We start from the raw sequence: 114,837 nt of genomic DNA, 5'->3' as shown, positions 1-114,837 counted from the left end.
CCGCATCACCGCGCCGCGGCTGGGTCACGCCTTCTCCACGCACGGGCTGACCGGCAACCTGGGTTGGGCGCTGACGCCCGTGTTCATCACCACCATCACGCTGCTCGCCAACTGGCGCGTCGCGGCTTACAGCGCCGCCGGCCTCGTGGCGCTGGTGCTGCTGTTGACGGTGCTGGGCCGCAACCTGCTGGGCGGCCCGTCCCCCGTGGACGCGGGCGGCGACGCCAAGGACGCGGGAATTGCGCCCAAGCCCGCCGCCAAGCCGCAAGAGGGCGTGCTGGCGACGCTGTCGGCGCTGCTGGCCAAGCCCGCGCTCTGGGGCGCATTCCTCTTCTTTGCCTGCACGTCCATTGCGCTGTCCTCGGTGCAGAACTACACGATCCCGCTGCTGGGCCAGCTGTACGACCTGTCCAAGGTCACGGCCAGTTCTGCGCTGTCCGGCTACATGGTCGCCTCGGCGGTCGGCATGGCGGCGGGCGGCTTTCTGGTGTCGGCCAATCCGCGTACCGAGCGCACCGTCATGGTCGCGCTCATCCTGGCTGGGCTGACGCTGGTCGTGCTGGCGCTGGGCCTCGTGCCCGCCGTGCTGGCCGCGCCGGTCGTGGGGCTGGCGGGCTTCTGCTCGGGCGTGGCCGCGCCGTCGCGCGACATGCTGATCCGCCGCGTGACGCCCAAGGGCTCGACCGGGTCGGTGTACGGCCTGGTGTATTCGGGCATGGACGTCGGCTCGGCGCTGGGGCCGCTGGCCTTCGGTCTGCTGCTGGACGCCGGCTTGCGGCAGGGTCCGTGGGTGGGCGCGGGCGTGGCGTTCGCCGTGGCCGCATTCCTGGCGCAGTGGATCGCGGTGCAGGCGCGCCGCGCAGAACCGCCCGCCACGGTGGCCGCCGCGCGGCCCTGACCGCTGGACACCCTTGATCCGCCTTGACGGCGCCGACGCCACGTTGCGCGCCGTCAAGCTTCGGTTTCGGTCTCTGGCGCCGGCCGGCGCCGGTTGACGCCTCGCAAGGTCACGGCATGGCTTCCTCGCTGTAATAACCACATGGTTGGTCTGGTTATTCACAGGAGAAGCAAATGAGAAAGAAAACAACGTTGCTGGCTGCGGGGCTGGTACTCGGACTGTGGGCAGGGCAGGTCTGGAGCGCATCGCAAGAGCCCATCCAGCCCGTCGAACCGGCGGTCATCAAAGAGCCGGCCAAGGTCGAGCTGGGCAAGAAGCTCTTCTTCGATCCCCGCCTGTCGCGCTCCGGCGCAATCTCCTGTAATTCGTGCCACAACCTGGCCATGGGCGGTTCGGACAACCTGAAGGCCTCCATCGGACACAAGTGGCAGCAGGGCGGCATCAACTCGCCCACCGTGCTCAATTCCAGCCTGAACATTGCCCAATTCTGGGACGGCCGCGCCAAGGACCTGCGCGAGCAAGCCGGCGGCCCGATCGAAAATCCGATGGAAATGGCCTCCACGCACGAGCTGGCGGTACAGGTGCTCAATTCCATCCCCGGTTACCGCGCCGAATTCAAACAAGTCTTTGGCAAAGACAAGATCACCATCGACGAGGTCACCAGCGCGCTGGCCGCGTTTGAAGAAACGTTGGTCACGCCGAATTCGCGCTTCGACCAATGGCTCAAGGGCGACAAGAACGCGCTGACGGTGCGCGAGCTGGCGGGCTATGAGCTCTTCAAGAACAGCGGCTGCGTGGCCTGCCACAACGGCGTGGCGGTGGGCGGCAACTCGTTCCAGAAGATGGGTCTGGTCACGCCCTACGTCACCGAGAACAAGGCCGAAGGCCGCGCCGCGGTCACGGGCAAGGACGCGGACCGCTTCAACTTCAAGGTGCCGACGCTGCGCAATGTGGCGCTGACCTATCCGTACTTCCACGACGGCGAAGCGGCCACGCTGACGCAGGCTGTCGACGTGATGGGCCGCCTGCAACTGGGCCGCACATTCACCGCCGAGGAAAACGGCCAGATCGTCGCGTTCCTGAAGACGCTGACGGGCGACCAGCCGGTCATTCAGTACCCGTTCCTGCCGCCGTCCGAAGACGATACGCCGCGGCCCGAACCGTTCGTGAAGTGATGCGACAACGGTGAAACAAAACGGCCTTCCCGGGTCAGTTCCCGGGAAGGCCGTTTGCGGTAAGCGCCGGCTATCGATAACCGATATCGGCGCGTATCTGCTTGCTGGAATGCTTACTGCCGAACCGTGCGCACGTCCGCGGGCGGCGCCGCTTCAAAGTTGCTGCGCCACGGATTGATGTCCAGCCCGCCGCGCCGGGTATACCGCGCATACACCGTCAACTGCTCCGGCCCGCAGGCCTGCATGATGTCGCTGAAGATGCGCTCGACGCAGTGCTCGTGGAATTCCGCGTGCTGGCGGAACGACACCACATAACGCAGCAGGGATTCGCGATCGATCGGCTTGCCCCGGTAGCGGATCTGCACCGTCGCCCAATCGGGCTGGCCGGTCACCGGGCAGTTCGACTTCAACAGGCGCGACGCCAGCGTCTCTTCGACCACATCGCCCGCCCGGGTACGCAGCAGTTCGGGCGCGGGCTCGTAGGTGTCGATCTCGATATCGAGCTTGTCTATATAGATGCCGTCCAGCTCGCCCATCTGCAGCTCGGAAAACCGCTGCGGCAGGAAGAAGTCCAGGCCGACCGGCGCGCCCGCGGCTGCGCTCAGGTCGCGTTCCAGCCGGCCGCGCAGGGCTGCCGAATTGACCAGGCGGGTCTGGTTGAACGAATTCAGGTACAGCTTGAACGACTTGGATTCGATGATGTTGGGGCTGTCGGCCGGCACCGAAAACGTCGCCATCGCCACCCGCGGCTTGCCCTTGGCATCCAGCCACGACAGCTCATAGGCGTTCCACAGGTCCACGCCCGTGAACGGCAGGCTTCCGGCGGTCAGATTGAGCGCTGCGCGGTTGTGCGAACGCGCAATGGGAAACAGCAGCGAGGGATCGTATTGCGAGGCGTAGGCCACGCTCTGCCCGAGCGGGCCGTGAGACAGGGTCATAGCAGAGACAAATAGAACGGGGAATGGCGGCATTGTAGGCGCTTAAAAAGCGGCCGATTTTCCGCAATGTGAAACGTAATTCTCGGCATGTGAAAGTCCGTGTTGCGCAGCAGCGGGACGGCATTTCACAAACGACAATGGCGTTTCATTATACAAAATCCCGTCTGTAACCCATTGATTTAACTGACTAAGATTTTTCCTCTTGTATAAGACCCGGCGTCACATTGCTCCGCAGCACAGGCATAGACTTTCTCCCATCGATTCACGCAAAGCCAGACGCGAATCTTTTGAAGTCTCTTATCACTGACCAGGAGCATCACAATGAGCAATCGCGAAACCGAAATCCGCAATCTCCAGAAAGATTGGGCCGAAAACAGCCGCTGGCAGGGCATCAAGCGCGACTACAGCGCCGAAGACGTCATCCGCCTGCGTGGCTCGATCAGCGTCGAACATACGCTTGCCCACCGCGGCGCCACGCGCCTCTGGGAACTCCTGCACAGCGAGCCGTTCGTCAATTCGCTGGGCGCCCTGACCGGCAACCAGGCCATGCAGCAGGTCAAGGCCGGCCTGAAGGCCATCTACCTGTCGGGCTGGCAGGTCGCCGGTGACGCCAACCTGGCCGGCGAAATGTATCCCGACCAGTCGCTCTATCCCGCCAACTCCGTGCCGCAAGTGGTCCGCCGCATCAACAATTCGTTGACGCGCTGCGACCAGATTCAGTGGATGGAAGGCAAGAACCCGGGCGACGAGGGCTACATCGACTTCTTCGCGCCCATCGTGGCGGACGCCGAGGCCGGCTTTGGCGGCGTGCTCAACGCGTATGAACTGATGAAAGCGATGATCGAGGCCGGCGCGTCGGGCGTCCACTTCGAGGACCAACTGGCTTCCGTGAAGAAGTGCGGCCACATGGGCGGCAAGGTGCTGGTGCCGACCCGCGAAGCCGTGGCCAAGCTGGTGTCGGCCCGCCTGGCCGCCGACACGATGGGCACGCCCACGCTGCTGCTGGCGCGCACCGATGCCGACGCCGCCGACCTGGTGACCAGCGACGTCGACGAAAACGACCGTCCCTTCATCACGGGCGATCGCACGGTGGAAGGCTTCTTCCGCACCCGCGCCGGCATCGATCAGGCCATTTCGCGCGGCCTGGCCTACGCGCCGTACGCCGACCTGATCTGGTGCGAAACGTCCACGCCCAACCTGGAATACGCCCGCAAGTTCGCGGACGCCATCCATCGCCAATTCCCGGGCAAGCTGCTGGCCTACAACTGCTCGCCGTCCTTCAACTGGAAGAAGAACCTGGACGACGGCACCATCGCCAAGTTCCAGCGTGAGCTGGGCGCCATGGGCTACAAGTTCCAGTTCATCACGCTGGCCGGTTTCCACGCGCTGAACTACGGCATGTTCGAGCTGGCCCACGGCTACGCCCGCCGCCAGATGAGCGCCTTCGTGGAACTGCAGCAGAAGGAATTCGCCGCTGCCGAAATGGGCTTTACCGCCGTGAAGCACCAGCGCGAAGTGGGTACGGGCTACTTCGACGCCGTGACGCAGACGATCGAGGGCGGCAAGTCGTCCACGACCGCGCTGACCGGCTCGACCGAGGAAGCGCAGTTCGAACACGGCAAGACGCAGAAGGCCGCATAACGCGGCGGTGTTGGCCGGCGGCCCCCGCACCCCGCAAGGGATGCCGGGCGCCGCATGCAGGTGTGTAGTTGCAGGTGCTGTTGTAGGGTGGATTCAAGGGTGCCTGCGGGCACCCTCTTTTTTTGCCCGCACCACCCCTCCGCGCCGCATTACAGATCGAACTCACAGATCGAACTCACAAATCGAACTTACAAATCGAACTCACAGATCGAACACGGCCGAATACACCAGCCGCTCCTCCACCACGCGCCGCTGGCGCACGGCGCCCGCGCGCTGCTCGGGCACGGTGCTGTCGGTGTAATAGCGCTCGTACTCGCGCACCGCGACGCGTGCCGGTTTGCCGCCAAGCTCGGGCAGGGGGACGCCCGCGCTCCAGATGACAGGGTCCAGCAGCTCGCCCAGCACGGGGCCTTCGAACACCGGGGGAAAACGCACCCCCGGACCGGCAACGATCTCGCCGAGCCGGGCCGGCGCCTCGTGCAACGACACGTCGCGCGGGGTCAACCGGCGCGCCACGTCGGTGACCGCCGGACTGATCGTCTGCGCGATGCCCCCGCTGGCTGGACTGAGCAGGCTGGAGGCCAGCACGCTGGCATCGGTCCACGCAAGGTCGGTATCGAGCGCCGGATCGCGGGTCTGCAGCACCAGCTCGACCCGGTTGCGGCCGGTCTCGCCCGTTTGCCCGGGGCCGGGGATGAACGAGATGTCCAGATACTCGGACTCCATCGGGAATTGCATCGGCCCGTGCGCCGGAACCACCCCGCGCAGCGTGAACGCCAGCCGGCCGTGCTGGCGGGTGAAGACGGCACGGCGGCGCGGCAGCACCTGCGAGAACTCGGCCAGCACGACGCGAGAGAGCTTGGCGCTGTCGATCGCGTTGGGTTGATACCGCGCCAGCGCCAGCCGCGCAAACGGCATATAGCTGCGGCCCGGGTCCAGCTCGATGTCGCAGTACCAGCGCGCACGCTCGTCGTCCCATCGCACGCGGTGACCGACCACGCGCACGCGCTGGCCGGGCATTTCCTGCAACGGCACGTCCTCGTCGATGACGCGCGCCGGAAAGTCGGCGGCGCGGGTGCGGTGCTTGGGCAGCGGCGCGTCCCACAGCGGATCCATGCCCCACTGCGTGACCAGCGGCGTCAAGGCCTCGGGCACGTCGGTGAAGTTCTTGTTTTCACCGTAGATCACCACGCCCAACAGTTCGCCGTCGCCCGACGAGAACCACGGGCGCTCCAGCCACACGCGCAGCCCGTTGCCCAGGCGCGTGATGTCCAGCGTGCCGTCGCCCGCGGTCTGCTGCCAGCGGAAGGTGGGCAGCACGTACATGAGGCGCGGGGCATCGGGCGGTGCGCTGGCCGGCACGATGGTGTTGGGCGCTTCGCCGGCCTGCGCCAGCACGGGTGCGCCGGGGTCGTCCGGGGCGCCTTCCTGCACCAGCGGCCCCTGCGCGATGGGCCCCAACACGGTCACCTTGTCCGTCTGGTCGTACAGCGCGGGCGGCAGGTACTCGCGGAACCGCGTGGTGGCGCGCAGCCGGTACCGGATCAGCCGGAAGCGCGTATCGCCGAATTCGTGGCGGTTGCCCGGCGCGCGCTGGCGTGTGCCGTTGAACGACTGTTCCGCGATGATGTGGCTCAGGCTGAAGAGGTTGGGATAGTTCTCGGCCAGCGGCATTTCGGCCAGCACGCCGTGACCGTCGAGCCGTCTTGGACGCGGCCGCGCCGGATCGTCTTCCCATTCGTGCCAGTCGGCCTCGATCTCGATCTTGCCGGTCGTTGGCCCGTGCAGCCGCACGCGCGCTTCCAGATCGACATGCGCCGCGCCGGGCTCGCGCTGCGGTTGGCCGGGCAGCAGCAGGAGCGGGTCGCAGACGGGCTGCTGGGTGGCATGCACCAGCACGAGCGGGCGGTACGGCGTCAGCATCCAGCAATTGCCCAGGATGGCGGCGGTCTGCAGGGTCTTGCGGCCGGCGTCGGTGCCGGTCCATTCCGGCAGGCCGAACGTATTGAGCAGGCCGTGGTGAACGAAGCTGGAATAACGCAGCCGCGCAATCATGCCCTTGGGCAGGAAGAACGTCAGGATACGGTTGTCCTTGTCCCACTTGGGCATGCCGTCGTCCGGATAGCTTTCGGCGCACGGCGGATCGGTCAGCGTGGCGGGGCGTTCGGCCAGCGCAATGCGCAGGCCCTGCGTGTCGGGCCATTGGCCCGCGTAGGTGACCAGCAGCACCAGTTCGCCGGCGTAAGGCGTGGCCAACACGGCGACGCCTTCGCCCAGCAAGGCCGGGCCCGTGACGCCCGGCAGGCTGTAGCCGGGTTGCGCGCGCAGGCAGATGCCCCAGGCGGCCGCGTCGGGCAGATACGGCGTGCGCACCTGCGCCTCGCCGTGGATCACGTATTGGCCGGCGGCCAGACGCTGACCCGTGGGTTCTTCAGCGCTGGGCTGCTGCGGCGGCACCTGATCCGTCCGGGCGACCTCGGCAAGCGCTTGCGGGGTAATCAGCTCCACCTGCGAACCGGGCAGTTTGTCGAACAGCGTGCCAATGTCGCGCGCCGAAATCTCGTATGCCTTCTTGATGCCATCCGCGGTGCCGAACATGCTGTCGAACAGCCCATGCGTTTCGCATTGCAGCTGGGCGGCTTTCGGTGGCACCACATGCCGTTCGTTGACCGGACTGTAGGTGAAATCGGTGGTGGTCACCGACGCCAGGAAATCCGGGCTGGCCAGATAGACCTGCGGATCCTGGCCGCGGTTGCTGCGGATCACCAGGCGTTCCAGCGATTCGCCCTCGCTGGTCCGCGTGCGATGCACCAGCGCGGGCGGGTCCACGGGTTCGAAGCGCCAATAGGTCACCGGCTGCGTGACGTTGTCGTCTTTTTCCAGCGACGGATCGTCCGGCGCCAGGCTGTTGCCCGCCAGGTCGACCAGACGCGCCCGCAGCCGGTAAGGCATGCCGTAGCGCAGCCGCGGCAGGCTGCCCTTGACCGCGCTGAAGGTCACCGCCAGCCCGTTGCCCTTGTCCGTGACCGTGTCCTGCACGTCCTCGGGCCGTTCGCCCTGCACGCCGCTTGCCGGGTCCGTCTGGTCGCGCAGCGTGCGCCCGGGGCGCGGGGCGACAAGGCTCCAGCCCGTCCAGCGGAACAGCGATTCGTGCAGGTAGTGATCGTCGGGCTGCCCGCCGCCCGTGGCGGACGCGCCTTTGACGTAGCCTTCGTCGTCCGGCAGATCCAGGTCCGGGCCGCCGTCGGTGCAGCGGTACACGCCGTGGCGATGGCAGAGCGATTGCCACTTCTGCGGGTCATTGGCCGGGTAGGGCTGGACGTCGATACGGTAGCCGCGCAGCAGGTCTTCCGTGTAGAGCAGCATGCTGCCCGGCGCACCCTCCAGCGCCGCATTCTTGAGCGCCGCCGACGCGGCATTCTGCGCGACTTCGCGCGCACGGTCTCGGCGCGAAATGCCCAGGCCGCCGGAACGCAGCGCCGCCACCGGCTGCTTGTCTCCGGTGCTGTAGGTCACCTCGCCGTCGGCGCCGTGCTTCAGGCTGCGGCCGATCAGGTTCTGCGCCGTCAGGACGAAGTCGACCGTCTTGAGCGCGGCGCCGTCCGGGTCCAGCTGGTAGACGTCGAACAGCGGATTGCGCGGCTCAGTAAGATTCCACCGGTCGTCGGCGCTGCGCAGCCGCAGCATGCCGCGCTCATGATCGGGGCTGCGTGGGCGCGTCGTGAAGCGCTCGGCATCGCCGCGCCAGGCTGTCGCGGGAAAGGAGCCGCCTTCGGCCTGCCCGCCGTCCCAGCGGGGCACAAGAAAGATTCGGCCCTGCGCTTGCTGCCCAGCGGCGATCCGCTTGTCCAGCGGCGAATCGGCAGGCAGCACGCAGTCGATCACCAGCCCCAGCCGCCGCATCAGCGCCGGGTAATCGCCATACGAGGCGACGATGGCGTGGAAATCCATCTCGGGCTGCTTGGGCGGAGGCGGTACGTTCTTGCCGTCGGGCCGCCGGATCGCACGCTGGGCGGCAGTGGGCGGATCGCGGCGATAGAAGCGGTTGGCCATGAAGAGCGTGTACTCGCCCTGCGAGCGCCAGCTCGCCATCAGGCTCTGGTCCACGCCTTGATGCGCCGGGTCCTGCCACCGGCCCGGCATGGCGCGCAGCGCAAACGTGGGGCCGGCCTGCGGCTTGCCATCGGCCTCGCCGCCGGGAGCAGTGGTCTTGCCGGGATACACGCTGTGCTCGCCATAGACCTGTCCGCGCAGCGCGCGGTCGATGCCGCCTTCGCGATCGCCGAAGAACCGGTCCAAGCCTGGCACCAGCTGTTCGACGCGCTCACGGCCGTCGCCGCGCACGTGTTCGGTCCGGGTGCCGCAGGCTTCCAGCAGGCCGCGCAACCCGGGATGCGCGTTGCGCCATGGCAGCAGCGTCGGGTGCGTGGTGGTGGCGTTGAGCGCCAGGTTTCCATAATGCTCGCGCGTCAGGCTCAGTACGCTGGCGACGGAAAACGAAAACAGGTTCACGCGGCTCATGTCGCGGAACACGAAGCCGGCCACGGGCGTTGCGGGCGGCAGAAGCCGCGTCCAGAGCTGCGAATCGGCCTGCGGCAGCGTTTCCAGCGGGATCTCCTCGCCATCGGCGTTCAGCGTGAAGCGCGCGCGGGCAAGCGTGGCGGGCCAGTCGACCCAGTCCGCGTAGGCATCCAGCCGCTGCTCGTCGGCGGCCTGCGGCGTGAGCCGGGGCGACGCCACGATGGACACGCGCAGACGGCCGGCGAATTCACCGTCCGGCACGCGACCGTTGGGAATGACGGTCCACAGGATGGTTTGCTTGGGCATGGGCAGTCCTCAGGCAAAGGCTTCGGCGTATTCGCGCCAGGCATAGCGGCTGTCGTCGTCAATGAGCGCCAGTTCCTCGTCCAGCGGCAGGTCGGGACGCGGGCCCATCAGGTCGCGGAATCCCGGGTCGCCGTTGGCGCCCGCGAACTTGCGCTCGCAACTGATCTCCACGGTCTTGGAAAACATGAAGATCTCGATCTCGATCGTCAGCGTGGCGCGTCCGGCGCACTTGCCGCTTTCGAACTCGTAGCGCATCTCCAGGTACAGCTCGATCGACACGCTGATCAGGCCCAGCACGCTGACGTACCCGCCCATGCGGAAGTACCCGGTCAGCGAGCACGCGGTCTGCTCCATGCGGAAATAGATGCCCGCCATGACGTGCACGCCGCCCGAGGCCACGCCCAGGTTCACGGACACGCTGGCGCCGAACTCGAACGCCGCCTCCATGATCTGCACGCCCTTCGGATCCAGCGTGATGCCGAAAAAGCCCCCGCCGCCGAACATGCAGACGGACAGGTTGAAGGGCTGCTCGCGTGTGCAGAAGTTGAAGCGCACCGACAGCGGCTGGCCGATGAAGGGGACCGTGAAGCCCGCGCCCAGGCTCAAGTTGGACAGGTTGAACACGCCGATGGCGATGGCCGGCAGCGCCACGTTGTAGCCCGCGTCGATGCCTTGCGGCGTGATGTCCAGATGCGGCGGATCGGAGAAGCCGTCCAGCGGAATCAGGTCGCGCAGCGTTTCCACGAACGACAGCGGCCCGACGAACTTGATGCCCGTCAGCAGCACGTCCACGTTCATCTTGGACGCGGTGTCCACGCGAAACTCGATCTTCTCGAAATTCAGCTCCAGAAAGCTGGCCGGCGCGATCAGCACCAGGTCAAAGCTCTTGAGCGAACACGTCACCGACAGTTTGGGCGCGCTCTGGCCGTTCTTGCGCACCTTGGCTTCCACGGCCACGCGAAAGCCCTGCGGGTCATTGGCGCGAAAGAGCGGCGGTTCGCCCGCGACCAGCGACCAGCTCTTGATCGCGGGGTTCCAGTCAAAGCGCAGAGTCAATTCGTCGCCGGTCAGCATCTCCAGCAGCTCGGCGCTGGCCAGCACCGCGTCCATGGCGGTTTTCACGGCGCGCAGCGCGGTGGTCAGCAATTGGCGCGGCGCGCCGTCCAGCAGTACGGATGCGGCAATCGTGTCGGCCAGCGGCTGCACCGCCGCGGAGACGGCCTGCAGCCGGGGCTTGAGCACCGTGGGGTCCGAGAAGATCGCGCCCAGTTGATCGGGCTGCCCGACCAGGGCATCCAGCGCGTCGTACAGCGTCTTGCCTTGCGTCAGCAGCACGGGCACGACGCCCAGGCCGTTGACCAGGATCTCGGCTGTCCGTGCCGCTTCCAGCAGCGACTGGCGCAGACCCGACGGCAGCGAGACGCCGCCGACCTTGGCGTCCGCCGCGCCCCGCAAGTTGGTGATGGCGCCTTGCGCCGTGGTCAACGCCGCTGGCAGGCCGGGCAGGGTGGGCGCCGTGTCGAACGACATGCCGGCCAGCTGCGCCACCTGCGCGCTGATCGCCGTGGCCGCCACCGCCAGCGCGTCCACCTGGTCGCGCGCGTTCTGCACCAGGGGTTGCGCGTACGCCTCGGCCTGCGCCTGCAGGTCGTCCAACGTGTCGTCCAGCGCGGTGAGGGCGCCTTGCGCGATGCGGCCCGGTTCCTGCACCATGCCCGCCACCAGCCCGTACAGCCGGCCCGCGTCGTTCACCAGGCTTTCGAGCTGCGAGCAGGCCTCGGCCACGAAGCGCGGCACCTTGTCCGCCTGCCCGGCCACGTCCTCCACGACCTGGATCACGTCGCCCAGAGGAATGCAGCCAAACAACAGCGGCAACGGCAGCCCGCCGCCCGACGCGGGGAACACGTCGGCGCCGATCATGCGCCCGGCGATGAAGTCGTCGGCCTTGCCGCTGATCGGGCCCGCCAGCCGCGACAGCGCCGTGGGCCGCAGATTCGGCTGCACGAAGCCGCCCGAGCGGTCGCCCTGCGCCGAGAAGTCCAGGGACGCGCCGCCCTGGTAGCCGGGCTCCGCATCGATGTCGCCGAACACCTGTCCGGCATTGCCGTCAAAGCCGTGCGCCAGGTAGTACGGATTCCATGTCAGCGTGCTGTTCTTTGCGCTGCCGGTCAGCTTGGCAAGCGCGGCGATGCGGATGGCGGCGCGCCGGATGTACGGATAGAAGACGGGGCCGGTCAGGTCGTCGCTGTAGGCCCGCAATTGGACGTTGCCCTTGTCGACGACCGCGTCGAATTCCAGCGAGTCGGCCTGCGCCGCGGTGTCGCCCGCCTTCTGGCTGGGCGCCAGCGTTACCTGCTGCTGGTTCATGGGCGCGCTGCGCTGCGACAGCGGGGCGTTTCGCCACGCGGTCCGAGCGGTTTCGGCAAAGTCCTCCGCCTTGTCGAACATGGGCGTCAGCCATTGCCCGGCTTGCTTGCGCGGGCAGGCCTCGCCGCCGTCCATGAAGATCATGGGCAGGTCGAACTGCATGACGCGGCCGTCGATGTCCGTGGCCGCGCAGGCGAAGCGGAACGGTGCCCCGCCCACGTAGGGCCAGAACAGCAGTTGGCCCAGGACGCCGCCGGGCGATGCCAGCGGCGAATCCAGGTTGGGCGTGGACGAGGTCAGGATGCGCACGCTGGTCAACGGCATCTGACGGTGCAGGAACACGGTGTTGCCCGCCGGATCGCGCGTCACGTAGTCGGGATGCGCAAAGACCTTTTCGCGCTCGCGCACGACGATGAAAAGGCGTTGGCGCAGGTACGCCGGATTGCCGCTGCGGTCGCGATGGAACTTGCGTTCGCTGACCTTGATGAGCGAGACGCGATGGCCGAACGGAAACAGCAGGCCTTTGTAGACCACGCGCACATAGTGGTCCCGGCCCATCGCGCCGCGATGCGTCCATTCTTCCAGCGACAGCCCGGGCGCATCCCAGTTGCCGCGCGAGTCCAGCCACGCGCCCAGCGCGGACAGCATCAGCAGGTTCGTGCCGATGGCCTGCGGCGCGTAATTGGCCACCGAGAAATTGGAAGACAGATGCGCGATCTGGAACCGGTCGAAGTCGTCCATCGGCATGCGGAAGGGGCTGATGCCGGGGGCGGACAGATACGTGCTGGCCGGCACGGGAAAGGCCGATTGCATGGGCTTCGTGGTGCCTTCGCCGCCCAATGCCCAGACCGCGCGCACGGTGCGCTGGGCGTCGGCCTGCGGCGGTTCGACGTCGGGATCGGACGACGCCGGCGCCAGCAGCCGCGAGTGCCACAGCTCCGTATGCAGCGTGGCTGTTGACGTGGCGGGGGATTTCGCGTGGCGCCAGCGCTCCTGTGCATTTGGGCTGAGGATCAGCCGCCACGGCAGTTCGATCGCCGTCTGCTGCGCCGTTGGCGGCGCGGGGCGCGGCCCGCGCGGCACGGGGATGGCGATGTCGCCGGCGCGCAGCGGCGGTACGTCGGTCCGGACGGCCGGCAGGCGGTAGGCCCGCAGTCCCGGACTGCCGCTTGCCTGCCGCAGCAGCAGATTGGCGCCGGGAGCGTCGGGCTGCATGGCGATGCGCGCGTTGCGCAAGGCAAAGCTCGACAGCGCCGCGCGCTGCGCCGGGGGCAGCTTGGCCACGCGCTTGTCAAAGCCGATCTCCAACAGGTCGTGCCAGCGAAGCGGGGGGCGCGGCGCCTTGGCCGTGGGCGGCCGTGCGTTGGCGGGTACGGCCAACGGCAGCGACTCGACGGCCTGCAGCACGCCCTCCAGCGTGTACGGCACGTCAAAGCCGTCCGGCACGGTAAAGGCCAGCCGGGACTCGTTGGCGATGCGGGCGCGCACCGGCGGGCCGGTCGGCGGCTCGGCGCCGCCGCCGGACGGCTCGGGCTTGGCGGGCGTGCCGGGACGCGGCGGGTCGGGGTTCTTCGTGCCGGCGGCCGCAGTCTCGAAGAACGTTTCCTCGGCGATGGACTGCGGCGGAAAGTGCAGGATCAACGTCGCGGCGCCGCTGGCGGTTTTTTGCAGCCGCGGCGGCTGTCCCGGCGTGATGGTCAGGTTGCGCAGTTCGATGCGCAAGGCCAGCAGATCGTCGGCGCGCAATACCGGATGGCCGGGCCGCGAGCCGTCAAAGAAGTTGCGGTTGTGATCGGGCGGAAAGAGGGGAAGGATGGGCGGGATGCGGACAACGCCGCCATCGATCACCACCCTTGGTCCGCCTGCGGCGGGTCCGCCCGTTGCAGGTTTGCCTGCCGCAGGGTCGCCTGCCGCAGGGCCGCGGCGTTTCACGGTGTCGCTCTTCGCGGCAGGACGAGGCTTTTTCGTGGCCATGCCAGTTCTCCAAACAAGGAACCCGGGAAACAAATCCCTGCCCATGCCCGTGTATGGGCGATGGTCCAGCTACCTGCGAATCGAACTGCGCACAGCGAACTGCTTGAATGTCGGACTGCTTGATTTGCCCGATCTGAATCGATCGGTGCAAGTGGCGAAAATCTATCCGCCCGCCGCGTCTGCCGTCAATGTCGTGACGGGAGGCCGCGCGTGCCCCGGCTGCGCCCGCACGCGGTTCCACGAGCGACCGCAGCAACGGCCGGAAAAGCCGGATGGATGTGAACGAAGGTTGTAGGAAGGATGAGACCAGAGGAACGCTTGAAGTGAATTCTCAACCTTTTGTCCTAAGAGATGCGGTGTAGGTCTGCGGCGCGCAGGTCGGCCGCCATCCCGATTGACGACGTGAATCCGGGTCCTTTTTTTTTGTTTGCATCCGTAACGAACCCGGCCCCGCTTTGCCTTGCGTGTGTGTTGACCTACGCGGCGGCGCGTTCTTCTTTCAGCGAAGCCATGTCGATCACGAAGCGGTATTTGACGTCGTTCTTCACCAGCCGCTCGTAGGCCTCGTTGACGGCCTGGATCGGCACCATCTCGACATCGCTGACGATGTTGTGTTCGGCGCAGAAGTCCATCATCTCCTGGGTCTCTTCCATACCGCCGATCGCCGAGCCCGCCAGCGACTTGCGGCCCATGATGAGGTTGGCGCCGGGGATCGGATCCAACGGCGTCAATGCACCCACCAGCGCCATGGTGCCGTCCAGTGCCAGCAGCGCCATGTAGGGATTGACGTCGTGGCTGACGGGAACGGTGTTCAACAGAAAGTCGAACGTGCCGGAGTGCGCCGCCATGGCGTCGGCATCGCGCGACACCAGCACATCATCCGCGCCCAGACGCTTGGCGTCGCGCGCCTTGTCGGCAGACGTCGTGATCATCACCACGTGAGCGCCCATCGCGTGTGCAAACTTGACGCCCATGTGGCCCAGGCCGCCCAGACCGATGACGCCCACCTTCTTGCCCGGCCCGACCTTCCAGTGGCGCAGCGGAGAGTAGGTGGTGATGCCGGCGCACAGCAGCGGCGCGACGGCCTTCAGGTCGAGCTTGTCGGACACCTTCACGACAAAATGCTCGCGCACCACGATGCGATCGGAATACCCGCCAAACGTCAGCTGGTCGCTGCCGCGTTCCTTGTCGTTGTAGGTCAGCGTGGCGTTTTCCTCGCAGTACTGTTCAAGGTTCAGTTGGCATGCCTTGCAATGGCGGCACGAGTCCACCATGCAACCCACGCCGGCGTAATCGCCCACCTTGAACTTCGACACGTTCTTGCCCACTTGCGCGACGCGGCCGATGATCTCGTGGCCGGGCACCATGGGGTACATGGAATTGCCCCAGTCGCCGCGCGCCTGGTGCAGGTCGGAGTGGCAGATGCCGCTATACAGGATGTCGATCAGCACATCGTCATCGCCGGGTTCACGGCGCGTGAAGCTGAAGGGGACGAGCGGGGTGTCGGCGCTGTGGGCGGCGTAGCCTTGGGCTTGGATCATGACGGCCTCTTGGGATGTTTATTGAGCAGGCGTTCACAATAATCCCGGGCTGCTCTGCGGTTCAAGCTAGAATTTCGGCATGATTTATTGAACAAATTTGCACAATCATGGCGCTCGACAACCTGTCCCACCTTGCCGCGTTCTCCGCGGTGGCCCGCCTGGGCAGTTTCCGCAAGGCGGGCGAAGAGCTCAGTCTGTCCACGTCGGCGGTCAGTTACGCCATCCGCAATCTGGAAGAGGGGTTGGGCGTGAATCTGTTCAACCGGACCACACGCAGCGTCGCCCTGACCGAAGCCGGCCACCGCCTGGCCGAGCGCCTGCAGCCGGTACTGCACGGTCTGGACGATGCGCTGGACGAAATGAACCACTTTCGCGGCTCCGCCGCCGGCACGCTGCGCATCAACACGTCGCGCGCGGCGTCGTACCTGCTGCTGATGCCGATGGCGGCGCAATTTCTGGCGGCCTACCCGGACATCCGCCTGGAGATCGGCGAAGACGACAGCTTTGTCGACATCGTGAAGTCCGGCTTCGACGCAGGTGTGCGTCTGCTCGAAGCGGTGCCCGAGGACATGGTGGCCATGCCCATCAGCTCGGCGCTGCGCTCCGTGGTGGTGGCCTCGCCGGATTACCTGCGAGAGCGCGAGCCGCCACGGCATCCGGCTGACCTGATGAGGCACGAATGCGTCCGCTATCGTTTCCCCAGTGGCCGGTACTTCAAGTGGGAATTCAAGCGGGACGGCGAGGTGCTGGAGTTCGACGTGCCGGGGCGTCTGGCCCTGAGCGACATGCATGCTGAGGTGCGGGCGGCCGCCGACGGCATCGGCATCGGCTACGTGCCGGAAAACTACGTTGCCGGACTGTTGGCATCCGGCAAGCTGGTGCGGCTGCTGGAGGACTGGTGCCCGACGATCCCCGGATTCATGTTGTATTACCCCCGCCAGCGCCGTGTGTCATCGGCGCTGCGGGCGTTCATCGACATGGCGCGGCAGTGACGCGCCGCACAAGAAGCCGCCGGCCCGGCTAGTCCGCTTCTGCCTCGGCGCCGTACAGCGACGCCAGACATTCGGTCAGCGGCGCAATGCCCTTGGCTAGTTCGTCGACCGCGGCAGCGTCCACACGCGGCAGCGGCGGTATCTCGGCCAGCACCCGCACGCCGCCAAAGCGTTCGATGGCTTCCTTGTTGCCCGCGGAGGGCGGTCCGCTCATGACCACGCCAAGCACCGGAATGCCGCGGCGCTGCAGCGCCGCGAGGCTGAGCAAGGTGTGGTTGATGGTGCCCAGTCCGCTGCGCGCCGCCAACACCACCGGCATGCCCAAGCGCGCGATCAGGTCGATCATCATGTGCGTATCGTCGATCGGCACGTACAGGCCGCCCGCGCCTTCCACGATCAGCGGCGCGCGTGTCGGGGGCGGCACGATGCTGGTGGCGTCGACCACGGTTTCTTCCAGCGTGGCTGCCGCCCATGGCGATAGCGGCGCCTGGAGGACGTAGGCAGGCAAATGCAGGCGGTGGGGCGGCAACTGCGCCAGCTGGGCCACGGTGTCGGTATCGCCCGGATCCTCGGCGACACCCGTCTGCACGGGTTTCCAGTAGTCGGCGTTCCAGGCGCGGGCGAGGATGGCCGACACCAACGTCTTGCCGATACCGGTATCGGTGCCGGTTACAAAAACCCCGACGGGGCGCCGCGTCGATGTCTTCTGCATACCGCAAGCCAGGTGAATTTTCACCACGGCCCATGTTGGTCGAGCGCGGCCGGACAGCGCCGGAACCTGCGGACGTGCCGCGGGCGTAGGGGAGGCGGCTGCGGCAGCGCAATGGACAACCGCAGCGGCCAGAGCACCGTTTTATCAGTTGCCCCGTCCGCGCGCCACCCGTCACATAGATCAGTGCCGGTGGATGGGCGGGCGGCATGGTGGCGAGGCGACGAGGCGAGGCGAGGCGGGGAGGCGAGGCGGGGAGGCGGCAGGGCGGCGGGGCAGTGGCAAATCGTCTTTGGCGTCTTGATTCAGATCAAGGCGGTCGAGGGCAGGCCTGACTACCATCGGCAACATGCGTGCCAAATCGATTTTCGCCGTCCCGGCCAGCCTGCCCGATGCCGACCGCCAGCAACGCCGCCATGCGCTGGTGCGTCTGTCGCTGGCCTGGCTGGCAATGATGCAGGTCATGATGTTCGCCTGGCCCGGCTATCTGCGCCATGAATCCATGCCCGCCGACGCGCTGGAAACCCTGGACTGGGCCATCGTCCTCATGAACTGGGCCAGCTTCGCGCTGACCGTGCCCGTCGTCCTGTATTCGGCATGGCCCATCTGGCGCCACGCGGGCGCCAATCTGCGGCAGGGCCGCGCCGGCATGGATGTGCCTGTGGCGCTTGGCATCATTGCCGCCTTCATCCCCAGCGTCCACGCCACGTATACGGGGCGGGGCGAAGTCTATTTCGACTCGGTCACGATGTTCGTCGCGTTCCTGCTGACCGCGCGCTATCTGGAACTGTGCGCCCGCCAATCCTTCGGCGGCGCGGGTTCCGCCGGCCGCCGCCATGCCCGCGTCGAAGACCAGCGCCTGTTGCTCGGCACGCGCGCCGACCGCGTGGCGTCGCGTTTCGTCATGGTGCAGGTCGCGCTGGCCTTGGCCGCCGCGGCGGGCTGGGCCTACATCGATCCCGCCCACAGCATCCCCGTCATGGTGGCGCTGCTGGTCATGAGCTGTCCCTGTGCCATGTCCATGGCCGTCCCCACCGCCATGGCTTCCGCGCACAGCGCGCTGGCGGCGCATCCCGACATGCCCGAGGCCGCGCTTGACGCGCTGCTTGCCGAGGCCCGGCGCAAGGCGCGGCAGAACCTTTACGGCTCGCTCGTCTGGCATTTGCTGATGACGCCGCTGGCCCTGGTGGGCTGGGTCACGCCCTGGCTTGCCGCCATCACCATGCTGGTGTCGTCGCTGGCCGTGGCCTACAACTCCTGGCGCCTGTGCCGCCGCGACTGGTCGGGCCGTCTGGCCGCTGGCGCCGCACTGGGAGCCGCGCCATGACCATCCTCTACCTGCTACTGCCGCTGTCGCTGCTTTTCGTGCTGGCGATTGGCGTATCGCTGTGGTGGGCCGTCTTCAACGGTCAGTACGACGACACCGACAGCGCCGGCACGGCCATCCTGCGCGACGACGACAGCGGCGCCGCCGGCCGCCGCTGATCGCCGGGGCGCAAATTACCGCCGCCGATGCGCCTCTGCGGACCCCGCCGCAGCGCATCGGCCAGGTCTTTTCACGGCCCGATACCCCTAATAGCGTTGCGGTTATGCAGCGATGTCCAAGGCGTCGCAACCCGGTTGATCCAAATCAACGCCTCCTCGAGTGACTAGTCCCATCATCGAAGCCTGGAAGTTCTTGTTACTTTAGGGGATGGGTGATGAACGATTGCCCCGCAATCGCAAGCAAGTCCGATACCTTCAACTACAAGGTCGTGCGGCAGTTCGCCATCATGACCGTGGTCTGGGGCATTGTCGGCATGGCTGTCGGTGTTTTTCTGGCCGCTCAGCTAATTTGGCCTCAACTGAATTTCGACACCGCATGGCTCAGCTACGGCCGCCTGCGCCCGCTGCACACCAACGCCGTGATCTTCGCCTTCGGCGGCAGCGCACTTTTCGCGACGTCCTACTACGTCGTCCAGCGCACCTGTCAGGCGCGCCTCTTCTGCGACAAGCTCGCCGCCTTTACGTTCTGGGGCTGGCAGGTCGTCATCGTCGCAGCCGCCATCACCTTGCCCATGGGTTTTACCAGCAGCAAGGAATACGCCGAACTCGAATGGCCCATCGACATCCTGATCACGCTGGTCTGGGTCGCCTACGCCATCGTGTTCTTCGGCACCATCATCAAGCGCCGGTCCAAGCACATCTACGTGGCCAACTGGTTCTTCGGCTCGTACATCCTCACCATCGCCATCCTGCACATTTTCAACAACATTGAAATGCCGGTGTCGATGTGGAAGTCCTACTCCGCCTACGCGGGCGTGCAGGACGCCATGGTGCAGTGGTGGTACGGCCACAACGCGGTGGGCTTCTTCCTGACCACCAGCTTCCTGGGCATGATGTATTACTTCGTGCCCAAGCAGGCCGGCCGTCCCATCTACTCTTACCGCCTGTCCATCGTCCACTTCTGGGCGCTGGCCTTCACGTACATGTGGGCGGGCCCGCATCATCTGCTGTATACCTCGCTGCCCGACTGGACCCAGTCGCTGGGCATGACCTTCTCGCTGATCCTGCTGGCGCCTTCCTGGGGCGGCATGATCAACGGCATCATGACCCTGCAGGGCGCCTGGTACAAGCTGCGCACCGACCCGATCCTGAAGTTCATGGTCACCGCGCTGTCGTTCTACGGCATGTCCACCTTCGAAGGCTCGATGATGTCGATCCGCACCGTGAACGCGCTGTCGCACTACACGGACTGGACCATCGGCCACGTGCACTCCGGCGCGCTGGGCTGGGTCGCCATGATTTCGTTCGGCTCGCTCTACTACCTGATCCCGCGCCTCTATGGCCGCGAAAAGATGTACAGCGTCAAGGCCATCGAACTGCACTTCTGGATCGCGACCATCGGCGTGGTGCTGTACATCGCCGCCATGTGGATCGCCGGCGTGCAGCAGGGCCTGATGTGGCGCGACACGGCGCCGGACGGCACCCTGGTCTACAGCTTCGTCGAAGAACTGAAGACGCGCGTTCCGTACTACCTGATCCGTTTGCTGGGTGGAACCCTGTTCTTGTGCGGTGTGTTCGTCATGGCCTGGAACGTATGGAAGACGGTGAGCGGCGCGACCGCGGTCAATCCCGCCATTCCGCAAGACGATCCCCATGCCGCCCGTCCGTCGGTCCCCGCGACCGCCGTGCCGGCCACTGTTTGACGAGGACATCATGGCCAACAAGAATCACGGCTTCTTTTCTCATCAGACCCTCGAGAAGAACATCGGCTGGATGATCATCGCCAGCATCCTGGTGGTCTCCTTCGCAGGCCTGGTGCAAATCATCCCGCTGTTCTTCCAGCACAGCACCACCCAGCCCGTGGCGGGCGTCGAACCCTACAGCCCGCTGCGGCTGATGGGCCGCGACGTCTACATCCGTGAAGGCTGCGTGGGCTGCCACTCGCAGCAGGTGCGCGTGCTCGCCGCTGAAGTCCAGCGCTACGGGTCGTACTCGCTGGCGTCCGAGTCGGTGTTCGATCACCCGTTCCTGTGGGGTTCCAAGCGCACGGGTCCGGACCTGGCGCGCGTCGGCGAGCGCTACTCCGACGACTGGCACCGCATCCACTTGCGCGATCCGCGCAAGGTAGTGCCGGAATCCAACATGCCGGCGTATCCGTGGCTGGAAAAGACGGTCATCACCGGCCAGAACGTCGACCAGCGCATGCGCGCCCTGCGTGCCCTGGGCGTGCCCTACACCGACGAGGAAATCGCCGCCGCACCCAAGGCCATCGAAGGCAAGACGGAAGAAGACGCGCTGGTGGCCTACCTGCAAGGACTGGGTGTCGGCGTGCGCAAGGCGCAGCTTGCCAAGCAGGCCGAAGAAGCCAAGGCGGAAGCGGCCAAGAAGGCTCAGCAACCCGCTGCCCAATCCGCCGTGCAACCCGCCGCGCAAGCGGCCACGGGAGGCTGATCATGGTCGGCTACCTGAGCGCAATCGTCACCGCCATCTCGATGGCAACCTTTTTCGGCATCGTCTGGTGGGCCTGCTCGCGCGGCCGCCAGGGCGCCAACCGCGAATCGGCCATGCTGCCGTTCGCACTGCCCGATGAATTCGGGCAGGCACAACAAGATGGAGCGAATCGGTCATGAGCGATTTCGTCAATGGCTTCTGGGGGTATTTCATCTCGATCGTCGCCGTGGGCGGGGTGGTGTGGTGCGTGTGGCTGCTGTACACGCAACGCCGCTGGCTCACCGCCAAGCCGGCCAGCGGCCAGGTCGAGGACACCGGGCACGTCTGGGACGGCGACCTGACCGAACTCAACAACCCGGTCCCTACCTGGTGGACGTGGATGTACCTGCTGGCCTGCGCCTTTGCACTGGGATACCTCTTCCTGATGCCGGGCCTGGGCGAATACAAGGGCAAGCTGGGCTACAGCAGCGCCGACGAAGTGGCGCAGCAGCAGGCCAAGATGGCTGAAGCCGTGCGTCCCATCTATGCGCGCTTCGAGACCATGACGGTGCCGCAGATTGCGCAGGATCCGGGCGCCCGTGAAATCGGCCAGCGTCTCTTCCTGAACACCTGCGCGCAGTGCCACGGCTCCGACGCCAAGGGTGCGCCCAGCTTTCCCAACCTGACGGACGGCGACTGGCTGCACGGCGGTTCGCCCGAAGCCATCATGCAGACCATCAAAGAAGGCCGCCACGGCATCATGCCGCCCTGGAAGGCTTCGATCGATCCCAAGATGGCCGGCGACATCGCGCAGTACGTGCGTTCGCTGTCTGGCCTGACCGCCGATCCGGTCCGCGTGTTCCGCGGCAAGCGCGAGTTCGCCAACTTCTGCGTCGCCTGTCACGGTGTCGATGGCAAGGGCAACCAGCTTGTCGGTGCGCCGAACCTGACGGACGACGTGTGGCTCTACGGCAGTTCGGAAGCCAGCATCGTCAAGACCATTCTTGATGGCCGCGACAACCGCATGCCGGCGCACGAACACATCCTGAGTCCCGAGCAGATCAAGATCCTGACTGCGTGGGTCTGGGGACTGTCCAACAAGCCCGACGCGTCTACGCAGACCGCTGCCGCGCCGGCCGAGGCCAGCACTGCCAAGCAGTGAACCGGCAGCACGTAAATGGGAGGCCGCGCGGCCTCCCATATCACTAAGCACTTACAAGCACGGAGCAGCAAATGGAAGATGGGTCAACCGCAAGCGTCAGCAGTTCGCCTGGCGGTGACCCGCCGCCCTGGCGGCCGCATACGCGGCCGCCGCGTCCTGGCCAGGAGACCCTGGAGCAGACGTTGGCGGGGGTGCGCAGCAAGATCTATCCGCGATCCGTCAGTGGCATCTTTGCCCGCTGGCGTATCGCGTTCGTCTTTATCACGCAGATCATCTTCTACGGCTTGCCCTGGCTCGAATGGAACGGCCGCCAGGCGGTGCTGTTCGACCTGGGCGCGCGCAAGTTCTACATCTTCGGCCTGGTGCTGTGGCCGCAGGACGTCGTGTACCTTGCCGTGCTGCTGGTCATTTCGGCATTGGCGCTGTTTCTCTTCACCGCGGTGGCCGGACGCCTGTTCTGCGGCTACGCCTGTCCCCAGACCGTCTACACCGAAATCTTCATGTGGATCGAGCGCAAGGTCGAAGGCGACCGCATCGCGCGCATCCGGCTGGACGAATCCCCCTGGAGCTGGCGCAAGTTCCGCCTGAAGTTCACCAAGCACTTCCTGTGGATCGCCCTGGCCTGGTGGACCGGTTCTACGTTCATCGGCTACTTCGCGCCCATCCGCGAACTCGGCCACGAACTCTTCGCGCTGCAGCTCGGACCCTGGCAGTGGTTCTGGATGCTGTTCTACGGTTTTGCCACGTGGGGCAACGCCGGTTTCATGCGCGAATCGGTGTGCAAGTACATGTGCCCGTACGCCCGCTTCCAAAGCGTGATGGTCGACCCGGACACCTTCGTCGTCACCTACGACAAGCGCCGCGGCGATCCGCGTGGCGGCCGCTCGCGCAAGGTCGACCACAAGGCGAAGGGGCTGGGCGACTGCGTCGATTGCAGTCTCTGCGTGCAGGTCTGCCCGACCGGCATCGACATCCGTGACGGTCTGCAGTACATGTGCATCGGGTGCGGCGCCTGCATCGACGCCTGTGACCAGGTGATGGACAAGATGCAGTACGAGCCAGGCCTCATCCGCTACACGTCCGAGCGCGCCATGCTGGATGGTCTGTCCACAAAAAGCGCGCGCTCGCATCTGCTGCGGCCTCGCGTCCTGATCTACGGCACGTTGATCCTGTTGCTGGCGATCGCCTTCGTCGTCTCGCTGGTGGTCCGCAATCCGCTGCGCGTCGACGTAATCCGCGACCGCGGCGTGCTGGGCCGCGAGGTGGCAGGGGGCATGATCGAAAACGTGTATCGCCTGCAGATCATCAATACGTCGGACGCGCCCATGCGGCTGCGCCTGACGGCCGAAGGCATGCCCGACCTGGCGGTGCTGGCCGGCCAACAGGGATCGGACGTGGTCGAGGTCGAACCCGCCGCCAACAAACTGGTGCCGATGGTCATCCGCGCCCCGGCGGGCGCGGCGCCCGGCGCCCATCCCATCACGCTGCGCGCCAAGGGGCAGGATGGCGAGAACCGGCAGGTTGAAACCGATGAAGCTGCCAGTTTTTACGTGCCCGAGTAGGGCAGACACCGCCCTGGTCACCAAAAGGAATCTTCATGAACGCTGCACAAATCACCGTTGACGCCGCCGACGCGGCGCATCCCGCCAAGCCCTGGTACCGCGAGCCCTGGCCGTGGATCCTGATGGCGGGTCCGTTCGCCGCCATGGTCGGCTGCTTCATCACGATCTACTTCGCAATGACCCAATTCGCCAGCCAGCCCATCCAGGAGGGTGTGGTCAAACGCGGTCTGGTCATCGAACAGACCGCGTCCGGCGCGACCGCGAGCCCGGCGCCGACGCCCGCCGGCTCTGCAGCCGCCAAACCTTGATCGGGGGAGTTCACGCATGGGATTGCGATCTTTGATGTGGATCCTGTGGCCGTCGTTCATGGCGGCGGCTGCGGGTAGCGCACTGATCTTCGCCCTGATCGATCCGCTGGACGTGGCCATTTTTGGCTACGTCCCAACCGGCAGAATGGGCTTCTACACGGTGTCGTTCTTTGTCTTGTGGGTGATGGCCGGCCTGTCCAGCGCGCTGACGGCGTACCTGATGCCCAAGGTTGAAGAGGACGACGACTTCTAGTTCCAGTGTTCCAAAAACTAGTTCCAGTGTTCCCAAAAAGAAAACACACCGTTCCGCCAGGTTGAACAAGCGCGGGCCGCGCGACGGGTAAAATCCTTCGGCTATGGTCAAGTTGGGGGCTCGCGTGCAGCCAGTCATTTCAATACAAGGCTTATCCAAGCAATATGCGTCGGGATTCCAGGCGCTCAAGAATGTCAGCCTGGACATCCAGCGCGGCGAAATCTTCGCGTTGCTCGGGCCGAACGGCGCGGGCAAGACGACGCTGATCAGCATCATCTGCGGCATCGTCAATCCCACCCACGGCACGGTGCTGGCTGACGGCCACGACATCGTGTCCGATTTCCGCGCCGCCCGGTCCAAGATCGGTTTGGTGCCACAGGAAATCTCCACGGACGCCTTCGAAAGCGTCTGGAACACGGTCACCTTCAGCCGCGGGCTGTTCGGCAAGCCGGCGGACCCCGCCTATATCGAAAAGGTCTTGCGCGAATTGTCGCTGTGGGACAAGAAGGACAGCCGCATCATGGCGCTGTCCGGCGGCATGAAGCGGCGCGTCATGATCGCCAAGGCGCTGTCGCACGAACCGGCCATCCTGTTCCTGGACGAACCCACCGCGGGTGTCGACGTCGAATTGCGGCGCGGCATGTGGGAAATGGTGCGACGGCTGCGCGAAAGCGGCGTCACCATCATCCTCACCACGCACTACATCGAAGAAGCCCAGGAAATGGCGGACCGCATCGGCGTGATCCGCAAGGGCGAAATCATCCTGGTCGAGGAAAAGGATGCGCTGATGGCCAAGCTGGGCAAACGACAGCTTGCGCTGACACTGAAGGCGCCGCTGCCCGGCATCCCGACAGCGTTGGACGCCTACCAGCTCGAGCTTTCGCCCGACGGCTACAAGCTTGTCTATACCTACGACAACGAGCGCGGCGGCGATATTTCGCGTCTGCTGCAGGACCTGAGCCGCCTGCAGATCGAATTTGCAGACCTGAACACCTCGGAAAGCTCGCTCGAGGACATCTTTGTCAGCCTGGTGCACGGTCAATCATGAACTTCTACGCCATCCGCGCCATCTACCTTTTTGAAATGGCCCGCGCCTGGCGCACGCTGATGCAAAGCGTGCTGTCGCCGGTGATTTCAACGTCTCTTTACTTCGTCGTGTTCGGATCCGCCATCGGTTCGCACATGGTCGAAATTGACGGGGTGAGCTACGGCGCGTTCATCGTGCCCGGCATGATCATGCTGTCGCTGCTGACGCAGAGCGTGGCCAACGCCTCGTTCGGCATCTACATGCCGCGCTTTTCAGGCACGATCTACGAAATCCATTCGGCGCCCATTTCGTATGTGGAAATCCTGATGGGCTACGTCGGCGCGGCCGCCAGCAAGTCCATCATCCTGGGTCTCATCATGCTGGCCACCGCGCGCCTGTTCGTGACGTTCGACGTGGCGCATCCGTTCTGGATGCTGTCGTTCCTGGTGCTGACCGCCGTGACGTTCAGCCTGTTCGGTTTCATCATCGGGATCTGGGCTGACGGGTTTGAAAAGCTGCAGATCATTCCGTTGATGATCATCACGCCGCTGACCTTTCTGGGCGGCACGTTCTATTCGATCAACATGCTGCCGCCGTTCTGGCAGACCGTCACGCTGTTCAATCCGGTGGTCTACCTGGTCAGCGGTTTCCGCTGGGCGTTCTTTGGCGTGGCGGACGTCAGCATCGGCGTCAGCGTGGGCATGACGCTGGCCTTCCTGGTTGCATGCCTGATTGGCGTGCGGTGGATTTTCAAGACGGGCTACCGCCTGAAGACCTGACACAACTGCAGCGTCAGGCCGCGCACAATGCGAAAGGCGCCGCATGTCCCGTTCAGGGCATGCGGCGCCTTGTCTTTACGAGGCGGCCGTCGTGGGCGGCGTGACTGCGTGCCCGTCAGCGCCCGGGCTTACCGCGCAGGCTGCATCTTCATCAGGCGATCACGAAGCTGGGGATCCTGCTGCACGGCCTGGCCGATGCCGTTGAATTCCTCGACCGACAGTCCGTCCGCGCGGACCAGCTTGACCATTTTTTCGTCCGCTTCCTTGACGACCTTCTGCTTGGCGTCGTCGGTCTTGGCGGCTTCGACCTTCGGACGGTATTCGTCAACGACGCCAGAGATCTTCTGCGACGCCGAAGCGAACTTCTGCAATTGCTGATCCGTCGGCTTCTGCACGGCGGGCGCCATGCCCGGCTGAGCTTGCGTCTGCGCCGGAGCCTGGGCGGCCTGTTGAGCCAGGGCAGGGGCACCGGACAGCGCCGTCGTCAGGATGGCGGCGGATAGGAATGCATATTTGGAACGCTGCATCAAAACTCCTTGTTCCGGTTGAAAGTCCGACCATGATGACCAGCCGGACCGCCGTGGGACAAGTTTCGCGATGTGTTTTCCTGTGTCGGCAGACCACGAGATCTCCGACGCGCGGTGCGGGGGCAGCCCCGGGGGACGCAGGTCCCTCACGTTCGAAACGTTTTGCGCGGTTTCGTAGTCGCTGCTGGCCGCGATGTGTCCTTAGGTTCGTCCTTCGGAAGCGGATCGGACGCCTTTGCGGGCTTACGCCGCGTACCAGAACACCGCGAAGAAATGGCAGACGGTGCCGGCCAGCACGAACAGATGCCAGATGAAATGGCTGTAGCGCCAGCGGTTGTCGAACACAAAGAAGACCACGCCGCCGGTGTAGGCGAGGCCGCCAGCCACCAGCCACCACAGGCCGCCGGTCGGCACCAGTTCAAGCAAGGGTTTGACCGCGATAACGACGATCCAGCCCATCGCCAGATACAGGCCCGTGGATAGCGCGGGCCGGTTGAGCCGCTTGCTGGCCTTCAGGCCCACGCCCAGCAGCGCCAGGCCCCACACCAGTCCGAAGAGGGTCCACCCCCAAGGGCCACGCAGCGCGCCCAGCGCGAACGGGGTGTAGGTGCCCGCGATGAGCAGGTAGATGGCCGAGTGGTCCAGCACATTGAAGATCTGCTTGGCGCGGCAGCGGGGCAGGGCGTGATAGATGGCGGACGCGAGGTAAAGCAGGCACATTGACGCGGCAAACACGGCGGCGCCGGCGATGAAGGCGGCATCGCCCTGGCGCACGGCGGCGGCAATCAGGAGCGGCGTGCCGGCCAGCGCGCCCACGGCGCCCAGGCCGTGGCTGATGCTGTTGGCGATTTCTTCGCCCAGGGTCTGGGGTCGGTCGTTGGAAAACATGGGGAGCCTGTGAATGACAAGTTTTCCACCTTAGGCTTTTTGGCATGCCCGCTCAAGGCGCGCGTCGGGTAGTCTTGACCGATCGCAACGTCGTTACGCTGTGATACATTCGTCCCGCGAACAAACCGCCCAAAGAGGCGTCGCATGTTCTTCACTCCGGGCTTGCACGTCGGCCGCGCCAGGCGCTGCCGTGATCGACACTCTTAGGGGAAGCACTCAATGAATCCGGCACCAGGTCTTTCGGTTGGGGCGTCCTCTCCGCCCGTCCACGCATGCGCACCAGACGACAGGCATCCGCCTTGCGGAGCGGCATAGCCGCGGCGACCGCCGTCCGGCGCTGCCAACCCCGGCACCCCGGGCGGCGCGGCAAACAGGAACTTCCGAACAGGCCCTAACAATGGCGCGCAGTTTCAGCAGTCTGTTTTTCAAAGCGGCAAAAAAGATCACCCGCCTCCAGCGCACGGCAATGCGCATGGCGACCCCCAAACCAGCCCGCAAGCGCGCCACGCCGGCGCGCAAGACGGCCGCCAGCTCCACGGCGGGGCGTGCGGTCAAGACGGCGCGGCCGGGCGGGACGGCGGGCGCGGGCAGGGCAGCGGCGCCCGAGGCGGCGTCGCTTGGCGCCGGCCGCTGGGAGGCCTCCCGCCAGTTCACGGACAAGACCGGCCGCCGGCTGGCCTTTGCCCGCTACACCCCCGCTTCTGTAAGTGCCACAGCCGCCGGCATGCCGCTGGTCGTAATGCTGCACGGATGCCGGCAGACGGCCGAGGCTTTCGCGCGTGGATCGCGCATGAACCAGTGGGCGGACGCCGGGGATTTCATGGTGCTGTATCCGCAGCAATCCCTGGCGCGTCAGGTGCAGCGCTGCTGGCGCTGGTTTCAGCCGGATGACGATCATGGCGGGGCCGAGGCTGATCTGATCGCGGCCCTGATCCGGTCGGAAGTCGTGCGCCACGGTCTGGACCCCGAACGCGTCTACGTGGCCGGCCTGTCGGCGGGGGCGGGGATGGCGGCACTGGTCGCGTTGCGGCATCCGAGCCTGATCGCCGCGGTGGCCATGCACTCGGGGCCGGTCGTGGGCGACGCGCATAACGCCGGCAATGGCCTGAGCACGATGCGGCGCGGCAGTATCAAGGCGTTGGCGCCGCTGGTGCAAGCCGTGGCGGACCCCGCCGTTTTTGACCTGGGCATGCCGGCGCTGATCCTGCACGGCCAGCTTGATCCGGCCGTGGCGCCGCGCAATGCCAGGCAGTTGTTCGAACAGTTCCGCACCTTGAATGCCGCCGATCCGCACGCGCTGCCGATCGAGCGCGTGCTGGGGTTGGGCACCGAAAAAGCGTACCGCAGGGTGGATGTGCTGCGCGGCCGCAAGACGGTGCTGCGGCTGTGCGAGATCACGCGGCTTGAACACGCCTGGAGTGGCGGGGATCCCGCGATCCGGTATCACGCCCGCAGCGGTCCCGATGCCTCCGCGCTGGTGTGGCGTTTCTTTCAGAGTCAGCGGCGTGCGGGCGCGATTGCCGTTGCGCAATGACAGACACGCACGTTTCGGCAGGCTGCTGGCAGGCGGCAGACAAATGGCAACGGGTAGCTGCTTCGGCGCGCCGGATTATCTGGGCATGAAGAACGATGATGTCGCCGGCACCGCCGACCGGGCGGCGCCGGGCCGGCGTAACATCGCTGCAATCCCGACGCGTCCGGCGCCCGGCGCCTGTCTACGCACTTTTGCTGCCCAACTTTTATGGAACCCGTCTTTATGCCCCTGTCCATGTACCAAGCATCCGTGCCTGTCTTCATCCGCGGCCTGAACGTGCTGGCCGCGCTGCTGGAAAAGGCTGCCGCGCACGCGCAAACCACCGGCATCGACCCTGCGGAACTCGTCAATGCGCGCCTCGCGCCCGACATGTATCCGCTGTCGGGCCAAGTGCAACGTGCCAGCGATGCGTCCAAGTTCGCGGCACAGCGCCTGTCGCAAGGCGACGCCCCGAAATTCGCCGACACCGAGACCACGCTTGCGCAATTGCAGCAGCGCGTCGCGGACACGATCGCATATCTGGAAAGCGTCAAGCCCGAGCAGGTCGACGGCGCCGAAGGCCGCCGCATTACGCTGAGCTTTGGCAACTTCAAGCCTGAATTCCAGGGCGACGAGTATCTGCTGACGTTCGCGCTGCCCAACTTCTACTTCCACGTGACCACCGCCTACGGCATCCTGCGCCAGGCCGGCGTGCCGATCGGCAAGCTGGATTTCCTGGGACCGTACCCGCAACTGGCCCCCTGATGAATCAAGGCGGACGCGGCGTCCCCCGCGTCGCGCCACAGCCTCATTTTTTTGACGGGTCCCCGCAGCCATCCATCGGCCCCATCTTCGCCATGTTCTGCTGGATCTCCTCGGGCGTGAGGTCCTGCATGTGCGTGGCGATGGACCAGCGGTGGCCGAATGGGTCCACCACCTGCCCGTAGCGGTCGCCCCAGAACATGTCGGCAGCGGGCATCGTGACTTGCGCGCCCGCCGCGACCGCCTGCTGGATCGCGGCGTCTGCGTCGGTCACGTACAAGTGCAACACCGCGGGCGTGCCCTTGAGCGCCTTCGGTCCCAGACTGCCCCATTCCGGAAAATCATCCATCAGCATCAGGACCGAATTGCCGATCCGGATGGCGGCGTGCATGATCTTGCCGTTGGGTCCGGGCAGCCGCATCAGCTCCTCGGCATTGAAGGCTTTCTTGTAGAAGGCGAGCGCGTCGGAGGCGCCCTCGCAAATGATATGCGGCGTCAGCGTGTGCATGCCGTCGGGAATGGGCTTGGCTGCTTTGGTGGCCATGATGTGTCTCCAGGTTTATTGAACGGCTGCGGGTTGAATGGTTGCGCTCGGGGCGTGGCCTCGCGCGCTAGTTGCCGACCAGCGTGGCAAAGCCGCCCCAGCACATGCGCTTGACGTCGAACACGCCCTCGCAGCACATGTCCGCCAGGCGCGGGTCGGACATCACCTTGGCGTTGATGCTGTTGCGCGCTTCCTTGCTGGGATACAGGATCCACGCAAAGACCACGACTTCGCCTTCGCGCGCCCCGGCCGCCGCGCTGAACGACGCGAAGCCTTCTCCGTCGATGTCGTCAGCCACGCCTTCGCGGTAGTCCAGCGCGCCGTGCTCGCGCCAGATGCCCTCGGCGTGCGTAGCCATTTTCTTGTACGTCTCCAGATTGGCCTTGGGTACGCATAGCAGGAAACCGTCTATGTACTTGTCCATCGATCACTCCTCACGTCCGTGTTGTTCTGGTTTGGGCCGGCACGTCCGCAATCCGTTCCGGCCGCCGTCCGGATTCCTGGATCGGCAGGAACCACTTTATCGGGATCCGGGCGGCTTTCAGATAGGCAATTGCGACAATCTTGCGGGTGGATTGCGTCAGCCTGCAGGCGTATGCTTGGCAACATGAAAAACGTCGCGTTCCTGCTGCCCAAGGGGACCAATATTGCGTCCCTGGAAACCGCGCGCCACGGCTTCATGGTGGCCAACGAATACCTGCGCGCGCACGGCCGCGAGCCGCGGTTCCATGTGCGCACGCTTGCGCTGACGCGCGAGGTCAGCCTGGACGACGGACGCATCAAGGTGCAGGCCGACATGGTGCTGGCCGACGCCACCGACATCCATATCTGCATTGCGCCGCCGCTTCTGGGTTCGGTATCGGACGCGGTCCTGTCCAACCGCGAACTCATCGAATGGCTGTCGCGCCATCACCGCGAAGGCGGCGAGGTCGCCAGCCTGTGCATGGGCGCCGCGCTGCTCGCCGCGGGCGGCGTGCTCGATGGGCAGCAGGCGGTGGTGCACTGGGTCGCGCAAAACCTGTACGCCAGCCTTTTCCCCACGGTGCGTTGGACCAGCGATCGCGTCGTCATGGCAGAAAACGGCGTTTATACGAGCGGCGGCGCGTTTTCGGCCGCGCATCTCGTGCTGCACCTGATCGAAAAGTACACCGACCGGGACACCGCGATCTGGTGCGCCAAGTATTTCCAGCTGGACTGGAGCCGCCAGAGCCAGTTGCCTTTTTCGGTCTTCATGGGGCAGAAGTCGCACGCGGACGAAATCGTGCGGGCGGTGCAGGAATATATTGAAGGCCGCTACCAGGAAAAGATCACCGTCGAGGAACTGGCCGGCCGCCACGCGCTGGGCCGCCGCACGCTGGAGCGGCGTTTCCGCCAGGCCACCGGCAACAGCATCGTCGAATACGTGCAACGTGTGCGCGTCGAAGCCGCCAAGCAGCGGCTGGAAAGCTCGCGCAAGAGCGTCTCCGAAGTCATGTACGAAGTCGGCTACAACGACACCAAGGCCTTCCGCGACATCTTCAACAAATACTGCGGCATGTCGCCCGTGGGATATCGCGAGCGGTATCAATAGCACGGCGATTGCGCTGCAAAGACCGCTTGAACGCTGCCGCACGCGGGCCGACGTCAAGCTTGTTGCAGCAGTGTTGCTGCGCCACGCCTTATCTTCGTTGTCTTTGTGGAATCGCAAACAACGCCATGCGCAAATGTTTGCGAAATGTGTCGGGAAACATAGACTGGGGTTTTCCCTGAGGCCCACCTATGAAGCTCCGCACCCATTTCGGCAATCTCTCCATCGGCACCAAACTGGGCCTGGGCTTCGGCGTCGTGCTGGCCCTGCTGCTGGCCCTGGCCGGCGTGTCGCAGTTCGAACTGACACGCATCGGCAGCATCAACCGCGCCATCACGCAGGAAACCTGGGTGAAGGCCAACGCGATCTCGGTGGTCGACGTCACGACGCGCGCCAACGCCCGCGTCAATCTGGAACTGATCGTCAACGCCGACCCGGCCGCGATGGACAAGCTGTTCCAGCAGATCGAGGCCAACCGTAAACGCATCGACGACGCCTTGGCCACCCTGCGGCCGTTGATGGCGACGGCCGATGCCAGCGCCCGGCTGCGCACGCTGGAAGAGGCTCGGGGCCGTTACGTGAAGTCCTTCCAGTCGGTGGGCGCGCTGCTCAAAAGCGCTGATCGCGACGGCGCCCGCCAGCGCATGCTGCAAGAGACGTTGCCCATTCTGGACAGCCTGCAGGATCACATCATCGCGTTGTCCCGGGAACAGTCGGCCGACATGGACGAGGCCGGCATTGCAAGCCAGGCCGTCATCCAGGAAGCCGAGCGGCTGAACGTGGGCCTGGCCGGCCTGGCGCTCGCCTTGGGCGCGTTGCTAGCGTGGCGGGTCAGCCGGTCGATCACCGGTCCGCTGGCGCGTGCGGTCAAGGCCGCGGAAACCGTGGCGGGCGGTGACCTGGGCCAGCGGATCGAAGCGGGCTCCCGCGATGAGACCGGGCGCCTGCTTCACGCCTTTCAGGACATGCAGGAGCGGCTGGCGGGCGCCGTCCGTGCGATCCGGCACGGATCGGAAACGATTTCCAGCGCCTCGGGCCAGATTGCGGCGGGCAACGCCGATCTCTCAAGCCGCACCGAAGAACAGGCGGCATCGCTTGAGGAAACCGCGGCGTCGATGGAAGAGCTGGCTTCGACCGTGAAGCAGAACGCGGACAACGCGCGCCAGGCCAACCAGCTTGCAGCCAGCGCATCGGAAATCGCGCTGCGCGGTGGGGCGGCGGTGTCTACGGTGGTCGGCACCATGCAGGAGATCTCGGCCAGCTCGCACAAGATTTCCGACATTGTGTCGGTGATCGACGGCATCGCGTTCCAGACCAACATCCTTGCGCTCAACGCGGCGGTCGAAGCCGCCCGTGCGGGCGAGGAGGGCAAGGGCTTTGCCGTGGTAGCGGGTGAAGTCCGCTCGCTGGCGCAGCGCAGCGCGCAGGCCGCGCGCGAGATCAAGGCCTTGATCGAAGATTCCGCCGGCAAGGTGGGCGCGGGCGCGCGTCAGGCCGAGGGCGCGGGCGCCACCATGCAAGAGATCGTCACCGCCGTGCAGCAGGTGACGGACATCATGGGCGAGATCGCCGCCGCGTCGCACGAACAGGCCAGCGGTATCGATCAGGTGAACCTTGCCGTGGCGCAGATGGACGAGGTGACGCAGCAGAACGCGGCGCTGGTCGAGGAAGCCGCTGCCGCCGCCGGCTCGATGCAGGACCAGGCACGCGAGCTGGTGCGGGCGGTAGGCGTGTTCCGGTTGTCCGAAGACGCCACGCGGCGCGGACCGGAGCAAGATCCCACTCGCGCCCCGGGCACGTTGATGCTTGCCTAGCGCCGCTATTTTCCGCAGGCGGCCTGCAACGCCTTCATCTGCGGGCTGCCTGGCGCAAAGCGCACGAACTGTACCTGGCTTTCGTCCAGTGTCTCGTCCTTGATGGTGGTGACCAGGGTGTCGTTCAGGAAGTAGCTGGTGGCCGGCAAGAAGCCGACCTGCGACCGGCGGCAATCGAACAGCACCTCGGTCACCGAACGGTCATAGCGCACGGGCTGTTTGTCCGCGCCCGGAATGGTCTGCGCAGCGGTGTAGCGCAGTTCCATCCTGCCCCGGGCGTTGCCCGACGCTTGCTGTGTGTTGGGCAGGCCCCCGATCCGGATCGAGACGTTGGGGTGATCGGGACGCGGCGGCACGTCGAACCATTGCTGCGCGTGAGCGCCGGAGCCGGCGAGGAGCGCGGCCAAGGTTAAGGCGGAAACTGCAAACGGTAGGCGCATGGATTGTCCGTGATCGAAAGCGGTTTTCTTCTGCCACCGCCCTGTGGCGCTTGAATCGTGCGTCGCCTCGGAGCAGGGCGTTCAAATGTAGCAAAATGCGGTCTGGCGCCGCGTGCGAAGTTCAGTTGCTACCACCCGCGCTACCGTCCGCGCTGACGGCGCGGCAAGATTTATCGCTAATACGTTGTCCAGATACGCATCAACATGAATTCCTTTGAATCCCTCCGGGCGCAGTTCGCCCGGTTTGGCGAACTGCGCCCGCAGCCGCGCGACGCGTGGCAGGGCGACATTGCGCTGTCACAGGTGCTCGCCGACTTTTACGAACAGGTGGGCCCGTGGGGCGCCACCTATCACCAGAACGTGGGACCGGTCGGCATCACGCTTTCCGAAACCAACATCAGCTTTCCGCCGCTCTACAAGCTGTGGGATCGGCAGGCCGGCTATCGCTGGGATGCGTCGAATGGCGAACGCGTTGCCGAATGGCAGGACAACTGGCTGGTGATCGCCGACCAGAACGCGGACCCCTTCATCCTGGACACGCAAACCGGCAAGATTCTTTACGCCATGCACGGCACGGGCGCATGGGACGCCGCCGTGGTGGCGCCCGATCTGCCGACGTTCGCGGCCGCGGTGGCCGCGGTCGGCGTCGTGTGCCTGGAGGCCGACGAAGACCTGCGCAACGATGACTGGGAAATCAGGCCCGAGCATCGGGCGCGTGCGTTGCAGTCGCTGACCATTGTTCTGGGCGACCCCGTCGAGGCCGAGTGCTTTCGGGATGTGCTTGAGTTCTGACGAAGGAAAAAGACAGATGGCGACGTTTGCCGAACTGGCCGAGGATTGCGGCGTGGCATTGCCCGGGATGCTGGCCCGGCTGATCGACGCCGGGCGCACCGGCTATGGCGAGGACAGCGCAGTGTGGCGCGCTGACTGGAAGGGCAACACGCTGGCCGCGCGGCCCGTGCTGTCCTGCATGGATGACCTGGAGTGGATCGATGCGCATCAGGCGCGGGAAACCGCCGAGGAATGGCTCAATCCCGGCTATCAGCACGGCAGGCGCTTTCTGCCGTTTGCAGAGTCCGGCGCGGGCGATGCCTATTGCCTGACGCCAACGGCGGGCGGCGGCGTGGGCGTTGCGCTCGTCTGGCATGACAGCGGCGATGCGCGCGTGGCGTGGGCATCGTTCGAGGCGTTTGTGTTCGACGCGCTGGTGCGTAGCGCGGCGGACGTGGGGCATCTTGTCGAGGATGGCCTCACGGCGGCCGAGGCGGTGGCTTGTGTCGTGGCGAACATCAACGCATTGAAGGAATACCTGCCGCCGGTGATGCAGGCCGAACTGGACCGGTTGATGGCGGATGCCCCGCCAGCGCCGGCGGACGGGGCGACGGTTTGGATCGATGAAGCGTCCGCTAGCGCGGCGTTGGCGCTGTTGCCGGTGGCAGAAGATGCGCCTTTTGAGGTGGTGCCGCGCTGGGAGTGCGGAGAAGCGTAGTCAGGGAATCCCCGTCAGCAGATGCGGCGCAGACCCGGAGGCCGCACGCCGGAAGCGCGACGGCGACACACCCATGTGATCGCGAAAGAACCGCGAGAAATTTCCAGGCGTCGAAAACCCAAGGTCCATCGCGACCGAGGTCAGCGGCTGTTCCTGCTGGACCAGCCTGCGCACGGCCTCCTCCACGCGCACCGCGCTCCAGAACACCTGCGGCGTGGTGTTGAGCTGGTCGCGGAAGAGCGCAAAGAAGTGGCCTCGCGACAGCCCCACCTTGCTGGCGATATCTTCCACGGCAACCGGTTCGTGGACGTTTTCGCGCATGTACAGGATGGCAGTGCGAAGCCGCCGGTCCAGCGTCTGCGGGCGGGCGGCCGCGCCGGGCGGGCGGCTGGTCTGGGAGGACGATTCGATCGCTGCCTGCAGCAGGGCCTCGACCTCGGCGTCGATGTCGGCGCGCGGATGGTCCTGCGGCGCGACGATCTTGTCCAGCAGGCTCCAACAGCCCTGGCGCACGGCCGGGTCGATGGGCACGCCGGGCGCGGTGAAATGAAACGGGCGGCCGGTGGCGGCGCGGCGCTCGTCCAGCCAGGGCTTGGCGATGTACAGAACAAGGAAGACGGCCGGTCCCGAGCGGTCGAGCAGGCGGGCGTCATGGGATTCATAGGTGTTGGTGCCGAGCGCAAGATGTTCGCTGTAGGGCACCAGTTTCGAGCCGACGTGCGCCTCGGCTCTTGCGCCGCCCAGCCACAGGGCAAGCTGCACTTCCGCATGTGCATGCGCAATCAAATCCCCGCGCAGCTCCAGCACGACCGCGCGGCCGAACGCGCCTTCGTGCAAGGCGTAAGTCTCTTGCATGATCTGTCTCCCAGTTTCTGATCGGGCGATGCGCGCGCACTCGCCTCGCCGTGGCCACCTGTCCGCCGGGGCCTTCTGCGGGAATTTTATGGGCGTGGTTTCGGGCTTTGCCGGGCTCTAGGTGTATACACCTATCACGCCATCTGACTCTGCGATAAGTTGCCGCACCGAACGATAAGCGCGGCCGTGCCGGCGCTTCTAAAGTCGTGCTGACGGCGAGGCATGAACCGCTCGCCCATTTTCAGAAGCATGAAGGAGACTGCGGTGCGGATTGCAAGTTATTTGATGAATGGAGAGCCCGGCGTCGGCCTGGTGTCGGACGACGGCCTGTCGGTCGCGCCGCTGGCGCTTGATGAGGCGGGCAGGCAGCTCGGCGCGCAGGCCGTGATCGACCTGTTGACGGCGGGCCGCCCGCTGCCCGACACGTTGGCGCCGCTGCGCCTGTCCGACGTCGACCTGCGGGCGCCGCTGCCCCGGCCGCGGCGCAACGTGTGGTGCGTGGGGCGCAACTACCATGCGCATGCAAAGGAGTTGTCTGCGTCCGTCTTCAAGGACAACGACGCCAATCCGGAATCGTGGCCCATTGTCTTTACCAAGGTGCCGGAATGCGTGGTGGGACCGCACGCGCAGGTTCTGCTGCCGGTCGGCGTGTCCGCGCAGATCGACTACGAGGCCGAGCTGGGCGTAGTCATCGGCAAGACGGGCAAGAACATCGCGCGCGGTGCGGCGATGGAACACGTCTTCGGCTACACCGTCATCAACGATGTCACCGCCCGCGACGTGCAGATGCGGCATCAGCAATGGGACATGGGCAAGTCGTTCGATACCTTCTGTCCGATGGGGCCGTGGATCGTCACCGCGGATGCGTTCGATGGGACGAGAACGCGCGTGCGCTGCTGGGTCAACGGCGAACTTCGGCAGGACGGTCCCACGGAAAACATGATCTTCGACATCCCGGCTTTGATCGAAACGATCTCGCGCGGCATCACGCTGTACCCGGGCGACGTGATTGCCACCGGGACGCCGGCGGGTGTCGGCATGGGCCTGACGCCGCCCCGGTATCTGGCAACCGGCGACGTGGTGCGCGTGGAGGTGGAAGGGCTGGGCAGCATCGAGAACGAATTCGTGGAGAAGGCGTCATGACGACAACGACGATCAATGGCCTGACGGTGGAAGTCGACGGCGACGGGCCCGCATTGCTGTGCATCCACGGGCTGGGCGGTTCATCCAACACCTGGACGCCGCTGATGGGCGCGTTGACGGGGTATCGCGTCATCCGTCCGGATCTGCCGGGGAGCGCCAGGTCGCCTTTGCCGGATGGCGAACTGTCCATCGCGGGCTATGTGGATGCGCTGGTCGCGGTGCTGAAAGCGCTGGACTGCGGCGCGGTGCACGTTGCGGCGCATTCGTTGGGGACCATCGTCGCGCAGCATCTGGCGTTGAAGGAACCGGCCCGGGTCCGGTCGCTGGTGCTGTTCGGGCCGCTGGCCGAACCGCCGGAGGCGGGGAGGCCGGGCATCCGGGCACGCGCGGCGCTGGCCCGGCAGGGCGCGCCTGCCATGCAGGAGATCGCCGATGCCATCGTCAAAGGCGCCACCAGCCGCCGCACCAAGGCGGATCTGCCGGCGGTGCTGGCCCTGGTCCGCGAAAGCGTGATGCGGCAGCCGCCGGACGGGTATGCGCAAAGCTGCGAAGCGCTGGCCGACGCGAAGTCTGCCGATCTTGAACGCCTGGACGTGCCGGTGCTGCTGGTGACGGGGGACGAGGACGGCGTGGCGCCACCAGCGAACGTGCAGGTGATGGCAGGGCGTATCCCGGGCAGCCGCTGCAACATCGTGCCGGACTGCGGGCACTGGACCACGTTTGAGCAGCCGGGTGCCTGCATCGAAGCGTTCCAGGCGTTTCATTCGGGCCTGGTCCGGTGAGGCGCGGCTGACTGCCAGGCTCGCCGTACCTGGTCCGCAGCACCGGCTTCGCAGCATCGATCCGCAGCACCGATTTCGCATCAACACTTTTCATAAAAAAATTCCGGCCCTGCGCGGGCCAGGAGGAGACTACGCATGTCCAAAATCGCAATTACCAATGCCGTCATCTTTGACGGAAGCGGCGACGACGTCTTTGACGGAGAGATACTCATCGACGGCGGCCGCATCGTCGAGGTGGCGCGCCTGCCCGAACGCGTCAATCGGGACGGCGCCCGCGTCATCGATGGCAAAGGCCGGTTCCTGATGCCGGGCATGACTGAGGCGCACACGCATTTCTCGTGGAATGACCAGCCCACGCTGGCGGCAATTCAGTTCATGCCGCCCGAAGAGCACATCCTGTGGTGTGTCCGCGTGGCCAAGCGCTATCTGGAAATGGGGTGGACGTCCGCCATCGGCGCGGCCGCCGCCAAGCCGCGGCTGGATGTGGTGCTGCGCAATGCGATCGAGGCCGGCGAGTGCCCCGGTCCGCGCTACCTGGCCGGCAGCCAGGAGATCACGACCATCGGTGCGCTAGGCGACAACACGTTGCCGCACATGCACTTCGAAGAGCTGAGCTTTGGCAGCGTCTGCAGCGGTCCCGAGGAGATTCGCCGCTCGGTCCGCACGTTCATCAAGTACGGCGTCGATCACCTGAAGATCAATCTGTCGGGCGAGTACATCGCTGGCCTGCCGGCCGAGATGTCGCCTTTCGCGGAAGACGAGATCGCCATGCTGGCGTCGGAGGCCAAGCGGTACGGCAAGCGGATCGCGGCCCACGCGCGGTCCAGCGAATCGGTCAAGCAATGCGTGCGCCACGGCATCGAAATGGTCTATCACGCCAGCTTCGCGGACGACGAAGCGCTGGACATGCTGGAGGCCAACAAGGACAAGCATTTCGTCGCGCCGGGCATCGGCTGGCTGGTCCGTACCGCTTATCATGCGTCCGACTACGGCATCACGCCCGCCATAGCCGAAAGCATGGGCTACAAGCGCGAGCTGGAAATCGCCGCGGAGAGCCTGCGCAAGATGCACAAGCGCGGCATACGCATCCTGCCGGGCGGCGACTACGGATTCGCCTGGATGCCGCACGGCACGAATGCCAACGACCTCCAATACTTCGTTGACTACATCGGCATGACGCCGGTCGAGGCGCTGGTCGCGGCCACGCGGCTGGGTGGGCAGATCATGCAGCGGCCTGAAGAATTGGGGATGCTGCGGCCCGGGTACCTGGCGGACGTCGTCATGGTGGACGGCAATCCGCTGCACGACCTGTCCCTGCTGGTCGACCCGGCGCGGATCGTGCTGGTGCTGAAGGATGGGAAGGTCTGCAAGGACACGTGTGGCACGGAGCAGGAAGGCACGGCGCTTTTGAACCCGGCCCAGCCGCTGCGTGCGGAGCCGGCCTTGGCCTGAGGCAGAGCGCGGGGCGAAGGGAAGAAGGGGTCCCATTGCCTGGCGCTACGGCCATCGCAGGAAGGGAAATTGCGCCAGACGGGACGCGCGTCGCGGTACGATTCGACATCGCCGCGCCGCCCGTCCTGCCGGCTCGTTTGTCCCCCTCCCTGAGAACGCTGCATGAACACCCGTAGACACCTCTGCGCCGGCCTGCTTTGCGCCGGCCTTCTTACTGCCGTGTCCGGTCCCGCCCTTGGCCGCTCTGAATTGCCTTACATCGACAGCGTCGTGAACGAAGCGGCCCGCGCGGTCATGCGGCGGCACGACATCGCGGGCATGGTGATCGCCGTCACGCATCAGGGCCGCCAGCGCTTCTACACCTACGGCGTCGAGTCGCTGGAAACGCGGCGCGCGGTCAATCGGGACACGCTCTTCGAGCTGGGGTCGATCAGCAAGACCTTCACCGCGACGCTTGCCACCTATGCGCAGGCCAAGGGCCTTTTGACACTGACCGACAGTCCGGCGCGGTTCGTGCCCGAGCTTGCCGGCACCGCGTTCGCCAAGCTGACGCTGGTGAACCTGGCCACGCACACCACGGGCGGCTTCCCGTTGCAGGTGCCCGACGACGTGCGCGACAACGCGCAACTGATGCAATACCTGAAGGCATGGAAGCCCGAGCATGCGCCGGGCACGTATCGGACGTATGCCAACCCCAGCATCGGCATGCTGGGCGTCGTGGCCGCCGCCAGCATGAAGCAGCCGCTTTCGCAGGCGATGGAAAAGGACCTGTTTCCGAAGCTGGGCCTGTCCAGCACGTATATCAATGTGCCCGCCGCCAAGATGTCGCGCTATGCGCAGGGCTACAACAAGCAGGGCGCGCCGGTGCGCGTAAATCCCGGCGTGCTCGCGGCCGAGGCCTACGGCGTCAAGTCCAGCGCGCGCGACATGCTGCGCTACGTTGAAGCCAGCATGGACATGGACGTACTGGACAAGGACATCCGCCGCGCGCTCGCCGACACCCACGTCGGCTATTACCAGGTGGGCGGCATGACGCAGGACATGGCGTGGGAACAGTTTCCGTATCCGGTGGCGCTGGACACGCTGCTGACGGCCAACGCCGGCACGCTGAACAGCCAGAGCCATCCGGCCCAGGCGCTGCAACCGCCGTTGACGCCGCTGGCCGAGAGCTGGATCAACAAGACAGGCTCGACCAACGGCTTTGGCGCCTATGTGGCGTTCGTGCCCGCGCGCAAGTTGGGCATCGTCATTCTGGCCAATCGCAACTATCCGAACGAAGCGCGCGTGCGCTTGGCGGCGGAAATCCTGGGCGAACTGGACGAGCAGCCGTCCTCGGCCCGCGCCGCGCGTTGATTGCGGGTTTGCGCCGCACGCCGGCAGCAGGCCCGCGGCGCATAGGCATGGTTCAGGAACGTGTGCACTGACGCGTTGCGAAGGGTGTTGCGCGCGGGCCATGGAATGGCGCGCCGATTTCGATACGAATTACGACGTTTGCGGGTACGGGATGCGCGTCGGTACGCAGGGAGAACCGCTTTTTGCGGTTATGCCCGGCCGCTCGAAGCTGTTTCAACATATCTCCGGCTCATTCCGTCCCCAATAAATTGGTGACTTTCTTGCCCGATAATGCAGGTCGTCGCCCCATGCCGGACCTCTCATGCCTCGCGTCACCCGCCGTTTCGTCTTCCCCGTGTTTGTCTCCGTGACGGCCGTCCTGGCCGGATGTTCTTCCCCCAAGCCCGTCTATGAACGCGAGGACTTCGCGCAAACGGATACCTATTCGCGCAGCGTTCCGGCGGCCAGCAACGCCGCGTGCGATGCGGGCCGGCGCGCCTTGCTCAGCCAGGGCTATCTCATCGACAAGTACGAGCCGTCTCGCGTCACCGGCCACAAGAACTTCGAGGGCGAGGACGGGCAGCATACGCAGATCAGCTTCAACGTCGAGTGTGCATCGGACGGCAGTGCGAGCGACCGCACAACCGTATTTGCGAACGCCGTGCAGGACCGCTATTCGATCAAACGCACCGGCAACTCGGCCAGCGTGGGCGTCAGCGTGTTGGGCCAGGTCTCCATGCCATTTGGCGGCAGCGACGATTCGCTGGTCAAGACCGCCAGCCAGACGGTGACGCGGCCCAAGTTCTATGACGGGTTCTTCCAGTTGCTGCAGCGGTTCCTGCCGGATGCGCAGGCGGCTGCCGCGCCGCATGAGCCGCCCGTGCGGACGAAGGGCGCCGCGCCCAAGCCCGCCCCGGCGCCCGCACCTGCTGACCCGGTGGTGGCGCCGGATGCGCCGGCGGATACGCTGAACCCGACGGAGGCTGGCGGTGCGGCGCCTGCGAAGACGCCGGGTGCCGGTTCGCCTGCCGCAGGGGCGCCTGCCGCAGGATCGCCTGCCGCAGGTTCGCCTGTCCAAGGGGCGCCGGCTGCCGGATCGGCCACGGAAAAAGCGCCCGCAGCAGCGACGCCCGATACGCGTTCGCCTGCCGCCCCAGCCACGCCGCCCGCGCCGCAGTCCGGCAACTAACGCCCCACACCCTGCCGCATCGACCGCCGCCCAGTTTGCCGTATCGCAAACTGCCTGCGCGCACGCGCCGCAAGGGTCTTCCAGCGAGCGGCGATAATGCCGCGCATGACATATCAACTCCTCAAAATGGCCCACGTCGCGGCCGCGGTCGCGTGGCTTTGCGGCTCGCTCTTCGTTGCCCTGTTTCTTCTGACCTCGCAGCCGCAGGAAGGCGAAGACGCGCCGAAGGAACGCAAGATGCTCCATGCGCTGCGCCGCTGGACGCTCTACGTCACCACGCCCGCCATGGTCATCACCTGGCTCATCGGCCTGCATCTGGCCATGACGTTCGGGTGGTTCGCGATGAACTGGATCTGGATCAAGGTGGCCTTTGCGCTGAGCCTGTCGGGGTTGCTCGGCATGCAAAGCGCATCGCTGCGGCGCATGGCCGGCGGCAGCGGCAAGCGGCCACCCCTGATCGATCTGCAGGCGCCTTATGTCGTGCTGGCGGCGACGGCCATCGTGACGCTGGCCGTGGTCAAGCCGTTCTGATGGACCCGGCCTGATCGACCCGGCCTGACTGCACGTTCGGCACCGCGCCGGCGCGCCATATGCCAACGCGCCATATCCAAAAAAACCCGTAATAACGACTCAACCAACTATTCGTTCGCGCGCATAAGCCCCGTCCCTAGAATCGTCTCTCTCATAACTGCGTTGACTTAGAGGCGATTCCATCATGACTATCCGTATTCTTGCCGCCGGGGCTTCCGTGGATGCAGGCGTTTCCCAAGGCGCGCAGCAATCGCGCATCGCATGGACGCCGCTGTTCAAGCGCCTCTTGGGCGCCGTGCTGGCCTCGGCCGCCATGTTCCACGGCCCGGCGTTCTCGGCAGACCCCAAGCCGCTCAAGGTGGGTGTGCGCGGCGGCGTGGACGAGCAGATCTGGGAAGTGGTGACGCAGGTGGCCAAGAAAAACGGACTGGCCGTCGAGCCGGTCGTCATCACCGGCACCGCCAGCCCGAACGAAGCGCTGAACAACGGCGACCTGCAAGCCAACGCTTTCCAGCACATTCCCTTCCTGAACGACCAGATCAAACAGCGCGGCTACAAGCTGGTGCCGGTCGCCAACACGCTGATCTCTCCCATCGCGTTCTATTCGAAGAAATACAAGTCGCTCAAGGACTTGCCGGATGGCGCGAAGGTCGGCATTCCCAACGACCCCAGCAACCAGACGCGCGCGCTGGTCATCCTGCGCGACCAGGGCCTGATCACGCTGAAAGACGGTTTCGACCCGGCCACCGGCACCGCCACGCTGGCCGACGTGACGTCCAATCCCAAGAAGCTCAACTTCGTGGAAAGCGCATCGGTCGTGCTGGCGCGTTCGCTGCCCGACGTGGACACCGCGGCCATCGTCAACAGCTTTGCGTACCAGGCCGGGCTGATCGCCACGCGCGACGGCATCGCGGTCGAGAAGAAAGAAAACAATCCATACGTGAACATCATCGTCGTGCGCGAGAAGGACAAGGACGCGCCGTGGGTGCCCGCGCTGGTCAAGGCGTATCACTCGGAAGAGGTTCGCCAGTTCATCCTGACCAAGTTCGAAGGTTCGGTGATTCCGGTCTTCTAAGCCAAGATGCAACGCGAACTTTCCCTGGCCGCGGACGCGGCCGGCGCAGCGCCATCGCCGGCGCGCGACGCGCACATCGTGTTCGAAAGCCTGCAAAAGCAATACCAGGGCTCGGCAGGCCCAGTCGCGGCGCTGTCGGACGTGTCGTTTTCGATTGCGCGCGGCGAGGTCTTCGGCATCATCGGCCGCAGCGGCGCGGGCAAGTCGACGCTGCTGCGCTCGATCAACATGCTGGAACGTCCCAGCGCCGGCCGTGTGCGGGTGGACGGCGTGGACGTGGGCAGCCTGGACGAGGATGCGCTCGTCGGCTTGCGCCGGCGGATCGGCATGATCTTCCAGCACTTCAATCTGTTGTCCGCCAAGACGGTGGCCGAGAACGTCGCGCTGCCGCTACGCGTGGCCGGCGTGAAGCCCGCCGCGGCGCGGGCGCGGGTCGAAGCGCTGCTTGAGATGGTGGGCCTGCGGGACAAGGCCGACGTGTATCCGTCAAAGCTGTCCGGCGGCCAGAAGCAGCGCGTGGGCATTGCGCGGGCGCTGGTCCACGAGCCCGAGATCCTGCTGTGCGACGAGGCGACCTCCGCGCTCGATCCCGAAACCACGCAGTCGATCCTGGGCCTGCTGCTGGACATCAACCGCAAGTTGGGCCTGACTGTCGTGCTGATCACGCACGACATGGCCGTGATCCGCGAGGTCTGCCACAACGTGTTGGTGCTGGACGGCGGCCGCAACGTCGAACTGGGCGAAGTGTGGCGCGTGTTCGGCAACCCCCAGGCCGACGCCACGCGCGCCCTGCTGCGGCCGTTGCAGCACGATCTGCCAGCGGACCTGGCGGCCAAGCTGGTGCCCGACCTGCAAGGACGCCCCGGCGTCGCGGTGCTGCGCCTGCGCTTCACCGGACAGGACCGGCCGGAGGGCGTGTCGCTTCAGGCGCTGGCGGCAATGGGACCGGGCGCCACGCTGCTGCACGGCGGACTGGACCGGCTGCGCGGCCATGCGCAGGGCAGTCTGCTGGTGTCCGTGCCCGCGCACGCGCTACAGGAAGAGGCCGCGCGCGCCGCGCTGGTGGCCGATCAGATCAAGGTGCTGGGCTATGTCACTACCGATGCTTGACAAGTACCTGCAGGCGTTCCTGCAGACCCTGACGATGGTGAGCATTTCCGCCGCCATCGCCATCGCGACCGGCCTGGCGCTGGCCGTGGTGCTGACCATCACGGCGCCCGGCAATCTCTACCCGCGTCCGCGGTTCAACAAGGCGCTGTCGATCACGGTCAACACGTTCCGCGCCATCCCGTTCATCATCCTGCTGGTGGCGATGCTGCCGTTCACGCGCTTTCTGGTCGGCACGACGCTGGGCACATGGGCTGCGATCGTGCCGCTGTCGGCCAACTTGATTCCATTCTTTGCGCGCATTGCGCAGGTCAGCCTGAACGACGTGGACCCCGGTCTGGTCGAGGCGGCGCGCGCCATGGGCTGCCGGCGTTGGCACATCGTGCGGCACGTGCTGCTGCCCGAGGCGCTGCCGGGCATCATCGGCGGCATGACGGTCAGCGTCATCGCCATGATCAACGCGTCGGCGATGGCGGGCGCGGTGGGGGCGGGCGGCCTGGGCGACCTGGCGATCCGCTACGGCTACGAGCGCTACGAGACCCGGGTGATGTTCGAGGTGATCGTCATCCTGATTGCGCTGGTGTCGATTGTGCAGTTCACCGGCGAGTGGCTGTCACGCCGCGCCGACCACAAGCGGTGAACGATGCGAGCCGCGCGCGTGACATCATCCGGTTCAGCGCAACGGCGCTTGCGGCATGGCGGCCAGGGACTGCGTCGCCAGCTTCTCCTGCTCGCCGGCCAGCCGGTTGACGGCGTCCTGATGCTGATGAAAGCGCGCCAGGTCGGCGTCGCGGCCGAACATCAGCTCGTCGCGGTCCGCGTACCAGAACTGCCGGTTGTCATCGAGCAGCGTGATCATCATCCCGAACTCGTGCAGGATCTGCGTTTCCAGGTCCCAGACGCGCGCCAGCTTTTCGGTGCTGGCCGCCCGCGAGTCCTGCAGCGCCTTCAGGATCTTGTCCTTTTCCGGCTCTGCGATGGTCAGCGAACGCACCAGCGCCGGCATGCCGTCCAGCACTTCCATGCTTTGTTCGCGGTACCCCGGTACAAGCTTTTCTGCCTGTTCCAGGATCAGGCGGCTTTCGATCAGGCCCGAGTCGCGCGCCAGCCGCCGGGCGTCGAACAGCTTGGGCAAGCCGATTTCCTTGAGTTCCTGCAGGTAGGCGCGATGCTGCGCCAGCCGTTTGCCCGCGATGGTCTTCATGGCCCGTTCCATTTCGCCGTACGGGCCCGTGGCTTTGGGCGAGGGGTCGATGGCGGGCACGTCTTCGGGCGCGCCACTGCCGCCGCCGGCCTGCAGGCGCAGCGCGTCGATGGCTTTGCGGATTTCGGTGTTGGCAATGTCGCGCTGGCGGTTGTCGTGGTTGCGTTCGGCAAGCGGCCCGGCCACGGCGGCCAGCAGAAATACCCCCGTGCCCAGCATGATGCGCAAGCGGTTGCGCGGCGTGCGAAAGCGCTTCCAGATCGAAAAGACCCCCAGGACGACAAACGGCAGGAGGCCCAGCAGGATGGCCCCGCCGAAGGCCAGCTTGGCCACGTCCAGCATGGTGGCGGGCCGGCTGCTGTAGACCGCCCACGCCAGCACCCCGGAATAGACCAGACAGGTGGCGGCCTTGAGCAGCGAGCCGGGTTGGGGCGGTGTCGCGGGGGGAACCGCCGGGCCGGCGGCCGTGGCGGGCGCTTGCGGGTCGTTCATGTCGCGCACGAAAACGGGGATACGGCGTTTGACTGTAAAGACTCGCTTCGGCCCCGTCAATGCCGCGGGCTGGCGGCAATTTCCGATTTCCAGGCAGGCGCGATGCGCCCCTGCACCCACCCATGACAGGAGTGAACACCATGACCGACCCCGCGCAGCAGGGTTTTGCGACCCGCGCCATCCACCTGGGCTACGACCCGCTGGACGAACAGGGCGCGCTGTCGCCGCCGCTGTATCTGACGTCCACCTACACGCAGGACAGCATCGAGGCCTTCGACCGGATCCGGCTCGGCGAGGCCCAAGGCTATGTCTACGGCCGGACGCGGAATCCGACGCAGGCGCTGCTGGAAGAGCGGCTGGCATCGCTGGAAGGCGCCGAGGCCGGCGTGGTCACGGCGTCGGGCATGGCGGCCATTTCGGCCACCCTGTTCTCGCTGCTGCAAAGCGGGGACGAGATCGTGGTCGACCAGATCGTCTATGGCACGGCCTTCACGCTGTTCACGCAGGGGCTGTCCCGATTCGGCGTGCGCGCCGTCTTCGCGGATTTCACCCAGCCGCAGTCCGTGGCCGCGGCCATCGGCCCCAAGACCCGGGCGGTGTACTTCGAGACCCCCGCCAACCCGAATCTGCGCCTGGTGGACATTGCGGCCATCTCGGCCATCGCGCGTGGCAAGGGGCTGCTGACCATCGTCGACAACACCTTTGCCACGCCGGTGCTGCAACGGCCGCTTGAGCACGGTGCTGACATCGTGCTGCATTCGGCCACCAAGTACCTGGGCGGGCACGGCGACCTGCTGGCGGGCGCGGTGGTGGGCCGCAAGCAGCACATCGACGCCATCCGGCTGCAAGGTCTGCGCTATTTCACGGGCGCGACGCTGTCGCCGTTCACGGCGTTCCTGGTGCTGCGAGGTATCAAGACGCTGGAGCTGCGTGTGCAGCGCCATAGCGAGTCCGCGCTGAAGGTGGCCAAGCTGCTGCGCGAGCATCCGGCGGTGGCCGACGTGTTCTATCCGGGCCTGCCCGGCACTGCCGGCGCCGACATTGCGCAGCGCCAGCAGGCGGCGGGCGGCGGGCTGGTGGCTTTTGAGCTGAAGGGTGGCCTTGCGGCGGGAAAGACGCTGCTGAACAGCCTGAAGCTGGCGCGCATCGCGGTCAGCCTGGGCGATCCCGAGACGCTGATCCAGCATCCGGCGTCGATGACGCATGCTAGCTACTCGGCCGAGGACCGCGAACGCTATGGGCTGTCGGAAGGCCTGCTGCGGCTGTCGGTCGGGCTGGAAACGCCGGCGGACATTCTGGCGGATCTCAAGCAGGGGCTGGATCGCGTGTAGCCGGGCCGGGCATCGGTTCTGCTGTCGAGGATAGCAATCAACGAGACGCAAAGGGCGGCAATCACGACGTCGAGGGGGCGGCGATCATGCCGGCGATGACGGCTGTTCCTCGGAAACGTCGCGCCGCCATGCCACCCATTCGCCTTCCCCTTCGTAATGGCGCAGGCCGCGCGCGGCGGTCGCCAGCCCCGCCCGCAGCACGTCCATGTCGAGTCCCGGCATGTTGCGAAGCAGGGCGGGCGGCAGGTCGTTGATATCCAGCACGCGCTCGTCGAACTCCATCCGCATCAGCCCGCCGTCTTCGTTGGCCACGCGAACGAACCACAGGCTTTCCATGTAGTCGCCAAACCAGGGATCCGGATAGATCGCCTGGGTGAACGCGAAGCCGAACTCGTGCACGTCGCGCCAGGGCCAGAACTGCTGCAGTCCCATGGCGCGTGCCAGCTCGCCCGACCGCGTGAGGCCGGCGTCATCAAAGCGCACGATTTCCTGCAAGGGATCTTCGGCCGGTGGCGGACCGGCAAACCATCGCTTGATGCGTGACCACATGGCGTCGCGAATGAGGGGATGAGGGACGTGCAGTGTAATGGGGCCGGGTTCGTGAAAAAATGTTACAACCGTTGATCCCCTTCAATCTCGCGTGCCGTGGCGCACGTTAGGGTTTGACGTTTGCGCAGCAAGGACAGGACCAATGACCGACAAGACATCGCCAGCCCCCGATCAAGACGCCCCGCCGGCGCCCGCCAAGCGGTCCAGCAGCGGCCAAGGCGCCGCCAAGCGTACGGCAAGCACGCGCCGCGCGCCCGTCACGCCCGCCGCCAAGGGTGTAGCGAAGCCGGCCAGCGTTGCAGGGGCCGCCATCGACCCCGCCGTTGAACCGGCCCTTGAATTGCGCAAGCGCGTGGCCGCGCGGCAGGACGCGGCGCGGCAGGAGACCGCGGCGGTGCTGGCCGATATCGCCAGCCGCTACACCATCGGCAATCCGGGCGAGGCGCACGCGGCGCTGCGCACCGTCATCGACGCGCTGTCGCCCGACGACGCGCAGGCGGTGCATCGTGCGCTGCTGGAAGCCAACCGTCAGACCCCGGGCGCGCGCCGCAATCCCGACGACGAGCTGGCCGGAGATTGGCGCGAGGGCGTCTATCCGTATCGTCACCGCATGCTGCGGCGCAATTACGAAAAGCAGAAGTACAAGCTGCAGGTCGAACTGCTGAAACTGCAGGCGTGGGTCAAGGCCACCGGCCAGCGTGTCGTGATCCTGTTCGAGGGGCGCGACGCCGCGGGCAAGGGCGGCACGATCAAGCGCATGATGGAACACCTGAATCCGCGCGGCGCGCGCGTGGTCGCACTGGAAAAGCCGTCCGATACCGAAAAGGGCCAGTGGTACTTCCAGCGTTACGTGCAACACCTGCCGACCGCCGGCGAGATCGTCATGTTCGATCGCTCCTGGTACAACCGCGCCGGCGTCGAACGCGTGATGGGCTTTTGCTCGCAGGACGAATACCTGGCGTTCCTGCGCCAGACGCCCGATTTCGAGCGCCATCTGGTCAGTAGCGGCATCACGCTGATCAAGCTGTGGTTTTCGGTCAGCCAGGAAGAACAGCGCAGCCGCTTCCAGCAACGCAAGGTGCATCCGCTCAAGCAATGGAAGCTGAGCCCGGTGGACCTGGCATCGCTGGACAAGTGGGACGACTACACGCGCGCCAAGGAAGCCATGTTTGCCCACACCGACACCGCCGACGCGCCGTGGATCGTGGTCAAGTCCGACTGCAAGAAGCGCGCCCGTCTGAACGCCATGCGTTATGTGCTGAGCCGCCTGCCTTACGAGGGCAAGAGCGACGACCCGCAGATGGCGATCGACTCGCTGATCGTGGGCCGGGCGCTGTAAGGCTTCAGCCGCCCAGCGCAGTCAGGTTCAATACGTGGCTGCGTCCGATCCACACGGCGCAGTCGCGGTGGTCGCGCAGCGAATGGCCGGTGTTCGGGTGCATGAAGACATCCAGCGCGCCGTGGTTCAGCGTGAGCCACGTTGCGATCTCGGCCAGTTGCTGCGGGTCAAAGGCAATCTGGTAGCTCCATTGCGGATGCGGACCCACGGGGCGCTCATGGAAGCGCCCCATTTCCATCTTGCCGTCAAACGTCGCGACGATCCGTTCGCGCAGGGCGAACGCGGTGTCGCGGCTTGCCGCGTCGAAGTACACATGGGCATGCCAGCTCGCGACGTCGGTCACGGAAATTTCCATCGTTCTGTCCTGATACCTGATACGGTTCAGCCGCCCGCGCGCTTGGCGCGGTGGCCCTGTTTCGTCAACGCGTCGAGGATGCGGTCGCAGTGGTCGCCCTGCACCTCGATCACGCCGTCCTTGACGGTGCCGCCCGAACCGCACGCGGTCCGCAGTTGCTTGCCCAACGCGTTCAAGGCGTCGGGCGCCAGCGCCAGTCCGCGCACCAGCGTCACGCTCTTGCCGCCGCGGCCCTTGGTTTCACGCGAGACCCGCGCCACGCCGTCACCCGCCGCGACTTTCGCGGCCGCTGCCTTGCATTGACATTGCGCGACGGGCTGACGGCATTGCGGGCACATGCGCCCGGTTTCGGTGGAATAGACCAGGCCGCCGGTTGCGGCGCGCTTCATCAGGATTTGCCCCGCATCTGGTCGATGAGACGGCGGTCACGCTTGGTGGGCCGCCCCGCTTCGATGCCCAGTGCCGGCTCCGGCGCGAGGCGGCGCATTTCGGCGGCGCGTTCGCGGGCGGCCACGCTGTCGGGCGTCTCTTCGTACAGTTGGCGCGCAACCGGGGCAGGCCCGCGCACGCCGCTGACGGCCACGACGCGCACCTGCACGGCGGGGTCTTCCTTGCGTACCGTGATCACATCGCCCGCGCCGACCTCGCGCGCGGGCTTGGCGGGCTGTCCGTTCACGAACACGCGGCCCTTGCCGATTTCATCCGAAGCCAGGCTGCGCGTCTTGTAGAAGCGCGCCGCCCAAAGCCATTTGTCGAGCCGGATCTTGTCCATCCTGCGGGTTCCTGCGGTGAAGCTGGTCAAGGCGTCATGATAGCGCCGCCCGGAGACCGGAGGCGCCGGCGGGCATGGCATGCACCCGCGCGCGCGTCGCCAACCGTTGCCGCAATGGCGACCGCGCAGGGCAAAAAAAGCGGCGCCCCGAAGAGCGCCGCAAACCGGCTACGCGGTGTCCGGGCCGTGGGGCCCGGCAGTACTCAATCCAGCTTCAATCCAGCTTCCTTCACGACGCGCTGCCACTTCTCGATTTCGGCGCGGCGGAACGTGTCCAGTTCGGCGGGCGTGGAGCCGATGGGCTCGGCGCCGATGCCGGCAAGCTGCTCGGCAATCGTAGGATCCTTCAGCACCTTGGCCAGCGCCTGCGAGACCTGCTCGACGATGGCGGGCGGCGTGCCGGCCGGGGCGAACACGGCGTTCCATTCGTAGGTCTCGTAGCCCGGCACGCCCGACTCGGCGATGGTGGGCAATTCGGGTGCGGTCTTGGAGCGTTCCAGCCCGCCAACGGCCACGGCGCGCAGCTTGCCGTTCTTCACGTGCTGCCAGGCCGAGCCCATGCTTGCGAACATGACGGGGACCTGGCCCGACATCACGTCGATCATGGCCGGGCCGCCGCCCTTGTACGCGACGTGCTGCAACTGCGTCTTGGCCAGCAGGTTGAACAGTTCACCCGCCAGGTGCTGGGCGGAGCCGGGGCCGGCCGACGCGAAGTACACCGGCTCCTTGGCATCGGGCTGACCGAGCTTGATCAGGTCGCCGACCGACTTCACTTCATACGACGGCGTCACGACCAGCACGTTCGGCACGCGCAGCAGCAGCGACACGGGCGCGAAGGCCGACAGCGTGTCGAACTGCATCTTGCTGTGCAGCGCGGGGTTCTGCGCGTGGTTGGAAGCGTCCAGCATCAGCGTGTAGCCGTCGGGCTGGGCCTTGGCGACGACCGCGCCGCCGATCATGCCGCCGGCGCCGCCGCGGTTTTCGATGACGACGGGCTGGCCGAGTTCAGCCGCGAGCTTCGGGCCGATCAGGCGGGCGACCACGTCCACGGTGCCGCCGGGCGGGTAGGTCACGACTAGCGTGACGGCGCGTTCGGGGTAGGCGGCGTGCGCGGCGCCAGCAGCGCCAGCCAGCAGGCCGGCGGCGGCGAACAGCGCGCTACGGTGCGCCAGGCGTTTGAACAGAGGGGTCATGGAGCGTCTCCTTGGAATTGGAATAGCCGCAACGGCGTGTCGGCGAGTACGGCGCGCCGTTGCGCGGGGTCGTCGATCCAGGCGTCCAGCCACTGCGTCGCGGCGGGATAGGACGCCAGGTGGCGATGTTCGGTATGGGGCCAGTCGCTGCCCCACATCAGGCGTTCAGGGGTGTAGGCGTCCAGCAATTGCTGCGTGGCCAGACGGCCGACCGCGGCGCAGGCCGGCGCCGCCCAGTTGCGGTACGGCGCGGCCAGCTTGACCCAGATCCGGCCGCTGTCCGCCTGGCGCAGCAGGTATTGGAAGCCTGCGTCCAGGACGCCGAGCGCGGGATCCGGGCGGCCGAAATGGTCGACAACGATGCGGCAGCCGGCCGCCAGCAAGGCCGGCAACACGCCGTCCAGGCGCGCGGCTTGCAAGTGCACTTCAACGTGCCAGTTCAGGGCATTGACGCGGGCCAGCAGCACCTGCCACGCCGGCGTCTGCAGCGCGGGCGTGTCCAGGCCGAAAAGGTTCAGACGGATGCCGACCACGCCGGCGTCGGCCAGGGCCTGCAGTTCGGATTCGCTGGCATCCTGCGCCACGACGGCCACGCCGCGCAGGCGGGCGGGGGCGGCGCGCAGCGCCTCGACCAGATGGCTGTTGTCCGTGCCCAGGAAACTGGGCTGCACCAGGACGCCGTGGGTCAAGCCGTGCGCGTCCAGCAGCCCCAGGTACTCGGCCAGCGTGGCGTCGTAGTCGGGCGTGTGACGGCGCGTGTTGGCCAAGGCGAGGCCTTGGTGAAACACGTGGGCGTGGGTGTCGACGGCGGCGCCTGGAATCGGCGAGGGCAAAGCGGTCTCCTCATGCGGCGCGCCGCTCTCTCGGAACGGCGACGCGCTATGTAGTGTTCTGTAAGTCGGGATTCTAGGAAGTCGGGGTATAGTTTTCCATTCTGGAAAGGCGCATTAAATATATTGGAACGATATGGAAACCCGGCATCTGCGGTACTTCCTGGCAGTGGTTGACCACGGCAGCGTGAGCCGCGCCTCGGACTGGCTGGGCATCGCGCAGCCGGCGCTGAGCCAGGCGTTGACGCGTATGGAGAAAGACCTGGGCGTGCGCCTGTTCGAGCGGTCGCGGCAGGGCACGACGCCCACGCCCGCCGCGCAGGCCATCCTGGAGGACGTGCGCGCCAGCGTCGCCCGCATTGATGCGGCGGCCCGGCGCGCCAGGGAGATCGGGCGGGGCAGCGCGGGCCAGTTGACGGTGGGACTCGTGTCCTCGGCGCTCTTTGACACCTTGCCCCGCGCGCTGCGTCAGATGCGCAAGCAGGCGCCCGGCGTGCGCATCATCCTGCGTGAAATGAGCAACGCCCAACAGGCCGAGGCTTTGCAGACCGGCGACATCGACATCGGCCTGATGCACACGCCCGTGGCCGTCGGCGGCCGCATGCGAGAGCGCCAGCTGTTGCGCGACCGGCTGGTGGCCGCCGTGCCCGACGAATTCGAGGTCGATGCCGACGGCCAGGTGTCGATGGCGCAGATCGCGCAGGCCGGCCTGGTGATGTACCCGCAGACGCAACTGCCGGCATTTTATGCGGCCATCCTGGATGCCATGCGCAAGGGCGGCCACGATGCGCACGTGAACCAGGAAGCGAGCCTCACGCTGACGGTGCTGTCGTGCGTGGCGGGCGGTTGCGGCGTGGCCTTGCTGCCCAGCTGGATCCGGTCCATGGGATTTCGGGGCGTCCGCTTTTGCGAAGTGCGCGATGGCGAGCGTCTGCCCAGCTTCGACTTGAGCGCGATCTGGCCGGCGCGCAGCGTGCCGACGCTGGCGGATCTGTTCGCCAATCTGGATCTCAGATCCGAATAAGAGCGTCACGTCTTTCAACGGCCCTTCAACGTCCTTCAATCAGGCTTAAGCCAGGCTTAAAACCGCGTTTTTGCCGGAACTGCCGTCGATCCCGCCGTCTAACCAGGAACGTCTTTGCGAGGTTCCGGGCTTATGGATCTGAATTGGCAGCAGCAACTCGCGGAAAGCGCCCTGTGGCTCGTGCGCGCATTCGGCATCTCCGCCGTCGCGCTGGCGCTCGTCACGCTCGTCCTGACCCGCACCACCGTCTGGGGCCGCAAATTCTGGCGGCTGGCCTGGCCGTATCTCACGCCCCGCCGCAGTTGGCGTCCGATGCTGACGCTGGCGCTGCTGCTGTTCCTGGCGATGTTCGCAGTGCGCATGACGGTGCTGTTCTCGTTTTGGTACAACGGGTTCTATAGCGCCCTGCAGGCGCTGGATCAGGCCGTCTTCTGGCACTTTCTGGGCATTTTCGCCGTGCTCGCCACCGTGCATGTGGTGCGCAGCCTGGCCGACAGCTATGTGGGGCAGGCCTTCGACATCCATTGGCGCGTCTGGCTGAATGATCGGCTGACGCGCGACTGGCTGGGCGCGGGCGCCTACTACCGCGGACACTTCCTGGCCGAACCCGTCGACAACCCCGACCAGCGGATCGAGCAGGACATCGCGCAGTTCGTGACGGGCTCGCGCACGCTGGCCATCGGCGCGCTGAGCGCGATCGTGTCGCTGGTGGCCTTCACGTCGATCCTGTGGGGGTTGTCGGGTCCGCTGACGCTCGGCGGCGTCGAAATCCCGCGCGCCATGGTGTTCGTGGTGTACCTGTACGTCATCGTCGCCACGTGGCTGGCCTTCAAGATCGGGCGTCCGCTCATCAAGCTGAACTTCCTGTCCGAGCGTCTGACCGCCAACTTCCGTTATGCGCTGGTGCGTCTGCGCGAGAACGCCGAAAACGTCGCGTTCTACCAGGGCGAGGAAGTCGAGCGCGCGACCCTGTGGACCCGCTTCACCTCCTACATCGCCAATCTCTGGCAGCGCGTGTACCGGGGCTTGAAGTTCGACGGCTTCAACCTGTCGGTCAGCCAGATCGCGGTGGTGTTTCCGTTCATCCTGCAGGCGCCGCGTTTCTTCAGCGGGGCAATCAAACTGGGCGATGTCATGCAGACGTCGCAGGCGTTCGGGCAGGTCCAGGAATCGCTGTCGTTCTTTCGCAGTTCGTACGACACCTTCGCGCAGTACCGCGCCACGCTGGATCGTCTGAACGGATTCCTGGATGCCAACGAGGCCGCGCGCGCGCTGCCGCAGGTGCAGACGCAAGCCCTGCCGGATGGGCTGCAGATCGAAGGCCTGAACGTGTCGCGCCCGGATGGCGCGCGTCTTCTGGAAAACCTGAACCTGCGCCTGCATCCCGGTCAGGCCCTGCTGATCAAGGGGCCGTCGGGTAGCGGCAAGACGACCTTGCTGCGCGCGCTGGCGGGCCTGTGGCCGTATGCCAGCGGCGAGGTGCGGCGGCCGCAAGGCGAGTCCGCGTTGTTCCTGTCGCAGCGGCCTTATCTGCCGCTGGGCGACCTGCGAGGCGCGGTGGCGTATCCGGGACTGGCGCAGCCGGCCGACGACGCGCGTCTGGCCGACGCGCTCAGGCAGGTCAACCTGGGACATCTGGCCAGCCGGCTCGACGAGGTGCACGACTGGTCGCGCGTGTTGTCGCTGGGCGAGCAGCAGCGCATCGCGTTTGCGCGCGTGCTGTACAACCGGCCGGCGCTGGTGTTTCTGGACGAGGCCACTTCGGCCACGGACGAAGGACTGGAACACATGCTGTACAGCCTGCTGCGCGACGCGTTGCCGGACAGCATGCTGGTCAGCGTGGGCCATCGCAGCACGCTGGACGCTTTCCATACGCAGCGGCTGGATCTGGATGGAACGGGCCGATGGAAGGTCGGCCCGATGCCGGCGTCGCGTCACGGCGATGCGCTGCGGCGGGCGGCGGCCTGAAGGACTGCGCTACAAATGCAAAAGGCCGCACGCAGCGGCCTTTTATACGTCTTGCCGAAAATCAGGTGCCCACGCGCAGCGGTCCGGTCAGCTTGCGCAACGCGGCGATCACGCTTTGCGCGGTGATGCGTCCGGTCTTCGGATTGGCCGAAGGGATGTTCTGGATTTCCACCGAAAACGACGCGGAATCCGACACGACCTCGACGCGATGCACGTTGCGTTCGAGCGAGGGATCTGCCCAGATTTCCAGCGTGGTGCGGTCCGGGCCGATGCCCGCCAGCGACACGCTAACGGCCACGTTGAGGTTGGCCGGAAAGCCTACGGCGGCCTCGCGCGGCGAGCCGCGGAAGATCAGGCGCGGTTCGGTGATGCCTTCGATGTCGATGTTGTTTTCGGTAAGGTAGGGCGCGCCGAGCAGGCCGCGCACCGGTTTGCGGGTGATCATCGTGACCGAGTGGATGACGCCTTCCGCGGCGGCGGTGATGGCGTCCAGCCCAAGAATGGCGCCCGACGGCACGATGACCTGGCCACCATGCTGGCCCGCGATGCCGATCAGGTCTTCGTGGCGCAGCAACGCGCCCGAACTGAGCACCACCATCTTCTTGCCGGCGCGCAGCACGGGTTCGGCGATGTCGCGGAACACGGCGGCGGGGGCGCATTCCACGACCACGTCGCAGTGCTCGGCAAGGCCGTCGATGGTGGTGAAGGTGGGCGCGCCGTTCTTCCAGTCGAAGGCGGGCGGGGCGTTGGGATCGCGCACCGCGACGGCGGCGAGCGTCAGGCCGGGCAGGCCCGCATCCAGGGATTGCGCCACGGCCTGGCCGATGGCGCCGAAGCCGGCGATGCCGACGCGGAAGCTGTTCATGGGTATCCGGAGTGTTGGGCCAACGGCGGGACCGCAGGCGGTTCGGGAATGCGGCGCAAAGGCCATGCCGCAAGACTGCCGGCCACTGTAGCCACGGCATCGCGAGGCGTCAATGCGGGATGCCCGCAAGGCTCGCGAGACGTGTGCGCAGGGCCGTGGGTCACGTTGCCCGCAACGCGGCACATGTTGCCGGCGCGGTGACGCTGCGAGGGCATCTACGACAGCGCGAATTCCTCGCCGTCGTAGTGGCTGGCAATCTCGATCTCGCCGGACGCCAGGCGCCCAGACCAGGCGTCCAGCTCGCGCCGCTCGTAGGCGGTGACGTCTGCGCCCGGCACGAGCCGCAACGAGGCTTCTGCCTCCAGGCCGAAACGCGTGGTGCGTCCCACGGCCAGCGCGCCCGCGGCGTGGTCCGCGGCCGCGCGCTCCACGCACAGGCCGGAGTCCGCCAGCGCCGATGCCAGATAGACCTCCGGATCGCGGGTCACCCAATCCAGCACGTTGCCGATCTGCCAGATGCCGGCCTCGCGGCAGGCGCGCGTGACGCCGTCGCGGCCGCCATCCATCATCGCGAACAGCACGCGGGCGCGTTGTGCGGCGAGCGCACGTGTCCAGGCCTCACCCAGGTCGGGGTCGTGCTGATTGCCGCAAAAACCCGTAAGCGGATCCCGGCCCGTCACGCGGCGCACGCCGTCGGCAAAGGCGGCGCGGCCCTTCAGACCGGGCCGGACGCGCTCGCCGGAGAGGTGTGCGGGGCGGCCATCCGCGGGGCGGCCATCCGCGGGGCGTCCCCCCGCGACCAGGCCGCCCGCGCCATCTCCCTCCGCCCGCAAGCCGGCCAGAATTCCGGCAAGAAACGCGGAATGCTCCTGCAGAATCTCATAGCTCGCGACGTTGGCCGCCGTATGACTGCCTTGTGTGATCGCGAACTGCGAGCGCGGAAAATGCGGCGCCACCTCGGCCCCCAGCTATCGGCCTGCCGGCGCACGAAATCGGTGAACTCCGCCGGCGTCTTCTGCGCCAGCACGAAGCCCTGGCCCTCGAGCTTGGCCCGAATGTCCGGATTGCCCAGCACGGATCCGACCTCCGCGTGCAACCGCACGGCCACCGCGTCGGGCAGGCCCGCGGGGGCGGAGAGCCCGATGAAGTTTTCCGCGACCAGGCCCGGATAGCCCAATTCGCCCACCGAAGCGATGCTGGGCGCCTGCGGCACGCGATCCTGCGTGGTGACAGCCAACAGACGCAGTTGCCCCGAACGCAGGAAGGGCAGGTTCTGCGGCAGGGCATCCACCGCCACGCGGATCTGTCCGCCCAGCAGATCGTTGCGCATGGCGCCGGAACCCTTGTACGGAATGTGCTGCAGCGGCGCGCCCGTCTGCCGCGAATACAGCTCGCCCACGATCTGCCCCACGGACGCCAGCCCGCCGCTTCCGTATTGCACCGGCTGGTCCTGCGCCTTGATCCAGGCGGTCAGCTCGGCAAGGCTGGACACCGGCACGGACGGGTGCACGACAAACACCGTGGGCACCGCGCCCAGGTAGGCAATATGGCGGAAGCTCGCCAGCGCGTCGTAACCGCCCTGCGGCATCAGCGCCGGCGAGATCGATAGGGGCGCCGAGTTCGACATCAGCAACGTGTAGCCGTCGGCGGGCGACTGTGCGACAAGGTTTGCGCCGATGGTCGAGCCCGCGCCCGGCTTGTTTTCGATGACGATGGACTGACCCAGCCGTTCGGCCAACACGGGCGCAATGATGCGCGCGGTGATGTCGCTCGCGCCACCGGGCGGGAACGTGACGACAAGACGGATGGGACGCGCGGGCCAGTCTGACGCGCGCGCCAGACGAGGCCGAGCCAGCGGCAGCGCCAGCGTGCTGGCAAGCAGGAATTTGCGTCGGGAGATCGGCATGGCGAAAGCTTCTGTCGTGCGGCCGCAGAGCGGCAAAGGCGCACACTGTAAGAAGCGGGGCGGCGGCTGACAAAGAATTTGTAGCCGTTTGCTTATGCCGCCTTGGCTTCCGAAGCGATTCCGGTTCGGAAGCCATGAAGAATTGACCGTGTCGCGACGTTGCGCGGAATTTCCCGCGCGCCGGCGCTATTGCAGCTTGATGCCCAGCTCCTTGATCAGCGGTCCCATTTCGGCGCGATCGGCCTCGATGGTGGCCGCCAGTTCCTCGGGCGAACTGCCGATCGGAATCATGCCCAGCGTTTCCATCTGCGCTTTCATGGCCGGATCCTTCAGGATGTCGGTCACGGCCTTCTGGATCTGCGCGACGCGGTCCTTGGGGATGCCGGCCGGTCCCATCAGGCCGATCCACGGCTGCGGCGCGTAGTCCAGTCCCGACTCCTTCAACGTGGGCGTGTCGGGCAGGCCGCCAAAGCGTTGCGGACTGGTGATTGCCAGCGCCCGCAGCCGTCCGCTGTCGATCAGGCCTTTCGAGCTGGACGGCGCGTCCAGGCCCACGTCGAGCTGCCCGCCGATCAGGTCATTCTGCGTCTTGCCCGATGAGGATGACGGCACGTACAGCGCCTTGATGCCGGCGCGCCGCGCCGTCTGTTCCCAGACCAGGTGAAACGCGGTGCCGATCGAGAACGAGCCCACGCTCAAGTTTCGCGTCTTGCTTTCGCGCACGAAGTCTTCCCAGGTCTTGAGGGGACTGTCCTTGGGCACGATGAAGATGAACGGCGTGCGCGCCACCAGCGAGATGGGCTGCAAGTCCTTTTGCGTGTCGAACGGCAGGCTGTCCACCGCGAACGGCACGATGGTCACGGACGACGCGACGACCATGCCGAGCGTGTAGCCGTCGGGCGCCGACTTGACCAGTGCGCCGGTGCTGATGATGCCCGAGGCGCCCGGCTTGTTTTCCACGACCACGGGCTGGCCCCAGGCCGCGCCGAGTTTGCTGGCGAGGACGCGCAGCATGACGTCGACCGGACCGCCGGGCGGATTGGACACGATGATCTTGACCGGCTTGTCGGGATAGGCGGCGGTGGCGGCAAGCGGCAGGGCGAGCGCCAGCGCGAGGAAGGTTTGCTTGAACATGGAATTCCCCTTGTGTTGTTGGTATGCGGGGCGCGGCGGCAAGGCCGGCGCCTGTCGTGTGGCGTAGCGGGCTCAGGCCAGGATCTGCATGTGTGGCGCTTGCGGCCAATCCGGCGCGTCGCCCCGGATGAATGCCAGCCACGCGGTCTGGGTCTGGCGCGCCAGTTGCTCGCCCTGCGCGGCGGGCAGTCCCGCCAACATCGGGGCATCGGCAAATGCCTGCAGCGTGTCGAACACGAACGGCAATTCAATGCAGTGGCAGGCGCCGAAGCGGTCCGTCGGCGCGACGTCAAAGCGCGCCAGCCAGGCGTTGCGGCCTTGGGCCACGGCCTGCCAGGCCCACAGCCGGGAGGGCGCGCCGAACACGGCGTCGCCCATCTCCTGGCTGGCGCCGTCGGTGCCGTGGTCCGGGAACGCGGCCATTTCGTCGCGCGTGTAGCAGACCAGTACGTCCGCGCGGCCCGCGGCGGTAAGGAGCGCGGGTGTGATTTCTTGCGGCAGCACCTGGCCGTCCAGCACCGGTGAGAACAGACTGCGGCTGCTGCCTTCGGCCCGCAGGGCCTGCACGACCTCGGGCGCCTGCTGCGCCGCCAGCAACGCGGACACCGGCAGCTCGCGCGCCGCCGAAAGCGAGTCGGCGCCGGCCGCGCGCAGAAAGACCTGACCCAGCGCGTCGGCCTGCTGCGCGCTGCGAAAGCCGCGGCCCAGCGCGGCGCTTTGCAGGATGGCGCGGGAGAAGCGTGGCTGGCGCGCCAGCATGGCGCAGATCGACGAGGCGCCTGCCGATTGACCCATGACCGTGATGCGCGCCGGATCGCCGCCCAGATCCTGGATGTGGTCGAGCACCCAGTCGATCGCCAGTTCCTGATCCAGCAAGCCGACGTTGGCCGTTTGCCCGGTCACGTACAGCCAGCCCAGCGCGGCCAGCCGGTAGTTGACGGCCACGACCACTACGTCGCCGCGTTCGGCCAGGCGGGCGCCGTCGTACCAGTCCAGCGCGCCGCCGCCGCTTTGCCAGGCGCCGCCGTGCAGCCACACGACGACGGGGCGGCGCTTGCCGTCCGCGGCCGGCGTCCAGACCGTCAGGTGCAGGCAGTCTTCGGATTGTTCGGCGTCGAAATCGCCCATGGCGCCGCGCAGGCGCGAGGGCAACTGCGGCGGGACGGGGCCGGTACCCGAAGCGTCGAATTCGCCGCGAATGTCCGCCGGTTGCGGCGGTGCAAAGCGCAGTTCGCCCACGGGTGCCTGCGCATACGGAATGGCGCCATAGCGGCACACGCCGCCGTCGCGCACGCCTACCAGCGTGCCAGTGCGCAGCGCCGCCTTTACGCGTTCACTCATATTCCTGCCCCTTGTATCGTTGTTCATCGTCCAGCGGCGGCAATCTGTGCTGCCGCCGGACTAATGGTAGGGAGGAAAGTGCCGCGCCGGGCATTCCGGTTTTGAACATAGCCATGCGCAACACGCATGGCTGGATGGGGGCTGTCCGGAACGTGGCGACCCGGATCCCGCCATCGGAACCTTCCGCTATTTGGCGATGCGTGCGTCCAGGCTGTTGTCCGCCAGCGCCTGCGCCTGCTCGCGTGTCATGCCCAGGTGTTCGTGGAGCGCGTGGAAATTCTCGGTGACATAGCCGCCGAAGTAGGCGGGATCGTCGGAGTTGACCGTGACCTTCACCCCGGCATCCAGCAGCGACAGGATGTTGTGCTCGCGCATGTGATCGAACACGCGCAGCCGGGTGTTGGACAGCGGACAGACGGTCAGCGGAATCTGCTCGTCGATCAGGCGCGCGATCAACTTCGGGTCTTCGGCGGCGCGCACGCCGTGGTCGATACGCAGCACCTTCAGCAGGTCCAGCGCCTCCCAGATGTATTCGGGCGGACCCTCTTCGCCCGCATGCGCCACGGCCGGCAGGCCTTCGGCGCGCGCACGGTCGAACACCCGCTGGAAGAGGCGCGGCGGAAAGCCTTGTTCGCTGCTGTCCAGGCCCACGGCGATGAAGGCGTCGCGATACGGCAATGCCTGCTCCAGCGTACGCATCGCCTGTTCTTCGGGCAGATGGCGCAGAAAGCTGAGGATCAGCCCGCTGGTCACGCCCAGTTGCTTGCGGCCGTCAGCCAGCGCCTGGCTGATGCCATTCAGCACGGTCTCGAACGGCACGCCGCGGTCGGTGTGGGTCTGCGGATCGAAGAAGGGCTCGGTGTGCACCACGTTCTGCTCGTGGCATTTGAGCAGGTAGGCCCACGTCAGGTCGTAGAAGTCCTGCTCGGTGCGCAGGACGTCCGCGCCCATGTAGTACAGGTCCAGGAATTCCTGCAGGTTGTTGTAGTTGTAGGCGCCGCGCAGGGCGTCGATATCGGGCCAGGGCAGCGCCACGCCGTTGCGCTGCGCCAGCTTGAAGAGCAGCTCGGGTTCGAGCGTGCCCTCCAGATGCAGGTGCAATTCCGCCTTGGGCAATGCGTTGAGCCAGTCGTACATGGGTGCTCCGGTATGAATGAGGTGCGTGTTCGGGATGCGGCGCGCGGTTCATGCGGCCAGCGCGATGCCATCGGCCTGGATGGTGCGTTCGAGCTGGGCGGCGAAGGCGCGCGCCTGACGGGTGCTGGGGCGGTCGCGGCGCCAGATGGCGGCAAGGGGCGACCTGCGCAGGGCGGGACGGGCCGGCAGCACGGCGAGTTCGCCGCGCGCCTGCCGGACGGCTGCAACGCTGCCGGGCAGCATCCACAGGTAGTGTCCGTCCACGAGTAATTCGCGGCCGAATTCCAGCGACAGGACGCCGATCATATCCGGAATCGCCAGACCGGCCTGGCGCAGGGACAATTCCAGCTCGCCGCGGATGCGGCTGCCGGGCAGGGCGGTGATCCACGGATAGGCCACATAATCGGCCAGCGTGGCCTGCGGCAGGCGCGTCAGCGGATGATGCGGGGCGCAGGCCAGCACCACGGGATCCTCCAGCAGGGTGGTCGACCGGTAGATCTCCGGATTCACGGTGGACGAGAAACGGCTGATCAACACGTCCAGCGCGCCGGCGTCCAGGTCCTCGATCAGCCGTTCGTGCGTGCCGATCTCGATGGTGAGCGTGATGCGCGGATGCGCCTCGCGGTAGTCGCGCGCGGCCTGCGCCACCGGCCAGCCCGCAAACATGGAAAAGCAGCCCACGGTCAGGCTGCCTTCTTCACCGCGCGACACGGCGGCCAGGTCGACCTCGGCCTTGCGAAAACCGGTCAGCAACTGCCGCGCGTGGCGGCACATGGCGTCGCCCAGCGGCGTGCAGGTCGTGCCCTTTGCCGTGCGCTCGAACAGCCGCGCGCCCACCAGCTCCTCGATCTCGGCGATCGCGCGGGACAGGCCCGATTGCGTGCTGTGCAACTGCGCCGCCGCCTTGGACAGGTTGCCCAATTCGGAGACGGTCAGCACGATCTCCAGGTGCCGGATGCGAAGTTTGCCTCGGAACGGTGTCATGGCGCAGGGGAGCGGAAGCGATTTGCCGATTATTCTCCCGTGCCGGGCGCTTGGCAACGCAGTGCGGGATTCGGGATATAGTTCGACGCCTGCATGGGCTTCGGCTTGCAACGGGAGAGCGGCATTGACTTTGAAGGAGCGGGGCGGCTGGTGTGCCGCGCAATGCGTCACCCAGCGTGAAGGCTGGCCTAACGCCAAACGTGCCAGCGTCCTCGCAACGATCACCTTGCTGGCCGCGGCGCTGGCCGGCTGCACCGCGTCGCGCGTGGACGAGGTCGCCGTGAGGTGGCCGTCCTTCAAAGACAACACGCAAGTCCTGTTGCCGTCGGATCCGGCGCAATGTCCCGACCTGACCGGCACTTATCGCGCCCAGGGCGAACGCCGCGCGGGCGATGCCGACGCTGTCCTGCTCGAAGACCTGCGTGGATTTTTGCTTTACCCCTTGGACCTGCCGGGCATGCGCGATGCGCCGCTTCCGGCGTGGAAGCCGTCACCCCGCTCGACCGTTTCGTTCGTGGCTGATGCGCGCGGTTGGCAGATCGAGACGAGTGATGGGCAAGGGGCGCACGAGGCCGCGCTACTTGCCGTCCACGACGACGGCGCCAGCTCCATGGCCTCGGGCGGCGAGCCCATGCGCCCCGGCAACACGATCTGGCGCGCTGCCGGTTGCACGCAAGGCCGGCTATGGATCAGCGTGCGGCATGATTGGCGCCAGCATGAATCCATGGGTGTGCGGCGTTATGTTGCCGTTCTGCGCAAGGACGCAGGCGGGCTGCTGCTGACGGTGCAACGCGAGTCCGACAGCATCGGAATGCTGCTGCCCTGGTACACCAATCGCGGCGATTTGTTCCAATACTGGTTTGCGCCCGCTACCAATCATCCCTGAATTCCGCGGGCGCGAGCCTGCCTTCACCGAGACCGAGAAAAACATGACCGCCAAACGGCTTTTCACCTGGACCTTCTTTTTTGCGCTATTCGTGGTGCTGGTCGCGATGTTCTGGCGCCAGCTGTTCATACAGACCCCGCCGTCGCTGCGCGAGCTGGGCGGCACCATCGAGGGCGGCAACGCCCACATCTATGGCGAATCGCCGCGCCAGGACGGCATGGCCGAACGGGCGATGCTGGCCGCCGCGCAACGCGGCGAGCCGGGCGCCCAATACATGCAGGGCCTCGTCATGGAGCACTTCGACATGAAGGAAGCGCTGCGCTGGTACGAGGCCGCCGCGGCCCAGGGTTATGAACTGGCGGTGCAGCGCCTGGCGCAATTGCGCGACGCGCCGCAGGCTGCGCAATAACGGCACGCAAACAACGCCGCGCAATGGCCCCGCGCCAGTAATGCCGCTCACGCCTCGTCGCGCAATGGCAGACCTGCCTTGAACGCACCCGCATCCCACGCCCGCTTCGTGACCGGCCCGCTCGGCGGGCACGTGCTCGAAATGATCCTGACCGGCTGGGCCAGCATGCTGGCCGTCTTCGCCGTGGAGTTCCTGTCGCTGCTTTACCTGGGCACGCTCGAGGACGAAGCCGTATTGGGCGCGGTGGGCTTCGGGTCCATGACGCAATTCACCATCACGTCCGTCTGCATCGGCGTCACGGTGGGCGGCGCGGCGCTGGTCTCGCGTGCGCTTGGCGCCCAGGACGCCGGCCGGGCGCGCACGCTTGCGGGCGCGTCGCTGATCCTGATGGCCGCCGCCGCGGTGGCGACGGGCGCGATGTTTCTGGCGGCGATCGGCCCGTTCACCGCCGCCATTGGCCTGGCCGAAGACGTGCGCGACCATTTGCTGTCGTACGTGCTCATCACCACGCCGTTCGCGGTGGTCATGGGTATCGGAATGATGCTGTCGAATCTGCTGCGCGCAGCCGGCCAGGGGCGGCAGTCGATGTGGGTGCTGCTGGCCGGCACCGGCACGGTCGCCGTGCTCGACCCCATCGTCATCTTCGTGCTGGACGGCGGCATGGAGGGCATTGCCTGGGCCGGCGGGGTGGGGCGCGTCGCCACCGTGGTGCTGGGCGCCTGGCTGGTGTTCCGCAAGCACCGGCTGGTGACCTGGCCGCCCGCGCGGGAACTACGCGAGCACCTGGGCGCCATCGGCAATATCGCCATGCCTGCGGCGCTGACCACCCTGGCCACGCCGGCGGCGGTCATCTTTACCGTCTCTACCTATTCCAGCTTCGGTCCCAGCGTGCTGGCGGGCGCCACGGTGGTCGACCGGCTGCTGCAACTGGCCTATTCGCTGTTCTTCGTGCTGCCCGGCGCCATCGGCCCGATCCTCGGGCAGAACCTGGGGGCCGGCCACTGGGACCGCGTGAAGGCCACCGTGGCGCTTACGACGCGCTGGGCGTTGCTGTACGGGTTCTCGGCGGCCGTCGTGCTGGCAGTGCTGGCGCCGTGGATGCCGGATGTCTTCAAGGTCACGGGTCCCGGGCGCGACCTGATCGTCTTCTTCTGCCGTGTCGGCAGCTTTGCGTGGGCGCTGAACAGCCTGTTCTTCGTCGCGATCTCGGTGTTCAACAACCTGGGATACGCCACGTATTCCACCGCCATCGGCTGGCTGCGCGCCACGGTGGGCACCATACCCTTCGTGTGGCTGGGCGCGCACCTGGGCGGGCCCGAGGGCGTGATGCTGGGGCAGATGGGCGGCTTTGCGATTTTCAGCCTGATTGCGATGTGGCTGTGCCGGCGCGTGCTGCGCGCGCCACCGGCGGAATTCCAGCACGGCGCGGCGGCCTAGCAGGGGGGGGGCGCGTTCGATTTCGGCGGCTGGTCGCGGTACGATCCCGGCTGACTTCGATTTTTCAGGAAAGCCATGCGCCAGAGTTTCTCCCGTCCTCGAATCGACAGCCTTTCCCGCGTGCTGCTGGCCGCGGCACTGACCGCCGCTGCCGCCAGCGCCGCGCAGGCGCAGTCGCCCGGATCGGCCACCGGATCGCGTGTCCAGACGCCCGCGCCGGAACAGCAACAGCCTGTGCTGAAACCCAAGCGCAGCTTCGACGATACGCCCGCGCCGGCGGCGCATGCATCGCCTGCTGCGGCACCGGCCGCTGCACCCGCTGCGGCCCCCGCCACCGCGCCTGCTGCTGCCGCTGCTCCGGCTGCACCTGCTGCGTCTGCCGCGCCCGCCGCCACCGCCACCGCCGCCCCGGCCGCCGCCGCTGCCGCCGCGCCGACCGTCATCGTCCCCACCGAACTCGACACCAAGGCCTGCATCGACAAGCTGCGCAAGGGCGCCACGGCCAACGGCCTGACCGTCGCCGACTGGGACAAATACACGGCCAACGCCACGCTGCTGCCCACGACCGTCGCGTCGGCCAAGGGCCAGCCCGAGGGCCGCGAAAGCTGGTGGGACTACATCGCCAAGACGGTCGATGACGAGCGCGTTCAGGACGGCAAGGCCGTGCTCTCCAAATACGGCAAGCAGCTTGGCGCCATCAGCCAGCAATACCAGGTTGACCCCGCGACGCTGGTCGCCATCTTCGGCATCGAAACCAACTACGGCCGCCAGGTCGGCAAGACCGACGTGCTCAATGCCTGGCTGACGCGCGCCTGCACCGAGAACAAGCCGCTTTGGGAAAAGAACGCCTACGCGTCCGTACGCCTCTTGCGCGACGGCACCGTGCCCGCCGACAAGTTCGTCGGATCCTGGAGCGGCGCGTTCGGCATGACCCAATTCATTCCGACTTCGTTCTACGAACTGGCTGCCGACGGCGATGGCGACGGCCGCATCGACCTCTACAACTCGCTGCCCGACGCGCTGGCCTCCACGGCGAACCATCTGCGCAAGCGCCGCGCCCAGTGGACGCATGGGTTGCCCGCCGTCGTGGAAGTGCGCGTGCCGGCCGAGCTGGCCGCCGCGATCCCGCCCGAGCCCGACGCCGAGTACGTGGGATCCAAGGACCGCCGCACGATCGCCCAATGGGCGCAGGCCGGCGTCAAGCAAGGAGACGGCTCGGTGTTGAAGCTGCCTTCGGGCAACGACCAGCAGGCGTACCTGTTCGCGCCGACCGGCGCGCGCGGACCGGTGTTCCTGGCCACGGTCAATTTCGACGCGATCCTGCACTACAACCAGTCGCGCCGCTATGGCCTGGCCGTGTCGCTGTTGCTGAATCGCTTGCAAGGCGGCCCGGCGCTGGTGACCGCATGGCCGACCGACGATCCCGGCCTGTCGCGCGCGCAGATCAAGGAACTGCAGAAGCAGCTTTATGGCCGCGGCCACGACATCGGCGTGGCCGACGGCATCCCGGGCGGCAAGACCCGCGATGCCGTGAGGGCAGAGCAGGAGCGCCTGAACCTGCCGCAGGACGGTCGCGTGGGCAAGCGCATCCTGGACGCGCTGGTGGCGGAACAGCCCGCTGCCATGCGTGCGTATCCCGAGCAATAAGCGAGGCGCCGATGGCGCAGCGGCGGGCCGCGGCGAATCCGCTGCGGCCTTGGCCGGCCCCTGCGAGCGCATTGCGTTTTTTCTTTGGAGTTTCGTGGGGCTGCGGCGCGGGTGAGGGTTAGGCGCAAGTGTGCAAGACCGCGCCGGCCGGTATGATCGGCGGGTCCGCCGTCCGGACGGCCAGCCCGTCCCCGAACTTCGTCCGCCATCGCCTCCGACTCCCATGCCGTCCACCGAGTTCCCCGACGATTTCCAGACCCTGCGCCTGTCCGCCAGCCGGATGTCCCAGGCGCATTTGCCGTTCATGATCGAAATGCACGCCAATGCCGATCTCATGCAGTCCATGGGAGGCACGCGCGACGCGGCGGCCAGCCGGCGCTACGTGGCGCAGAACATCGTCCACTGGACCGAGCATGGCTATGGCATGTATGTGCTGCAAGACCGCGACACGGGCCGGCCCGCGGGCCGCGCGGGGTTGAAGGTGTCCACTGCGCCGGGGCGGGCCAGTGTTGAACTGGCCTATGCCTTGCATCCCGACTGCTGGGGCAAGGGTTTCGCGCCGGAGATTTCGCGTGCGCTGATCGGGCTGGGGTTTCGGCTGTTGCCCGTCGACGTGCTGGGCGCCGTGGCGCTGCGTTCAAACCTGGCGTCGCAACGCGTCATGGAAAAGACCGGGATGCGTTATGTCGGCATGACCGGCGACGCGCCGGAGCCCAAGGTCTGCTACGAAATCCGCCGCGCGGACTGGCGCAAGCGGGAAGGCGTGTGAGGGCGTGCGACGCGCCCGAGCTGGGTGCGCGGCGCTAACATGACGCGATGAGCACGAAAAAACCGACTGGCGGCAAGTCGAGCCCCGCCGCAACATCCAACGACGACCCGCCGCCTGTTCCGCCCGAGCGTCCCGCGCCTGACGAATGCTGCAACAGCGGCTGCATCCCCTGCGTCTATGACGTTTACGACGAAGCGATGGACCGCTACCGCGAAGCGCTGAAGGCGTGGCGCGCGCGGCACGAGGCGCACGGCAACTGAAGCGGATGCTTCAGCCGGCAAGCTTCATGTGGATGATGGGGAAGGGACGGCCCGAGTCATCGTAGGCCGAGCGGCCCACGTCCTGAAATCCGTAGTGCTTGTAGAAGCCATGCGCCTGCGGATTCTGCTCGTTCACGTCCACCAGCAGCGTGCCGTGCAGCGATCGCGCAAAATTCAGCAGGCGGCGGCCAGCGCCTTTGCCTCGCTTGTTGGCATCCACGAACAGCATCTCGACCTTGTTGCCGGTCAGACCCATGAAGCCGGCCACTTCGCCGGCATCGTCCTCACAGACCCAGACCCTGACGGACGGCAGGTACGTGTTCAGCACCTGCGGGTACATGGCCTGGATTTCCTTTTCAGTCAGAAAAGTGTGGGTGGCGCGCACCGAACGGAGCCAGATGTCCACCAGGGCCAGGTCGTCGCCGTGGTTGCGTTCTCGGATTTTCATTTTCTTATTGCTTGGGTGTCAGACACCGGTAAGCCGCTAAAGCCCGGCGCGATACAGGTCCGTGGCTGCCAGGACGGTTTCCATCTGCACAGTATGCGCGAAAACGAATCGGTCTCCGTAGACCGTTTCATCCGGAAACTCCGAAATCAGCGCCATGGGAAGCTCCTCGCGGTCGGTCTCCGTGACCTGCACGGGGATGCCGTTAAGCACGTCAAAACCCTTTTCGAGCGCATGGGCCTGAAAGAGTTCCAACTGCCGCGCGTTGAACTCCACCAGCCCCGGCACGTTGCGCGCCAGCCGCGCGGTGACGCCTTCGATCAACCGTTGAGCGCGGTCGGCCCATCCCGGATGATGGCGCAGGACCAGGAAGAACCCCTTGGGAATAGTCCACAGCTCGAAGTGGCGCGGCAGGTAACCCGACAGCGGACGCGTCCATTCGTGCGCGGGATAGCCATGCAGGTTGATATGCAACTGCGCGCCGCTGATCGCATGCGCCTGGTGACGGCCGTCCCGTTCGAAAAACGGCGCGCGTTCGCGGTAGGCGATGTCGTCCCCCAGCGCGCTGTAGCGCGACGCGTGCAGCATGTGGCGCGGGTGGTGCTCGCGCAGCCGGTTAAAGAGCGCATAGCCATCCGGGTTCTCGGAGGCAATCAATGCGAAATGCGCGTCGCCGCGTGCGGCCAGCGCTTCGGCCGCACGCAAGGCGCCCACGACACCAGAGGTTTCGTTGGCATGCTGCGCGCCGGAAATGAAGACGGCCGGGCCGGACCCGCGCACATAGGTGCCCAACACGGGTCGGCCTTGGCGTGACACGGCTTGGAAGGTGTCGCCGCCAAAGGCCGCCATGCAGCCGGCGATCTGCGCGGCCGACAACGGCTCTCGGGCTTGCGCCAGCGGACCGGGAAGCGCGGCCGGCGTCACAGGAGCGACCGGGGCGAAGGGCTCCACCGAGATCTGCACGCGCGGCGCGCCGTCGTGGCGGCGGATGTCGGGAATGATCTGGCCGGGTTGCAAGCCGCGGTCGCCGGAGGGGCGGCCGGAATGCTGCTGGAAGTGCTCCAGCAGCGAGAAGTAGATGTCCTCGTGCAGCGCTTCGAACGTGCTGACGATTTCCTCGTCCACCGGCAGCGCGAAGTCGATGCCGGGCAGATCCACGCGGATTTCCAGCCGGTCGAAATACGGCTCGTGCGCACCCCACGTGTGGTTGCGAACCGTGTCCAGGATGCTGCGAAAGAGCAACTGGTACTCGGTGGCCTGCGCGGCATCGGTCTGCACGGCGCCGCTGGCGTCCTGCACGCGCAGCCAGCCGGTAGGCGACAGCTCCGGCGTTCCGTCCGGCGCATGCCCAAGCTGGTTCGGCGCGAACACGCGGGTGTCGAGCGTGCGGCCGTCGGCATACGCCAAGCGCACGTCGTAGTGCAGATCGTCGGCGCCGGGCAGCATCGTCACGCGCACGTCTTTCAGCAACGCCACGAGCGGATAGGCCTCCAGCGTGAAGCGCTTGGCCTGCGCGTGTTCGTGCAGCGGATAGCGGATCTCGGCCGAGACCAGGCCCTCGCGCTCCACCTCTTCAAGGAAATAGTGCACGAGCGGTTTGTACGCGCTGCGAAAGCGCGCCGTCACGCCCGCCTGTTCAAGCTTGGCCTGCGCGGCACGCCGGGCGTCCACGCCTTCGAACACCCAGCCTTCCACGACAGCGCCACGCCACGCCGGCGCCATGTAGGCGTGCGTCCAGGCGTCCAGCGTGCGATCGAAACTCTTGTCCAGCAACGACATACTCAACATTCCTTCCGGCCCGTGGCGCGGATCGATTCTTCAGACCTTGCCGGTCGGGTCCAGGCGGTCGCGCAGCCAGTCGCCCAGCAGGTTCAGGCCCAGCACCGTCAGCATGATGGCCAGCCCGGGAAACACGCTGACCCACCAGGCCGTCTGCATGTACGTGCGGCCGTCGGCAAGCATACCGCCCCAGCTCGGGATCATGGGATCCACACCCAGGCCCAGAAAGGTCAGGCTGCTTTCCAGCAGGATGTTGTTGGCCACGTTCAGCGTCATCAGGATCACCAGCGGACCCAGCAGGTTGGGCACGATGTGGTGGCGGATCATCGCCAGGTCGCGCACCCCGAAGGCGCGCGCGGCCAGCACGAACTCGCGCTCGCGCAACGCTAGCACCTGCGCCCGCACCAGGCGAGCGTACTGCACCCATTGCGACACGATCATGAAGAAGATGACGTTGAACAGCCCGCCGCCCAGGATGGCGATGAACGTGATCGCCACCAGAATGAAGGGCAGTGCCAGCTGCACGTCGGCAAAACGCATCACGATCATGTCCCAGAAGCCGCGGTAATACCCGGCGATGAGACCCATCACGATGCCCAGCAGCGCGCCGCCCAGCACCGAGGCAAAACCCACCAGCAGCGAAATCTTGCCGCCGACGATCACGCGGGCCAGCACATCGCGGCCCAGCGGATCGGTGCCGAAGGGATGGGCGGCCGAAGAGAAGGGCGCCATCAGGCGGGCGGCCAGGTCCATCGATTCGCCGCCGTCCGGAAACAGCCAGCCGGATGCCAGCACCAGCAGGACCATGACGCCGGTCAGAAGCGCGCCCAGCACGAATTCGAGCGAGCGATAGCGGCTGCGCGGCTTCATGGCCTTGGGTGCGGCGGGGGAAGTGGTTGTCTGCATGATGCTCAGCGCGTGCGAATACGGGGATCGACAATGCCGTAGGCGATGTCGACGATCAGGTTGACCAGGACGATGACGGTGGCCAGCACCGTGACGGTGCCTTGCAGCACGGGATAGTCGCGGCCGGAAATGGCGTCGAAGGCCAGCGTGCCCAGCCCGGGCCAGTTGAAGACCATCTCGATCACGACGATGCCGCCGATCAGGCCGCCGAATTGCAGGCCCAGATACGTGATCAGCGGAATGGCGCAATTGCGCAGCGCATGCTTGTACAACACGATGCGCTCTTTCAGACCCTTGCTGCGCGCCACCATGATGTATTGCGCCGACAGCGTCTCCAGCATCGTCGTGCGCACCAGCCGGATATTGGTGGCGCTGAGAATGATAGCCATGGTCAGCGACGGCAGCACCAGGCTGGCCGGCCCGCTCCAGCCGGACGGCGGCAGCAGCGGGAAAGTAATCGACAGCAGCAGCACCAGCATCAGCGCCAGCCAGAAATTGGGGAAGGACAGGCCCACCAGCGACAAGATGCGGATGGCCTGGTCGGTCGCCTTGCCGCGCTTGATCGCCGCCTGGATGCCCAGCGGCAGCGAAATCAGGATGGACACGAGGAGCGACGTGAACGCCAGCATCAGCGTCGCGGGCAGCGCATCGCCGATCAGCTTGGCGACCGGCGTGCCGCCCATGAAGCTGCGCCCGAAATCGCCATGCAGCAGCCCCTGCATATACGACAGATATTGTTCGTGGAACGGCCGGTTCAACCCGAGCGCCTGCCGGATGTTGGCCAGGTCCTGTTCGGTCACGCTGCCCGACCCCTGGCTCAGCATCAGAGCAGGGTCGCCGGTCAGGCGCACGGCATAAGAAACAAGCAGCGTCACGGCCACGATCACGAAGACGGCCTGCAACACGCGTTTAATGAGAAATCCGGTCATAAGGCGCCGCCCCGGCTTGCACCGTGGCGGGTAGAGGGTGTTAATGCGGCACTAGCTGTTACCAATGCCTCAACGGAGCACTGCCGCCAGCGGGATGCCGCGGATCCGGGCTCTGCCGGTCCGCAGGCATGCCCCTGGGGGAAGCGCGAAGCGCTCGGGGGGACTTATTCAATGGCGGTTTCGACGAAACGGAAGCGGATGTCGCCCGGAACTTCCAGGTTCTTTACGCGCTTGTTCACGCCCACGATCGTGTTCAGGCTGTACAGCGGCAATTCCAGCGCCTGGTCGGCCACATACGCGGCGATCTCCTGCAGCATCGCCTCGCGCTTCTTCACGTCATAGACCGTGCGCTGCGCTTCCAGCATGGCGTTCAGCTTGGGGTCGTTGTCGTACGGATTCCACTTCTGGCCCGAGTGGTACATCAGGTACGCGGTGTTGTCGTAGTCGTACGTCCAGCCGCCCCATTGGTTCTGCCACATTTCGCCGGTCTTGCCGCCGGGGATGATGTCGTTTAGCAGCACGCCGGTTTCATACGGCTTGATGGTGGCGCGCACGCCCACGCCCTGCAGGTAGCCCGACACGGCTTGCGCCACTTCGCGGAAGTTCGAATCGCTGCCGCGCACGTCGATCTGCACCGTGGCGCCCGGCTTCACGCCGGCGGCGGCCAGCAGCTTCTTGGCTTCGGCGGGATTGAAGGGCAGGGGCTTTTGCTCGGGGTTGAAGCCAAACGACTGCGGGCCCTGGAAGCTGGCGATCGTCTTGGCCTGGCCCAGCAGCAGCTGCTTGACGATGGCGTCGCGATCGACCGCCATGATCAGCGCACGGCGCACGTCGCGGTGCTGCGTGATGCCGTTCTTGGTGTTGTAGCGCAGCGCGAAGGCCACCGGACCGCCGGTGGAAATCACGTCTGCATTGCCCGACTTCTTCACCGTTTCGATCAGGCCCAGCGGGATCAGCGTGGCGATGTCGATGCGGCCGGCCTGCAGCTCGGCGACCTGCGTGCCGGGTTCGCCGATGAAGCGGTACACGACCTTGTCCAGCTTCGGCTTGCCGCCCCAGTAGTCGTCATTGCGCGCCAGCGTCACGTTGACCTTGGGCTGGTAGCTGTCGAACTTGAACGGGCCCGTGCCGACCGGATGCGTGTTGAAGTTGTCTTCGCCCTTCTCAGTGATGTACTTCGGCGGCACGATCATCGCGCCGTAGCCTGCCAGTTTGGTCAGCAGCACCGGATCCGGCTGCTTCAGGATGAAGTCGACCGTGTACTCGTCCACCACCTTGACCTCGCCGATCGAGTCGTAGTTCGACTTCTGCGGGCCCTTGGCGCCTTCCGCGCCCAGCAGGCGCTCGAAGGTGAACTTGACGGCTTCGGCGTTGAAGGGCTCGCCGTTGTGGAACTTGACGCCTTCACGCAGCTTGAAGCGCAGACGCTTGTTGTCGTCCAGGTATTCCCAGCTGGTGGCAAGACCCGGCTGCAGCTTGAGGTCTGCACCGCGCATGGTCAGGCCGTCATACAGATTGCTGCCGACCGATCCCCAGAACGTCACGAAGGTGTCGATCGGATCCCAGCTGCCCGGATCCTGGTTGATGGCCACGTTCAGCGTGCCGGCAGCTTGCGCCGTCGAAACGGGCAGCGCGGCGGCGAGGGCCAAGGTCAGCGCGGTGGCGGAGAGGGTGGTGCGAAGGAATTGCATGGTCGCCTCCAGGGACGGGAAATCGGGTCGGACCGACGGATGAAAGAGGTTCAGGCGGCGCGAGCGACCTGATGGCCGGGCGCGAACTCGAAGAGGGGAACGATGGCAGGCTCATCGCCGACCCGGCGCACCGGGCTGGGGATCTCGCCTTCGATCAGGGAAGTGTCGATGTGGCGGCCGGGCTCGGCCACCGGCACCGCAGCCAGCAGCTTGCGCGTGTAGGCATGCTGCGGCGATTCAAAGATCTGGCGGCGCGTGCCCAGCTCGACGATCTGGCCCAGGTACAGCACTGCGACCCGGTGGCTGACCTTTTCCACCACCGCCATGTCGTGCGTGATGAACAGATACGACAGCCCGCGATCCTTCTGCAGGTCCATCAGCAGGTTCAGGATCTGCGCCTGGATCGACACGTCCAGCGCAGACACAGATTCGTCCGCGATGATCAGTTTGGGATTGCTGGCCAGCGCGCGCGCGATGCACACCCGCTGGCGCTGGCCGCCCGAGAACTCATGGGGATAGCGCGTGGCGTGTTCGGGCTTCAGTCCCACCTGTTCCAGCAGCTCGCCCACGCGGCGCGCGATGGCGTCTTCACCGGTCAGCAGGCCATGCGTGCGAATCGGTTCGGCGATGCTGAAGGCCACGGTCTTGCGCGGATCCAGCGACGCATACGGATCCTGGAAGATGTATTGGATTTCCTGGCGCAGGCGCTGCCGGCCGGCACTGTCCATCGAGAAAATATCCTGCCCGTTGTAGCGCACGGCGCCGGACGTCGGCGCCACCAGCTGCTGCAAGGTCTTGCCGATGGTGGACTTGCCGCTGCCCGATTCGCCCACCAGCGCCAGGGTCTCGCCGGGATAGACGTCAAAGCTGACCTGCTCCACCGCATGCACGCGGTGCGTTACGCGGCCGAACAGGTTGTGGCCCACGTCAAAACGCGTGGTCAGCTTGTCCACGCGCAGCACGGGTTCGTCGTAGCTGGCCGTGTCCTGCTCGCGGGTCTCGCCCACCTCGCGCAGCGTGTCGCCTTCCAGCACGGTCTGCGGCGTGCGCAGCGGCAGGTCGCGGCCCGTCAGGCTGCCCAGACGCGGCACGGCGGCCAGCAGCGCGCGCGTGTACGGATGCTTGGGCGCGTTGAAGATGTCTTGAACGGTGCCTTGCTCGACCTTCTTGCCGCGCAGCATCACGACCACATCGTCGGCCATCTCGGCCACCACGCCCATGTCGTGGGTGATGAAGATGACGGCCGTGCCCAGGTCGCGTTGCAACTCGCGGATGGTGTTCAGGATCTGCGCCTGGATGGTGACGTCCAGCGCCGTCGTCGGCTCGTCGGCAATCAACAGGCGCGGCTGGCACGACAGCGCCATCGCAATCATCACGCGCTGGCGCATGCCGCCCGACAACTGGTGCGGATAACGGTCCAGCAGTTGTTCGGCGTCGGGCAGGCGCACCTTTTCCAGCAACTTGCGTGCGGACTGGCGCGCCGCGGAGCGTGACAGCTGCTGGTGCAGCATGATGGCTTCGACGATCTGGTCGCCGATCGTGAACACCGGGTTCAGCGACGTCATCGGCTCCTGGAAGATCATCGCGATGTCGTTGCCGCGAATCGCCCGCATCTGTTCGTCGCTGGCCTGGGTCAGATCGACCTCGCGATCGTCGCCGTCACGGAACAGGATCTGGCCGGTGGAAATGCGCCCGCCGTTGTAATCGGTCAGGCGCATGATCGCCATCGACGTGACGGACTTGCCGGAACCGGACTCGCCCACGATCGCCAGCGTGCGGCCGGGCCGCACGTCGAAATCCAGGTTGTCGACGGCGCGAAAGCCGCCGGTGTCGGTATTGAAGTCGACCGAGACGCCGCGCACGGACAGCAGCGGAGCGGAAGAAGAAGCGGTGGTGCTAGACAACGTGGATTCTCACAGCGAGGTGGCGGCGCGGGCAGCCTGGTCGTACAGGCCCGAGAGGGCGCGCAGGGTGTTGGCCAACTGATGGCTGGCGTCGTCTGCGGCGGGGGAGTCGATGAATGGCTTGACGAGGCACTGCTCGCGCACCTCGGCGTAGCGCTGGATCGCGGCCGCGCCGGCGTCGGTCGTGGTGTAGATCACTTCCTTGCCGGTCTTGGCGCTTTGAACGACGCCCAGACGCTCCAGCTTCTTGAGCGAATAGTTCACCAGATGGGTGTCTTCGACATTCAGGGTGAAGCAGATGTCCGCCAGTTTCTTGCCCCGGCCCCGATGGAACACGTGGTTGAGCACCAGGATGTCCAGCGACGTGAGTTCGGGCAGTCCCGCGCAGGCCATGCAACGCACCATCCAGCGATTGAACGCATGCGACGCGATGATCAGGCCGAATTCGACCTCGGACAGCTCAGGAGCGGACGAGGCGAGGTGGGAAGACGAAACGATTGCGTCCCGGACGGATACAGGCATGGGTGAGTCAGGCAAGGGGACGGATCGGCGACAAAACGTTGGTGAATTATTGACGATTTGTGGATATGGGTGCATTCGGGTTAACCCGGTCTGAGCTTTCGGATTTCTCTGATTCCGGTGTGCTAGGGCGGCGATTTACAAATGCGTTCCTCGCGAAGGCTGTTCTGACAAATGTCAACAGAGACACGGTCCTGAGGCCTGCGCACTCCCCACATCGCCTATCCCACCTAAGCAAAAAATGCCCGAAAACCATGCAGGTCAACGCGCGGACGCGGCAGGTCCGACGCGGCGGTGCGTACACCAACGTCGCCTTGCGGCTGTTCATACTTGGCCCGGCAGGCGATCACGGCAGTGCTGGCTGGCAAAGGGGATCTGGGCGGCAGTGTTCGCGGCTGCAAGCGCAGGCCCCGTCCTGGGCCAGCCGGCACCGCAGACACCTCCTACGGCAACGGAAATCCAGCGCCGGCAGGAACAAGACATCGACGCGCACCGCGCCCGCGCGGCGGAGCGGCCCGACATCCTGTCGGCGCCGTCCGTGGACGCCGCGCGCGAGTTGGCGCTACCGGAGGAAAGCCCGTGCTTTGCCGTGCGAGAAGTCATCTGGGAGGGCGCTGAACCGCCGACACGCTTGACTAGCGCCATGGTGGCAGTGCTTGGCGAGTGCGTCGGCGGCAGCGGGCTGCGCGCGCTGCAGGAACACCTGATCGGCTTGCTGCTCGATGAGGGCCTGATCACCGCGCGGGTCGTCGTGCCCGAACAATCGCTGGCGGCCGGCTCGTTGACGCTGCGGTATCTGCCGGGCCGCATCTCCGCCGTGCAAAGCCTGGGCGCCATCGGCTGGTGGCGCACGGCGCTGCCCACGGGCCCGGGCGGCGAACTGAACCAGCGAGACCTGGACCAGGCGCTCGAGAACATCCGGCGTCTTGGCAGCCAGACCGACGCCGCCATCGACATCGCGCCAGGCCCCGACGCGGGCGACTCCGACATCCTCATCAAGCCCGGCACGGGCAAGCGCTGGCATGGCTATCTGGGCGGCGACAACGGCGGCATGGACACCATCGGCAAATACCAGATCAATGCCGGCCTGACGCTGGATTCCCCGCTGTTCCTATACGACCAGCTGTCGGTCTCGTGGAACAGCAACGCGCATTGGCGCGACGCCGACTCCAACACACGCGCGGCCTCCGTCAACTACAGCCTGCCGTTTGGCTACTGGACCGTCTTCGCGGGCGCCAGCAAATCCACGTACCGCCAGACGGTTGCGGGCTTCGAAGAACCCATCGTCTATGGCGGCACCACCAAGCAGATCCAGGCGGGCGCGTCGGTTGTGCCGTATCGCGGCACCGCCTACAAAGGCAATCTGTCATTCACCATGTTGCGCAAGCGCACCGACAGCACCCTGAACGATGTGGCCATCGACGTTCAGCGCCGCGACGTCACCGGGTACGAAATCGGCTACGGGCATCGCCATTACGCCGGGCGCGCGGTGCTCGACATTGGCGGCGGCGTGCGTGGCACGCTGCCGCAGTTCTCCGACGCACCCGGCTACGTCTACGGCGATCCCGACTGGAACGGGCGCAGCACCATCCTCACCGCCAACGCGGGGCTGCATCTGCCGTTCCAGATCGCCGAGCACTCCCTGGCCTATCAGGCCAACTGGCAGATCCAGCACGCTAAGACGGCCATCCTGCCCGCCGACTATTTCACGATCGGCAACCGCTACGCCGTACGCGGCTTCGACGGCCAGATGACGCTCGCCGCCGAAGACGGCTGGACGCTGCGCAACGACCTGTCGTTCAACCTCGACGCGTTGACCGGGCTTCCCGGACAGCAGATCTACACCGGCGTCGACGTGGGCCGCGTGGGCGGCCCGTCCGCCGCGTATCTTTCCGGCCGCACGCTGGTCGGCGCCGTCGCCGGCCTGCGCGGACGCCTCTCCATCCCATACGTCAACGCCAGTTACGACCTGTCCGCCGGCTGGCCGTTGAAGAAACCCGAATCGCTCAAAACCGCATCGACCGTCATCGCGATGGCCTTGATGCTCGAGTTCTGAATCCGCTGTTCCCCGTCAGGTACGCATGATGTCCAAGCTTCGTTCGTTGATCGTCTGGTCCATCGTCTTCACGCAAGTCTGGACGCCCCTGCTGGCGCAGACGCTGCCGATCTCGGTCGACAAGAGCGTGCCCGGCCAGAAGCCGATCGTGGGCGTCAGCAACGGCGTGCCCGTCGTGAACATTGCGCCGCCGTCGGCGGGCGGGGTCTCCAACAACCGCTACACGCAATTCAACGTCGGACCGTCGGGCGTGGTGCTGAACAACAGCGGCGGCGCCAGCCAGACACAATTGGCCGGCCAGGTGGCCGGCAACGTCATGCTGGGCAACCAGCGCGCCACCACCATCCTGAATCAGGTCACCGCGCCCAACCCGTCGCAACTGATGGGCACGCTGGAAGTCGCCGGCAACCGCGCCAACGTCATCGTCGCAAACCCGGCGGGCATCACCTGCAACGGCTGCGGCTTCCTGAACGCGGACCGCGCCACGCTCACCACGGGCCGCCCGCACGTCGGTCCTGACGGCAACATCGCGTTGGACGTCGCCGGCGGCAAGCTGCGCATTGAAGGCGAGGGGCTGAACGGCACCGCGGCCAGCCAGGTCGACCTCATCGCCCGCACGCTCGAAATCAACGCCGGCGTCTGGGCCGACCGGCTCAACGTCACGGCGGGCGCCGCGCGCGTGGACTACGCGACGGGCAACGCGACGGCCCGCGCGGGCGAAGGTCCGGCGCCCGTCGTGGCGCTGGACACCGCGGCGCTGGGCGGCATGTACGCCAACAGCATCCGCCTGATCGGCACCGAGGCCGGCGTCGGCGTGAACGTGGGCGGCAACCTGGTCGCGCTGACCGGCGATCTGGAGGTCAGCGCATCCGGTGACGTGCGCATCGCACCCAGCGCCGCCATGCAGGCGGGCCGCGATCTGCGGCTGGCGTCGGGGCGTGATGTGGCGGTGGACGGCGCGGTGCAGGCCGCGGGCAATGTGGCGCTTGTCGCTGGCCGTGATGTTGGGATCACCGGCGTGGTGGGCGCGGGCGGCTCGGTTGATGTGAATGCGGCGGGCGACGTGAAGGTGGCCGCACAAGGGGCGTTGCAGACGCAAGGTGCGCTGCGTGTCGCGGCGGGGCAGGATTTGGCGCTGGGTGGCTCGCTGTTGATGGGCGGGCAGGATGTGCGGGTTGAGTCCGGGCGCGATCTGCGGATTGGGGGGGATATGCCGGTGGGTGGTACGCCGCCGGCGGGTGGATCGGGTACGGAAGGGGCGGGCAATGCGGGTGGCGCTGGCTCGGGCGGTTCGAATGCAGGTGGTTCTGGCTCGGACGGATCGAATTCAGGCGGCTCCAATGCGGGCGCTGGCGGCGCGGGTGCGGAAGGCGGCGCGTCGAACGCCACCAGCGGGGCGGCGCAGGCCGGCACGAACGCCAGCGGTCTGGTCACCGCCAAGGGCGCCCTTGCATTGACGGCGGCACGTGACGTCGTGCTCCCCGGCCAGGTCACCGCAGCAGGCGCACTGCAGGCGCAGGCGGCCGGCGATCTGACCGCCGGCGCGACTGCACAATTGCAATCGGGCGGATCCGCCCAGATCCGTGCCGGCGCGGACCTCAGCCTTGGCGGCCTCGTCGGCGCGCGCGGCGACATCACGCTGTTGGCGGGGCGCGACGCACGCGTGACGGGCACGGGATCGTCCACCGGCCGCGTCGCCCTCGACGCCACGCGCAACCTTCGCATCGACGCGCCCGCGCAGTGGGACGCCGAGGGCGCGGTTGCCGCGAAGGCAGGCGGCGATCTGGCGCTGGCCGGTACGCTCCGCGCCAACCGCGACACCACGCTCACGGCGGGTAAAGCACTGGCTGTCGACGGCACGGTCTCGGCCGCGTCCGGCGGCATGAACATCTCGGCAGGCGGCGACGTCTCCGTCGGTTCGACATCCCAGGTGGCCGCAGCCGGCAACCTTGGCCTGACCGCCGGCGGCGACCTGCAAAGCAAGGGCAAGATCACGTCGCTGAAAGACCTGTCGTTGCAAGCGGCGCGCAACATTCAACTCGACGGCGCTACGCTCGCCACCGGCAATCTCCAGGTGCAGGCGGGCGAGACCCTGACGGCGTCGTCCGCATCGCGCATTCAAGCGGACGGCTCGGCCACAATCGCTGCCGGCGACGCATCGCTCGCGGGCGCGTTGATCGCGGGGCAATCCGCGCAGATCAACACACAAGGCAACCTGCGCGTGGACGGCACGGTGCTGGCCGACGCCGGCACGCTGAAAGCCGTCAGCGGCGGCGACATCACGCTCGGCAAGGACAGCGTCCTGCAGTCCGCGCAGCACCTGACTGGCCAAGCTGGCGGGAAGCTGATTGCGAATGGCACCGTGTCCGGTGAAACCAACATCCAGCTTTCCGCTGGAACCGACGCCCAATTGAATGGCAAGACGGTCGCCAACGGCACGCTGCGCGCCGATGCGGGCGGTGACCTGACGGTGGGCCAGGACGGACTCGCGCAGGGCAGCGCAAATCTGCATCTGGGCGCGGGCCAGGATCTGCGCGTCGCGGGCACGGCCGGCACCGCGCAATCGGCGACAGGCGTCGGCAGCGCGCAATCGGCGGTGGGCGCAGGCGCCCAATCGGCGACAGGTGCAGGCAGCGCGCAATCGGCGGCAGGCGTTGGCACCGCCCAATCGGCGGCAGGCGCAGGCGGCGTGCTGCAGGCCGAGGCGGGCCGCGATCTCTTCGTGACCGGCCTTATCACGGCGGGCACGCCCGTCAGCCTCTCAGCCACGCGGAATATCGGCATTGACGGCACGGTCGCGGCCCTTGTGGGCGACCTGACGGCCGATGCGGCCGGACAATTGCAAGTCGGCGCCAACGGCCGCATGCAAGCCGCGCAGAACCTGGCTGCGACATCCAGCGGAGACCTGGCGTCCGACGGCGCGATCGTCGCGGGCGGCGGCCTGACGCTCGCGGCGACCGGCGATGCGCGCCTGGGCGGCACTGCCGCCGCACTCGGCGAGGCCGGCACCGGCAACTTGCTGCTCTCTGGCCGCGACGTGACCGTCAAGCAAGGCGGCCAGGTGCAGGCCGCAGGCACGTTCACCGCGCAAGCCCAACGCGACCTCGCCGCCGCTGGCGCACTGGCGTCGGTCGGCGACATGATGCTGGCCGCCGCGCGCGATGCACGCGTGGACGGCACGGCCGCCAGCGACGCGAACCTCACGCTCAGTGGCCGCAACGTCGTCGTCGGCGCGGCAGGCTTGGCACAGGCCGCCGGCACGCTCACGTCCACCGCGCAAGGCACATTGCTTGCGGCCGGCAGCATGCTGGCCGGCGTCGCGCAGACGCTCACGGCGAGCGACGGCATGACCATCGACGGCACCGTCGCCGCATTGCAGGGCGACCTGACGCTCACCACGCTGCGCGGCGACCTCGTGACGGGCGCCGCGTCGACCCAACAGGCCGGCGCGGTATTGACCGCCACCGCAGGTGGCGCCCTGAAGACAATGGGTTCCGCGGCAGCGGGGCAAGGCATGACGCTGCGCGCGGGCACCGATGCCACGCTCGGCGGCATTGCCGCCACGCAGGCGGGCAACGTCACCGTCGACGCAAAGGGAGCGCTGACCACCACGGCCGACGGCCGCATCCAATCAGCCGCCAACATCGACCTCGAATCCGGCGGCCTTCTGCACAACGCAGGCGTAGTATCCGCAGCCGGCGCCGCCAGTCTGACTTCAGAGTCCGGTCTGAACAACACCGGCTCCGTGCTCGCCGGCGGCGACCTCACCGCCACGGCGTCTAACGCGCTGACCAACTCCGGCCGCTTCATCGCCGGCGTCGGCGAAGACGGCACGCTCAGCCTGCCCGGCAGCGTCAACCTCACCGCAGCCTTCATCACGCACCCCGGCGTCAGCGCGGCCGGCAAGGACATGACACTGACGGCAGGCGGCATGGACCTGTCCAACGGCAACCTGTCGTCCATCGGCAAGCTCGCGCTCACGTCGCCCGGAGACATCACCACGCGCAACGCGGTGCTGCACGGCGGCAGCCTCGACATCGACGCCGTCAACCTGCGCAACCAAGGCGGCAAGCTGACGTCCGCAGGCGACGCCACGCTGAAACTGGGCGGTGAACTCGACAACACCAACGGCCTGATCGCCGCCGCGGGCGACGCCCGCATCGACGCTGCGCGCGTCGGCAATGCCGGCGGCACGCTGGCGGGTTCGGACGTGACGCTGGCCGCGACCGGCGCCGTCAACAATCAAGGCGGCCTGATCCAGGCCGACGACACCCTGACCCTGAATGCCGCCAGCCTGGACAACCACGCCACGCTGACCGCGGCCGGAGCACCGCCCAAAGGCGTGCTCGCCAAAACCGCCACCATCGTTGCGGGCGGGATCAACAACCAGGCCGGCTCCATCAGCGCCAGCCAAGACCTGACCCTCGACACCGGAGAGCTCGACAACACCGGCGGCGAAATCGCAGCCGGGCGCTACGCGACGGTCAAGGCGGCGGTGCTGAAGAACGCCCAGGGCAAGGTGTTGGCCGGCGAACGCCTGGCCGTCACGATCCAGGCGCTGCAAGGCCTGGGCCTGCTGCAATCCGCGCAGGATCTTTCGTTCACCTACACCGGTTCGCTCAACCAGACCGGCGACATCGCCGCGGGCCGCGACCTGACGATGTCGGTGGGCGGCAACATGGACAACAGCGCCACGGTCAGCGCCGGCCGCGACCTGTCCATCACGGCCAACTCGCTCAACAACCAGACCAGCGGCGAACTGCTCGCCGGGCGCAACAACACCATCAACGTCACCAACGGGCTGACCAACTCCGGCCTCATCGACGGCGGCTCGACCACCATCAACGCAGGCCGGGTCGACAACTTCGGCCGCATTTATGGCAACACCATCGCCATCCGCGCCGGAGAACTGGTCAACGGTTCGGGGCCGGGAGGCGGCGCGGTGATCGCGTCGCGGGGTGATCTGGATATCGGCGTCGGGTCGCTCGTGAACAAGGAGCATGGCCTGATCTATGCCGGCGCGGATCTGCGCATCGGTAGCGCGCTGGATGCGACGGGCAAGGCGGTTGGGCAGGCCGCATCGCTCGTGAATGCGGGAGCCACCATTGAGGCGGCGGGCAATGCGGTGATTTCCGCGGCATCGCTGCAGAACATCAATACGAACTACACCAGCGAGATTGTGCCGGTCCAGAAGGTGCCCAAACTGTACGTGACGCCGGCGGGTACGACCGACATGTACGACATGGAGACGCACTGGTTGTGCGACGAAGTCACGGCGCTGTGCGGCAAGACGCCGGATTGGCTGGACGACGACCCCGAGCGCAGGTTCCTGCTGTCGTCCACCAAGTACCCCTATGAACGCTATGGCCCGCCGTTCGACTATTCGCTCGGCGGCAGAGGCCAGGCAGGAGTCAGCACTCCCGTCACCCTGCCGTATGTGCCCTCCCGCTACGTCTGCGGCGGCGGAGACGCCGGTGAGTGCTATGACATACCGGAAAAATTCGTGTTCGGCCTCGACGCGCCGATATGGGCGGTCTTCGGCGTGACGCCTCCGGCTCCGCTTCCCGACTGGCAGGAACCCAGCGCGCCTTGCCTCAGCAATCATCCCAGGTGTGTGGAAGAGGCTGCTCAGCGCCTCGCCTATCAGAATGCCTATGAGGCCTATAAAGCGGCGTTCCTGGAACTGGATAAGCGTGTCCGTGAGTTCAATGCCGACTTCCGCACGCGGCTGGTGGGCACCTTCACGTACTACGAAGTCGAAGAGACCATCACCGAGACCCGCACCGTCTCTTCCGATCCCGGCAAGATCCTGTCTGGCGGCGCAATGACGCTCGTCGGCACCGTTACAAGCGATAAGAGCCAGATTGCGGCCGGTGGCACGTTGTCGGTCAGCGGCCCCGCCATCAACAACATTGGCGCCGGCGGTCAGCGGGTCATCACACGCATCGGCACCGCCACGGTCACCCAGGCCCGAGATAGCGACCGCAAGGAATATTCCGAGCCCTACAACCGCACCCTGACCGCCGAATCCATCGAGCTGCCAGTCGGCACCTCCGGTGGCAATCTGTCGGTATCCCTTAGTGGCGCGGCGCCCGGCGCCAACGGCGCCACCGCAACCGGCCCGGTTCTGATCGCCAGCCTCGGTCTGCCCAGCGGCAACGTCGTGCGCACCGTCTCCAACCCGGCCACGATCCCCGACAGCCAACTGTTCGCCGTCAACGGCACGCCCGATGCACCCTACGTCGTCGCCACCGACCCGCGCTTCATCGGCAACCGCGAGTCCGTCTCCAGCAACTACCTGTTCGGGCTTCTGCGACAACCCGGCGCGCCCGTCGGCAACGCCGGCGCATCCGGCGCCATCAATACAGGCCTGGGCAACACTCCCGGCGGCCTGAACGCCCTGATCCCCGCCGGCGCCAAATTTCTGACCCCGTCCGGTGAGCCCCGTCGCCTGGGCGACGGCTTCTACGAACAAAAGCTCGTCGCTGACCAAATCCTGGCCACCACTGGCCAGCGCTTCCTGGAAGGCTTTGGCGACAACGACAGCCAGTACAAGCAGCTGCTCGCCAACGGCGCGCAGTTCGCGCTGAGCAACGGCATCAAGCTCGGTGCCGCGCTGACCGAAGCGCAGCAACGCCAACTCACCACCGACCTCGTCTGGCTCGTCGAGCAGACCGTCACACTGCCCGACGGCACCACCGAGACGGTGCTGGTCCCGCAGGTCTACCTCCTGGTGCGCGAAGGCGACCTGCAGGGCGACGGCACCCTCATGGCCGGCCGCGACGTCAAACTCGCCGCCGACGGCGACATCACCAACAGCGGCACCATCGGCGCCCGCGACGCCACCGTCATGACTGCCTCCAACATCGTCAACCAGGCTGGCGGCTTGATCCAGGGCGCCATCGTCGACCTCGCCGCGCGCGAAGACCTGACCAATCTGGTCTCGCTCATCAAGGGCGACAACGTTGCCCTGTCGGCCGGCCGCGACATCGCGCTGACTTCCACGTCCGCGTCCGAAAACAATGGCGCCACCTGGGGTTCCTACGTCTCGGGCGTCTCCCGCGTAGACGCCGGCGACCTCAGCCTGCAAGCCGGCCGCGACATCAACCTGACGGCAGCACAAGTCACGGCCACGGAAGATGCGCGCTTGCAAGCAGGCCGCGACATCAACCTGGCCGCGCTGCAGGAAAGCCATGGCGAATCGCTGGTCCGCAACAAGAAGAACCGGCACGACCTGAGCACCAGCTCGGAAGTCGGTTCATCCATCGCGGCAGACGGCAACCTTACGCTGATCGCAGGGCAGGACGTCAATGCCCGCGCCGCGGATGTCACGGCAGGCGAACAGCTTGCCGTTGGGGCGGGTCGGGATATCAACCTGACGGCGGGCGTGCAGACCGGCTCGGCGTACGACGAGACCTATTACAAAACCAAAGGGTTCATGTCGTCGAAGACGACGCACACCAAGACGGCCCGCGACTGGGAGCAATCCCTGGCCACCACCTTCACCGGCGATACCGCCGTACTGATGGCGGGCCGCGACTTGAACGTATCGGGCTCGAATGTCGGCGCGCAGAAGGACCTGGTGATGTCGGCCGAGCGCGACGTCAACATCCTGCCCGGCCAAAATGCCCAGGACAGCTACGACTACAAGATGGTCAAGAAGTCCGGCTTTGGCGCCATGGGCGGGTTCAGCTTTGGCACCAGCAAACAGACCGACTCGCTGGACAGCAAAAAAGTCTTCCACAACGCCAGCACCGTCGGCAGCGTAGAAGGCGATGTCCTGATCAACGCCGGCAACGCGCTGAACATCACCGGCAGCAACGTCATCGCGCGCCAAGGCGACATCACGCTGATCGGCAAGGAAGTCAACATCGGCGCGGCGTTGGATACGACCCAGGAGCGCGAATTCCATGAGATCAAGCAGTCGGGGCTGACGCTCACGGCGAGCAACCCTATCGTCAGCGCCGTGCAGACTGGCGTGCGCATGGCCGATGCGGCGGGCAAGTCAGACAACGCCGTCATGCAGGGCCTGGCGGGAGTCACCACAGGATTGGCGGCAGTCAATGCCTACGACGCGGTGCAAGCGTCTTCCAAGGCGGCCGCTGCGGCTGAAGCCGCCAAGCCGGGCTCCTCCAACCAAATCGACAAGGTTGGCGGCGTCAGCATCAAACTCAGCCTGGGCACCAGCAAGAGCAGCAGCACGACCGATCGCAACGCATCAAACGCTTTCGGGTCGACCGTCGCCGCAGGCAAGGACCTGACCATCGTTGCGCAAGGCGCGGGCAAGGACTCGGACATCACTGTCACCGGCTCTACGCTGTCGGCCGGCAACAACGCGGTGCTTAAAGCCGAAGGCGACATCGTGCTGGAAGCCGCGCGCAACGCCTTCGAGCAAAAGACCACCAGCAAGAGCAGCAGCGCGAGCGTCGGTATCGGCTACACAACTGGCGGGCAGCGAAACGGCTTCACGCTCGAATTGGGTGCGTCCGTGGGAAGAGGCAACGCCAACGGCAAGGACGAAAGCTGGACCAACACCAACGTCACCGCAGGAAAGGTCTTGGCGATCCAGTCCGGCGGCGACACCACGCTTAAAGGCGCTTCGGGCAAAGCCGACCAGATCATCGCATCGGTCGGCGGCAATCTGTTGCTGGAGAGCTTGCAGGACAGCAGCAAATACGACTCCAAGAACAAAAGCGCGGGCTTCGGCCTGACGCTGTGCATCCCTCCGTACTGCGCGGGCTCGAGCAGTGTCTCGGCCAACGCCAGCACCGGCAAGATGAACAGCAACTTCAAGACCGTGACGGAGCAGACGGGTTTGTGGGCAGGCGACGGCGGCTTCCTGATCGACGTCAAGAACAACACCACGCTCATCGGCAGCGTCATCGCCAGCAGCGACGAGGCGGTCGCCGACGGTCTCAACAAACTTACGACTGGGACGCTGGTCACTGAAGATCTAAAGAACACGGCGCGCTACAGCGGCAGCCAGGTGTCGATCGGGGGTGGGTTCGGGTTTGGCGGCGCTAAAGCCAGCGACTCAGGCCTGGGCACCACCAAGGGCGGCGAGGTTGCCGGCGGTGCGAGCAAAGATGCGGGCACGTCCATTTCCACGGGCAGTAGCGGCTTTGGAATGGGCACACCGATTGTGGTCGCGGCGAGCGGCAATAGCAGTTCAACGACGCGAAGCGGCATCAGTGGCGGCACGATCGTTATTCGTGATGAGGCGGGACAGGTCGCGCTGACCGGCAAGACGGGCGCGGAGACGATTGCGTCCTTGAACCGAGATACGTCGGATACGTTGAATGCGCTTAAGGCGATCTTTGACAAGGAGAAGATCGAGGCGGGGTTTGAAATCGCGTCGGAAGCCCAGCGTCAGGCGGGCCAGTTTTTGACGAACCGGGCGAAGGAAATAAAAGCAGCCAAGGAGCGCTCGGAAGATCCATCCCTTCCGTATTTGGAGCGCGCTAAAGCAGCCCAGGAATATGCCGATCTGGAAAGCAAGTGGGGCGCGCGGGGAACCTATAGTCAGTGGGGGGCGATCGTTCTGGGCGCGGCCAGCGGAAACGTGACCGGTGGCACAAGCCAATTTGTTCAGGCTGCGGCTGTCAATTATCTGCAAACCCTTGGCGTAGCCCAAATCAAGGAGTTGAGCGGCGCGCTAGGTGGCGAGGGCTCAGTCGGCCACGCCGCGCTGCATGCGGTATTGGGCTGCGCCGGCGCTGCAGCACAAGGCGCATCGTGCGGTGCGGGCGGGGCTGGCGCGCTTTCAGGCGTTGTGCTGAACAAGCTGCTGGAGAGCATGGACGGAGTCCAAGGCAAATACCTGACTCCCGAAGAAGCTCAGGCGCGCACCAATTTGATTTCCAGCATCGTCGCGGGCATAGCGGCGTCGATTGATCCCAATGCGGCGGTGCCCGCCGAGCTTGCGGCACGCATAGAGGTGGAGAACAACAGCCAGTACAGGAACCGCGACAAGGTTGCCCGGATGAAGGCCGAGCTCGTGGGGCGCCTGGAGGCAGAGTGCGGCAATGACAATGGCTGCTTGCAGGCAGGGTGGGCTGAAGCCGATCGGATGGCGGCGTCGTATGACGAAGTTCTTACGATGACCCACTACCCTGATATGACTAAAAAGAAGGCCGACGAGCTTGCGCAAGTGGTGCTGGATCTGGCTCCAGGAGTATCAAGTGCCAGCGCGCTTTACGAGCTGGTGACGGGGAGGATGGCGACCGGCGATGAGGCAAATCGATATTTCGCGGCGATCGGTCTTGTGCCTCTGGCTGGCGGGATGATCAAGAAAGGCGGCCAAACAATACATGTGTTCGCGGAGACAGATAAGGCGCTTGACGTGGGGAGGGTGGGAGGCGCGAAAGCGACTTCGACACCCCGTACGCCCCTCGCTGGTCCTACTGACAACTGGAATACATTTGTTAATGCTGAAAAGCAGATTCAACTGGATGTGCGTGCTCGGCAGCGAATAGATCAAGTTATTGCTGAAACGCTATCCGGTAAGAAGAACTTCACGAGCTCCATGACGCTTACAACCGATGAGGCCCTAGCTGCTGGGCAAAAATATCTCGGTCCCGAGTATAAGGAAATCGGTAAACCTGGATCTGGGGTATTCCAGAGCGCTGATGGCAGCAGGGAATTCCGTATAGACCTAGGATCCTTATCAGGAGCACACAAGCCGGGAGTTCCACATGTGCATTTTGGAGTTAAAGACCCTGTGACTGGAAAATATATCTCTAATAATCATGTTCCTTATGCGGATTAGGATGTAAATGTGACTATCATTCGGAAGGGTTATGTTGTATCTGGCGAATATTCTGGCTGGGAGATTTCTATTGATGATGACCGGGGTGGTGACACTGGTGGTTATTATGTTTACCTTAAGAAAAGTGATGCTGAGTATTTCGACTACTGGTTCGAGCATGAGGCTGGGCTTCAAGTCCAGCTAGCTGATTTTGAGGTGAGGTGGGTGGATTAAGTTAGGTCGGCAAAACTTATGATCGTCCGAAGATGAAGCGGCGCAGCGCCATCGAGCCGACGATCGGACACATAAAGGCCGACGGCAAGATAGTAGGCGCAGCAGCGCCAGCGTCGGCATCGGGTGGTCCACTGGTGGCCAGCAAAACGGGTGGACGCTCGAACTGGGAGCGCCCGTGGGCCGAGGCAACGCCAACGGCAAGGACGAAAGCTGGACCAACACCAACGTCACCGCAGGCAACGTCCTGGCGATCCAGTCCGGCGGCGACACCACCCTCAAGGGGGCGGCAGCCAAGGCCGACCAGATCATCGCGTCGGTCGGCGGCAACCTCTTACTTGAGAGCCTGCAGGACAACAGCAAATACGACTCCAAGAATAAAAGCGCGGGCTTCGGCCTGACGCTGTGCATCCCCCCGTACTGCGCGGGCTCGAGCAGTGTCTCGGCCAACGCCAGCACTGGCAAGATGAACAGCAACTTCAAGACCGTGACGGAGCAGACGGGTTTGTGGGCAGGCGACGGCGGCTTCCTGATCGACGTCAAGGACAACACCACGCTCATCGGCAGCGTCATCGCCAGCAGCGACAAGGCGGTCGCCGACGGTCTCAACAAACTGACCACAGGGACGCTAGTCACCGAAGATCTCAAGAACACGGCGCACTACAGCGGTAGCCAGGTGTCGATCGGGGGTGGATTCGGGTTTGGCGGCGCTAAAGCTAGCGACTCGGGCCTGGGTACAACCAAGGGCGGCGAGGTTGCAGGCGGCGCGAGCAAAGATGCGGGCACGTCCATTTCGACCGGCAGTAGCGGCTTTGGAATGGGTACACCGATCGTGGTCGCCGCGAGCGGCAACAGCAGTTCTACGACCCAGAGCGGCATCAGCGGCGGCACGATCGTTATTCGTGATGAGGCGGGGCAGGTCGCGCTGACCGGCAAAACGGCCGCGGAGACGATTACGTCCTTGAACCGGGATACGTCGGATACGTTGAATGCGCTTAAACCGATCTTTGACAAAGAGAAGATCGAGGCGGGCTTTGATATCGCGTCGGAAGCCCAGCGGCAGATGGGGCAGTTTTCGACGAATAGGGCGAAGGAAAAGCAAGCGGCGGAAAAAGCCTTAACCGATGCGATTAAGAACGGCAAGGTGGTTGATGCTGCGCAGATGACGGCGCTTCTGGACGAGCTGCAGCATGCGCAGGACTGGAGTGCGGGTGGCAAGTATGGGCTGATCTTGGTGGCGTTGTCGGGAGCCGCCAGCGCGAATGTGACCGGTTCCACCAGCGCATTTGTCCAATCGGCTGCAGTCAACTATCTCCAGGGCATGGCGGCATCGCAGGTGAAACTGATCGTCGATCTGCTGGGCACTGGCAACGAAGCCGAAGGAGCGCGTGCGGCGCTGCACGGAATCTTGGGATGTGCGGGTGCAGCAGGAAAGGGTGCTGCTTGCGCATCCGGCGCATTGGGCGCGGGGGGCGGGAAGCATCCTGAATAGCTTGATGGGTTCGGCGGAGGGCCTTACGCCTGAGCAAGTCGAAGCTCGGCGCAATATGGTCACCAGCTTAGTGGCGGGCATAGCGGCTGCAGCGGGCGGTGATGCAGCAACGGCCGGAATGGCCGCCACGCTGGAGACATCACAGAACTGGGGGTTCTTGGCGCCGGTTGCAGCTGCGGCGGCAGCTAAGTGTGCGACAACGACCAGTTGCCAGCGAGTCGTCACTGTGGTGTCGGAGAAGTCGACAACTCTTTGGATGCAAACGAAGGATGGCGTCACCTACGTGGTTACCGCCGCGATGTCGGGCATTGCCGCCGGAGCTTTGGGTCCTTGGGCAGCAGAACTTGTGAGCGACATTGCTGGAAAGGAGGCGGCGCTGCCTGGAAAGGCAGGGAGCGTGGTGCATGTCACTGCTCTGCCTCCTTCAATTCCGGATGAAGGGAAATACGGCCCTGAAATCCCGGTGTTACCGGCAGATCCGGCAAAACCGGTTGTAATACCCGGGCGAGATAGGTTGGAAGAGGGTGGAGAACTAGTCAATACGCCCAACGACGGGCCTATCATAGTTGAGCCGATCTTTAGCATTGGCAAAGACCTACAGCAGAAAGCAGAGAACTTAGGTTATGGGCAGAGAATTTCTCCCCAAAAAGCACCGTTTAACTCACACGGGCAACCGGTTTTTTGGAATGGGAAAAATTATATAACGCCTGATGTTGATGGCCATAACGTGTCGGAAGGTTGGAAGATGTTTGATCGGCGTGGTAATAGAATTGGCACTTATGACAAAGAACTAAATTGGGTGAAAAAATGAGTTTCGGAATTTTCCTTCAGCATGAGACTTCGACGGAGTTTGGTGGGCCTGTCCTGAGAGGTAAGGTAGAAATCGATGATTATTCAGAAGTTTTTTTTGCTTCTGCTGATTACTGGTCTAGAGATGATTATTTGGAAAATTGGAAGAGATCTTTAGCTGAAGGTTTTTTGGGTGAGGGGCATTGCGCATTAATTACATCAATGCACAATCCGGTCTCGTCAAATTTTGTATTCTACTGGGCCGTTTATTTTGAGGGGGAGGTTGCATATGTGCAGAATAGCGTTCTGTTTTTAAGCGACTTGCATGAAGAATTTGACCCCAACTCCATTAATAGGTATGTTGCTGCTCGGTCAGAAGTCAACGAGGATGGGGTAGCTATTTCTCAGTGGAGTGTGAGTCGCAAATCCGTGTTGAATTTTTATAAATCTCTTTGAGGCAAAGGGAATTTGTTTGGCGTTCTCTGGATGCCAAAGAGGCGCTGCGGGATGACGGTGCTTAAGTAGGAGGTCAGATGAAACGACTTGCTGATGGCAGTGAGTTATGCGATGTAATCCGAAAATTTGCGGACCTTGAATGGAGTAAATATCAGTCTCGAGTGGTGGATCTGGTATTTAAAAATGGAAGAAAATACAAAAGAGATAACTCTGCAATGCCGCCATATACGACGATTCGATTTAAAGATGAAGACATTCATTTGGCTGATAAGTTGAAACATGCAATTGATACCTATAACGGAAGTGTTAAATGGGTTATGTTTCCTTTTCAGCGGGTGAGCTTTCCTAGTATCAATTGGGTTGTTGAGCCGGAGTTCGTTGCCCAAACTCTTGCAAGTGAAACAAAGGGCGGTGCAATAAATCAGCAGGAATATATGGCTCAACATTATCCTGATTTTGCTCCGTTAGCGTACGCGGACTTGCCAAATTTGGCGAAGCATGTGGAATCTGTGTTGGGAAATGGGACTTAGGCCATTGGTTGCTTTAATGGCTAACTCAAGAGTGCTGAGATGAAAAGTGGTTTTATAGATGTTGATTGTTCGGTTTTGTTGACGCCTTCCTTCGCGGATGCAGATGCTTTCTCCGGACTTATTGAGGATTTTTTAGAAAACTTGCCCGAATTTCGTCCTGAACACTGGGGGTTCGTTGAGCCAATTAATCTGCAGCTAACAATGGCGGAGGTGCGCAACCTCTTGGGCGATACCGAAAATTCAATAATGTGGAAACGCAAGTCCACTCCAAAAGGGTGGGGTGGTTTTAAAAAAAGAACATACCCCGTGCGCGGACCTCAGTCTGCCAATCATGGTATGTACGTGAAAGCTGAAACGCAAAAATCTGTGGATGCGTTAATTCGCTATCTTCAACATCTAGCGGTTCGGTTTGGTGTGCAGTATGCATTTTGCGATAGCGTTGCGGCAGAGTACAAAATGGTCGGATTCAAAAATGGGTTCGCGCCAACAGCGGGGAATATTCATGTCTTTACCCACACCTTGTCTAAGAAACTTCCGGACATTCTTTGGGCTCAGATATTTGGTCCGGCATACGTCAAACTTTTCGGCCTGGAAAAACTGATGTCGGCACCGGCATACCGAGTGGAGCAACTGGGGCCGGAAACGGTATATATTCAACTTACCGAATCTCTATTTGATTTGCACGAGCGCTATGCCGAGGTGGATGCTGTGCGAGACCGTGTAAAGAATCATTTGGATGACAATATATTTTTTAGGCCTGGTAATTCTGCAGATCACGTTTACAAAACTCCCACTTTTCAATTTCCTCAGTAGAAACCGCAACTGTCTGGTTGAATGCCTGAAGTCTGTAGGTCGTCGTACCCGACAGTCGTCAAGCGATCACAAAGGCCGTAAGGCTTGGCTCTTGCCAAGATAACACTTTCGTCTTTGCGGGAAGAGCTGGAGGATTTTACGAACTGCTGGGTTGATGTGGGATGGCCAAGATGGGAAGCTAGTGACCTCTTAATGCAGGACCAATTAAATAATTAATTTAAGAGAATTTTCAATGTTCAGACTTGTATCGACACTGCTTGCCTCGACTCTTCTGTTTACTACCGACTTAGCTTCTGCGGCAACTAATTCCCACGTGTCGCCAACTGAGGCGCTCCGTCTGTTCGCGAGGTGCGATGCTTCGCTTTTTAATGCGCTAAAGGAAAATCCTAATTTGTTAGGAACAGGCGTAAAGGTAAAAACTCGCGGAAAGGCTGCGACCATCGCGGTGGAAAATCCGCTTGCTGAAAAGGGGCGGGATCAGGTCTTTAGCGAGCCAATCATTATTGACGGGCTACGTCTTATCGCATGGCACGACGAAGTGTCCTATGATATCGACTTTGGCGGTTTCGTATTCTGGGGGTTCCGCGCGGAGGGTAGCCTCAACGCGGTAGCCAAGAAAATAAATAGCGTTCTGCCTACGTCGGAGAAACTCGTCGATGCGGGAAATACCTGGGCTCGTGCTGAAATTCGTAGGATTGGCGATCCGGTAGATTCATGGCGGCCGAATAACACTGGGACTGGTACGGTGACTGCAAATGGAAGCGTCGAGCGCGTACTTTTCCTTGAGAGTGGCACCGCCAACCAAACGAACGTCTTTTGCACGCTTCAGGGTTCGGTGACGCCAGCTTTGCTCCAAGTCTTGCGTCCCGACCTGACCAACGCCGAGTATCCGCAATGAAACTCCTCAACTTAGCAACCTTGGTTGTCCCCCTGGCTCTATTTTCGGTATGCGCCGTCACGCCGAGGGTGGCTTTAGCGGAAGGCTCACCGACTAGCCACGCTCGCACCTGCATGCAAACAAGCAACATGAAATTGACCAAGGACGGCGAAGGATTCGAGGATCCGGACCAGGTCATACGGCTGCTGTCCGATTGTCTTTCGGGCTGGCCCGACGCGCCGACAAAATTTCGGGCGATGTCGCTGCAAATGCGTGCCGCTGCCCACGCGCAAAAGAAGGACTACACCCGTGCCATCGCAGACCGTGAGGAATCAATGCGCTTGATGCCTCCCCGCACAGGCTGGGACATCATCTCACTTGCCAGCGATTATCGGGAGGATGGACAACCGGAACGGGCGGTCGAGTTGCTTCGGACAATGCTCCAAAACAACATGGGTCTTAGAGGAAAGGGCACTACCCCCGGCATGCCGAGTTATTACCATCTCGGACGCTCGCTCATTGCGCTGCAGCACTGGTCGAGTGCCGCAGAAGCGCTTTCTGAGGGCATGAGATACCAACCGGACTATGTATGGGCATATGCCTATCGTGGTCTCGCTTACGACCGGATGAAGCAGACGGAAATGGCGCGGGCGGATGTCGACAAAGTTCGCTCGTTGATCAGGGAGTCCAAACCAGATGCGCGCGAGCGTGACCAAAAGGTTTTTCAGAAGCCGCCGTTCACCGAATTATCGACGAAGTATCCTGAAGCTTCCCCGTCTCAGGTAAAGCAGGATTAATCGATGTCGTCGAGCGACTTGTTCCGAGCCGTTTTCTGCGAATGAGATGCTCTCGGCCTTTTTTCGAAGGTTAAGAACGTCCCGACGGTCGATTTTATTCTGGCTGCTGCGTCCATTCGATAACTCCGCGAGGACAAGGACGAACGCATCGACACCTTCCGCTGCGACTAAGAAGAGTTCTTCACCGTCGTTGAGGTGTTCGATGCTACCGGGCCATGGCAAAACCAGATCTGTAGTCAAACGTGCTGCAAAGGAAGTCGCACAAGGCGAACTCGTTTGATACGCGCTCGCCTGAGCAATTCTTTTCGTACCACTCGTGGCGTCTGAATCGTTCCTCTTCCAATTGAGGGTTTGGCGTCTGTTCTCGGGATGTCAGGCGTGGCGAGTAAGTGCAACCTCACCCCGCTCATATCGGGGCCATCGGTTCTAACGGATCCGTCATCGGCCGATGCGTCATTCCGCAGTCACCCGCCAGCCTTGGATCCCCCAAACCATTTCATGCGTAGGCGCAATCCCTTCCAAAAACGCCTCATCATGCGACACCACGACCATCGCCCCGGGATACGCTCGCAGCGCCTTCTCCATCGCCTCCGCCGACTCAATATCCAGATGATTCGTCGGCTCATCCAGCAGTAGCAGCTGCGCAGGCGTTTTCCGCCACAACGCGCACGCCAGCGCAGCCTTGAGGCGTTCCCCGCCGCTCAATGTCCCGGCGGGCGCATTGACCAGAGCAGGCCCTAGGCCCAGCAATGCCAATCGACTGCGAAGTTCACCTTCCGATAACGTGGCGCCCAGCACCTGCAGCGTTTCCAGCAGGCTTTTGTCTTCCGGAATGAGGGACGCCCGCTGATCCAGCATGGCGGTCGGCACGCGGACTTCGCATACGCCTGCTTGCGGCGCCAACTCCCCAGCCAGCATAGACAGCAACGTACTCTTGCCGCATCCGTTCGGCCCGCGAATGGCCAACCGGAACGGGCCAGACAGCGTCACCGTCAGCGCACCTACGTCCGCAGGATAGGGCGGCTTAGCATGCTCCAGATGCAGAACGCGGCGGCCCTGCGGCACGGCAGTTTCGGGCAGCGCGAGCGCAATGCCTGCCGATTGATCGATCTGTGCAGCAGCCTGCCTTACCGCATCGTCCAACGCGGCAACGGTGTCCTGCCGCCGCACGTTCTCGCGGCCCGCATGAGCTTCGGCATTCGCCTTCTTCATGCCCAGCAGGATCGGCGCCTGGTTCTCATCCCGGGCCTTGCGGGCGTCGCGGGCGTTGCGTTGTTGTTGGGCGTCGTGCTGTTGGCGCAGCGTGCGCAGGGTCGCAGTGCGTTCGTTGCGTGCGTGAGCCAGGGACGCTTCGCGCGCGGCGTTCAAGCGGTCACGATGGTCTCGGCAGGCTGTGTAGTTGCCGGAATGCACGGAGAGCGTGCCGCGCTCCAGTTCGACAATGCAGGACATGGCGTCCAGCAGCGTCCTGTCATGACTGACGACGATCAACCCGCCGCGCCAGGCGTCGATCTGGTCCATGAGCCAGCGGCGGGCGCCTGCGTCCAGGTGATTGCTGGGTTCGTCCAGCAGCAAGGCATCGGGGGTCTGCATCAGGGCGCCAGCGAGCGCGACGCGAGTGAGCTCGCCGCCACTGGCAATCGAGGCGGGGTGATCGGGCTGCCACGCGGGCAAGCCGGCGTCGGCGAGCATGCGGGTCCATTCATCGCGGATGCGCCAATGGCCGTCGGTCAGATCGAAGTCTGACTGGCAAGTGCTGCCGGCTTCGATGCTGGACAAGGCCCGCAGAATCAGCACAATGCCGGCGATGTCCGCCAATGTGGTGCCGTCGGTTCGCGGTTGTTCTTGAGGCACGTAGGCGATGCGGCCGCTGCGGACAATTCGGCCGGATTGCGTTTCCATAGCGCCGTTCGCCAAACGCAGCAGCACGGATTTGCCCGCACCGTTGCGGCCGATAAGGCCATAGCGGTTGCTGCCGTCAAAGTCGTGGCTGACGTCGTTGAGCAGGATGCGTCCATCCGGCAGCGCGTGGCTGACGTGACGCAGGCTGAGGAAAGGCGCCGAGGATTGCGGCTGGGAATGCGCTGGTGCGAGCGCGCGGGAAGACTGGGCCATATGAAGCTCTCCGGATTCGATAAGACGCGTTGCGCGCAGCGCAAGCGGTGATCTGGGGGAGGGCTTAGAGGGTCATGGCCGGACGGGTCTCCGCGATGAGGGAATGAGGTTGGTTCGAGCAATGTGCCAAAGGAAAGTTCCTAGGCGCATCGCGAGCAGTGTATTTCAAAGCGAGGCCGAGGAAATCCAGCGACCAGAACGCAACGCCATCGATACCCCGCGCGCGCGCCTCAATCCTCCAGCATTCGCAGATCCGGCGGCCGGTTTTCGATGATCGCTTCCATGCTGAAGAACCCCGTCACCGTGGACAGCTCAAAGTCCGTGATCAGCTTCTGATAGAACCGGTCGTACCCGACCATGCCGCGGCACACGACTTTGATCAGATAGTCCCAGTCGCCGCCGATGCGATAGAACTCCGTGACCTCGGGCAGACGCTCGACGTGCTTTCGGAATCCATCGGCCCAGGCCTTGGCGTGGTGGCTGGTGCGGATCATGACGAAGACAGTGAGGTCCAGACCCAGCGCAACCAGGCTGACTTCGGCTCGGGTGCCGCGGATGATGCCGCAGGCGTTCAATCGTTGAAGCCGGCGCCAGCAGGCGTTCTGCGACAAGCCGACCCGATCGGCAAGCTCGCGTTGCGACAGCGCGCCGTCTTTTTGCAGGCAAGAGATGATGCTCAGATCAAGTTTGTCTATTTTTTCCATAGATTCGATCATATGACCCGTTTTCATGAACTTATGGCAAAAAAACGGTGATGTTTCATCAAGGCATCCATCGTATGATATTTGCGTACTTTTCGGATCCATCCCGCCATGAATATGCCTTTTGCCGAGGCGCCCGTCCGCGTCTCGGCTTCGCCGTTGCAGCAGTTTCAAGACAGCCTGAAGTCTTCCGATATCGCGGCGGCGCTTGCCGACGGGCTTATCGGCAAGGATGCCTGCATTGACGGGCCCTTCGGGTCCAAGCCTTTGGTTTATGCGGATTACGTCGCATCGGGCAGGGCGCTGATGCAGGTCGAGCGCTTTGTGCTTGAACAGGTGCTGCCGTATTACGCCAATTCGCACACCGAGGCGTCGTTCTGCGGCGGCTTTATTACGCGGCTGCGGCGAGGGGCGCGCGCTGCCATCGGGCGATGCTGCGGCGCTGGCGATGAACATGCAGTGATTTTCTCGGGGTCGGGCGCAACGGCGGGTATCAACCGGCTTGTGAATCTGTTCGGCGTGAAGGAGGCAGTGGCTGCCGGCCGCAAGGTCCGGGTCATCATTGGGCCGTACGAGCATCATTCGAACATCCTGCCTTGGCGCGAATGCGGCGCTGACATTGTCGAGCTGGCAGAAAGCCGCGAAGGCGGGCCTGATCTGGCGCAGTTGGCGCTGGCGCTGGAAGCGCCGAAAGAGACGCTGGTCGTCTGCGCGCTGTCGGCGGCGTCGAATGTCACGGGCATCGTGGCGGATGTCGAAGGCATCACGCGGCGCGTGAAGGCTGCCGGGGCAAAGATGCTGTGGGACTATGCGGGCGGCGCGCCGTACCTGCCCATCCGGATGTCGCCTGCGAGCGATGCGCAGATCGACGCCATCGTGTTTTCACCGCACAAGTTCATCGGCGGCCCGGGCTCCTCGGGCGTGCTGATCGTGCGTCGCGATGCGGTGCTGGACACGACACCGACCTGGCCGGGTGGCGGCACGGTGAAGTTCGTATCGCCCGTTGGTCATGATTACAGCGGCAGTCTGGAATCGCGCGAAGAAGCGGGTACGCCGAATGTGGTGGGCGATATCCGCGCCGCGCTGGTGGTGCTGGTGAAGGAAGCGCTGGGCGCGGAGTTCATGCAGCAGCGCCATGCACACTTCGTGCAGCGCGCGCTAGCGGCCTGGAAGGGCGCGGAGCGTCTGGAGCTGCTGGGCTCGCTGACGGCGAACCGGCTGCCGATCTTTTCGTTCCGGGTGCGCGACGGCAAGGGCGGGTTTGTGCATCAGCAACTGGTGACGCGCATGCTGAGCGATCGCTTCGGGATTCAGGCGCGCGGCGGATGCGCGTGTGCGGGGCCTTACGTGCATCGTCTGCTGGATATCGACGACGCGCAGTCGCTGCAGATGCGGCAGGCCATTCTCGAGGGCCGCGAGATCGAGAAGCCCGGCTTTGTGCGGTTGAACTTCAGTGCGCTGCTGTCGGACGCGAAGGCGGATTTCATTCTGGAGTCGGTGCTTGCGTTGGCGGCCGACGCGCCGGAGTACGAGTCCCTGTATGGCTTTGATCCCAGCCGCGCGATTTTCTTTCCGCGCGATGCCGCCAAGCAGGCGGCGTAAGAGCCAAGAAGATGATGGCCGCGATTGTGACCGCTTGGGCGGTTGCGGTCGCGGTGTCTTTTCAGGACTTGGCGCCATCAAGGGCGCAAGCTGCACCGGTATTCGCCGACGGTAATGAAAACCGGGCGCAATGCCCGGCCGGTATTTCAATACCGTTATCAGTCTTTCATGTGCAGGCCGCAGGTCCGGATCCACGAGGCCTTCATACCGCTCAGATCATCAGACGCGCCCGTAAGGTTGCGCGTCACCTGATCCGAAAACTGCACGCCGTTGCGGCGGCACGCTTCGAAGTCGTCGCTCAAGGCAAAGCGCGCGTCCAGCAGGTCCAGCCGGCCTTGGCACAGCTCCCGATTCAGTTCCAAATTATTGGCAGCCTCGCGCGTGCGTTGGACGTCCTGAGCCTGTTTGATGCGGGCCAGTTCTGCATCGACGCGCGCGACACAGCCGTCGTCGGCAAATGCGGACGTGCTGGCGCACGCGGCGATGATGAGAAGAATGGCGAGGGACGGGCGGGGCGAGACGGCCATGCGGAAGAACCTTCGTGGTGCGCGATGAATGGCTTGCATCATAACTGCTGGCTAAAGTTTCTTGCCCCTGCGGCCGTTAACGCCGGGACAGCGTCTAGCGGCCACAGGGGGCCAACTCCATGTTCAATATCATTTCCATCGTCCTGACGATCATCGCGTTGATCGCCTGGGCCGTGCATCGTCAGCAGAAGCGGCACAAGGCTTTGTTGGCGAAGTTTCGCGAACACAATCAGCGATTGGGCACGGCGTTTCCGGAAGACAGCGTCGACAGCGAGTTGATTCTGAGCGACAACGCTAAGAAGGTGGTCATTGCGTTCGACCCGCAGAGCCAGAAACTGTGCATGGTCGATGGCGCAAAGGACCCGGGCGAAGTCCTGGACTTTTCCTATATCCGCAAGTGGCAGCTCAAATGGACCGAGAAGTCAGGCAATGGAAACCTGTCGTTCCTGAACGTTCACTTCGACTTTTCCACCAATGACCTGAAACGGCCATTGATCCGTATTCCTGTCGCTGGAAAGGGCTATGGCGACACGTGGAATAGCCGGCTGGGAATCCTTCTGCAGGGCTGAAGCGACATTGCATTGAAGCGGCAGTGCGGAGGCCGAAGAATGCCGGATCGCTGCACCGCATTTGCCGATTGGTGCGTGGCGCTATCGGCAAGCCTCATCCGCACGCGTCCCGCACGCGTCCGGGATAAGGGACCCTACCCACGGCGTAATACTCGGCGGGCTGCGCAACGCAGCTGCGGCACAGGCATCAGTCACTGTGCAAAAAGCCAGTTTACCGCTCTGAAAATCTGTCCTACCGTCCTTAACAGATCAATGGCTATCGAAGCCCGAGTTTCTGCTTCCTTTCAGACTGCCAGCGGTCACCCTTCTGTTTTATCAACGCTTGACCACGGAGATGAAAGAGAATGACCAATACGCTTATCAGTGTCGATCTGGAACAATCCCCCTACGAAAACAAGCAGATCCACAACCGCTGGCATCCGGATATTCCGATGGCAGTGTGGGTGAAGCCCGGGGACGATTTCATTTTGGAAACCTATGACTGGACGGGCGGCGCGATCAAGAATGATGACAGTGCCGATGACGTGCGGGACGTGGATTTGTCGACCGTGCATTTTCTGTCCGGGCCCGTGGGGGTGGAGGGTGCAGAGCCGGGCGATTTGCTGGTGGTTGATCTGCTGGATATCGGCGCCAAGCCGGACAGTCTGTGGGGATTCAACGGCTTTTTCAGCCGCAACAATGGCGGCGGCTTCCTGACGGACCATTTTCCGCACGCACAGAAATCAATCTGGGACTTTCACGGCATGTTCACGTCGTCCCGGCACATTCCTGGCGTCAATTTCGCGGGCTTGATCCATCCTGGGCTGATCGGCTGCCTGCCTGACAGAAAGCTGCTGGACGAATGGAACCGGCGCGAGCAGGCCCTGATCGATACCAATCCAGATCGCGTGCCGCCGCTGGCCAATCCGCCAGCACCCAAGACCGCGCACATGGGGGCCTTGCAGGGCGCCGACCGCGACCGCGCAGCGGGCGAGGGGGCGCGCACGGTTCCGCCGCGAGAGCATGGCGGCAATTGCGACATCAAGGATTTGTCGCGCGGGGCGCGGGTGTTCTTTCCGGTGTATGTGAAGGGCGGCGGCCTGTCGGTGGGGGATCTGCATTTTTCGCAGGGCGATGGCGAGATCACGTTTTGCGGCGCCATCGAAATGGCCGGCTGGGTGCACATGCGCGTATCGCTGATCAAGGGCGGCATGGACAAGTATGCGATCCGCAACCCCATCTTCAAGCCCAGTCCGATCACGCCGGCCTATAAGGACTTTCTGATCTTCGAGGGAATTTCCGTCGATGAAGCGGGCAAGCAGCATTATCTGGACGTGAATGTGGCCTACCGGCAGGCGTGTCTGAACGCCATCGAATACCTGAAGAAGTTCGGCTATTCGGGCGCGCAGGCTTATTCGCTGCTGGGGTGCGCGCCGGTGCAGGGGCACATCAGCGGCGTGGTGGACATTCCCAATTCGTGCGCCACGCTCTGGCTGCCCACCGAGATCTTCGACTTCGACATCCAGCCGTCCGCGAGCGGTCCCGTCAAGCACATCAAGGGCGATGTGGACATGCCGCTGTCGCGCGATCTGTAGGAGACGACGATGCCGATGTATGACTATGCGTGCGCGGATTGCGGCGCTTTTGCCGCGCTTCGGCGGTTGGCGCAGTGGCGGGATCCGGCGGCCTGCCCGCAGTGCGGGGCGTTGTCGGACCGCATTGTGGGCGGTGCCCCAGCGGTGTCGGCGCTGTCCTCGGCCATGAACCGGGCGCACGCGGCGAACGAGCGCAGCGCCAATGAGCCGCGCAGCACGCGGGCGGGGCACGGCATGAACTGCGGGTGCTGCGGCAGTGGGCGTTCGCGGGGAAGAACGCGCACATCGCGCGATGGCGCAAAGTCATTCGCGGGCGCGCGGCCCTGGATGATCAGCCACTAACGCACGCTGCGGCCCGGGTGCCTCTGCATGAAGGTGCCCGGCCTGCGGTGTGGCGGGTTGTCGCGAGGCAGCCTAGGCCTGGGCCTGCGCCGCCGGTTCCGGCGGCGCCACGGCGGCGCCCTGGATCTTGTGGCGCGCCAGCGCTTCGGCGACGAAGCCGGATTTCTTCATGGCTTCCACGTAGGCGGCCAGGTAGGCGCTGGTCTTGGCGCCGCGGCTCTTGGGCACGCCCATGGCCTGGCGGATCAGCATGAAGTGACCGTCCAGAAGGCGCAGCCCGCCCAGACGCTGCGCGTCGGCTTCGAGCTGTTGCTTGACGCCCGCGGCGACCTCCATGTTTTCCTGCACGAAGGTGTCGACGACGGCGGGCGAAGTAGGGGCGCGAAAGATCTCGGCCTGCTTGAGTTCGCGCGTCAGGTACAGGTCATAGGCGCTGCCCTTGCCGACCACGACGCGGTGGCCGGCGCGGTCGACCTCGTCTTTGTTGACGATGGGCGAGTCCTGGCGCACCAGATAAGCGCCTTCGATAACGACATACGGCGCGGTGAAGGCGATCTGTTCGCCGCGCAGCGGGTCTATAGCGAAAAAGCCTACGTCGGCCTGTTCGGCGGCGACGGCATTGACGGATTCGCCGGCGGACTTGAAGACCACCAGTTCCAGCTTCACGTTGAGCCGGCGCGCGAGTTCAGTGGCCAGGTCCACCGACACGCCACCAGGCTGGCCGGTGGCGGGATCGGTGTTGGCGAGGATGGGATTGCCCAGGTTGATGGACGCGCGCAGCGCGCCCGTCGGGGCGAAGGCAGACAGCAATTCGTGATCGGTCTTCATGGCTTCCTTGCTGGATGAAACGCGCCGCCGGGCGCGGTCGATGCCAGAGGATAGCCTCAAAGCCGGCGGCGGCGCGATGGCTTATTGCACGCGGCGCAGCACGTAATGCGCCGCGAGCGGGCCGGTGGGGCGCGTGCCGTCGCGGTAGAGCATCGTTACCTGGTTCTCGCCGACGAAGTAACGCTGGCTATCGCCTGCGGCGTCCAGCCGGATCGTGCTGCCGTCAGACTCCCAACTGAAGGTGCCCGTCACGATCTCGGGCTGTGGCTGGCGGTCCAGGTACTGGGTCAGCTTTTCGTAGCGGCCATCCTTCATCAGCGTCAGGCGGGCGCGGATGCCGGGGCAGTCGGCGCAGGGCAGGGTGCCTTCGTAGCTGCCGGGCCAGTCCAGGGAGTCGCGGGAGGTATGGTGGTCTACCGGCACCGATCGGGCGGTGATGGGCTTTGACGGGGCGCAGCCGGCGAGCAGCGCAAGACTCAGGGTGCAGGTCAGGGTGGTTTTCATCATGGCGAGCTCCTGTGTGACGGACTGGCTTATTGGCTGATCTCAGATGGCCAGACGCGTCCTCACGATACGGACAGTAACGGGCCCATGCTGAAACGGGATGTAAGGCCGATGCATGTCATAAACATCCAACCGGCGCGGCCAGGCGTGCGCTAAGCTCGGCCTTCCTTGCGCGTGAGGCGGCATTAGGCTGCCGGCGCAGCGATAGCGGCACAAGGCGACAGGGCCGCGAGGCGCAAGGCAACAGGACCACGAGACAACAGGACCACAAGGCATTAGGACTACAAGGCAACAGGACTACAGCATGAAAGGCGAACATCATTACAGCGTTACCGTCGAATGGACCGGCAACACCGGCGCCGGTACGGCCGGCTACGCGGCCTATTCCCGCGACCACGTCATCCAGGCCGCCGGCAAGCCCGAGGTGCCGGGATCGTCGGACCCCGCCTTCCGCGGCGATGCCTCGCGCTGGAATCCCGAAGACATGCTGGTGGCCTCGCTATCGGCGTGTCACAAGCTCTGGTATCTGCACCTGTGCGCGGTCGAAGGAGTGACCGTGCAGGCCTATCGGGACGAGGCCGAAGGCGTCATGCAGGAAGATCCAGAACGCGGCGGCGCGTTTGCATCGGTCACGTTGCGGCCCCAGGTCACCATCGGCGCGGGCGACGACGCCGCGCTGGCGGAACAGCTGCACGAACGCGCGCACCACTGCTGCTTCATTGCCAATTCGGTGAATTTTCCGGTACGGTGCGAGCCGCGCATTGCGATCCAGTCCTCCCCCTGACGCCATTCCCATGACATCCGCCCTGATCGTGATCGACGTGCAACGCGCGTTGTTCGAAACCTCGCCGCCGCCCTTCGAGGCCGCGCAGGTGCTGGCCCGCATCAATGCGTTGGCCGAACGTGCCCGTGCGGCCGGTGCGCCGGTCGTGTATGTCCAGCATGAAAGTCCCGGGTCCGATCTGGCGCATGGCGAGCCGGGATGGGAGCTGGATACGCGCCTTGCGCCGGCCGCCGACGACATCCGTGTGCGCAAGACGACGCCTGATTCGTTTCTGCGAACGGAATTGGCGCAGGTGTTGGCGGAGCGGGGCGTCACGCATCTGGTGGTGTGCGGATACGCCACAGAGTTCTGCGTGGACACGACCTTGCGGCGGGCGGCGGGGCTGGGCCTCACGGTCACCCTGGCGGCCGACGCGCATACCACGCACGACAAGCCTCATGCGGACGGCGGCCAGATCCGGGCGCATCACAACGCCACGTTGCCGGCCATTTCCAGCTTTGGTGTGAAGATCGCCGCTGTGGCGGCCGCTGATCTCTTTACCGGCGGTGCGTCGCGATGAATGTGATGGATCCCGAACTGCTGGCGCTGCTGGTGACGCGCGACATGCCGTTTGGCAAGTACAAGGGCAGGTTGATCGCCGACTTGCCCGGACCGTATCTGGCGTGGTTCGCGCGCAAGGGCTTTCCGCCGGGAGAGCTGGGCCGCTTGCTGGCCTTGATGCACGAACTGGATCACAACGGCTTGTCATCGCTGCTGGATCCGCTGCGCAAGACCCGGCGCGCGTCCTGAGACCCGCCGCGGAAACCGCAGGAAACAACTGGCGGGGATGATGTTGCGTCTTGGCACGACGCCTGCCATCCACCGGGGATACGATTAGGCGGTGCGCCCGGCCCTCGGCCCGGGCGCTGACTCATCTAACCGAGGTCGCCATGAACAAAAAACTCGTATCCGCTTTCCTGTTTGCCGCCCTGTGCGCGGCGGGCGCTGCCCAGGCCCAGAACGTCGCGCCCGGCGCCACGCAGGAGATGCAGTTTCCCTCGGCCCAGGGCAGCCTGTCGCCACCCTCGACGCTGCGCATGACCGTAACGCCCGAAGCCCCGCCGCCCGCACCGATCCGGGACACGCCCCAAAGCCAGGCCGAGTTCCAGCGCTGCCGTACGGTGTCGGACCGCGCAGCCACGTCGAATGCGCAGATGCAGGCCGGCGTCGAGCAATGTCTGCGCGAACTGGAACAGCGCCGCCAGCAGCAATAAGCCCCCAGGGGAATCCAGGGCCGGAGCCAGAGCGGGTACACTTGTGCGCCGTTTTGCTCTAAGCGCCTGAATTCCCATGATTTCCACCGCCTGCGGCGTCGACTTCGGCACCTCCAATTCCACCGTCGGCTGGAGCCGTCCCGACCAACACGCGCTCCTCGCGCTGGAGGACGGCAAGACCACCTTGCCGTCGGCCATCTTCTTCCACGACGAGGACGCCGAGGTCAGCTATGGCCGCGCGGCCATCTCCGACTACCTGGCGGGCTACGACGGGCGCCTGATGCGCTCGATGAAAAGCCTTTTGGGCAGCTCGCTCATCGACGGCTCCACGGAAGTGCAGGGCCGTTCAATCCCTTTCCGTGTCCTGCTGACGCGCTTCATCGCTGAATTGAAGGCGCGCGCCGAGACCGCCGCCGGGCGCGGCTTCACCCGTGCCGTGCTGGGCCGTCCGGTGTTTTTCGTGGACGACCATCCCGCGTCCGACAAGACGGCGCAGGACACGCTGGAAGAGATCGCGCGTAACGTCGGGTTTACCGACATCGAGTTCCAGTTCGAGCCGATGGCCGCCGCCTTCCACTATGAATCGCAGATCAGCCGCGAGGAACTGGTGCTGGTGATCGACATCGGCGGGGGGACGTCGGACTTTTCGCTGATCCGGCTGGGGCCGGACCGCGCGGCCAAGCCGGACCGCCGCGACGACATCCTGGCCTACGGCGGCGTGCATATCGGCGGGGTGGATTTCGACAAGCAATTGAGCCTGGCGCACGTGATGCCGCTGCTGGGCCTGGGCAGCCAGTTGCGCAGCGGCAAGGATGTGCCGTCGACGCAATACGGCAACCTGGCCTGCTGGCACACCATCAACCAGGCCTACACGCGCAAGGCGGCCGAGCATTTTGCCTATATCCGCGCCGAGGCCGGCGACCGCCAGAAGATCGATCTGCTGCTGAACCTGGTGAAGGAGCGTGCGGGCCACTGGGTGGCGGTGCAGGTGGAAGAAGCCAAGATCGCGCTGTCCGAGGCGCCCGCCGCGCGCATCGACTTGTCGCGCGTCGCGCCGGATCTGGGTGTCGAGGTGACGCGCCCGTCGTTCGACGCGAGCGTGGGACGCTTGATCGACAAGGTCGAGACCACCGTGGGCCAGTTGCTGCGCGATGCGGGCGTGTCGACGGCGGACGTGGATACCGTGTTCTTCACGGGCGGCTCAAGCCGTGTGCCGCGCCTGCGCGAAAGCGTGTCCCGGCTGGTGCCCGAGGCGCGCAGCGTGGAAGGTGACCTGTTCGGCAGCATCGGCGCGGGTCTTGCGCTGGATGCCGCGCGCAAGTTCGGCTGACCGGCCGCCGGCGGGGCGGTGGTAAGCTGCCAGGCGAGCCGGCAACGGCTCGCCGCCCCTCTCAGTTTCCGATCCAGACGTCCTCATGACCCGACCCGCCGATACCCATCTCGTCGAAACGCTCCTCGAAAGCGAGGCCCCGTATGACGGCAGCTTCCTGAAGATCCGCCGCGATACCGTCAGCCTGCCCAACGGCCATACCGGTATCCGCGAGTACGTGGTGCACCCGGGGGCGGTGGTGGTGATTCCGCTGCTCGACGATGGCCGGGTGCTGCTCGAGCGACAGTTCCGATATCCCATCGGCCGCGTGATGACGGAATTTCCTGCGGGCAAGCTGGATCCGGGCGAGGATCCGCTGGTGTGCGCCAAGCGGGAACTGCTGGAGGAGACGGGCTATACCGCCGGCCAGTGGGCCCATGCGGGCGCCTTGCATCTGGCCATCGCCTATTCCACTGAAATTATTCACATCTTCTTTGCGCGCGGCCTGCGGGCAGGCGAGCGCCAGCTCGACCAGGACGAATTTCTGGATGTCATCAGCAAGCACCCCGAGGAGCTGCTGGCGGCGTGCAGCCAGGGTGAGGTCACCGACGCCAAGACGCTGACCTGCGTACTGTGGATGCAGAACGTGCTGTCCGGCGCCTGGAAGCTGGACTGGCAGGACAACGTCGCCTGAGCGGCGGCGGGCAGCCTGACGACGATGTGCTCGCACCCGGTTCTCGTCCAGCCCTTGGGCCTGCGCTTTGACGCGCCGGCCGGCACGTCCGTTCTGCTGGCGGCGCAGGCCGCGGGCATCAAGCTGCCCAGTTCGTGCCGCAATGGTACCTGCCGCGCCTGCATGTGCCTGATGCTGGACGGATCGATCGTGTACGGCATCGAATGGCCCGGCCTGTCGCGCGACGAAAAGGAAGAGGGCTGGATCCTGCCGTGCGTGGCTCAGGCGACGTCGGCGCTGGAAATCCAGGCGCCCGGCGCCGCGTTGATCGAGACCGTGCCGCCCGCGGTTCGCCCGCTTACCGGCGCCAGACGCTGACCGCGGCGACCGGCAACAGGGTCGCAGCCATGCCTGCGGCCATTCCTGCCGCCATGCCCAGCACCATTCCCCAAAACGGCGCAGCGCCCAGCGCCTGCGCTGTCTGAACGCCCAGGCGCGCGCCCAGCACCATACCGATCGCCATGAGGACCAGGCAGAGCACCCGGCTTGCCAGCGGCGGTTCGCCGGCTTGCAGCCGCAGCCAGGGCCATCGGATCCGAGGCATTCGGGACCAAGGCAATTGAACCCAGGGCCATCGAGTCCCGGACAGCTGGGACCAGGGCAGCAGCGCCGCCAGCGCCATCGCGGCCGAGCTGGCCGGCATCAGCACGACGTGCCGCCATGCCAGTTGCGCCAGCGTTCCCGGCGCACCGCACTCGCTGGCCAACAGCGCGGCGGGCGTGCGCCACGTGTCCACAATCAGTCCGGCGCCCATGGCCGCCAGGCACACCAGCCACAGGCCAGCCATGCCGGCCGTGGCCCGCGGCCTAGCGGTGGTCGTGGCAGGCTTGGCGCGGGGTGTCGCCGTATCGGTCATGGTGGCGCACCCAGTCGCGAACGTCGAAATACGGGCCGTTTTCGTTGCGGCCCAGCGGCGCGATGTCGAGATAGTTGTAGGCCCCCGCCAGGCGCTCCACGCCGCGTTCGAAGGCCGAGTAGGTGTGAAAGATTTCGCCGTCGGGATCACGAAAGAACGCGCTGGCCCCTGGACGTTCCTCGACGGCGCCATCCGCCTGCGGCACGGACGCTTCGAAGTCGAAATTGAAGTCGCTGCCCGCTGACGAGTACCAGTCAAACTGCCAGCCCATGCGGGCCTGGAAGGCGGCCAGCCGGGCATACGGCGCGCGCGAGACGGCCACCACCGTCACGTCGTGGTGCCGCAGGTGCATGAGCGCGCTGTCCAGATGATCGGCCAGGAGCGAGCAGCCCACGCACCCGTCCTCCCAGTCCGGACTGAACATGAAGTGATAGACGATGAGCTGGCGCCTGCCTTGGAACAGGGCATCCAGGCCTTGCATGCCGTGCGCGCCTTCAAAGGCGTAGGGCTTGTCCACTCGCACCCACGGCAGCGCCATGCGGTCGCGGGCCAGGGCGTCCGAGGCGTGGGTCAGTTCCTTTTCGCGCCGCAACAGCGCCTCGCGGGCAACGGCCCATTGGGGGCGGGATACGACGGGATGATCGGTTTGCATCGTGCGTCTCCTTTGCGTGCCGGGCGCTTGGACCCGGGGGTCAAGTTCGGATCCGGCGGACAGATCCGGGGCGCCAGGTTCAGGCCTTGCCGGCCAGGTGCTCCGCCAGCCGGTCCATGGCGCCGGACCAGCCATTCTCGTGGCCGTCGCGGGTGGGCTCGTCGACGAACGGTGCCTGCAGGAAGGCAAGCTCGGTGCCCCCGTCTGCCGAGGTGAAGTCCAGCGTGATCAGTGAGGTTTCCTGCGGCGTGTCGCGCCATGCCCAGGTGAACACCAGACGGCGATGCAGCGCGACTTCCTGGTAGCGGCCGCTGGCGTAGTGTTCCCCGCCGTCTGCGGTGATGAAGCCGACTTCATAAGCGCCGCCCACCCGCACATCGGTGTCGGCCAGCAACACGCGTTGCGTGCCCGCCGGACCGAACCAGCGCATCAGCGCTTGCGGGTCGGTCCAGGCTCGCCAGACGCGTTCGACGGGGGCGTCGAAGCGGCGCTGGAGCCGCAGCTCGAGGGGGGAGATTCGGTTTTCCATGGGTGGATTTCCTCTTCGTGATAGAGATATCGCGCCAGCGAATCCAGTTGGCCGGTCCAGAACCTTTCGTACCGTGCCAGCCAACCGGCGGCGGCGCGCATGGGTTCGGGAGACAGCGTGCAGCGCACGACCCGCCCGTCCTTGGCGCGCGCGATGAGGCCGGCCTCTTCCAGCACCCGCAGGTGTTTCATAAAGGCGGGCAGGGACATGGCGTGGGGTCGGGCCAGGGTGCTGACCGAGGCCGAGCCCTGTTCCAGGTCCGCCAGCACCCGGCGGCGCGTGCCATCCGCCAGCGCGGAGAAGATGGCATCGAGAGCATCATCATTTAACTTAACCATAAGGTTAAGTTTTAGGTCTGCCGCAAGCGCGTGTCAAGCGCGATGGCTTCGGACTTTCCCTAGGGGTGAAGCGCGTTACTTGCCGCGCGGCTTGATGATGTCGCAGGCCGCGGCGGTGTTGCTGGCCGGGGCGTCGTCGCCCAGCAGCGCTCGCACGCCGCAGACCGAGCCGAACATGCGTTTGCCGTCGTGGCCCACGCCGCCGACTTCGAAGGCGCTGTGGCGCAGGGGGACGGGCTTGGGGCCTCGGGCGGCCAGCACGTGCTCGTACTGGACGTAGCCCGTGCCGCGCGCGAGCCGGGTGGCGCCCTGGGCTTCGGCGCCGCAGGCTTTGTCCAGCAGCCGGTGCTCGGGGTTGTTGTCCGCGCCGCCCAGCAGGTAGACCACATCGCGCGCCGCGTAACGTACGAAGAGGCGGGAATCGTCGGATTCGCCGGCGTAGGCGGGCAGCTTGTCCGTGCCGTACTTGTACTGGTTGTAGGTGGGGCAGATGCCGCGCTCGTAGGGCGCGTAGCCCTTGCCATCGGCGCGTGGCCGTTCGTTGGTCAGGTACAGGTAGGAAGAGGGGTTGGCGACCACGTACCGCAGGGTCAGGCCGTCGCGGCGCAACACCCCGTCCACGTTGTTCAGCACGGCATACCGGTGCACCAACTGCGCGCCGGCCGAATGGCCGGCAAGCACCAGGCCGGCGAGCGACGGCAGGCGCTTGCGGTCGTCCAGGCTGCGCAGCAGGTCGTCCAGAACCTGGAACGAGGTGACGGGGGCGGGCCGGCCCGTGGCCTGGACGCTTTCCTGGCCGTCTTCCCAGCTGGCCTTGCGCCAGGCGGCCATGCCCGCGAAGCCCGAGTCGATCGAGCCGGAAAACCGCGGGGCAAGCACCAGCGTGTCGCCCGCGCGCGCCGGGTTGGCGGCGACCAGCGCGGCGGCGGTTTCGTAGTAGTTGTCGGCGTCGCGCTTGACGCCGTGGATGACGATGAGCACCTGCTTGATGCTGCGCAGGTCGTCCTTGGCCAGATCCCGATTGGCGTAGACCGGCATCTTGTACCGGTTGCCGGGGCGGCCCAGTTCAACGGCCTGCCAGCGCAGCGGCGCCGCGCGCTTGGGCACGGGCGTGGCTTCGTCGTAGTCGTAGGGGTCGGGCAGCGGCGTCTGCGCATGTGCAGCGCCGCAAGCCAGCAGGGTGGCCAGCGCGAGCGAGGCCGCCAGCGCCGTGCGGGTCAGGGAAGTGGCAGGCGCGCGGCGCATGGCGCGGCGACCGCTCAGCAGCTTTCGAGTCCCAGCAGTTGCTTGAGCGCGGGCAGGTCCAGGATGCGGACTTCGCGCTGGTTGATCTTGATGAGGCCGTCGCGGGCAAAACGCGAGAACAGACGGCTGACCGTTTCCAGCGTCAGGCCCAGATAGTTGCCGATTTCTTCGCGGCTCATGCGCAGCACGAACTCGGTGGACGAATAGCCCAGCGAGGCGTAGCGCTGCGAGAGGTTCAAGAGGAATGCGGCCAGGCGCTGTTCCGACCGCATGGAGCCCAGCGACGCCAGCATCTGGTGCGAGCGGGTGATCTCGCGGCTCATGAGGCGGCGGAATTGCTGTTGCAGCGACGGCAGGTGCGACGCGACGCGATCGACTTCGTTCAGGCGGATGACGCAGACCTCGGAATCTTCGAGGGCCACGGCGGCCGACACGTGCTTGCCATCCAGCATGCCGTCCATGCCGACGATCTCGCCGGGCAGATGGAAGCCGGTGATCTGGATCTGGCCGGTGGCGTCTTCAAGTTGCGTTTTCAAGCTGCCGAAGCGCACGCCATAGACGGCGTCGAGCGGGTGATCCAGCGAAAAGAGCGTCTTGCCTTTTTCCACGCGGACGCGCTCTTTGACCAGTTCGTCCAGCTTTTCGACTTCGGCGGCTGCCATGCCCACGGGAACGCAGACGTGACCCAGCATGCACGTGGAACAGTGGGCGGCATCAGGGGCAATGGGGACCCGTTTTTGCATACGATGACCTTTAGAGTGCCCATTGCACGGCGGGCGCCGGAACGGGTGTGAAGCACGAGACAGGCGTCTATTGTAGTCCGTTGTTACTACGGGTGTCTTACCGGGCGTCCTGCTTTGTTCTGGAAAGGCGATGAGCAATCCAGTCTTCCCCGGCGATATCGACCGCCGCGGCCCGAAACGCGAGGTTGATCGGATAGTACTCGCAGGGCAGCAGACTGGTCGGGCCGGCGCCTTCCAGACTGGCGGTAACCGTGCGGCGCACGAAGCAGCAGGGCTTGCCGGGCTGGTATTCCTCGATCTCGTCCATCAGGGCGATCAACGCCGGTTCCACCTGGAAAACGTCGCCGCGCACGCGCCGGCCGTCCTGCACGGGGATGAGTCCGGGCCAGTCGCCAAAATCGACCAGCATGCCGGGCACGCTGGCCGGGCCGACGTGGCTGGCGGCCGGCAAACCGCGAGCTGCGGCCGCCCGGGCGAGGTCGTTGATTTCGCCGGCCCGTAGGGTGCCGTACACAAAAACGTATATGCTCATTGCTCTGTTTGCAGGTGCACGTCGAAGAAGACCATGAGAGGCGCCGGGTGTTGAAATTGTCTCACCCGGCCACATATTCAGGTTATCGAGCCAGCCGGCACGGATCGGTCAGGCTCCCCACAAGCCAATACGACCATTATGCGATTCGACAAACTGACGACCAAGTTTCAACAAGCGTTGGCAGACGCCCAAAGTCTGGCCGCCCGCAACGACCACCCCTATATCGAACCTGTCCACGTGCTGTCCGCCCTGTTGTCGGATTCCGACAGCGGCGCGGGCAGTTTGCTGGCGCGTGCCGGTGTGGCGGTCAACCGACTGGGCCCGGCCCTGGAGTCCGCCTTGAAGGGCTTGCCGCAGGTGCAGGGCGAAGACAACGTGCAGGTGGGCCGCGACCTGCAGGGCGTGCTGACCCGTACCGACAAGGAAGCCTCCCGCCGCGGTGACACCTATATCGCCAGCGAACTCTTCCTGCTCGCGCTGGCCGACGACAAGGGTGAAGCCGGCCGCATTCTGCGCGACGCGGGCCTGCAGAAAAAGGCCCTGGAAGCGGCGATCGACGCCGTGCGCGGCGGCGAGAACGTGTCGGGCGCGGAAGGCGAAGCCAACCGCGAAGCCCTTTCCAAGTACACGCTGGACCTGACCGAGCGCGCCCGCCAGGGCAAGCTGGATCCGGTCATCGGCCGCGACGACGAAATCCGCCGCACCATCCAGATCCTGCAGCGCCGGACCAAGAACAATCCCGTGCTGATCGGCGAACCCGGCGTCGGCAAGACCGCCATCGTCGAAGGCCTGGCGCAGCGCATCGTCAACGACGAAGTGCCCGAGACCCTGCGCGGCAAGCGCGTGCTGTCGCTGGACCTGGCGGCGCTGCTGGCGGGCGCCAAGTTCCGCGGCGAGTTCGAAGAACGCCTTAAGGCCGTGCTGAAAGAGCTGGGCCAGGACGACGGCCGCAACATCGTGTTCATCGACGAGCTGCACACCATGGTGGGTGCGGGCAAGGCCGAAGGCGCGATGGATGCGGGCAACATGCTCAAGCCGGCGCTCGCGCGCGGCGAGCTGCACTGCATCGGCGCCACCACGCTGGACGAATACCGCAAGTACATCGAGAAAGACGCGGCGCTTGAGCGGCGCTTCCAGAAGGTGCTGGTCGACGAGCCCGACGTGGAATCCACCATCGCCATCCTGCGCGGCCTGCAAGAGCGTTACGAAATCCACCACGGCGTCGAGATC

The 114,837-nt window shown here is 65.3% G+C and carries 104 protein-coding genes and 2 pseudogenes (2 of these 106 running past the window's edge); 62 read left to right on the top strand and 44 right to left on the bottom strand.

All coding sequences use genetic code 11. From position 1 onward, the window contains the following. A protein-coding gene (locus B3098_RS26930; RefSeq protein WP_286900200.1) for an MFS transporter crosses the window boundary here: on the top strand, nt 1–898 show its 3' portion. Its footprint begins 410 nt before the window's first position; 898 of the gene's 1,308 nt are visible here — the last part of the coding sequence; its start codon lies beyond the left edge, outside the window; it ends in the stop codon at nt 896–898. Between the two features lie 173 nt (nt 899–1,071). Beyond that, the gene (locus B3098_RS26925) at nt 1,072–2,073 is read left to right on the top strand and encodes a cytochrome-c peroxidase (protein WP_175123619.1); all 1,002 of its coding nucleotides are present in this window, start codon (nt 1,072–1,074) and stop codon (nt 2,071–2,073) included. A gap of 113 nt (nt 2,074–2,186) precedes the next feature. Here the strand turns inward: B3098_RS26925 and queF are convergent, their stop codons facing one another. Beyond that, on the bottom strand, nt 2,187–3,011 hold the full coding sequence (gene queF / locus B3098_RS26920; RefSeq protein WP_279974296.1) for an NADPH-dependent 7-cyano-7-deazaguanine reductase QueF: 825 nt from the start codon (nt 3,009–3,011) through the stop codon (nt 2,187–2,189). A gap of 321 nt (nt 3,012–3,332) precedes the next feature. On the opposite strand from queF, the gene aceA reads away from it, so the two are divergent. Beyond that, nucleotides 3,333–4,652 carry an isocitrate lyase gene (gene aceA, locus B3098_RS26915; RefSeq protein WP_286900197.1) on the top strand — a complete coding sequence of 440 codons (1,320 nt, stop codon included), beginning with the start codon at nt 3,333–3,335 and terminating at the stop codon, nt 4,650–4,652. Between the two features lie 201 nt (nt 4,653–4,853). On the opposite strand, the gene B3098_RS26910 is transcribed toward aceA, so the two are convergent. From B3098_RS26910 to B3098_RS26900, 3 genes are all read right to left on the bottom strand, one after another. After that, nucleotides 4,854–9,479: a hypothetical protein gene (locus tag B3098_RS26910; RefSeq protein WP_286900196.1), complete on the bottom strand. Its 4,626-nt coding sequence runs from the start codon at nt 9,477–9,479 to the stop codon at nt 4,854–4,856. A 9-nt stretch (nt 9,480–9,488) separates the two neighbouring features. Further along, on the bottom strand, nt 9,489–13,820 hold the full coding sequence (locus B3098_RS26905) for a hypothetical protein (protein WP_286900195.1): 4,332 nt from the start codon (nt 13,818–13,820) through the stop codon (nt 9,489–9,491). A gap of 476 nt (nt 13,821–14,296) precedes the next feature. After that, nucleotides 14,297–15,361 (bottom strand): NAD(P)-dependent alcohol dehydrogenase, encoded by a 1,065-nt coding sequence (locus tag B3098_RS26900; protein ID WP_286900194.1) that lies wholly within the window; start codon nt 15,359–15,361, stop codon nt 14,297–14,299. A 107-nt stretch (nt 15,362–15,468) separates the two neighbouring features. On the opposite strand from B3098_RS26900, the gene B3098_RS26895 reads away from it, so the two are divergent. Continuing rightward, entirely contained in the window at nt 15,469–16,353 is an 885-nt protein-coding gene (locus tag B3098_RS26895) for a LysR family transcriptional regulator (RefSeq protein ID WP_286900192.1), read from the top strand. A gap of 28 nt (nt 16,354–16,381) precedes the next feature. Here the strand turns inward: B3098_RS26895 and bioD are convergent. Further along, a pseudogene (gene bioD, locus B3098_RS26890) lies at nt 16,382–17,157 on the bottom strand (dethiobiotin synthase); the annotation flags it as partial. A gap of 254 nt (nt 17,158–17,411) precedes the next feature. Here bioD and B3098_RS26885 point away from each other — a divergent pair. From B3098_RS26885 to B3098_RS26835, 11 genes are all read left to right on the top strand, one after another. After that, nucleotides 17,412–18,389, top strand: a complete 978-nt coding sequence (locus tag B3098_RS26885) for a hypothetical protein (protein ID WP_175138111.1) — start codon at nt 17,412–17,414, stop codon at nt 18,387–18,389. Next, nucleotides 18,386–18,547 carry a cbb3-type cytochrome oxidase assembly protein CcoS gene (ccoS, locus tag B3098_RS26880; protein ID WP_105239608.1) on the top strand — a complete coding sequence of 54 codons (162 nt, stop codon included), beginning with the start codon at nt 18,386–18,388 and terminating at the stop codon, nt 18,545–18,547. The genes B3098_RS26885 and ccoS overlap by 4 nt, the downstream gene beginning before the upstream one ends. Before the next feature lie 215 nt (nt 18,548–18,762). After that, nucleotides 18,763–20,250: a cytochrome-c oxidase, cbb3-type subunit I gene (ccoN, locus tag B3098_RS26875; RefSeq protein ID WP_175123610.1), complete on the top strand. Its 1,488-nt coding sequence runs from the start codon at nt 18,763–18,765 to the stop codon at nt 20,248–20,250. A gap of 10 nt (nt 20,251–20,260) precedes the next feature. Further along, nucleotides 20,261–20,998: a cytochrome-c oxidase, cbb3-type subunit II gene (gene ccoO / locus B3098_RS26870; protein ID WP_175123609.1), complete on the top strand. Its 738-nt coding sequence runs from the start codon at nt 20,261–20,263 to the stop codon at nt 20,996–20,998. Between the two features lie 2 nt (nt 20,999–21,000). Further along, on the top strand, nt 21,001–21,177 hold the full coding sequence (locus tag B3098_RS26865) for a cbb3-type cytochrome oxidase subunit 3 (protein ID WP_056563017.1): 177 nt from the start codon (nt 21,001–21,003) through the stop codon (nt 21,175–21,177). Next, complete coding sequence (gene ccoP / locus B3098_RS26860; protein WP_175123608.1) at nt 21,174–22,139, top strand: cytochrome-c oxidase, cbb3-type subunit III; 966 nt, start codon at nt 21,174–21,176, stop codon at nt 22,137–22,139. Before B3098_RS26865 ends, ccoP begins: the two co-directional genes overlap by 4 nt. A 71-nt stretch (nt 22,140–22,210) precedes the next feature. Further along, nucleotides 22,211–23,701 (top strand): cytochrome c oxidase accessory protein CcoG, encoded by a 1,491-nt coding sequence (gene ccoG / locus B3098_RS26855; RefSeq protein WP_175123607.1) that lies wholly within the window; start codon nt 22,211–22,213, stop codon nt 23,699–23,701. A gap of 35 nt (nt 23,702–23,736) precedes the next feature. Continuing rightward, a complete protein-coding gene (locus B3098_RS26850) occupies nt 23,737–24,009 on the top strand; it encodes a FixH family protein (RefSeq protein WP_239213265.1) in 273 nt (90 codons plus the stop codon). Between the two features lie 16 nt (nt 24,010–24,025). Then, entirely contained in the window at nt 24,026–24,262 is a 237-nt protein-coding gene (locus B3098_RS26845; protein WP_175138114.1) for a hypothetical protein, read from the top strand. Between the two features lie 124 nt (nt 24,263–24,386). Beyond that, entirely contained in the window at nt 24,387–25,310 is a 924-nt protein-coding gene (locus B3098_RS26840) for an ABC transporter ATP-binding protein (RefSeq protein ID WP_279975062.1), read from the top strand. Then, nucleotides 25,307–26,068 carry an ABC transporter permease gene (locus tag B3098_RS26835; RefSeq protein WP_175138116.1) on the top strand — a complete coding sequence of 254 codons (762 nt, stop codon included), beginning with the start codon at nt 25,307–25,309 and terminating at the stop codon, nt 26,066–26,068. The genes B3098_RS26840 and B3098_RS26835 overlap by 4 nt, the downstream gene beginning before the upstream one ends. Nucleotides 26,069–26,196: 128 nt before the next feature. Here B3098_RS26835 and B3098_RS26830 read toward each other — a convergent pair whose 3' ends face one another. Continuing rightward, on the bottom strand, nt 26,197–26,595 hold the full coding sequence (locus tag B3098_RS26830; RefSeq protein WP_175123602.1) for a DUF4168 domain-containing protein: 399 nt from the start codon (nt 26,593–26,595) through the stop codon (nt 26,197–26,199). Nucleotides 26,596–26,838: 243 nt separating this feature from the next. After that, nucleotides 26,839–27,483 carry a PAQR family membrane homeostasis protein TrhA gene (trhA, locus tag B3098_RS26825; protein WP_279975061.1) on the bottom strand — a complete coding sequence of 215 codons (645 nt, stop codon included), beginning with the start codon at nt 27,481–27,483 and terminating at the stop codon, nt 26,839–26,841. 472 nt (nt 27,484–27,955) lie between these two features. Between trhA and B3098_RS26820 the strand changes: the two genes are divergently transcribed. Continuing rightward, complete coding sequence (locus B3098_RS26820) at nt 27,956–29,017, top strand: alpha/beta hydrolase family esterase (RefSeq protein ID WP_286900181.1); 1,062 nt, start codon at nt 27,956–27,958, stop codon at nt 29,015–29,017. A gap of 222 nt (nt 29,018–29,239) precedes the next feature. Continuing rightward, nucleotides 29,240–29,761: a DUF1993 domain-containing protein gene (locus tag B3098_RS26815; RefSeq protein ID WP_279975059.1), complete on the top strand. Its 522-nt coding sequence runs from the start codon at nt 29,240–29,242 to the stop codon at nt 29,759–29,761. 43 nt (nt 29,762–29,804) lie between these two features. Here B3098_RS26815 and B3098_RS26810 read toward each other — a convergent pair whose 3' ends face one another. Continuing rightward, nucleotides 29,805–30,302 carry a VOC family protein gene (locus tag B3098_RS26810; RefSeq protein ID WP_286900180.1) on the bottom strand — a complete coding sequence of 166 codons (498 nt, stop codon included), beginning with the start codon at nt 30,300–30,302 and terminating at the stop codon, nt 29,805–29,807. A 67-nt stretch (nt 30,303–30,369) separates the two neighbouring features. After that, complete coding sequence (locus B3098_RS26805; protein ID WP_056323968.1) at nt 30,370–30,726, bottom strand: DUF1428 domain-containing protein; 357 nt, start codon at nt 30,724–30,726, stop codon at nt 30,370–30,372. A 171-nt stretch (nt 30,727–30,897) separates the two neighbouring features. Here B3098_RS26805 and B3098_RS26800 point away from each other — a divergent pair, with 171 nt between their 5' ends. Further along, nucleotides 30,898–31,872, top strand: a complete 975-nt coding sequence (locus B3098_RS26800) for a GlxA family transcriptional regulator (protein WP_286900178.1) — start codon at nt 30,898–30,900, stop codon at nt 31,870–31,872. 188 nt (nt 31,873–32,060) lie between these two features. Next, nucleotides 32,061–33,683 (top strand): methyl-accepting chemotaxis protein, encoded by a 1,623-nt coding sequence (locus B3098_RS26795; RefSeq protein ID WP_286900176.1) that lies wholly within the window; start codon nt 32,061–32,063, stop codon nt 33,681–33,683. 5 nt (nt 33,684–33,688) lie between these two features. Here the strand turns inward: B3098_RS26795 and B3098_RS26790 are convergent, their stop codons facing one another. Next, nucleotides 33,689–34,090, bottom strand: a complete 402-nt coding sequence (locus B3098_RS26790) for a hypothetical protein (protein WP_279975056.1) — start codon at nt 34,088–34,090, stop codon at nt 33,689–33,691. Nucleotides 34,091–34,327: 237 nt separating this feature from the next. On the opposite strand from B3098_RS26790, the gene B3098_RS26785 reads away from it, so the two are divergent. Continuing rightward, nucleotides 34,328–34,915, top strand: coding sequence for an SUKH-4 family immunity protein (locus tag B3098_RS26785; protein WP_286900173.1), 588 nt, complete (start codon nt 34,328–34,330; stop codon nt 34,913–34,915). A gap of 16 nt (nt 34,916–34,931) precedes the next feature. Then, nucleotides 34,932–35,612: an SMI1/KNR4 family protein gene (locus B3098_RS26780; RefSeq protein WP_286900170.1), complete on the top strand. Its 681-nt coding sequence runs from the start codon at nt 34,932–34,934 to the stop codon at nt 35,610–35,612. Here the strand turns inward: B3098_RS26780 and B3098_RS26775 are convergent, their stop codons facing one another. After that, complete coding sequence (locus tag B3098_RS26775; RefSeq protein WP_175183924.1) at nt 35,613–36,467, bottom strand: helix-turn-helix domain-containing protein; 855 nt, start codon at nt 36,465–36,467, stop codon at nt 35,613–35,615. A 264-nt stretch (nt 36,468–36,731) separates the two neighbouring features. Between B3098_RS26775 and B3098_RS26770 the strand changes: the two genes are divergently transcribed. The 9 genes from B3098_RS26770 (at nt 36,732) to B3098_RS26730 (ending at nt 45,718) form a co-directional block, all read left to right on the top strand. Then, nucleotides 36,732–37,610: a fumarylacetoacetate hydrolase family protein gene (locus B3098_RS26770; protein ID WP_286900169.1), complete on the top strand. Its 879-nt coding sequence runs from the start codon at nt 36,732–36,734 to the stop codon at nt 37,608–37,610. Next, the gene (locus tag B3098_RS26765) at nt 37,607–38,392 is read left to right on the top strand and encodes an alpha/beta fold hydrolase (RefSeq protein ID WP_286900168.1); all 786 of its coding nucleotides are present in this window, start codon (nt 37,607–37,609) and stop codon (nt 38,390–38,392) included. The genes B3098_RS26770 and B3098_RS26765 overlap by 4 nt, the downstream gene beginning before the upstream one ends. 135 nt (nt 38,393–38,527) lie before the next feature. Further along, entirely contained in the window at nt 38,528–39,844 is a 1,317-nt protein-coding gene (locus tag B3098_RS26760) for a metal-dependent hydrolase family protein (protein ID WP_286900167.1), read from the top strand. A gap of 162 nt (nt 39,845–40,006) precedes the next feature. Continuing rightward, entirely contained in the window at nt 40,007–41,197 is a 1,191-nt protein-coding gene (gene blaAMZ, locus B3098_RS26755; protein WP_286900165.1) for an AMZ family class C beta-lactamase, read from the top strand. A 301-nt stretch (nt 41,198–41,498) separates the two neighbouring features. Next, entirely contained in the window at nt 41,499–42,365 is an 867-nt protein-coding gene (locus tag B3098_RS26750) for a DUF2242 domain-containing protein (protein WP_286900164.1), read from the top strand. A gap of 105 nt (nt 42,366–42,470) precedes the next feature. Continuing rightward, complete coding sequence (locus B3098_RS26745) at nt 42,471–42,896, top strand: CopD family protein (RefSeq protein WP_239213286.1); 426 nt, start codon at nt 42,471–42,473, stop codon at nt 42,894–42,896. Between the two features lie 313 nt (nt 42,897–43,209). Then, a complete protein-coding gene (locus B3098_RS26740) occupies nt 43,210–43,971 on the top strand; it encodes a MetQ/NlpA family ABC transporter substrate-binding protein (RefSeq protein WP_224776696.1) in 762 nt (253 codons plus the stop codon). A gap of 6 nt (nt 43,972–43,977) precedes the next feature. Then, a complete protein-coding gene (locus B3098_RS26735; protein WP_286900162.1) occupies nt 43,978–45,081 on the top strand; it encodes a methionine ABC transporter ATP-binding protein in 1,104 nt (367 codons plus the stop codon). After that, the gene (locus tag B3098_RS26730) at nt 45,062–45,718 is read left to right on the top strand and encodes a methionine ABC transporter permease (RefSeq protein WP_175123583.1); all 657 of its coding nucleotides are present in this window, start codon (nt 45,062–45,064) and stop codon (nt 45,716–45,718) included. The genes B3098_RS26735 and B3098_RS26730 overlap by 20 nt, the downstream gene beginning before the upstream one ends. Nucleotides 45,719–45,751: 33 nt before the next feature. Here the strand turns inward: B3098_RS26730 and B3098_RS26725 are convergent, their stop codons facing one another. Further along, a complete protein-coding gene (locus B3098_RS26725) occupies nt 45,752–46,774 on the bottom strand; it encodes a hypothetical protein (RefSeq protein WP_286900160.1) in 1,023 nt (340 codons plus the stop codon). 140 nt (nt 46,775–46,914) lie between these two features. Here B3098_RS26725 and B3098_RS26720 point away from each other — a divergent pair, with 140 nt between their 5' ends. Continuing rightward, nucleotides 46,915–48,105, top strand: a complete 1,191-nt coding sequence (locus tag B3098_RS26720) for a trans-sulfuration enzyme family protein (RefSeq protein ID WP_286900159.1) — start codon at nt 46,915–46,917, stop codon at nt 48,103–48,105. Between the two features lie 84 nt (nt 48,106–48,189). On the opposite strand, the gene B3098_RS26715 is transcribed toward B3098_RS26720, so the two are convergent. Beyond that, complete coding sequence (locus B3098_RS26715) at nt 48,190–48,654, bottom strand: hypothetical protein (RefSeq protein ID WP_239216470.1); 465 nt, start codon at nt 48,652–48,654, stop codon at nt 48,190–48,192. Between the two features lie 142 nt (nt 48,655–48,796). Between B3098_RS26715 and ppk2 the strand changes: the two genes are divergently transcribed. Continuing rightward, nucleotides 48,797–49,993 (top strand): polyphosphate kinase 2, encoded by a 1,197-nt coding sequence (gene ppk2, locus B3098_RS26710; RefSeq protein WP_286900157.1) that lies wholly within the window; start codon nt 48,797–48,799, stop codon nt 49,991–49,993. A 4-nt stretch (nt 49,994–49,997) separates the two neighbouring features. Here ppk2 and B3098_RS26705 read toward each other — a convergent pair whose 3' ends face one another. The 5 genes from B3098_RS26705 to B3098_RS26685 form a co-directional block, all read right to left on the bottom strand. Next, nucleotides 49,998–50,348: a DOPA 4,5-dioxygenase family protein gene (locus B3098_RS26705; RefSeq protein ID WP_286900155.1), complete on the bottom strand. Its 351-nt coding sequence runs from the start codon at nt 50,346–50,348 to the stop codon at nt 49,998–50,000. 26 nt (nt 50,349–50,374) lie between these two features. Continuing rightward, complete coding sequence (locus B3098_RS26700; protein ID WP_286900153.1) at nt 50,375–50,737, bottom strand: translation initiation factor Sui1; 363 nt, start codon at nt 50,735–50,737, stop codon at nt 50,375–50,377. Continuing rightward, nucleotides 50,737–51,120, bottom strand: a complete 384-nt coding sequence (locus tag B3098_RS26695) for an RNA-binding S4 domain-containing protein (RefSeq protein WP_191575708.1) — start codon at nt 51,118–51,120, stop codon at nt 50,737–50,739. Before B3098_RS26695 ends, B3098_RS26700 begins: the two co-directional genes overlap by 1 nt. A 203-nt stretch (nt 51,121–51,323) precedes the next feature. Further along, nucleotides 51,324–52,313 (bottom strand): tripartite tricarboxylate transporter substrate binding protein, encoded by a 990-nt coding sequence (locus B3098_RS26690; protein ID WP_175123575.1) that lies wholly within the window; start codon nt 52,311–52,313, stop codon nt 51,324–51,326. Then, nucleotides 52,310–53,146 (bottom strand): amidohydrolase family protein, encoded by an 837-nt coding sequence (locus B3098_RS26685; protein ID WP_286900150.1) that lies wholly within the window; start codon nt 53,144–53,146, stop codon nt 52,310–52,312. The genes B3098_RS26690 and B3098_RS26685 overlap by 4 nt, the downstream gene beginning before the upstream one ends. A gap of 133 nt (nt 53,147–53,279) precedes the next feature. On the opposite strand from B3098_RS26685, the gene B3098_RS26680 reads away from it, so the two are divergent. Both B3098_RS26680 and B3098_RS26675 read left to right on the top strand, forming a co-directional pair. After that, the gene (locus B3098_RS26680) at nt 53,280–54,167 is read left to right on the top strand and encodes a LysR family transcriptional regulator (protein WP_175123573.1); all 888 of its coding nucleotides are present in this window, start codon (nt 53,280–53,282) and stop codon (nt 54,165–54,167) included. 132 nt (nt 54,168–54,299) lie between these two features. Beyond that, the gene (locus tag B3098_RS26675; RefSeq protein WP_286900148.1) at nt 54,300–56,135 is read left to right on the top strand and encodes an ABC transporter ATP-binding protein/permease; all 1,836 of its coding nucleotides are present in this window, start codon (nt 54,300–54,302) and stop codon (nt 56,133–56,135) included. Nucleotides 56,136–56,196: 61 nt separating this feature from the next. Here the strand turns inward: B3098_RS26675 and B3098_RS26670 are convergent, their stop codons facing one another. From B3098_RS26670 to B3098_RS26640, 7 genes and pseudogenes are all read right to left on the bottom strand, one after another. Then, entirely contained in the window at nt 56,197–57,000 is an 804-nt protein-coding gene (locus B3098_RS26670; RefSeq protein ID WP_286900146.1) for an aspartate dehydrogenase, read from the bottom strand. A gap of 215 nt (nt 57,001–57,215) precedes the next feature. Next, nucleotides 57,216–57,956: a BMP family ABC transporter substrate-binding protein gene (locus tag B3098_RS26665; RefSeq protein ID WP_286900144.1), complete on the bottom strand. Its 741-nt coding sequence runs from the start codon at nt 57,954–57,956 to the stop codon at nt 57,216–57,218. A 62-nt stretch (nt 57,957–58,018) separates the two neighbouring features. After that, nucleotides 58,019–58,906 (bottom strand): annotated as a pseudogene (locus B3098_RS26660) (Bug family tripartite tricarboxylate transporter substrate binding protein); the annotation flags it as partial. A 186-nt stretch (nt 58,907–59,092) separates the two neighbouring features. Next, complete coding sequence (locus tag B3098_RS26655) at nt 59,093–60,040, bottom strand: Bug family tripartite tricarboxylate transporter substrate binding protein (protein ID WP_175123567.1); 948 nt, start codon at nt 60,038–60,040, stop codon at nt 59,093–59,095. A gap of 72 nt (nt 60,041–60,112) precedes the next feature. Then, entirely contained in the window at nt 60,113–61,381 is a 1,269-nt protein-coding gene (locus tag B3098_RS26650) for a carboxylesterase family protein (protein WP_286900142.1), read from the bottom strand. Between the two features lie 186 nt (nt 61,382–61,567). Next, nucleotides 61,568–62,518 carry an adenosine deaminase gene (locus B3098_RS26645; protein WP_175123565.1) on the bottom strand — a complete coding sequence of 317 codons (951 nt, stop codon included), beginning with the start codon at nt 62,516–62,518 and terminating at the stop codon, nt 61,568–61,570. A gap of 48 nt (nt 62,519–62,566) precedes the next feature. After that, nucleotides 62,567–63,502 carry a LysR family transcriptional regulator gene (locus tag B3098_RS26640; RefSeq protein WP_286900140.1) on the bottom strand — a complete coding sequence of 312 codons (936 nt, stop codon included), beginning with the start codon at nt 63,500–63,502 and terminating at the stop codon, nt 62,567–62,569. 124 nt (nt 63,503–63,626) lie between these two features. Between B3098_RS26640 and B3098_RS26635 the strand changes: the two genes are divergently transcribed. The 6 genes from B3098_RS26635 to B3098_RS26610 all read left to right on the top strand — a co-directional run bounded on the left by B3098_RS26635 (nt 63,627) and on the right by B3098_RS26610 (nt 68,910). After that, nucleotides 63,627–64,388, top strand: a complete 762-nt coding sequence (locus B3098_RS26635) for a hypothetical protein (protein ID WP_286900138.1) — start codon at nt 63,627–63,629, stop codon at nt 64,386–64,388. 43 nt (nt 64,389–64,431) lie between these two features. Beyond that, the gene (locus tag B3098_RS26630) at nt 64,432–64,797 is read left to right on the top strand and encodes a sel1 repeat family protein (RefSeq protein WP_175138143.1); all 366 of its coding nucleotides are present in this window, start codon (nt 64,432–64,434) and stop codon (nt 64,795–64,797) included. A gap of 78 nt (nt 64,798–64,875) precedes the next feature. Beyond that, complete coding sequence (locus B3098_RS26625) at nt 64,876–66,234, top strand: MATE family efflux transporter (RefSeq protein ID WP_286900136.1); 1,359 nt, start codon at nt 64,876–64,878, stop codon at nt 66,232–66,234. A 75-nt stretch (nt 66,235–66,309) separates the two neighbouring features. Continuing rightward, a complete protein-coding gene (locus B3098_RS26620) occupies nt 66,310–67,881 on the top strand; it encodes a lytic murein transglycosylase (protein WP_286900134.1) in 1,572 nt (523 codons plus the stop codon). A gap of 223 nt (nt 67,882–68,104) precedes the next feature. Then, nucleotides 68,105–68,650, top strand: coding sequence for a GNAT family N-acetyltransferase (locus B3098_RS26615; RefSeq protein WP_286900132.1), 546 nt, complete (start codon nt 68,105–68,107; stop codon nt 68,648–68,650). Nucleotides 68,651–68,697: 47 nt separating this feature from the next. Then, nucleotides 68,698–68,910 carry an oxidoreductase-like domain-containing protein gene (locus B3098_RS26610; protein ID WP_286900130.1) on the top strand — a complete coding sequence of 71 codons (213 nt, stop codon included), beginning with the start codon at nt 68,698–68,700 and terminating at the stop codon, nt 68,908–68,910. Between the two features lie 10 nt (nt 68,911–68,920). Here the strand turns inward: B3098_RS26610 and B3098_RS26605 are convergent, their stop codons facing one another. The 7 genes from B3098_RS26605 to B3098_RS26575 form a co-directional block, all read right to left on the bottom strand. Then, nucleotides 68,921–69,358: an acetyltransferase gene (locus B3098_RS26605; protein ID WP_175123558.1), complete on the bottom strand. Its 438-nt coding sequence runs from the start codon at nt 69,356–69,358 to the stop codon at nt 68,921–68,923. 36 nt (nt 69,359–69,394) lie between these two features. Further along, nucleotides 69,395–71,134, bottom strand: a complete 1,740-nt coding sequence (locus B3098_RS26600) for a peptidase M14 (protein WP_286900127.1) — start codon at nt 71,132–71,134, stop codon at nt 69,395–69,397. 39 nt (nt 71,135–71,173) lie between these two features. Next, on the bottom strand, nt 71,174–72,040 hold the full coding sequence (locus tag B3098_RS26595) for an ABC transporter permease (RefSeq protein WP_175123556.1): 867 nt from the start codon (nt 72,038–72,040) through the stop codon (nt 71,174–71,176). Between the two features lie 5 nt (nt 72,041–72,045). Continuing rightward, nucleotides 72,046–72,969 (bottom strand): ABC transporter permease, encoded by a 924-nt coding sequence (locus B3098_RS26590; protein WP_175183897.1) that lies wholly within the window; start codon nt 72,967–72,969, stop codon nt 72,046–72,048. Nucleotides 72,970–73,133: 164 nt separating this feature from the next. Beyond that, nucleotides 73,134–74,660 (bottom strand): ABC transporter substrate-binding protein, encoded by a 1,527-nt coding sequence (locus B3098_RS26585; protein WP_286900125.1) that lies wholly within the window; start codon nt 74,658–74,660, stop codon nt 73,134–73,136. Between the two features lie 50 nt (nt 74,661–74,710). After that, nucleotides 74,711–76,564: a dipeptide ABC transporter ATP-binding protein gene (locus B3098_RS26580; RefSeq protein ID WP_341767684.1), complete on the bottom strand. Its 1,854-nt coding sequence runs from the start codon at nt 76,562–76,564 to the stop codon at nt 74,711–74,713. Between the two features lie 9 nt (nt 76,565–76,573). Continuing rightward, nucleotides 76,574–77,086 carry a winged helix DNA-binding protein gene (locus tag B3098_RS26575; RefSeq protein ID WP_054415947.1) on the bottom strand — a complete coding sequence of 171 codons (513 nt, stop codon included), beginning with the start codon at nt 77,084–77,086 and terminating at the stop codon, nt 76,574–76,576. Between the two features lie 382 nt (nt 77,087–77,468). On the opposite strand from B3098_RS26575, the gene B3098_RS26570 reads away from it, so the two are divergent. The 10 genes from B3098_RS26570 to B3098_RS26525 all read left to right on the top strand — a co-directional run bounded on the left by B3098_RS26570 (nt 77,469) and on the right by B3098_RS26525 (nt 95,871). Continuing rightward, complete coding sequence (locus B3098_RS26570; RefSeq protein ID WP_286900121.1) at nt 77,469–79,139, top strand: ShlB/FhaC/HecB family hemolysin secretion/activation protein; 1,671 nt, start codon at nt 77,469–77,471, stop codon at nt 79,137–79,139. A 25-nt stretch (nt 79,140–79,164) separates the two neighbouring features. After that, nucleotides 79,165–89,907 carry a hemagglutinin repeat-containing protein gene (locus B3098_RS26565; RefSeq protein ID WP_286900120.1) on the top strand — a complete coding sequence of 3,581 codons (10,743 nt, stop codon included), beginning with the start codon at nt 79,165–79,167 and terminating at the stop codon, nt 89,905–89,907. 9 nt (nt 89,908–89,916) lie between these two features. Continuing rightward, on the top strand, nt 89,917–90,120 hold the full coding sequence (locus B3098_RS26560; protein ID WP_286900118.1) for a hypothetical protein: 204 nt from the start codon (nt 89,917–89,919) through the stop codon (nt 90,118–90,120). 118 nt (nt 90,121–90,238) lie between these two features. After that, complete coding sequence (locus B3098_RS26555) at nt 90,239–91,609, top strand: hemagglutinin repeat-containing protein (RefSeq protein WP_224776695.1); 1,371 nt, start codon at nt 90,239–90,241, stop codon at nt 91,607–91,609. A 118-nt stretch (nt 91,610–91,727) separates the two neighbouring features. Beyond that, a complete protein-coding gene (locus B3098_RS26550; protein WP_286900116.1) occupies nt 91,728–92,420 on the top strand; it encodes a toxin C-terminal domain-containing protein in 693 nt (230 codons plus the stop codon). Further along, nucleotides 92,417–92,854: a hypothetical protein gene (locus B3098_RS26545; RefSeq protein WP_286900114.1), complete on the top strand. Its 438-nt coding sequence runs from the start codon at nt 92,417–92,419 to the stop codon at nt 92,852–92,854. The genes B3098_RS26550 and B3098_RS26545 overlap by 4 nt, the downstream gene beginning before the upstream one ends. A 77-nt stretch (nt 92,855–92,931) precedes the next feature. Then, the gene (locus B3098_RS26540; RefSeq protein WP_191575687.1) at nt 92,932–93,384 is read left to right on the top strand and encodes a hypothetical protein; all 453 of its coding nucleotides are present in this window, start codon (nt 92,932–92,934) and stop codon (nt 93,382–93,384) included. A 39-nt stretch (nt 93,385–93,423) separates the two neighbouring features. Then, complete coding sequence (locus tag B3098_RS26535) at nt 93,424–94,197, top strand: hypothetical protein (RefSeq protein WP_286900111.1); 774 nt, start codon at nt 93,424–93,426, stop codon at nt 94,195–94,197. Between the two features lie 232 nt (nt 94,198–94,429). Beyond that, nucleotides 94,430–95,095, top strand: coding sequence for a hypothetical protein (locus B3098_RS26530; RefSeq protein WP_218344691.1), 666 nt, complete (start codon nt 94,430–94,432; stop codon nt 95,093–95,095). A 128-nt stretch (nt 95,096–95,223) separates the two neighbouring features. After that, entirely contained in the window at nt 95,224–95,871 is a 648-nt protein-coding gene (locus B3098_RS26525; RefSeq protein ID WP_286900109.1) for a tetratricopeptide repeat protein, read from the top strand. A 453-nt stretch (nt 95,872–96,324) separates the two neighbouring features. Here the strand turns inward: B3098_RS26525 and B3098_RS26520 are convergent, their stop codons facing one another. Together B3098_RS26520 and B3098_RS26515 are read right to left on the bottom strand one after the other, a co-directional pair. Further along, on the bottom strand, nt 96,325–97,986 hold the full coding sequence (locus tag B3098_RS26520) for an ABC-F family ATP-binding cassette domain-containing protein (RefSeq protein ID WP_286900106.1): 1,662 nt from the start codon (nt 97,984–97,986) through the stop codon (nt 96,325–96,327). Between the two features lie 230 nt (nt 97,987–98,216). Further along, complete coding sequence (locus B3098_RS26515) at nt 98,217–98,690, bottom strand: Lrp/AsnC family transcriptional regulator (protein WP_255596037.1); 474 nt, start codon at nt 98,688–98,690, stop codon at nt 98,217–98,219. 108 nt (nt 98,691–98,798) lie between these two features. On the opposite strand from B3098_RS26515, the gene B3098_RS26510 reads away from it, so the two are divergent. After that, nucleotides 98,799–100,289 (top strand): aminotransferase class V-fold PLP-dependent enzyme, encoded by a 1,491-nt coding sequence (locus tag B3098_RS26510; protein ID WP_286900102.1) that lies wholly within the window; start codon nt 98,799–98,801, stop codon nt 100,287–100,289. A gap of 158 nt (nt 100,290–100,447) precedes the next feature. On the opposite strand, the gene B3098_RS26505 is transcribed toward B3098_RS26510, so the two are convergent. Continuing rightward, nucleotides 100,448–100,816, bottom strand: a complete 369-nt coding sequence (locus B3098_RS26505; protein WP_175123548.1) for a hypothetical protein — start codon at nt 100,814–100,816, stop codon at nt 100,448–100,450. A gap of 119 nt (nt 100,817–100,935) precedes the next feature. Between B3098_RS26505 and B3098_RS26500 the strand changes: the two genes are divergently transcribed. From B3098_RS26500 to B3098_RS26490, 3 genes are all read left to right on the top strand, one after another. Further along, entirely contained in the window at nt 100,936–101,385 is a 450-nt protein-coding gene (locus B3098_RS26500; RefSeq protein WP_286900100.1) for a hypothetical protein, read from the top strand. Between the two features lie 344 nt (nt 101,386–101,729). After that, entirely contained in the window at nt 101,730–102,959 is a 1,230-nt protein-coding gene (gene fmdA, locus B3098_RS26495) for a formamidase (RefSeq protein ID WP_175138433.1), read from the top strand. Nucleotides 102,960–102,968: 9 nt separating this feature from the next. Continuing rightward, a complete protein-coding gene (locus tag B3098_RS26490; RefSeq protein ID WP_175138432.1) occupies nt 102,969–103,301 on the top strand; it encodes a zinc ribbon domain-containing protein in 333 nt (110 codons plus the stop codon). A gap of 72 nt (nt 103,302–103,373) precedes the next feature. On the opposite strand, the gene B3098_RS26485 is transcribed toward B3098_RS26490, so the two are convergent. Together B3098_RS26485 and B3098_RS26480 are read right to left on the bottom strand one after the other, a co-directional pair. After that, a complete protein-coding gene (locus B3098_RS26485) occupies nt 103,374–104,129 on the bottom strand; it encodes an ABC transporter substrate-binding protein (RefSeq protein WP_286900099.1) in 756 nt (251 codons plus the stop codon). 81 nt (nt 104,130–104,210) lie between these two features. After that, nucleotides 104,211–104,636 (bottom strand): copper resistance protein NlpE, encoded by a 426-nt coding sequence (locus B3098_RS26480; protein WP_175123544.1) that lies wholly within the window; start codon nt 104,634–104,636, stop codon nt 104,211–104,213. 301 nt (nt 104,637–104,937) lie between these two features. Here B3098_RS26480 and B3098_RS26475 point away from each other — a divergent pair, with 301 nt between their 5' ends. The 7 genes from B3098_RS26475 (at nt 104,938) to B3098_RS26445 (ending at nt 109,030) form a co-directional block, all read left to right on the top strand. Next, complete coding sequence (locus B3098_RS26475) at nt 104,938–105,417, top strand: OsmC family protein (protein WP_218344696.1); 480 nt, start codon at nt 104,938–104,940, stop codon at nt 105,415–105,417. 10 nt (nt 105,418–105,427) lie between these two features. Further along, complete coding sequence (locus B3098_RS26470) at nt 105,428–105,976, top strand: cysteine hydrolase family protein (RefSeq protein WP_286900097.1); 549 nt, start codon at nt 105,428–105,430, stop codon at nt 105,974–105,976. A gap of 5 nt (nt 105,977–105,981) precedes the next feature. Next, nucleotides 105,982–106,206 carry a DUF3820 family protein gene (locus B3098_RS26465; RefSeq protein WP_175138444.1) on the top strand — a complete coding sequence of 75 codons (225 nt, stop codon included), beginning with the start codon at nt 105,982–105,984 and terminating at the stop codon, nt 106,204–106,206. A gap of 140 nt (nt 106,207–106,346) precedes the next feature. Then, on the top strand, nt 106,347–106,670 hold the full coding sequence (locus tag B3098_RS26460) for a hypothetical protein (protein ID WP_286900096.1): 324 nt from the start codon (nt 106,347–106,349) through the stop codon (nt 106,668–106,670). 76 nt (nt 106,671–106,746) lie between these two features. Further along, nucleotides 106,747–108,000: an Hsp70 family protein gene (locus tag B3098_RS26455; RefSeq protein ID WP_175123540.1), complete on the top strand. Its 1,254-nt coding sequence runs from the start codon at nt 106,747–106,749 to the stop codon at nt 107,998–108,000. A gap of 85 nt (nt 108,001–108,085) precedes the next feature. Further along, nucleotides 108,086–108,673, top strand: coding sequence for an NUDIX domain-containing protein (locus tag B3098_RS26450; RefSeq protein WP_286900093.1), 588 nt, complete (start codon nt 108,086–108,088; stop codon nt 108,671–108,673). A 24-nt stretch (nt 108,674–108,697) separates the two neighbouring features. Then, the gene (locus tag B3098_RS26445; RefSeq protein WP_279975005.1) at nt 108,698–109,030 is read left to right on the top strand and encodes a 2Fe-2S iron-sulfur cluster-binding protein; all 333 of its coding nucleotides are present in this window, start codon (nt 108,698–108,700) and stop codon (nt 109,028–109,030) included. Here B3098_RS26445 and B3098_RS26440 read toward each other — a convergent pair. The 7 genes from B3098_RS26440 to B3098_RS26410 all read right to left on the bottom strand — a co-directional run bounded on the left by B3098_RS26440 (nt 109,011) and on the right by B3098_RS26410 (nt 113,607). Further along, nucleotides 109,011–109,568, bottom strand: coding sequence for a hypothetical protein (locus B3098_RS26440; protein WP_286900090.1), 558 nt, complete (start codon nt 109,566–109,568; stop codon nt 109,011–109,013). The two genes, B3098_RS26445 and B3098_RS26440, sit on opposite strands and share 20 nt — an antisense overlap. Then, nucleotides 109,519–110,220 carry a DUF899 domain-containing protein gene (locus tag B3098_RS26435; protein WP_286900089.1) on the bottom strand — a complete coding sequence of 234 codons (702 nt, stop codon included), beginning with the start codon at nt 110,218–110,220 and terminating at the stop codon, nt 109,519–109,521. The genes B3098_RS26440 and B3098_RS26435 overlap by 50 nt, the downstream gene beginning before the upstream one ends. A gap of 79 nt (nt 110,221–110,299) precedes the next feature. Further along, a complete protein-coding gene (locus B3098_RS26430) occupies nt 110,300–110,749 on the bottom strand; it encodes an SRPBCC family protein (RefSeq protein ID WP_286900088.1) in 450 nt (149 codons plus the stop codon). Next, nucleotides 110,650–111,087 carry an ArsR/SmtB family transcription factor gene (locus B3098_RS26425; RefSeq protein WP_175123534.1) on the bottom strand — a complete coding sequence of 146 codons (438 nt, stop codon included), beginning with the start codon at nt 111,085–111,087 and terminating at the stop codon, nt 110,650–110,652. The genes B3098_RS26430 and B3098_RS26425 overlap by 100 nt, the downstream gene beginning before the upstream one ends. Nucleotides 111,088–111,162: 75 nt before the next feature. Then, the gene (locus tag B3098_RS26420; RefSeq protein WP_286900087.1) at nt 111,163–112,332 is read right to left on the bottom strand and encodes a hypothetical protein; all 1,170 of its coding nucleotides are present in this window, start codon (nt 112,330–112,332) and stop codon (nt 111,163–111,165) included. 14 nt (nt 112,333–112,346) lie between these two features. After that, nucleotides 112,347–113,075: a fumarate/nitrate reduction transcriptional regulator Fnr gene (gene fnr, locus B3098_RS26415; RefSeq protein WP_175123532.1), complete on the bottom strand. Its 729-nt coding sequence runs from the start codon at nt 113,073–113,075 to the stop codon at nt 112,347–112,349. 97 nt (nt 113,076–113,172) lie between these two features. Beyond that, nucleotides 113,173–113,607 carry a gamma-glutamylcyclotransferase family protein gene (locus tag B3098_RS26410; RefSeq protein WP_286900086.1) on the bottom strand — a complete coding sequence of 145 codons (435 nt, stop codon included), beginning with the start codon at nt 113,605–113,607 and terminating at the stop codon, nt 113,173–113,175. 138 nt (nt 113,608–113,745) lie between these two features. Here B3098_RS26410 and clpB point away from each other — a divergent pair, with 138 nt between their 5' ends. Beyond that, nucleotides 113,746–114,837, top strand: partial view of an ATP-dependent chaperone ClpB gene (gene clpB / locus B3098_RS26405; protein ID WP_175123530.1) — the 5' portion only. 1,515 nt of this gene lie beyond the right edge of the window; the window shows 1,092 of its 2,607 coding nt (coding positions 1–1,092); its start codon is at nt 113,746–113,748; the stop codon falls past the right edge of the window.

Origin of the sequence: Achromobacter sp. UBA2119 (genome assembly GCF_002331005.1) — a bacterium.
GTDB lineage: Bacteria > Pseudomonadota > Gammaproteobacteria > Burkholderiales > Burkholderiaceae_B > Achromobacter > Achromobacter animicus.
The sequence above is the reverse complement of the archived record's forward strand: the minus strand, read 5'-3'. Positions and strand labels throughout refer to the sequence as shown.

Coding starts and splice junctions, on each gene's coding strand:
- B3098_RS26500 (WP_286900100.1), top strand. CDS start 100,936: ATGTTCAATATCATTTCCATCGTCCTGACGATCATCGCGTTGATCGCC.
- fmdA (WP_175138433.1), top strand. CDS start 101,730: ATGACCAATACGCTTATCAGTGTCGATCTGGAACAATCCCCCTACGAA.
- B3098_RS26715 (WP_239216470.1), bottom strand. CDS start 48,654: ATGTGGTCACGCATCAAGCGATGGTTTGCCGGTCCGCCACCGGCCGAA.
- fnr (WP_175123532.1), bottom strand. CDS start 113,075: ATGCAAAAACGGGTCCCCATTGCCCCTGATGCCGCCCACTGTTCCACG.
- B3098_RS26470 (WP_286900097.1), top strand. CDS start 105,428: ATGACATCCGCCCTGATCGTGATCGACGTGCAACGCGCGTTGTTCGAA.
- B3098_RS26420 (WP_286900087.1), bottom strand. CDS start 112,332: ATGCGCCGCGCGCCTGCCACTTCCCTGACCCGCACGGCGCTGGCGGCC.
- B3098_RS26440 (WP_286900090.1), bottom strand. CDS start 109,568: ATGACCGATACGGCGACACCCCGCGCCAAGCCTGCCACGACCACCGCT.
- B3098_RS26835 (WP_175138116.1), top strand. CDS start 25,307: ATGAACTTCTACGCCATCCGCGCCATCTACCTTTTTGAAATGGCCCGC.
- B3098_RS26810 (WP_286900180.1), bottom strand. CDS start 30,302: ATGGCCACCAAAGCAGCCAAGCCCATTCCCGACGGCATGCACACGCTG.
- B3098_RS26600 (WP_286900127.1), bottom strand. CDS start 71,134: ATGTCGTTGCTGGACAAGAGTTTCGATCGCACGCTGGACGCCTGGACG.
- B3098_RS26750 (WP_286900164.1), top strand. CDS start 41,499: ATGCCTCGCGTCACCCGCCGTTTCGTCTTCCCCGTGTTTGTCTCCGTG.
- B3098_RS26460 (WP_286900096.1), top strand. CDS start 106,347: ATGAACAAAAAACTCGTATCCGCTTTCCTGTTTGCCGCCCTGTGCGCG.
- B3098_RS26785 (WP_286900173.1), top strand. CDS start 34,328: ATGAATTCCTTTGAATCCCTCCGGGCGCAGTTCGCCCGGTTTGGCGAA.
- B3098_RS26455 (WP_175123540.1), top strand. CDS start 106,747: ATGATTTCCACCGCCTGCGGCGTCGACTTCGGCACCTCCAATTCCACC.
- B3098_RS26705 (WP_286900155.1), bottom strand. CDS start 50,348: ATGGAAATTTCCGTGACCGACGTCGCGAGCTGGCATGCCCATGTGTAC.
- B3098_RS26680 (WP_175123573.1), top strand. CDS start 53,280: ATGGAAACCCGGCATCTGCGGTACTTCCTGGCAGTGGTTGACCACGGC.
- B3098_RS26850 (WP_239213265.1), top strand. CDS start 23,737: ATGAACGCTGCACAAATCACCGTTGACGCCGCCGACGCGGCGCATCCC.
- B3098_RS26575 (WP_054415947.1), bottom strand. CDS start 77,086: ATGCCTGTATCCGTCCGGGACGCAATCGTTTCGTCTTCCCACCTCGCC.
- B3098_RS26885 (WP_175138111.1), top strand. CDS start 17,412: ATGCGTGCCAAATCGATTTTCGCCGTCCCGGCCAGCCTGCCCGATGCC.
- B3098_RS26475 (WP_218344696.1), top strand. CDS start 104,938: ATGAAAGGCGAACATCATTACAGCGTTACCGTCGAATGGACCGGCAAC.
- B3098_RS26905 (WP_286900195.1), bottom strand. CDS start 13,820: ATGGCCACGAAAAAGCCTCGTCCTGCCGCGAAGAGCGACACCGTGAAA.
- B3098_RS26805 (WP_056323968.1), bottom strand. CDS start 30,726: ATGGACAAGTACATAGACGGTTTCCTGCTATGCGTACCCAAGGCCAAT.
- B3098_RS26925 (WP_175123619.1), top strand. CDS start 1,072: ATGAGAAAGAAAACAACGTTGCTGGCTGCGGGGCTGGTACTCGGACTG.
- B3098_RS26530 (WP_218344691.1), top strand. CDS start 94,430: ATGTTCAGACTTGTATCGACACTGCTTGCCTCGACTCTTCTGTTTACT.
- B3098_RS26795 (WP_286900176.1), top strand. CDS start 32,061: ATGAAGCTCCGCACCCATTTCGGCAATCTCTCCATCGGCACCAAACTG.
- ppk2 (WP_286900157.1), top strand. CDS start 48,797: ATGACCGACAAGACATCGCCAGCCCCCGATCAAGACGCCCCGCCGGCG.
- queF (WP_279974296.1), bottom strand. CDS start 3,011: ATGACCCTGTCTCACGGCCCGCTCGGGCAGAGCGTGGCCTACGCCTCG.
- B3098_RS26450 (WP_286900093.1), top strand. CDS start 108,086: ATGACCCGACCCGCCGATACCCATCTCGTCGAAACGCTCCTCGAAAGC.
- B3098_RS26585 (WP_286900125.1), bottom strand. CDS start 74,660: ATGCAATTCCTTCGCACCACCCTCTCCGCCACCGCGCTGACCTTGGCC.
- B3098_RS26445 (WP_279975005.1), top strand. CDS start 108,698: ATGTGCTCGCACCCGGTTCTCGTCCAGCCCTTGGGCCTGCGCTTTGAC.
- B3098_RS26645 (WP_175123565.1), bottom strand. CDS start 62,518: ATGTACGACTGGCTCAACGCATTGCCCAAGGCGGAATTGCACCTGCAT.
- B3098_RS26900 (WP_286900194.1), bottom strand. CDS start 15,361: ATGATCCAAGCCCAAGGCTACGCCGCCCACAGCGCCGACACCCCGCTC.
- B3098_RS26595 (WP_175123556.1), bottom strand. CDS start 72,040: ATGCAGACAACCACTTCCCCCGCCGCACCCAAGGCCATGAAGCCGCGC.
- B3098_RS26620 (WP_286900134.1), top strand. CDS start 66,310: ATGCGCCAGAGTTTCTCCCGTCCTCGAATCGACAGCCTTTCCCGCGTG.
- blaAMZ (WP_286900165.1), top strand. CDS start 40,007: ATGAACACCCGTAGACACCTCTGCGCCGGCCTGCTTTGCGCCGGCCTT.
- B3098_RS26605 (WP_175123558.1), bottom strand. CDS start 69,358: ATGAAAATCCGAGAACGCAACCACGGCGACGACCTGGCCCTGGTGGAC.
- B3098_RS26910 (WP_286900196.1), bottom strand. CDS start 9,479: ATGCCCAAGCAAACCATCCTGTGGACCGTCATTCCCAACGGTCGCGTG.
- B3098_RS26410 (WP_286900086.1), bottom strand. CDS start 113,607: ATGAGCATATACGTTTTTGTGTACGGCACCCTACGGGCCGGCGAAATC.
- ccoP (WP_175123608.1), top strand. CDS start 21,174: ATGAGCGATTTCGTCAATGGCTTCTGGGGGTATTTCATCTCGATCGTC.
- B3098_RS26615 (WP_286900132.1), top strand. CDS start 68,105: ATGCCGTCCACCGAGTTCCCCGACGATTTCCAGACCCTGCGCCTGTCC.
- B3098_RS26525 (WP_286900109.1), top strand. CDS start 95,224: ATGAAATTGACCAAGGACGGCGAAGGATTCGAGGATCCGGACCAGGTC.
- B3098_RS26565 (WP_286900120.1), top strand. CDS start 79,165: ATGATGTCCAAGCTTCGTTCGTTGATCGTCTGGTCCATCGTCTTCACG.
- ccoS (WP_105239608.1), top strand. CDS start 18,386: ATGACCATCCTCTACCTGCTACTGCCGCTGTCGCTGCTTTTCGTGCTG.
- trhA (WP_279975061.1), bottom strand. CDS start 27,483: ATGTTTTCCAACGACCGACCCCAGACCCTGGGCGAAGAAATCGCCAAC.
- B3098_RS26550 (WP_286900116.1), top strand. CDS start 91,728: ATGGCCGCCACGCTGGAGACATCACAGAACTGGGGGTTCTTGGCGCCG.
- B3098_RS26655 (WP_175123567.1), bottom strand. CDS start 60,040: ATGTTCAAGCAAACCTTCCTCGCGCTGGCGCTCGCCCTGCCGCTTGCC.
- B3098_RS26640 (WP_286900140.1), bottom strand. CDS start 63,502: ATGACACCGTTCCGAGGCAAACTTCGCATCCGGCACCTGGAGATCGTG.
- B3098_RS26510 (WP_286900102.1), top strand. CDS start 98,799: ATGAATATGCCTTTTGCCGAGGCGCCCGTCCGCGTCTCGGCTTCGCCG.
- B3098_RS26830 (WP_175123602.1), bottom strand. CDS start 26,595: ATGCAGCGTTCCAAATATGCATTCCTATCCGCCGCCATCCTGACGACG.
- ccoG (WP_175123607.1), top strand. CDS start 22,211: ATGGAAGATGGGTCAACCGCAAGCGTCAGCAGTTCGCCTGGCGGTGAC.
- B3098_RS26485 (WP_286900099.1), bottom strand. CDS start 104,129: ATGAAGACCGATCACGAATTGCTGTCTGCCTTCGCCCCGACGGGCGCG.
- B3098_RS26740 (WP_224776696.1), top strand. CDS start 43,210: ATGTTCCACGGCCCGGCGTTCTCGGCAGACCCCAAGCCGCTCAAGGTG.
- B3098_RS26520 (WP_286900106.1), bottom strand. CDS start 97,986: ATGGCCCAGTCTTCCCGCGCGCTCGCACCAGCGCATTCCCAGCCGCAA.
- B3098_RS26820 (WP_286900181.1), top strand. CDS start 27,956: ATGGCGACCCCCAAACCAGCCCGCAAGCGCGCCACGCCGGCGCGCAAG.
- aceA (WP_286900197.1), top strand. CDS start 3,333: ATGAGCAATCGCGAAACCGAAATCCGCAATCTCCAGAAAGATTGGGCC.
- B3098_RS26745 (WP_239213286.1), top strand. CDS start 42,471: ATGACATATCAACTCCTCAAAATGGCCCACGTCGCGGCCGCGGTCGCG.
- B3098_RS26800 (WP_286900178.1), top strand. CDS start 30,898: ATGCTTGGCAACATGAAAAACGTCGCGTTCCTGCTGCCCAAGGGGACC.
- B3098_RS26545 (WP_286900114.1), top strand. CDS start 92,417: ATGAGTTTCGGAATTTTCCTTCAGCATGAGACTTCGACGGAGTTTGGT.
- B3098_RS26765 (WP_286900168.1), top strand. CDS start 37,607: ATGACGACAACGACGATCAATGGCCTGACGGTGGAAGTCGACGGCGAC.
- B3098_RS26895 (WP_286900192.1), top strand. CDS start 15,469: ATGGCGCTCGACAACCTGTCCCACCTTGCCGCGTTCTCCGCGGTGGCC.
- B3098_RS26675 (WP_286900148.1), top strand. CDS start 54,300: ATGGATCTGAATTGGCAGCAGCAACTCGCGGAAAGCGCCCTGTGGCTC.
- B3098_RS26610 (WP_286900130.1), top strand. CDS start 68,698: ATGAGCACGAAAAAACCGACTGGCGGCAAGTCGAGCCCCGCCGCAACA.
- B3098_RS26725 (WP_286900160.1), bottom strand. CDS start 46,774: ATGAACGACCCGCAAGCGCCCGCCACGGCCGCCGGCCCGGCGGTTCCC.
- B3098_RS26690 (WP_175123575.1), bottom strand. CDS start 52,313: ATGACCCCTCTGTTCAAACGCCTGGCGCACCGTAGCGCGCTGTTCGCC.
- B3098_RS26670 (WP_286900146.1), bottom strand. CDS start 57,000: ATGAACAGCTTCCGCGTCGGCATCGCCGGCTTCGGCGCCATCGGCCAG.
- B3098_RS26535 (WP_286900111.1), top strand. CDS start 93,424: ATGAAAAGTGGTTTTATAGATGTTGATTGTTCGGTTTTGTTGACGCCT.
- B3098_RS26435 (WP_286900089.1), bottom strand. CDS start 110,220: ATGCAAACCGATCATCCCGTCGTATCCCGCCCCCAATGGGCCGTTGCC.
- B3098_RS26700 (WP_286900153.1), bottom strand. CDS start 50,737: ATGAAGCGCGCCGCAACCGGCGGCCTGGTCTATTCCACCGAAACCGGG.
- B3098_RS26590 (WP_175183897.1), bottom strand. CDS start 72,969: ATGACCGGATTTCTCATTAAACGCGTGTTGCAGGCCGTCTTCGTGATC.
- B3098_RS26425 (WP_175123534.1), bottom strand. CDS start 111,087: ATGGTTAAGTTAAATGATGATGCTCTCGATGCCATCTTCTCCGCGCTG.
- B3098_RS26430 (WP_286900088.1), bottom strand. CDS start 110,749: ATGGAAAACCGAATCTCCCCCCTCGAGCTGCGGCTCCAGCGCCGCTTC.
- B3098_RS26650 (WP_286900142.1), bottom strand. CDS start 61,381: ATGAGTGAACGCGTAAAGGCGGCGCTGCGCACTGGCACGCTGGTAGGC.
- B3098_RS26515 (WP_255596037.1), bottom strand. CDS start 98,690: ATGGAAAAAATAGACAAACTTGATCTGAGCATCATCTCTTGCCTGCAA.
- B3098_RS26465 (WP_175138444.1), top strand. CDS start 105,982: ATGGATCCCGAACTGCTGGCGCTGCTGGTGACGCGCGACATGCCGTTT.
- B3098_RS26735 (WP_286900162.1), top strand. CDS start 43,978: ATGCAACGCGAACTTTCCCTGGCCGCGGACGCGGCCGGCGCAGCGCCA.
- B3098_RS26780 (WP_286900170.1), top strand. CDS start 34,932: ATGGCGACGTTTGCCGAACTGGCCGAGGATTGCGGCGTGGCATTGCCC.
- B3098_RS26490 (WP_175138432.1), top strand. CDS start 102,969: ATGCCGATGTATGACTATGCGTGCGCGGATTGCGGCGCTTTTGCCGCG.
- ccoN (WP_175123610.1), top strand. CDS start 18,763: ATGAACGATTGCCCCGCAATCGCAAGCAAGTCCGATACCTTCAACTAC.
- B3098_RS26815 (WP_279975059.1), top strand. CDS start 29,240: ATGCCCCTGTCCATGTACCAAGCATCCGTGCCTGTCTTCATCCGCGGC.
- B3098_RS26730 (WP_175123583.1), top strand. CDS start 45,062: ATGTCACTACCGATGCTTGACAAGTACCTGCAGGCGTTCCTGCAGACC.
- B3098_RS26845 (WP_175138114.1), top strand. CDS start 24,026: ATGGGATTGCGATCTTTGATGTGGATCCTGTGGCCGTCGTTCATGGCG.
- ccoO (WP_175123609.1), top strand. CDS start 20,261: ATGGCCAACAAGAATCACGGCTTCTTTTCTCATCAGACCCTCGAGAAG.
- B3098_RS26720 (WP_286900159.1), top strand. CDS start 46,915: ATGACCGACCCCGCGCAGCAGGGTTTTGCGACCCGCGCCATCCACCTG.
- B3098_RS26865 (WP_056563017.1), top strand. CDS start 21,001: ATGGTCGGCTACCTGAGCGCAATCGTCACCGCCATCTCGATGGCAACC.
- B3098_RS26540 (WP_191575687.1), top strand. CDS start 92,932: ATGAAACGACTTGCTGATGGCAGTGAGTTATGCGATGTAATCCGAAAA.
- B3098_RS26630 (WP_175138143.1), top strand. CDS start 64,432: ATGACCGCCAAACGGCTTTTCACCTGGACCTTCTTTTTTGCGCTATTC.
- B3098_RS26480 (WP_175123544.1), bottom strand. CDS start 104,636: ATGATGAAAACCACCCTGACCTGCACCCTGAGTCTTGCGCTGCTCGCC.
- B3098_RS26760 (WP_286900167.1), top strand. CDS start 38,528: ATGTCCAAAATCGCAATTACCAATGCCGTCATCTTTGACGGAAGCGGC.
- B3098_RS26695 (WP_191575708.1), bottom strand. CDS start 51,120: ATGGACAAGATCCGGCTCGACAAATGGCTTTGGGCGGCGCGCTTCTAC.
- B3098_RS26505 (WP_175123548.1), bottom strand. CDS start 100,816: ATGGCCGTCTCGCCCCGCCCGTCCCTCGCCATTCTTCTCATCATCGCC.
- B3098_RS26775 (WP_175183924.1), bottom strand. CDS start 36,467: ATGCAAGAGACTTACGCCTTGCACGAAGGCGCGTTCGGCCGCGCGGTC.